101 protein-coding genes and 3 pseudogenes (2 of these 104 running past the window's edge) are annotated in these 113,120 nt (G+C 69.6%); 56 read left to right on the top strand and 48 right to left on the bottom strand.

Annotated elements, in window-relative coordinates; translation table 11 throughout:
* A protein-coding gene (locus tag WT60_RS33755; RefSeq protein WP_145986810.1) for a hypothetical protein crosses the window boundary here: on the bottom strand, positions 1-49 show its beginning. 170 nt of this gene lie to the left of the window's left edge; only the first 49 of its 219 coding nucleotides appear in the window; the start codon lies at positions 47-49; its stop codon lies off the left edge, out of view.
* A gap of 117 nt (positions 50-166) precedes the next feature.
* On the opposite strand from WT60_RS33755, the gene WT60_RS16365 reads away from it, so the two are divergent.
* Together WT60_RS16365 and WT60_RS16360 are read left to right on the top strand one after the other, a co-directional pair.
* A complete protein-coding gene (locus WT60_RS16365; protein WP_059647226.1) occupies positions 167-637 on the top strand; it encodes a DUF2501 domain-containing protein in 471 nt (156 codons plus the stop codon).
* Positions 638-911: 274 nt separating this feature from the next.
* Entirely contained in the window at positions 912-1,277 is a 366-nt protein-coding gene (locus WT60_RS16360; protein WP_060356841.1) for a TonB family protein, read from the top strand.
* Positions 1,278-1,434: 157 nt separating this feature from the next.
* On the opposite strand, the gene moaC is transcribed toward WT60_RS16360, so the two are convergent.
* A complete protein-coding gene (gene moaC / locus WT60_RS16355) occupies positions 1,435-1,923 on the bottom strand; it encodes a cyclic pyranopterin monophosphate synthase MoaC (protein WP_038751717.1) in 489 nt (162 codons plus the stop codon).
* Positions 1,924-2,153: 230 nt separating this feature from the next.
* Here moaC and WT60_RS16350 point away from each other — a divergent pair, with 230 nt between their 5' ends.
* Entirely contained in the window at positions 2,154-3,872 is a 1,719-nt protein-coding gene (locus tag WT60_RS16350; RefSeq protein ID WP_060356842.1) for a M48 family metalloprotease, read from the top strand.
* Between the two features lie 327 nt (positions 3,873-4,199).
* Here WT60_RS16350 and WT60_RS16340 read toward each other — a convergent pair whose 3' ends face one another.
* The 6 genes from WT60_RS16340 to WT60_RS16315 all read right to left on the bottom strand — a co-directional run bounded on the left by WT60_RS16340 (position 4,200) and on the right by WT60_RS16315 (position 8,771).
* Positions 4,200-4,796: a DUF2946 family protein gene (locus WT60_RS16340; RefSeq protein WP_060356843.1), complete on the bottom strand. Its 597-nt coding sequence runs from the start codon at positions 4,794-4,796 to the stop codon at positions 4,200-4,202.
* Positions 4,789-5,823 (bottom strand): hydrolase, encoded by a 1,035-nt coding sequence (locus WT60_RS16335; protein ID WP_038751684.1) that lies wholly within the window; start codon positions 5,821-5,823, stop codon positions 4,789-4,791. Before WT60_RS16335 ends, WT60_RS16340 begins: the two co-directional genes overlap by 8 nt.
* A gap of 19 nt (positions 5,824-5,842) precedes the next feature.
* Positions 5,843-6,289 (bottom strand): nuclear transport factor 2 family protein, encoded by a 447-nt coding sequence (locus WT60_RS16330; protein ID WP_038751681.1) that lies wholly within the window; start codon positions 6,287-6,289, stop codon positions 5,843-5,845.
* Positions 6,290-6,420: 131 nt separating this feature from the next.
* Positions 6,421-7,461, bottom strand: coding sequence for a lipopolysaccharide heptosyltransferase II (gene waaF / locus WT60_RS16325; RefSeq protein ID WP_060356844.1), 1,041 nt, complete (start codon positions 7,459-7,461; stop codon positions 6,421-6,423).
* A 127-nt stretch (positions 7,462-7,588) separates the two neighbouring features.
* The gene (locus WT60_RS16320; RefSeq protein WP_004197553.1) at positions 7,589-7,786 is read right to left on the bottom strand and encodes a zinc-finger domain-containing protein; all 198 of its coding nucleotides are present in this window, start codon (positions 7,784-7,786) and stop codon (positions 7,589-7,591) included.
* 61 nt (positions 7,787-7,847) lie between these two features.
* Positions 7,848-8,771, bottom strand: coding sequence for a branched-chain amino acid transaminase (locus WT60_RS16315; RefSeq protein WP_060821228.1), 924 nt, complete (start codon positions 8,769-8,771; stop codon positions 7,848-7,850).
* Between the two features lie 224 nt (positions 8,772-8,995).
* Between WT60_RS16315 and WT60_RS16310 the strand changes: the two genes are divergently transcribed.
* The 9 genes from WT60_RS16310 to WT60_RS16265 all read left to right on the top strand — a co-directional run bounded on the left by WT60_RS16310 (position 8,996) and on the right by WT60_RS16265 (position 18,846).
* Positions 8,996-9,757, top strand: coding sequence for an AzlC family ABC transporter permease (locus tag WT60_RS16310; RefSeq protein WP_038751675.1), 762 nt, complete (start codon positions 8,996-8,998; stop codon positions 9,755-9,757).
* Entirely contained in the window at positions 9,754-10,077 is a 324-nt protein-coding gene (locus WT60_RS16305; RefSeq protein WP_038751672.1) for an AzlD domain-containing protein, read from the top strand. The genes WT60_RS16310 and WT60_RS16305 overlap by 4 nt, the downstream gene beginning before the upstream one ends.
* A 251-nt stretch (positions 10,078-10,328) precedes the next feature.
* Positions 10,329-11,522 (top strand): phosphoglycerate kinase, encoded by a 1,194-nt coding sequence (locus tag WT60_RS16300; RefSeq protein WP_060356845.1) that lies wholly within the window; start codon positions 10,329-10,331, stop codon positions 11,520-11,522.
* A 317-nt stretch (positions 11,523-11,839) separates the two neighbouring features.
* The gene (pyk, locus tag WT60_RS16290) at positions 11,840-13,276 is read left to right on the top strand and encodes a pyruvate kinase (protein WP_038751667.1); all 1,437 of its coding nucleotides are present in this window, start codon (positions 11,840-11,842) and stop codon (positions 13,274-13,276) included.
* Between the two features lie 279 nt (positions 13,277-13,555).
* Positions 13,556-14,620 (top strand): class II fructose-bisphosphate aldolase, encoded by a 1,065-nt coding sequence (gene fba, locus WT60_RS16285; RefSeq protein ID WP_038751664.1) that lies wholly within the window; start codon positions 13,556-13,558, stop codon positions 14,618-14,620.
* 189 nt (positions 14,621-14,809) lie between these two features.
* The gene (locus WT60_RS16280; protein WP_060356846.1) at positions 14,810-15,700 is read left to right on the top strand and encodes a phosphoribosylaminoimidazolesuccinocarboxamide synthase; all 891 of its coding nucleotides are present in this window, start codon (positions 14,810-14,812) and stop codon (positions 15,698-15,700) included.
* Between the two features lie 35 nt (positions 15,701-15,735).
* Entirely contained in the window at positions 15,736-16,254 is a 519-nt protein-coding gene (purE, locus tag WT60_RS16275) for a 5-(carboxyamino)imidazole ribonucleotide mutase (protein ID WP_038751659.1), read from the top strand.
* Between the two features lie 358 nt (positions 16,255-16,612).
* Positions 16,613-17,809: a 5-(carboxyamino)imidazole ribonucleotide synthase gene (locus WT60_RS16270; protein WP_059669981.1), complete on the top strand. Its 1,197-nt coding sequence runs from the start codon at positions 16,613-16,615 to the stop codon at positions 17,807-17,809.
* Positions 17,810-17,820: 11 nt separating this feature from the next.
* Complete coding sequence (locus WT60_RS16265; protein WP_059575171.1) at positions 17,821-18,846, top strand: L-threonylcarbamoyladenylate synthase; 1,026 nt, start codon at positions 17,821-17,823, stop codon at positions 18,844-18,846.
* Between the two features lie 229 nt (positions 18,847-19,075).
* Here the strand turns inward: WT60_RS16265 and WT60_RS16260 are convergent, their stop codons facing one another.
* The 3 genes from WT60_RS16260 to dacB all read right to left on the bottom strand — a co-directional run bounded on the left by WT60_RS16260 (position 19,076) and on the right by dacB (position 23,169).
* A complete protein-coding gene (locus WT60_RS16260) occupies positions 19,076-20,215 on the bottom strand; it encodes an SGNH/GDSL hydrolase family protein (protein WP_038751650.1) in 1,140 nt (379 codons plus the stop codon).
* Positions 20,216-20,318: 103 nt separating this feature from the next.
* Positions 20,319-21,236, bottom strand: a complete 918-nt coding sequence (locus tag WT60_RS16255) for a sterol desaturase family protein (RefSeq protein ID WP_060356847.1) — start codon at positions 21,234-21,236, stop codon at positions 20,319-20,321.
* A gap of 400 nt (positions 21,237-21,636) precedes the next feature.
* On the bottom strand, positions 21,637-23,169 hold the full coding sequence (gene dacB / locus WT60_RS16250) for a D-alanyl-D-alanine carboxypeptidase/D-alanyl-D-alanine-endopeptidase (protein WP_059669991.1): 1,533 nt from the start codon (positions 23,167-23,169) through the stop codon (positions 21,637-21,639).
* Positions 23,170-23,359: 190 nt separating this feature from the next.
* Here dacB and WT60_RS16245 point away from each other — a divergent pair, with 190 nt between their 5' ends.
* The 6 genes from WT60_RS16245 to WT60_RS16215 all read left to right on the top strand — a co-directional run bounded on the left by WT60_RS16245 (position 23,360) and on the right by WT60_RS16215 (position 28,955).
* On the top strand, positions 23,360-24,022 hold the full coding sequence (locus WT60_RS16245) for a response regulator (RefSeq protein WP_038751711.1): 663 nt from the start codon (positions 23,360-23,362) through the stop codon (positions 24,020-24,022).
* Positions 24,023-24,025: 3 nt separating this feature from the next.
* Entirely contained in the window at positions 24,026-25,342 is a 1,317-nt protein-coding gene (locus WT60_RS16240) for an ATP-binding protein (protein WP_038751646.1), read from the top strand.
* Between the two features lie 316 nt (positions 25,343-25,658).
* Positions 25,659-27,146 carry a DegQ family serine endoprotease gene (locus WT60_RS16230; protein ID WP_059647211.1) on the top strand — a complete coding sequence of 496 codons (1,488 nt, stop codon included), beginning with the start codon at positions 25,659-25,661 and terminating at the stop codon, positions 27,144-27,146.
* A gap of 142 nt (positions 27,147-27,288) precedes the next feature.
* A complete protein-coding gene (locus WT60_RS16225; RefSeq protein ID WP_038751641.1) occupies positions 27,289-27,711 on the top strand; it encodes a carboxypeptidase-like regulatory domain-containing protein in 423 nt (140 codons plus the stop codon).
* Positions 27,712-27,839: 128 nt separating this feature from the next.
* On the top strand, positions 27,840-28,199 hold the full coding sequence (locus WT60_RS16220; RefSeq protein ID WP_038751638.1) for a DUF427 domain-containing protein: 360 nt from the start codon (positions 27,840-27,842) through the stop codon (positions 28,197-28,199).
* 27 nt (positions 28,200-28,226) lie between these two features.
* Positions 28,227-28,955 (top strand): SRPBCC domain-containing protein, encoded by a 729-nt coding sequence (locus WT60_RS16215; protein ID WP_060356848.1) that lies wholly within the window; start codon positions 28,227-28,229, stop codon positions 28,953-28,955.
* 243 nt (positions 28,956-29,198) lie between these two features.
* Here WT60_RS16215 and bpeR read toward each other — a convergent pair whose 3' ends face one another.
* On the bottom strand, positions 29,199-29,834 hold the full coding sequence (bpeR, locus tag WT60_RS16210; RefSeq protein WP_038751633.1) for a TetR family transcriptional regulator BpeR: 636 nt from the start codon (positions 29,832-29,834) through the stop codon (positions 29,199-29,201).
* A gap of 417 nt (positions 29,835-30,251) precedes the next feature.
* Here bpeR and bpeA point away from each other — a divergent pair, with 417 nt between their 5' ends.
* From bpeA to WT60_RS33745, 4 genes and pseudogenes are all read left to right on the top strand, one after another.
* Positions 30,252-31,502, top strand: coding sequence for an efflux RND transporter periplasmic adaptor BpeA (gene bpeA, locus WT60_RS16200; RefSeq protein ID WP_059575164.1), 1,251 nt, complete (start codon positions 30,252-30,254; stop codon positions 31,500-31,502).
* Positions 31,503-31,517: 15 nt separating this feature from the next.
* Entirely contained in the window at positions 31,518-34,718 is a 3,201-nt protein-coding gene (gene bpeB / locus WT60_RS16195; RefSeq protein WP_038751627.1) for an efflux RND transporter permease BpeB, read from the top strand.
* A gap of 3 nt (positions 34,719-34,721) precedes the next feature.
* A pseudogene (locus WT60_RS16190) lies at positions 34,722-36,266 on the top strand (efflux transporter outer membrane subunit); the annotation flags it as partial.
* 90 nt (positions 36,267-36,356) lie between these two features.
* A complete protein-coding gene (locus WT60_RS33745) occupies positions 36,357-36,662 on the top strand; it encodes a hypothetical protein (RefSeq protein WP_145986808.1) in 306 nt (101 codons plus the stop codon).
* A 97-nt stretch (positions 36,663-36,759) separates the two neighbouring features.
* Here WT60_RS33745 and WT60_RS16180 read toward each other — a convergent pair whose 3' ends face one another.
* Complete coding sequence (locus WT60_RS16180) at positions 36,760-38,133, bottom strand: nucleobase:cation symporter-2 family protein (RefSeq protein WP_059643480.1); 1,374 nt, start codon at positions 38,131-38,133, stop codon at positions 36,760-36,762.
* A gap of 409 nt (positions 38,134-38,542) precedes the next feature.
* Here WT60_RS16180 and WT60_RS16175 point away from each other — a divergent pair, with 409 nt between their 5' ends.
* Positions 38,543-39,967 carry an FGGY family carbohydrate kinase gene (locus tag WT60_RS16175; protein WP_060356358.1) on the top strand — a complete coding sequence of 475 codons (1,425 nt, stop codon included), beginning with the start codon at positions 38,543-38,545 and terminating at the stop codon, positions 39,965-39,967.
* A gap of 430 nt (positions 39,968-40,397) precedes the next feature.
* On the opposite strand, the gene WT60_RS16170 is transcribed toward WT60_RS16175, so the two are convergent.
* Positions 40,398-41,441, bottom strand: coding sequence for a GlxA family transcriptional regulator (locus WT60_RS16170; RefSeq protein WP_060356359.1), 1,044 nt, complete (start codon positions 41,439-41,441; stop codon positions 40,398-40,400).
* 643 nt (positions 41,442-42,084) lie between these two features.
* Between WT60_RS16170 and WT60_RS16165 the strand changes: the two genes are divergently transcribed.
* Positions 42,085-43,191: an S-(hydroxymethyl)glutathione dehydrogenase/class III alcohol dehydrogenase gene (locus WT60_RS16165; protein ID WP_038750861.1), complete on the top strand. Its 1,107-nt coding sequence runs from the start codon at positions 42,085-42,087 to the stop codon at positions 43,189-43,191.
* A gap of 284 nt (positions 43,192-43,475) precedes the next feature.
* Positions 43,476-44,324: an S-formylglutathione hydrolase gene (fghA, locus tag WT60_RS16160; RefSeq protein WP_059581337.1), complete on the top strand. Its 849-nt coding sequence runs from the start codon at positions 43,476-43,478 to the stop codon at positions 44,322-44,324.
* A gap of 196 nt (positions 44,325-44,520) precedes the next feature.
* Here fghA and WT60_RS16155 read toward each other — a convergent pair whose 3' ends face one another.
* From WT60_RS16155 to WT60_RS16140, 4 genes are all read right to left on the bottom strand, one after another.
* Positions 44,521-45,312 carry a metal ABC transporter permease gene (locus tag WT60_RS16155; protein WP_038750884.1) on the bottom strand — a complete coding sequence of 264 codons (792 nt, stop codon included), beginning with the start codon at positions 45,310-45,312 and terminating at the stop codon, positions 44,521-44,523.
* Positions 45,305-46,201, bottom strand: coding sequence for an ABC transporter ATP-binding protein (locus WT60_RS16150; RefSeq protein ID WP_038750858.1), 897 nt, complete (start codon positions 46,199-46,201; stop codon positions 45,305-45,307). The genes WT60_RS16155 and WT60_RS16150 overlap by 8 nt, the downstream gene beginning before the upstream one ends.
* Positions 46,202-46,225: 24 nt before the next feature.
* Positions 46,226-47,197 (bottom strand): zinc ABC transporter substrate-binding protein, encoded by a 972-nt coding sequence (locus WT60_RS16145; RefSeq protein ID WP_059581341.1) that lies wholly within the window; start codon positions 47,195-47,197, stop codon positions 46,226-46,228.
* Between the two features lie 82 nt (positions 47,198-47,279).
* The gene (locus tag WT60_RS16140; RefSeq protein WP_038750855.1) at positions 47,280-47,744 is read right to left on the bottom strand and encodes a Fur family transcriptional regulator; all 465 of its coding nucleotides are present in this window, start codon (positions 47,742-47,744) and stop codon (positions 47,280-47,282) included.
* A 286-nt stretch (positions 47,745-48,030) separates the two neighbouring features.
* Here WT60_RS16140 and WT60_RS16135 point away from each other — a divergent pair, with 286 nt between their 5' ends.
* The 8 genes from WT60_RS16135 (at position 48,031) to ugpC (ending at position 56,359) form a co-directional block, all read left to right on the top strand.
* Positions 48,031-48,807, top strand: coding sequence for an L-iditol 2-dehydrogenase (locus WT60_RS16135; RefSeq protein WP_060356360.1), 777 nt, complete (start codon positions 48,031-48,033; stop codon positions 48,805-48,807).
* 4 nt (positions 48,808-48,811) lie between these two features.
* Positions 48,812-49,768 carry a sugar kinase gene (locus WT60_RS16130; protein WP_060356361.1) on the top strand — a complete coding sequence of 319 codons (957 nt, stop codon included), beginning with the start codon at positions 48,812-48,814 and terminating at the stop codon, positions 49,766-49,768.
* A complete protein-coding gene (locus WT60_RS16125; protein ID WP_060356362.1) occupies positions 49,756-51,180 on the top strand; it encodes a D-tagatose-bisphosphate aldolase, class II, non-catalytic subunit in 1,425 nt (474 codons plus the stop codon). Before WT60_RS16130 ends, WT60_RS16125 begins: the two co-directional genes overlap by 13 nt.
* A gap of 50 nt (positions 51,181-51,230) precedes the next feature.
* The gene (locus tag WT60_RS16120) at positions 51,231-52,559 is read left to right on the top strand and encodes a sugar ABC transporter substrate-binding protein (protein WP_059581344.1); all 1,329 of its coding nucleotides are present in this window, start codon (positions 51,231-51,233) and stop codon (positions 52,557-52,559) included.
* Positions 52,560-52,671: 112 nt separating this feature from the next.
* On the top strand, positions 52,672-53,616 hold the full coding sequence (locus WT60_RS16115; RefSeq protein ID WP_060356370.1) for a sugar ABC transporter permease: 945 nt from the start codon (positions 52,672-52,674) through the stop codon (positions 53,614-53,616).
* Complete coding sequence (locus WT60_RS16110) at positions 53,613-54,491, top strand: carbohydrate ABC transporter permease (RefSeq protein ID WP_059581348.1); 879 nt, start codon at positions 53,613-53,615, stop codon at positions 54,489-54,491. The genes WT60_RS16115 and WT60_RS16110 overlap by 4 nt, the downstream gene beginning before the upstream one ends.
* Entirely contained in the window at positions 54,488-55,186 is a 699-nt protein-coding gene (locus tag WT60_RS16105; protein WP_038750842.1) for an HAD family phosphatase, read from the top strand. The genes WT60_RS16110 and WT60_RS16105 overlap by 4 nt, the downstream gene beginning before the upstream one ends.
* 60 nt (positions 55,187-55,246) lie before the next feature.
* Positions 55,247-56,359, top strand: a complete 1,113-nt coding sequence (gene ugpC / locus WT60_RS16100) for a sn-glycerol-3-phosphate ABC transporter ATP-binding protein UgpC (RefSeq protein ID WP_038750840.1) — start codon at positions 55,247-55,249, stop codon at positions 56,357-56,359.
* A 173-nt stretch (positions 56,360-56,532) separates the two neighbouring features.
* On the opposite strand, the gene WT60_RS16095 is transcribed toward ugpC, so the two are convergent.
* Both WT60_RS16095 and WT60_RS16085 read right to left on the bottom strand, forming a co-directional pair.
* Positions 56,533-57,825 (bottom strand): haloacid dehalogenase-like hydrolase, encoded by a 1,293-nt coding sequence (locus tag WT60_RS16095; RefSeq protein WP_059581356.1) that lies wholly within the window; start codon positions 57,823-57,825, stop codon positions 56,533-56,535.
* 460 nt (positions 57,826-58,285) lie between these two features.
* Positions 58,286-59,170 (bottom strand): LysR family transcriptional regulator, encoded by an 885-nt coding sequence (locus tag WT60_RS16085; protein ID WP_059643493.1) that lies wholly within the window; start codon positions 59,168-59,170, stop codon positions 58,286-58,288.
* Positions 59,171-59,286: 116 nt separating this feature from the next.
* Here WT60_RS16085 and WT60_RS16080 point away from each other — a divergent pair, with 116 nt between their 5' ends.
* Positions 59,287-60,498, top strand: a complete 1,212-nt coding sequence (locus WT60_RS16080) for a serine hydrolase domain-containing protein (RefSeq protein ID WP_060356363.1) — start codon at positions 59,287-59,289, stop codon at positions 60,496-60,498.
* Complete coding sequence (locus WT60_RS16075; protein WP_059643810.1) at positions 60,495-61,706, top strand: MFS transporter; 1,212 nt, start codon at positions 60,495-60,497, stop codon at positions 61,704-61,706. The genes WT60_RS16080 and WT60_RS16075 overlap by 4 nt, the downstream gene beginning before the upstream one ends.
* 40 nt (positions 61,707-61,746) lie before the next feature.
* Here the strand turns inward: WT60_RS16075 and WT60_RS16070 are convergent, their stop codons facing one another.
* From WT60_RS16070 to WT60_RS16055, 4 genes are all read right to left on the bottom strand, one after another.
* Positions 61,747-62,694, bottom strand: a complete 948-nt coding sequence (locus tag WT60_RS16070; protein WP_038750826.1) for a sugar-binding transcriptional regulator — start codon at positions 62,692-62,694, stop codon at positions 61,747-61,749.
* Between the two features lie 87 nt (positions 62,695-62,781).
* Positions 62,782-64,263, bottom strand: coding sequence for a xylulokinase (xylB, locus tag WT60_RS16065; RefSeq protein WP_060356364.1), 1,482 nt, complete (start codon positions 64,261-64,263; stop codon positions 62,782-62,784).
* Positions 64,264-64,358: 95 nt separating this feature from the next.
* The gene (dalD, locus tag WT60_RS16060) at positions 64,359-65,801 is read right to left on the bottom strand and encodes a D-arabinitol 4-dehydrogenase (protein WP_081989818.1); all 1,443 of its coding nucleotides are present in this window, start codon (positions 65,799-65,801) and stop codon (positions 64,359-64,361) included.
* Between the two features lie 138 nt (positions 65,802-65,939).
* Positions 65,940-66,851: a LysR family transcriptional regulator gene (locus WT60_RS16055; RefSeq protein ID WP_060356365.1), complete on the bottom strand. Its 912-nt coding sequence runs from the start codon at positions 66,849-66,851 to the stop codon at positions 65,940-65,942.
* Between the two features lie 103 nt (positions 66,852-66,954).
* Between WT60_RS16055 and mdlC the strand changes: the two genes are divergently transcribed.
* The 3 genes from mdlC to WT60_RS16040 all read left to right on the top strand — a co-directional run bounded on the left by mdlC (position 66,955) and on the right by WT60_RS16040 (position 71,047).
* Entirely contained in the window at positions 66,955-68,574 is a 1,620-nt protein-coding gene (gene mdlC, locus WT60_RS16050; RefSeq protein WP_038750881.1) for a benzoylformate decarboxylase, read from the top strand.
* A 76-nt stretch (positions 68,575-68,650) separates the two neighbouring features.
* On the top strand, positions 68,651-70,102 hold the full coding sequence (locus WT60_RS16045) for an aldehyde dehydrogenase (RefSeq protein WP_060356366.1): 1,452 nt from the start codon (positions 68,651-68,653) through the stop codon (positions 70,100-70,102).
* Between the two features lie 12 nt (positions 70,103-70,114).
* Entirely contained in the window at positions 70,115-71,047 is a 933-nt protein-coding gene (locus WT60_RS16040; protein WP_060356371.1) for a 2-dehydropantoate 2-reductase, read from the top strand.
* A 400-nt stretch (positions 71,048-71,447) separates the two neighbouring features.
* Here the strand turns inward: WT60_RS16040 and WT60_RS35700 are convergent.
* Positions 71,448-71,629: pseudogene (locus tag WT60_RS35700) on the bottom strand (hypothetical protein).
* Between the two features lie 9 nt (positions 71,630-71,638).
* On the opposite strand from WT60_RS35700, the gene WT60_RS16025 reads away from it, so the two are divergent.
* Entirely contained in the window at positions 71,639-73,093 is a 1,455-nt protein-coding gene (locus tag WT60_RS16025; RefSeq protein WP_059643503.1) for an MFS transporter, read from the top strand.
* Between the two features lie 29 nt (positions 73,094-73,122).
* On the opposite strand, the gene kynA is transcribed toward WT60_RS16025, so the two are convergent.
* The 3 genes from kynA to kynB all read right to left on the bottom strand — a co-directional run bounded on the left by kynA (position 73,123) and on the right by kynB (position 76,079).
* Entirely contained in the window at positions 73,123-74,043 is a 921-nt protein-coding gene (gene kynA, locus WT60_RS16020) for a tryptophan 2,3-dioxygenase (protein WP_059643506.1), read from the bottom strand.
* A 103-nt stretch (positions 74,044-74,146) separates the two neighbouring features.
* Positions 74,147-75,397 (bottom strand): kynureninase, encoded by a 1,251-nt coding sequence (gene kynU / locus WT60_RS16015; RefSeq protein ID WP_060356368.1) that lies wholly within the window; start codon positions 75,395-75,397, stop codon positions 74,147-74,149.
* A 40-nt stretch (positions 75,398-75,437) separates the two neighbouring features.
* Positions 75,438-76,079 carry an arylformamidase gene (gene kynB, locus WT60_RS16010; protein WP_059581385.1) on the bottom strand — a complete coding sequence of 214 codons (642 nt, stop codon included), beginning with the start codon at positions 76,077-76,079 and terminating at the stop codon, positions 75,438-75,440.
* Positions 76,080-76,207: 128 nt separating this feature from the next.
* Between kynB and WT60_RS16005 the strand changes: the two genes are divergently transcribed.
* Positions 76,208-76,708, top strand: a complete 501-nt coding sequence (locus tag WT60_RS16005) for an Lrp/AsnC family transcriptional regulator (RefSeq protein ID WP_038750805.1) — start codon at positions 76,208-76,210, stop codon at positions 76,706-76,708.
* On the opposite strand, the gene WT60_RS16000 is transcribed toward WT60_RS16005, so the two are convergent.
* The gene (locus WT60_RS16000) at positions 76,695-77,210 is read right to left on the bottom strand and encodes a flavin reductase family protein (RefSeq protein WP_038750802.1); all 516 of its coding nucleotides are present in this window, start codon (positions 77,208-77,210) and stop codon (positions 76,695-76,697) included. The two genes, WT60_RS16005 and WT60_RS16000, sit on opposite strands and share 14 nt — an antisense overlap.
* A gap of 363 nt (positions 77,211-77,573) precedes the next feature.
* Between WT60_RS16000 and msrA the strand changes: the two genes are divergently transcribed.
* Positions 77,574-78,131: a peptide-methionine (S)-S-oxide reductase MsrA gene (msrA, locus tag WT60_RS15990; protein ID WP_059581389.1), complete on the top strand. Its 558-nt coding sequence runs from the start codon at positions 77,574-77,576 to the stop codon at positions 78,129-78,131.
* Between the two features lie 24 nt (positions 78,132-78,155).
* On the opposite strand, the gene WT60_RS15985 is transcribed toward msrA, so the two are convergent.
* The 3 genes from WT60_RS15985 to pdxH form a co-directional block, all read right to left on the bottom strand.
* Entirely contained in the window at positions 78,156-79,583 is a 1,428-nt protein-coding gene (locus WT60_RS15985) for a DUF72 domain-containing protein (protein ID WP_060356369.1), read from the bottom strand.
* Positions 79,584-79,610: 27 nt separating this feature from the next.
* A complete protein-coding gene (locus WT60_RS15980; protein WP_038750794.1) occupies positions 79,611-80,831 on the bottom strand; it encodes a cyclopropane-fatty-acyl-phospholipid synthase family protein in 1,221 nt (406 codons plus the stop codon).
* Between the two features lie 133 nt (positions 80,832-80,964).
* On the bottom strand, positions 80,965-81,609 hold the full coding sequence (gene pdxH / locus WT60_RS15975) for a pyridoxamine 5'-phosphate oxidase (protein ID WP_038750791.1): 645 nt from the start codon (positions 81,607-81,609) through the stop codon (positions 80,965-80,967).
* A gap of 133 nt (positions 81,610-81,742) precedes the next feature.
* On the opposite strand from pdxH, the gene tcdA reads away from it, so the two are divergent.
* On the top strand, positions 81,743-82,636 hold the full coding sequence (gene tcdA, locus WT60_RS15970) for a tRNA cyclic N6-threonylcarbamoyladenosine(37) synthase TcdA (RefSeq protein WP_059581397.1): 894 nt from the start codon (positions 81,743-81,745) through the stop codon (positions 82,634-82,636).
* 304 nt (positions 82,637-82,940) lie between these two features.
* Here tcdA and trxA read toward each other — a convergent pair whose 3' ends face one another.
* The gene (gene trxA / locus WT60_RS15965) at positions 82,941-83,789 is read right to left on the bottom strand and encodes a thioredoxin (protein ID WP_059581400.1); all 849 of its coding nucleotides are present in this window, start codon (positions 83,787-83,789) and stop codon (positions 82,941-82,943) included.
* A gap of 52 nt (positions 83,790-83,841) precedes the next feature.
* Entirely contained in the window at positions 83,842-84,723 is an 882-nt protein-coding gene (locus tag WT60_RS15960; RefSeq protein WP_038750783.1) for a pirin family protein, read from the bottom strand.
* Between the two features lie 194 nt (positions 84,724-84,917).
* Here WT60_RS15960 and WT60_RS15955 point away from each other — a divergent pair, with 194 nt between their 5' ends.
* On the top strand, positions 84,918-85,802 hold the full coding sequence (locus tag WT60_RS15955) for an EamA family transporter (RefSeq protein WP_038750875.1): 885 nt from the start codon (positions 84,918-84,920) through the stop codon (positions 85,800-85,802).
* Positions 85,803-86,431: 629 nt separating this feature from the next.
* Here the strand turns inward: WT60_RS15955 and WT60_RS15945 are convergent.
* On the bottom strand, positions 86,432-87,988 hold the full coding sequence (locus tag WT60_RS15945; protein ID WP_059581412.1) for an N-acetylmuramoyl-L-alanine amidase: 1,557 nt from the start codon (positions 87,986-87,988) through the stop codon (positions 86,432-86,434).
* Entirely contained in the window at positions 87,982-88,536 is a 555-nt protein-coding gene (tsaE, locus tag WT60_RS15940; RefSeq protein ID WP_038752136.1) for a tRNA (adenosine(37)-N6)-threonylcarbamoyltransferase complex ATPase subunit type 1 TsaE, read from the bottom strand. The genes WT60_RS15945 and tsaE overlap by 7 nt, the downstream gene beginning before the upstream one ends.
* 17 nt (positions 88,537-88,553) lie before the next feature.
* Here tsaE and queG point away from each other — a divergent pair, with 17 nt between their 5' ends.
* The 3 genes from queG (at position 88,554) to xerD (ending at position 91,323) form a co-directional block, all read left to right on the top strand.
* Positions 88,554-89,783: a tRNA epoxyqueuosine(34) reductase QueG gene (queG, locus tag WT60_RS15935; protein WP_038752134.1), complete on the top strand. Its 1,230-nt coding sequence runs from the start codon at positions 88,554-88,556 to the stop codon at positions 89,781-89,783.
* A 71-nt stretch (positions 89,784-89,854) separates the two neighbouring features.
* On the top strand, positions 89,855-90,322 hold the full coding sequence (locus WT60_RS15930; protein WP_059581421.1) for a methylated-DNA--[protein]-cysteine S-methyltransferase: 468 nt from the start codon (positions 89,855-89,857) through the stop codon (positions 90,320-90,322).
* A complete protein-coding gene (gene xerD / locus WT60_RS15925; protein WP_059581425.1) occupies positions 90,322-91,323 on the top strand; it encodes a site-specific tyrosine recombinase XerD in 1,002 nt (333 codons plus the stop codon). The genes WT60_RS15930 and xerD overlap by 1 nt, the downstream gene beginning before the upstream one ends.
* A 192-nt stretch (positions 91,324-91,515) precedes the next feature.
* On the opposite strand, the gene WT60_RS15920 is transcribed toward xerD, so the two are convergent.
* Positions 91,516-93,078 (bottom strand): AMP-binding protein, encoded by a 1,563-nt coding sequence (locus WT60_RS15920; protein WP_060356353.1) that lies wholly within the window; start codon positions 93,076-93,078, stop codon positions 91,516-91,518.
* A gap of 140 nt (positions 93,079-93,218) precedes the next feature.
* Here WT60_RS15920 and ybaK point away from each other — a divergent pair, with 140 nt between their 5' ends.
* A complete protein-coding gene (ybaK, locus tag WT60_RS15915) occupies positions 93,219-93,710 on the top strand; it encodes a Cys-tRNA(Pro) deacylase (RefSeq protein WP_038752123.1) in 492 nt (163 codons plus the stop codon).
* 109 nt (positions 93,711-93,819) lie between these two features.
* Positions 93,820-94,428 carry a glycerol-3-phosphate 1-O-acyltransferase PlsY gene (plsY, locus tag WT60_RS15910; RefSeq protein ID WP_038752120.1) on the top strand — a complete coding sequence of 203 codons (609 nt, stop codon included), beginning with the start codon at positions 93,820-93,822 and terminating at the stop codon, positions 94,426-94,428.
* Positions 94,429-95,093: 665 nt separating this feature from the next.
* Here plsY and WT60_RS15900 read toward each other — a convergent pair.
* Positions 95,094-95,579 carry a YajQ family cyclic di-GMP-binding protein gene (locus tag WT60_RS15900; protein WP_038752114.1) on the bottom strand — a complete coding sequence of 162 codons (486 nt, stop codon included), beginning with the start codon at positions 95,577-95,579 and terminating at the stop codon, positions 95,094-95,096.
* Positions 95,580-95,715: 136 nt separating this feature from the next.
* Between WT60_RS15900 and murB the strand changes: the two genes are divergently transcribed.
* Positions 95,716-96,765: a UDP-N-acetylmuramate dehydrogenase gene (gene murB, locus WT60_RS15895; RefSeq protein WP_059643533.1), complete on the top strand. Its 1,050-nt coding sequence runs from the start codon at positions 95,716-95,718 to the stop codon at positions 96,763-96,765.
* Between the two features lie 159 nt (positions 96,766-96,924).
* Here murB and argF read toward each other — a convergent pair whose 3' ends face one another.
* Positions 96,925-97,854 carry an ornithine carbamoyltransferase gene (gene argF, locus WT60_RS15890; protein ID WP_038752108.1) on the bottom strand — a complete coding sequence of 310 codons (930 nt, stop codon included), beginning with the start codon at positions 97,852-97,854 and terminating at the stop codon, positions 96,925-96,927.
* A gap of 414 nt (positions 97,855-98,268) precedes the next feature.
* Here argF and WT60_RS15885 point away from each other — a divergent pair, with 414 nt between their 5' ends.
* Positions 98,269-98,592: a DUF3579 domain-containing protein gene (locus WT60_RS15885; protein WP_038752104.1), complete on the top strand. Its 324-nt coding sequence runs from the start codon at positions 98,269-98,271 to the stop codon at positions 98,590-98,592.
* 204 nt (positions 98,593-98,796) lie between these two features.
* On the opposite strand, the gene rpsT is transcribed toward WT60_RS15885, so the two are convergent.
* Positions 98,797-99,075, bottom strand: coding sequence for a 30S ribosomal protein S20 (gene rpsT, locus WT60_RS15880; protein ID WP_059581448.1), 279 nt, complete (start codon positions 99,073-99,075; stop codon positions 98,797-98,799).
* Positions 99,076-99,243: 168 nt separating this feature from the next.
* Between rpsT and murJ the strand changes: the two genes are divergently transcribed.
* Positions 99,244-100,950 (top strand): murein biosynthesis integral membrane protein MurJ, encoded by a 1,707-nt coding sequence (gene murJ, locus WT60_RS15875; RefSeq protein WP_317135473.1) that lies wholly within the window; start codon positions 99,244-99,246, stop codon positions 100,948-100,950.
* Between the two features lie 9 nt (positions 100,951-100,959).
* Complete coding sequence (locus WT60_RS15870; RefSeq protein ID WP_038752096.1) at positions 100,960-101,802, top strand: SirB1 family protein; 843 nt, start codon at positions 100,960-100,962, stop codon at positions 101,800-101,802.
* 271 nt (positions 101,803-102,073) lie between these two features.
* Here WT60_RS15870 and WT60_RS15865 read toward each other — a convergent pair whose 3' ends face one another.
* The 5 genes from WT60_RS15865 to lpxK form a co-directional block, all read right to left on the bottom strand.
* The gene (locus WT60_RS15865) at positions 102,074-102,832 is read right to left on the bottom strand and encodes an SDR family NAD(P)-dependent oxidoreductase (RefSeq protein WP_038752093.1); all 759 of its coding nucleotides are present in this window, start codon (positions 102,830-102,832) and stop codon (positions 102,074-102,076) included.
* 183 nt (positions 102,833-103,015) lie between these two features.
* Complete coding sequence (gene adk / locus WT60_RS15860) at positions 103,016-103,678, bottom strand: adenylate kinase (RefSeq protein WP_038752090.1); 663 nt, start codon at positions 103,676-103,678, stop codon at positions 103,016-103,018.
* Positions 103,679-103,886: 208 nt separating this feature from the next.
* Entirely contained in the window at positions 103,887-104,678 is a 792-nt protein-coding gene (gene kdsB / locus WT60_RS15850) for a 3-deoxy-manno-octulosonate cytidylyltransferase (RefSeq protein ID WP_059581452.1), read from the bottom strand.
* A gap of 149 nt (positions 104,679-104,827) precedes the next feature.
* On the bottom strand, positions 104,828-105,034 hold the full coding sequence (locus WT60_RS15845; protein WP_059581455.1) for a Trm112 family protein: 207 nt from the start codon (positions 105,032-105,034) through the stop codon (positions 104,828-104,830).
* Positions 105,015-106,043, bottom strand: coding sequence for a tetraacyldisaccharide 4'-kinase (lpxK, locus tag WT60_RS15840; protein WP_038752083.1), 1,029 nt, complete (start codon positions 106,041-106,043; stop codon positions 105,015-105,017). The genes WT60_RS15845 and lpxK overlap by 20 nt, the downstream gene beginning before the upstream one ends.
* Positions 106,044-106,494: 451 nt before the next feature.
* Between lpxK and xseA the strand changes: the two genes are divergently transcribed.
* Both xseA and sodB read left to right on the top strand, forming a co-directional pair.
* A complete protein-coding gene (gene xseA, locus WT60_RS15830; protein ID WP_038752081.1) occupies positions 106,495-107,877 on the top strand; it encodes an exodeoxyribonuclease VII large subunit in 1,383 nt (460 codons plus the stop codon).
* Positions 107,878-108,082: 205 nt separating this feature from the next.
* The gene (sodB, locus tag WT60_RS15825; protein WP_038752078.1) at positions 108,083-108,661 is read left to right on the top strand and encodes a superoxide dismutase [Fe]; all 579 of its coding nucleotides are present in this window, start codon (positions 108,083-108,085) and stop codon (positions 108,659-108,661) included.
* A 130-nt stretch (positions 108,662-108,791) separates the two neighbouring features.
* Here the strand turns inward: sodB and WT60_RS35205 are convergent, their stop codons facing one another.
* Complete coding sequence (locus WT60_RS35205; protein WP_226377154.1) at positions 108,792-109,361, bottom strand: hypothetical protein; 570 nt, start codon at positions 109,359-109,361, stop codon at positions 108,792-108,794.
* Here WT60_RS35205 and WT60_RS15815 point away from each other — a divergent pair.
* Both WT60_RS15815 and WT60_RS15810 read left to right on the top strand, forming a co-directional pair.
* Positions 109,348-110,385: a hypothetical protein gene (locus WT60_RS15815; protein ID WP_226377153.1), complete on the top strand. Its 1,038-nt coding sequence runs from the start codon at positions 109,348-109,350 to the stop codon at positions 110,383-110,385. The genes WT60_RS35205 and WT60_RS15815 overlap by 14 nt on opposite strands.
* A gap of 7 nt (positions 110,386-110,392) precedes the next feature.
* Positions 110,393-110,824 carry a hypothetical protein gene (locus tag WT60_RS15810; protein WP_145986806.1) on the top strand — a complete coding sequence of 144 codons (432 nt, stop codon included), beginning with the start codon at positions 110,393-110,395 and terminating at the stop codon, positions 110,822-110,824.
* Between the two features lie 97 nt (positions 110,825-110,921).
* On the opposite strand, the gene chrA is transcribed toward WT60_RS15810, so the two are convergent.
* Positions 110,922-112,127, bottom strand: a complete 1,206-nt coding sequence (gene chrA, locus WT60_RS15805) for a chromate efflux transporter (protein ID WP_060356351.1) — start codon at positions 112,125-112,127, stop codon at positions 110,922-110,924.
* Positions 112,128-112,456: 329 nt separating this feature from the next.
* Positions 112,457-113,120 (bottom strand): annotated as a pseudogene (locus WT60_RS15800) (Crp/Fnr family transcriptional regulator); its annotated part runs 38 nt beyond the window's last position; the annotation flags it as partial.

Genomic DNA, 113,120 nt, shown 5'->3' with positions numbered 1-113,120 from the left:
ACACGCCAGTCATCCGCCGCGTGCGGGCGATGACGTCAAGCAGTGTCAAATCGCGCCGCATTCGTTCGCGACGAACCGGGATGAACGGATGCGCGCCGCGTCGTTCGGGTATCCTTTGGCGCGGTGTTCACCGACTGGAACGATTTCTTGCCCTGAGAGGAAGCCCATGAAAACGCGTACTCATCGTATTGCCGCTGCCGGCATCCTGGTTGCCAGCATCGTGTCATTGCCGACCGCGCACGCGCAGCTCGGCGATCTACTCAAGCAAGGCGGCGACGCCGGTAACGGCGCGGGCGGCATCGCCGGCGCGCTCGGCAATCTCGGCGGCGCGGGCGGAGCGGCATCGGCAGGCTCGCTGCTCACGCCCGGCAGTACCGGCAACGTCGCGGGCCTGTTGCAGTTCTGCATCAAGAACAACTATCTCGGCGACGGCGGCGCTTCGTCGGTGAAGGACGCGCTGATGAGCAAACTCGGCGGCGGCGTCACGTCGGACAGCAGCTACGCGAGCGGCGCGAACGGCATTCTCGACGCCGGCAACGGCCGCACGCTCGACCTGAGCGGCGGACAGAACTTCAAGCAGCAGTTGACGAAGCAGGTTTGCGACAAGGTGCTGTCGCAGGCGAAGTCGCTGTTGTAAGCGGGACGCCGGCGCCGCGCCGCCGGTGCGGACGACGGGCGATCGGCGTGCGGCTGATGCGCGGACCAAGCGCAATCGAAGCGCAATCGAAGCGCGCTGCGCATGCGATGCGCGTCGCGCCGGCGTGCGGCATGGCGCGCGTCGCCCGAAGTCGGGCGCCGGTGCGCAAGAAGAACGGAAAGCCAGAACAAGAATCGGGGTGCGCAATCGCACGGCGGTCGCCATGCGGGCGCCGTCGGTTCGCGCGACGGACGCTGCAGATTGACCAACGAACATGAAGACCAAGACGACGTACCTGACGCTTCCTCTTGCCGCATCGCTGCTCGCCGGCTGCGCGGCGCTCGCGCCGCGCGATGCGGCGAAGCTCGAATGCACGATGCCCGTCGCGGTGTATCCGGACAGCGCGAAGCCGCTCGAGCGCCGGGCGACCGTGCTCGTGCGCGCGATGATCACGGCATCGGGCAATGCGGAGAACGTCGCGGTGACGACGAGCAGCCGGAACGCGGCGGCGGATCGCGCGGCCGTCGACGCGATGTCGAAGGTCGAATGCACGCAGACGCCCGCGCGCGGCGGCGAACGGTATCCGTTTACGCTGACGCGGCCGTTCGTCTTCGAGCCGTCGGCGAAGACGGCTCGGTGATGCGGATCGCAAACGTCTGTGGGAAAGGCGGCGAGCGCGCGATATCGTTCCAACTCGAAGCCGCTGTCGGCCGCGACGCGCTCAACGAAGTTGCATGACCCACGCCGGGATTCGACGGTGCGTTGCTCATGTGCTTGCGCGGACGAGATCGATGGCGTCACGCACCCGCTTCGCCGGCCTTCCAATCCCCCGACTTCCCGCCGCGCTTTTCCGTCACGCTCACGTCGGTGATCGTCATTCCCCGGTCGACGGCCTTGCACATGTCGTAGACCGTCAGGAGCCCGACCTGCACCGCGGTCAGCGCTTCCATCTCGACGCCGGTGCGTCCGAGCGTCTCGACTTGCGCGGTGCAGCGCACGCCGGGCAGCGCGTCGTCGAATTCGAAGTCGACCGCGACGCGCGTCAGCGCGAGCGGGTGGCAGAGCGGAATCAGATCGGCCGTGCGCTTCGCGCCCTGGATCGCCGCGATCCGCGCGACGCCGAGCACGTCGCCTTTCTTCGCGCGTCCTTCGCGGATCAGCGCGAGCGTGTCGGGCAGCATCCGGATCGCGCCGCGCGCCACCGCGATGCGCTTGGTCTCCTGCTTGTCGCCGACATCGACCATGTGCGCGTGGCCGGCGGCGTCGAAGTGTGTGAATCCAGACATGTCTTGCTCCGTTAGAGGGCGCCTATCATAGCAGCGCGGCCTGTCGGCTGGCCCGGCCAATCCGACCGCCCCGACTGCCCCGATCGAACCGATCGAACCGATCGATCCAACCGCTTCCACCGATTCAACCGCTTCGACAGGCGCCGGCGTCGCGAGCATGGCGCCCGCGCGCCGTTACAATGACGCAGCTCCATCGAACAATTACGCCACGGCCGCTCAGATCCTTGCCCATGCGCGTCAAATCGTCGTTTGCCGTCTTGCTGTCCGTGGCGCTCGCCCTGCCGCCCGGCGGCCACGCGCAGCCGCGGGCCGATGCGCCGCCGCTCGAATCCGCGCCTGCCGCCGGCATCGTCGACGCCGCGCCGCTCGCGCGTGACGCGATCTCGACCGTGCCGTCGGGCATCGCGCCCGGCGTGTTCGGCACTTATGGCGGCGCGCAAAGCCGGCTCGCCGATCCGGCGTCGGGCACGCCCAGTTTGCGCGCGCCGCTTCGCTCGTTGCAACTGCCGGATCTCGGCGACGGCTCGGGCGGCTCGCTGACGCCGCAGGCGGAGCGCCGTCTCGGCGAGCGCGTGATGCGCGAAGTGCGGCGCGATCCCGACTATCTCGACGACTGGCTCGTGCGCGACTACCTGAATTCGGTCGCGGCGAAGCTGTCGGCGGCCGCCGCCGCGCAGTTCATCGGCGGCTACATGCCCGATTTCGATTTGTTCGCGATGCGCGATCCGCAGATCAACGCGTTCTCGCTGCCGGGCGGCTTCATCGGCATCAACAGCGGGCTCGTCGCGACGACGCAGACCGAATCCGAGCTCGCGTCGGTGATCGGCCACGAGATGGGGCACGTGCTGCAGCGGCACATCGCGCGGATGATCGGCGCAAGCGAGAAGAGCGGCTACGCGGCGCTCGCGACGATGCTGTTCGGCGTGCTCGCGGGCATTCTCGCGCGCAGCGGCGATCTCGGCAGTGCGATCGCGTTGGGCGGCCAGGCGTTCGCCGTCGACAGCCAACTGCGCTTTTCGCGCTCGGCCGAGCGCGAGGCGGACCGCGTCGGCTTTCAATTGCTCGCGGGCGCCGGCTACGATCCGTACGGGATGCCCGGCTTCTTCGAGCGGCTCGAGCGCGCGTCGTTGGGCGACGCGGGCGTGCCGGCGTACGCGCGCACGCACCCGCTGACGGGCGAGCGGATCGCCGACATGGACGATCGCGCGCGACGCGCGCCATACAAGCAGCCGCGTCAATCGCCGGAATACGGCTTCGTGCGCGCGCGCCTGCGGATGCTGCAGAACCGCTCGCCGACCGATTACGCGAACGAGGCGCGGCGGATGCGCGTGGAGCTCGACGACAGGATCGCGCCGAACGTCGCGGCGAACTGGTACGGGATCGCGCTCGGCGAGATGCTCGGCGGCCGCTACGACGACGCGGACCGCGCGCTCGCCGCGGCGCGCGACGTGTTCGCGCGCACGGCGGCCAGCGAGGGCGATTCGGCGCGCAATTCGCCGAGCCTCGACGTGCTCGCGGCCGAGATCGCGCGCCGAGCGGGCCGCACCGACGACGCGGTGCGGCTCGCCGCCGCCGCGCGCGAGCGCTGGCCGGGCTCGCACGCGGCGATCGCCGCGCACCTGCGGGCGCTGCTCGCCGCGCGCCGCTACGCGCAGGCGCAAACGCTCGCGCAGTCCGAGGCGAGCACCGATCCCGGCCAGCCGGACTGGTGGAGCTTTCTCGCGCAGGCGAGCCTGGGCAACGGCGACGCGGTCGCGCAGCGACGCGCGCTCGCGGAGAAGTTCGCGCTCGAAGGCGCATGGCCGTCGGCGATCCGGCAGCTGCGCGAGGCGCGCGACCTCAGGTCGGCGAGCTTCTACGAGCAGTCGATCATCAGCGCGCGGCTGCACGAGCTCGAGGCGCGCTACAAGGAAGAGCGGGAAGACGACAAGGACAACCGGCGCGGGTGACGCGCGGCGCGACGCCGCGATCGTCGCGGGCGACGTGCCGGCCCGCGCGGCTCGTCACGCTGCCGGCCGACGAATGTCCTGATGGAATCCGGACGAATCGAACGGCATGAACGGCATATGCGGCGCGAACGGCATGCGCGGCGTGAACGTCGCGAACGAAGCGGCCAAGCGCCGCGCGCGGTTCGCCTGCCGCTGACGCACATGCAGCGTGCGGCTGTCCGCGGCCCGCGTCAGCCGTCCGCCGTCCGCCGTCCGCGTCAGCCCACCCACGTCGCAGCCGCCCACGTCAGCCGCCCGCATCAGCCCACTCACGTCAGCCTGCCCGCGTCAGCCCTCCGGCCGTTCGGCCGCGCGCGTGGCCGGACTCGCGACGAACCGGAACCGCTGGGCGACGTCGTCGCGCCGGATCGGCTCGAGCGGCAGGTCGACGCCGCCGCCGAGATGCAACACGCCGTGCGCGCCGTCGTCGTCGAGGTCGGCGTGATCGGCGAAGAGCCCCAGATCGTGATCGTGCAGCGCGGCGACGCGCGGCGGCATCGACGCGTCGGCGAACAGCACGCCGCCCGCGTCGTCGAGCCACGCGCGCGCCGGCTCGAACGCGCGGCCCGTGTGGTCGGTGAGCGCGACGCGCGCCGGAGTGTCGCGATCCGCCGCGAGCCTGACGATCCACGGCGTGTACGCGAGCTCGACGTACACGCGCTGCGGCCCGTTCTGGAAGAACCATTGCCCTTCGTCGTCGCGCTCGTAGTTGCGGGCGATGAACTCGACGAGCGCCGGGTGCCGGACGGGCGAGCCGAGCGCGCCCGCCGCCTGCGCGGCGTCGTCGCGCATCCGCCAGCCGCCGCGACGGTCGAGCAGCAGCCATCCGGTGCAGTGCGGGACGTTCGGCCACTTGGCGAGCGCCTGTTTGACGATGTCATCCATGATCGGTGAACCGTGAGCAGAATTCGAAGACGCGCGCCGGGAGCCAGTCGATGCGCCCGGGGAACGGGCCCGTCATGAAGCCCGCGTGGCCGCCGTGCTCGGGCTGGTCGAGCACGACCGCGCGCGACACGTCGCGCGGGCCGGGCAGCGCCGACGCCGGCAGGAACGGATCGTTGCGCGCGTTGAGGATCAGCGTCGGCACGTCGATCGCCGCGAGGAGCGGGCGCGTCGTCGCCTGCGTCCAGTAGTCGTTCGCGTCGACGAAGCCGTGCAGCGGCGCGGTGACGATGTCGTCGAAGTCGTGCATCGTGCGCGCGGCGAGCATCGCGTCCTTGTCGAAGAGCCCGGGGTATTGCTCGAGCTTCAGGAGCGCCTTGAGCTTCAGCGTCTTCAGGAAGCTGCGCGTGTAGACCATCGAGAAGCCTTGCGACAGCGCGCGCCCGCCCGCGTGGACGTCGAGCGGCGCCGAGATCGCCGCGGCCGCCGCGACGAACGAGGCGCCGCCGCGCCGCTCGCCGAGCCAGCGCAGCAGCACGTTGCCGCCAAGCGACACGCCGACCGCGACGAGCGGCCCGCGGTGGCTTGTCGCGAGCCGTGCCAGTATCCAGTCGACTTCGGCGCTGTCGGCGAGGTGATAGAAGCGCGGCATCCGGTTCATCTCGCCGCTGCAGCTGCGGAAATGCGGGACGACGCCGTGCCAGCCGCGCGCGCGGGCGGCCGCCATCACCACGCGCGCGTAATGCGAATCGGAGCTGCCTTCGAGGCCGTGGAACAGCACGACGAGCGGCGCGTTCGGCTCGGGCGCGGCGCCCGCCGGATGCGCGAGCCAGTCGACATCGATGAAGTCGCCGTCCGGCGTGTCCCAGCGCTCGCGCCGGTACGGAATATCGGGACGGCGCGCGAGGAGCGCGGGGACGATCGTCTGCGCGTGGCTCGTCGGCAGCCAAAGCGGCGCGCGATAGAAGGACGAGGCTGCCGGGCGGGCGGTCTCGTCGGCAGCGGGAAGGGGGGGTAGCGCGGTGCTCATCGCTGCGAACGCCTCTCGCTCAGTGGAGCGGCCCCTGCGCGTGGCGGATCTTCGCGGCGAACTGGGCCGCCGTCTGCTCGGGGATCGGGCTCGCGTGGATGTGGGCGATCCGCCATTCGCCGCGCTCGTGGATCATCACGTAGGTCGTGAACACCATCTGCGGCTCGGCCGTGAGATCGGCCTGCTGGTGCGCTTCCGCGACCGTGTAGACGACGGTGCCGAGGCTGTCGTAGACGCGGATGTCGAGCGGCTCGATCGTCACGGGCTGCGTCGACATGCGCTCGCCGAACCCGCTTCGGATCTGCTCGAGGCCGTGCAGGTGCGTGCCGTCCGACCAGATGCAGCTGGCGAAGTCCTCGTCGATCCAGAGGACCATCAGCGCGTCGAGGTTGGCGTCGGCGACTGCCTGGTAGTACGCGTTCAGCGTGTCGGCGGCGGCTTCGAAGAGGCGGGCAAAACGTGGCATCGGGTCTATCTCTCGCGCGCGGCGCGCGCCGTTTCATCAAGGCGGCCCGTGCATCGGCAGGGCCGCCCGCTTAGCGGTGAGTCGGGTGCGGGGTGCGCGCCGCGCGACGGGCGGCCTTGCGGCCGCGGGCGTCAGCGCTGTCCGACGAGCATCCCGCGCAAATCGCCGAACACCTGCTCCGGGCTCAGCTCGCGCAGGCACTTCAGGTGGCCGAGCGGGCATTCGCGTTCGAAGCAGGGACTGCAATCGAGATGCAGCCATTGTACCTTTGCCAGCTCCGACAGCGGCGGGGTATGACGCGGATCGGTCGACCCGTAGAGCGCGACGAGCGGCCGGCGCAGCGCCGCCGCGACGTGCATCAGCCCGGAATCGTTCGTGACGACCGCGTTCGCCCGCGCGATCAGCGCGCACGCCTCGGTGAGCGACGTCTGGCCGCAGAGATTGCGCACGTTCGGCGCGCGCTCGGCGATCGCCTGCGCGGCGGCGGCGTCCTTCGGCGAGCCGAGCGCGACGATCTGCGTGTAGGGAAACGACTGGCTCACGCTTTGCGCGAGCGCGGCGAAATGCTCGGGCGGCCAGCGCTTCGCGGGGCCGTATTCGGCGCCCGGGCAGAACACGACGAGCGGCTTGCGCGTGTCGAGATTGAAGCGCGCGGATACGCGCGCCGTCTCGTTCAAGTCCGCTTCGAGCCTAGGCGGCGGCAGCGCGTTGAACGACTCGGGCAGCTTCGCGCCGGGCGCATATGCAAGCGTTGCGTAATGTTGGGCCATCGGCGGGCGCTCGTCGCGCGCCTTGCTCGGGTTTGCGTGGCGCACGTTGAGGAGCGCGTAGCGATGCTCGCCCGTGTAGCCGACCCGCAGCGGGATGCCCGCGAGCCACGGGATGAGCGCGGACTTCAGCGAGTTCGGCAGCACGTACGCGGCGTCGTAGCCGAGCTCGCGCAGATCGCTCGCGAGCTGCCAGCGGCGCAGCATCTGCAGCTTGCCGTGCGCGAGGTCGGTTGCATGGACATCGTGAATCTCGGGCATCCGCTCGAGCACGGGCGCGACCCACGCCGGGGCCACGGCGTCGATGACGATGCGGGGATGCAGCTTCCTCAGCAGCGCGAAAAGCGGCTGCGCCATCAATGCGTCACCGATCCAGTTCGGTGCGATAACCAACGCTCGACGCATCAGGGGGATTTCCGATGTCGTAATAAAGCGCGACGCTCATGCGCCGCGCTCGGGTTGCTGGGGAGGGGCGGCGGCGCGTGCCGGTCGGCCGGTGCGCGCCGCGTCGGGCGGTGAAACCGCCGCGCGCTCAATGGTGGCCGCGGAGGACTTCGCCGTCGCGCAGCTTGTAGCGTGTGCCGCAGTACGGGCAGCGCGCCTCGCCGTGCGAGACGTCGATGAACACGCGCGGATGCGCGCTCCAGCGCGGCATCGCCGGGTTCGGGCAGTAGGCGGGCAGATCCTTGGCCGTCAGTTCGATGAGCGGCATTTCCTTGATTTCACTCATGGGGCTTTCTCGTTATGGCGATGGCGAGGCGCGCGCGCCCGGCGACGGGCGCGCCGCGCGTTCAGATTTTGGTGAGCCAGTCCGCGTGCTTCGCGCTCTTGCCGTTCACGACGTCGAAGAACGCGCTTTGCAGCTTCTCGGTGATCGGGCCGCGCGCGCCGTTGCCGATCGTGCGGTTGTCGAGCTCGCGGATCGGCGTGACTTCGGCCGCGGTGCCGGTGAAGAACGCCTCGTCGGCCGTGTAGACTTCGTCGCGCGTGATGCGCTTCTCGATCACTTCGACGCCGGCTTCCTTCGCGAGCGTGATGACCGTGTCGCGCGTGATGCCGTCGAGGCACGACGCGAGATCGGGCGTGTACAGCTTGCCGCGGTTCACGAGGAAGAAGTTTTCGCCGGAGCCTTCGGACACGTAGCCGTCGACGTCGAGGAGGAGCGCCTCGTCGTAGCCGTCGGCCGTCGCTTCCTGGTTCGCGAGGATCGAGTTCACGTACCAGCCCGACGCCTTCGCGCGCACCATCGCCACGTTCACGTGATGGCGGGTGAACGACGACGTCTTCACGCGGATGCCCTTCGCGAGGCCTTCCTCGCCGAGGTACGCGCCCCACGGCCAGGCCGCGATCGCGACGTGGATCGTGTTGCCCTTCGCCGACACGCCGAGCTTCTCCGAGCCGATCCAGATGATCGGGCGCAGGTAGCACGACTCGAGCTTGTTCTCGCGGACGACGTCGCGCTGCGCGGCCTCGAGCGTTTCCTGGTCGAACGGCACGTCCATCTGGAAGATCTTCGCCGAGTTCAGCAGGCGCTTCGTGTGCTCCTTCAGGCGGAAGATCGCCGTGCCGCCGTCGGCCGTCTTGTATGCGCGCACGCCCTCGAAGACGCCCATGCCGTAGTGCAGCGTGTGGGTCAGCACGTGGATCTTGGCGTCGCGCCATTCGATCAGCTTGCCGTCCATCCAAATCTTGCCGTCGCGATCGGCCATTGACATAGGTCTTCTCCTAGTGGATGCGGGGATGCGCAGAAAGCGCGCGCGGCGGCTCGAAACGGCGGCGCGTCGCAAAGACGCTCATTTTAGCGTTTTTGTGCGGGCAACGGTCGGTACGGCGGGGTCCGGCGCTATAATCGACGCGCAACCTGCGTGAAAAAATAACGGGCGGCGGCGGCGCGACGCGCGCGAGCTGCCCGGCTTTTCGCCTTCGCGGCGCCTCCCCGATGCTCGCTCGCCTTTCCGCCACCGACCGCTTCGCCCTCGCCCAGGGTTTCCGCGATTTTTCCCCGACGCTGATGGCGATCCTGTCGTGGGGGCTCGTCACCGGCATCGCGATGAGCAAATCGGTGCTGTCGACGGGGCAGGCGGTCGGCATGTCGATTTTCGTCTACGCGGGCTCGTCGCAGCTCGCGGTGCTGCCGCTCTTCGCCGCGAAGCTGCCGGTCTGGACGATCCTCCTCACGGCCGCGATGGTCAACATGCGGTTCGTGATCTTCAGCGCGGGGCTCGCGCCCCATTTCTCGTACCTGCCGCTGTGGCGGCGCCTCGCGATCGGCTATTTCAACGGCGACGTGATTTATCTGCTGTTCCAGAAGCAGGGCTTCGCGACGGGCCAGGTGCCCGGCAAGGAAGCGTACTTCTGGGGCATGGCGCTCACGAGCTGGCTTGCGTGGCAGGCGTCGTCGCTCGTCGGCATCGCGCTCGCGAGCGCGTTTCCCGACAGCTGGGGGCTCGCGCTCGCCGGCACGCTCGCGCTGATCCCGATCATGGTGTCGGCGATCTCGAACCGATCGACGCTCGCGGCCGTCGCGGTCGCCGGCGTCGTGTCGCTCGTCGCGTTCGAGCTGCCGTACCGGCTCGCGCTGCCGCTCGCGGTGGTCGCGGCGCTCGCGGCGGGCAGCGTCGCCGACTGGTTCGTCGAGCGCGCCGACTGGCGGCGCATCCGCGCGGCCGGCCGCGCGACGCACACGGAGGACGCCGAATGAGCGACTGGCAGATCTGGCTCGCGATCGCGGGGATGACGCTCGTCACCGCGATCACGCGCGCGCTCTTTCTCGTCGGCGGCGAGCGCACCGTGCTGCCCGAGCGCGCGCAGCGCTCGCTGCGCTACGCGCCCGCCGCCGCGCTCGTCGCGGTTGTCCTGCCCGACGTGCTGGAGACGCCCGCGGGCCTCTCGTTCGCGCTGTCGAACCACGATTTCTATGCGGCGGCGGCCGGCCTCGCGTGGTTCCTGTGGCGGCGCAGCATGCTCGGCACGATCGTCGTCGGGATGCTCGTGTTCACCGCGCTGCGCATCCTGTTCTGACGTGCGCCGCCGCGCGCGCCGCGCCCGGCTCGAAGGCGCGACCCAACGGCGCACGTCGCCTCCGGATCGCAGCAATTCGCCGCCTCGCGGGGCAGCGCGCGGGGCGGATCGGCTAGAATGACCCCTTCCGGAATTTTTTCGCGCGCGCGCCGCGCGGGCCTTGCCGTGCGAAGCCGGCGGGCCGCGCCTGGCGCCGGCGAGGCAGCCCGCGCGCGTCGAATCGCTTTCCTTCATCAACCTTCATCAGTCCCATGAGCCAAGTAAAGCGTCTTACCGACCTGATCGCCGAAGGCAAGCTCTCCGGCAAACGCGTGTTCATCCGCGCCGATCTGAACGTGCCGCAGGACGATCACGGCAACATCACCGAAGACACGCGCATCCGCGCGTCGGTGCCCGCGATCCAGGCGGCGCTCGACGCGGGCGCGGCCGTGATGGTCACGTCGCACCTCGGCCGCCCGACGGAAGGCGAGTTCAAGCCCGAGGATTCGCTCGCGCCCGTCGCGAAGCGCCTGGCCGAGCTGCTCGGCCGCGACGTGCCGCTCGTCGCGAACTGGGTCGAGAACGGCGTCGAAGTCGCGCCGGGCCAGGTCGTGCTGCTCGAGAACTGCCGCGTGAACAAGGGCGAGAAGAAGAATTCGGACGAGCTCGCGCAGAAGATGGCGAAGCTCTGCGACGTCTACGTGAACGACGCGTTCGGCACCGCGCACCGCGCGGAAGCGACCACGCACGGCATCGCGAAGTACGCGGGCGTCGCGTGCGCGGGCCCGCTGCTCGCGGCCGAGCTCGACGCGCTCGGCAAGGCGCTCGGCAACCCGAAGCGCCCGCTGGTGGCGATCGTCGCCGGCTCGAAGGTGTCGACGAAGCTGACGATCCTGAAATCGCTCGCGGAGAAGGTCGATCAGCTGATCGTCGGCGGCGGCATCGCGAACACGTTCATGCTCGCGGCGGGCCTGCCGATCGGCAAGTCGCTCGCGGAGGCCGATCTCGTCGGCGAGGCGAAGGCGATCATCGACGAAGCGAGGAAGCGCGGCGCATCGGTGCCGATTCCGACCGACGTCGTCGTCGCGAAGGAGTTCTCGCCGACGGCCGCGGCCACGGTGAAGAAGGTGGCCGACATCGAGACGGACGACATGATCCTCGACATCGGGCCGGATACCGCGAAGGCGCTCGCCGGTCAGCTCGAGAAGGCGGGCACGATCGTCTGGAACGGCCCCGTCGGCGTGTTCGAGTTCGACCAGTTCGGCAACGGCACGAAGACGCTCGCCGACGCGATCGCGAACTCGGCCGCGTTCTCGATCGCGGGCGGCGGCGACACGCTCGCCGCGATCGCGAAGTACGGCATTCACGACAAGGTCAGCTACATCTCCACGGGCGGCGGCGCGTTCCTCGAATTCCTCGAGGGCAAGAAACTGCCCGCCGTCGAAGTGCTGGAAACGCGCGCGTAAGCGCGCAAGCCGGCGCGCCGCGCGCGCGTGTCTTTGTCGCGCGCGGCGCGCAGTGCTGACGGGCGGCGGGCCGCGCCCACCGGCGGGCACGCGCGTTGCGCGCCGTCGGCGCGGCGGCCCGGGTCGGGCCGCCCGACGCGGGCCCGCCGAACCCGAAACAACGATGCGGCGCCGGCCGTCAACGCCGGCGATCGCGGACAAAGCGACGCCGGGCGCATGCACCGGCGCGCGTTCCGGAGCGGCGGCGGCTGGGCCGCGCGGCTCCGGCTCTCGCGGCGGTACTTCCAGCGCTTTCACTCAGTCAGACGAGGAGATTCATGCATCGCGCCACCAAGATAGTCGCCACGATCGGTCCGGCATCCAGCTCGCCGGAGGTCCTGTTGCAGATGATGCACGCGGGTCTCGACGTCGTGCGGCTCAATTTCTCGCACGGCTCCGCCGACGATCACCGCGAGCGCGCCGAGATGGTTCGCGAGGCCGCGCGCCGGGTCGGCCGGGAAATCGCGATCATGGCGGACTTGCAGGGGCCGAAGATTCGCGTCGGCAAGTTCGAGGGGGGCAAGACGACGCTCGCGCCCGGCCAGCCGTTCATCCTCGACGCGACGTGCGAGCTCGGCAACGACGAGCGGGTCGGCCTCGACTACAAGGATCTGCCGCGCGACCTGAAGCCGGGCGACGTGCTGCTGCTGAACGACGGCCTCATCGTGCTGAAGGTCGACCGCGTGCTCGGCGACGAGATCCACACGACCGTCAAGGTGGGCGGCGACCTGTCGAACAACAAGGGCATCAACCGGCAGGGCGGCGGGCTGTCGGCGCCCGCGCTGACCGCGAAGGACATGGAGGACATCCGCACGGCGATGTCGCTCGGCGCGGATCTCGTCGCCGTGTCGTTCCCGAAGAACGCGACCGACATGGAGATGGCGCGCCAGCTCGCGAACATCGCGGGCGCGCCTTACGGCATCAAGCCGAAAATGATCGCGAAGATCGAGCGCGCGGAGGCGATTCCGGCGCTGCAGGAGATTCTCGACGCGTCGGACGGCATCATGGTCGCGCGCGGCGATCTGGCGGTCGAGGTCGGCAACGCGGCCGTGCCCGCGCTGCAGAAGCGGATGATCCGGATGGCGCGCGAATCGAACAAGCTCGTGATCACCGCGACGCAGATGATGGAATCGATGATCCACGCGCCCGTGCCGACGCGCGCGGAGGTGTCGGACGTCGCGAACGCGGTGCTCGACGGCACCGACGCGGTGATGCTGTCCGCCGAAACGGCGACGGGCAAGTATCCGGCCGTCACGATCGAGGCGATGGCGGCCGTCTGCGTCGAGGCGGAGAAGTCCGAGCACGTCGAGCTCGACAAGGACTTTCTCGACCGCACGTTTACGCGGATCGACCAGTCGATCGCGATGGGCGCACTCTTCACCGCATACCACCTCGGCGCGAAGGCGATCGTCGCGCTGACCGAATCGGGTGCGACGGCGCTCTGGATGTCGCGCCACTACACGCACGTGCCGATCTTCGCGCTGACGCCGCGAGTCGGCAGCGAGCGCGCGATGGCGCTGTTCCGCAACGTGACGCCGCTGCACGTCGACTTCAACAGCGACCGCGATTCCGCGCTGCAGCAGGCGCTCGAGCTGATCGTGCGGCGCGGCTACGTCGCGCACGGCGACATGGTCGTGCTGACGGTCGGCGAGCCGATGGGGCAGGCGGGCGGCACGAACACGCTGAAGATCGTGCGCGTCGGCGAACACTACTGAGGGCGCAATCCTGCGCGAGCGGGATGTCCGCCGGGCATGCCGCTTGCGTTGTCGGAAAGCCGCGTGGGGTCGGACGGCCCCCGCGGCTTTTTTGCTTGAAGGTGGTCTGAAAGACGTAACAAATTGCCCCCGAATCCGCCATTTGGTCGGATTCGGGGGCGCTTCGCGATAAAATGCGGCTATTCGACGCTCGGCCGCGCCGGTCCGCCCGCCTTTCAGCCGGGACGGGGCCGTAAGACGCCGCGTAGGGCGCAAGGTTTTCATTCAAGGAGTACCACAATGCCTCTCGTATCAATGCGTCAACTGCTGGATCACGCAGCGGAGCACGGCTACGGCCTGCCCGCGTTCAACGTGAACAACCTCGAGCAGGTGCAGGCGATCATGGCGGCGGCCGACGAAGTCGGCGCGCCCGTGATCATGCAGGCGTCGGCCGGCGCCCGGAAGTACGCGGGCGAGGCGTTCCTGCGCCACCTGATCGAAGCGGCGGTCGAGTCGTACCCGCACATCCCCGTCGTGATGCACCAGGATCACGGCCAATCGCCCGCCGTCTGCATGGCGGCGATCAGGAGCGGCTTCACGAGCGTGATGATGGACGGCTCGCTCGAAGCCGACGGCAAGACGGTCGCATCGTACGAATACAACGTCGACGTGTCGAAGAAGGTGGTCGAGATGGCGCACTCGATCGGCGTGACGGTCGAGGCCGAGCTCGGCGTGCTCGGCTCGCTCGAGACGATGAAGGGCGACAAGGAAGACGGCCACGGCGCGGAAGGCACGATGACCCGCGAGCAGCTGCTGACGGACCCGGAGCAGGCCGCGGACTTCGTCAAGCTCACGCAGTGCGACGCGCTCGCGATCGCGATCGGCACCTCGCACGGCGCGTACAAGTTCACGAAGAAGCCGACGGGCGACATCCTGTCGATCCAGCGGATCAAGGAAATCCACGCGCGCATCCCGAACACGCACCTCGTGATGCACGGCTCGTCGTCGGTGCCGCAGGATCTGCTCGCGGAAATCCGCGAATTCGGCGGCGACATGAAGGAAACCTACGGCGTGCCCGTCGAGGAAATCCAGGAAGGCATCAAGCACGGCGTGCGCAAGATCAACATCGACACCGACCTGCGTCTCGCGATCACGGGCGCGATCCGCCGCTACATGTTCGAGAATCCGGGCAAGTTCGATCCGCGCGATTACCTGAAGCCCGCGCGCGAAGCGGCGAAGAAGATCTGCGTCGCGCGCTATCTGGCGTTCGGCTGCGAAGGCCAGGCGTCGAAGATCAAGCCGGTGCCGCTCGAGAAGATCGCCGAGAAGTACAAGGCCGGCGACCTCGCGCAAGTGGTGCGTTGAGTCTGTAGTACGATCTGGCCGGCCCGCGAGCGGGGCGGCCGGATGAGCCCGGTCCGGCTCCGAAGCCGGCCGGCCCCGCCGGGCCAAGCCGTCCGGCCGGTTCGCCGAAGTATCGCAAGGCCGCCGTTCCCGCCAGCCGCGGGGAACGGCGTTTCCCTTTTTGTTTGGCTCCTTATCTGCGAAAAGACGATGTCTACCCTTTACGAATCCACGCTGCGCTCGCTGCCGCTCCTCGGTCGCGGCAAGGTCCGCGACAACTACGCGGTCGGCAACGACAAGCTCCTGATCGTCACGACCGATCGCCTGTCGGCGTTCGACGTCATCATGGGCGAGCCGATTCCGAACAAGGGCCGCGTGCTGAACCAGATGGCGAACTTCTGGTTCGACAAGCTCGCGCACATCGTCCCGAACCACCTGACGGGCGTCGCGCCCGAGACGGTCGTCGCCGACGACGAAGCCGAGCAGGTGAAGGGGCGCGCGGTCGTCGTCAAGCGCCTCGAGCCGATCCTCGTCGAGGCGGTCGTGCGCGGCTATCTCGCGGGCAGCGGCTGGAAGGACTACCAGGCGACGGGCAAGGTGTGCGGCGTCGAGCTGCCGGCCGGCCTGCAAAACGCGCAGAAGCTGCCCGAGCCGATCTTCACGCCCGCGGCCAAGGCCGAGATGGGCCATCACGACGAGAACATCTCGTTCGAGGAAACCGAGCGCCGCATCGGCACCGAGCTCGCCGCGACGATTCGCGACATCTCGATCAAGCTGTACAAGGAAGCGGCCGATTACGCGGCGACGCGCGGCATCATCATCGCCGACACGAAGTTCGAATTCGGCCTCGACGAGCACGGCAAGCTGTTCCTGATGGACGAGGCGCTGACGGCCGATTCGTCGCGCTTCTGGCCGGCCGACGAGTACCGGGTCGGCACGAATCCGCCGTCGTTCGACAAGCAGTTCGTCCGCGACTGGCTCGAGGCGCAGGACTGGAGCAAGGAGCCGCCCGCGCCGAAGCTGCCCGACGACGTCGTTGCGAGGACGAGCGCGAAGTACCAGGAAGCGCTCGAGCGCATCACGGGCAAGACGCTCGACTGACCATCGTCCGATTCACCGAAACGAGGAAGCGCACGATGAGCGAAATCCCGACCGCCCACACGCACAGCGCGCCGCTCGTCGGCGTGCTGATGGGTTCCAGCTCCGACTGGGACGTGATGAAGCATGCCGTCGCGATCCTGCAGGAGTTCGACGTGCCGTACGAGGCGAAGGTCGTGTCCGCGCACCGGATGCCCGACGAGATGTTCGACTACGCGCAGAAGGCGCGCGAGCGCGGCCTGCGCGCGATCATCGCGGGCGCGGGCGGCGCGGCGCACCTGCCCGGCATGCTCGCCGCGAAGACGACGGTGCCCGTGCTCGGCGTGCCGGTGGCGAGCAAGTACCTGAAGGGTGTCGATTCGCTGCACTCGATCGTGCAGATGCCGAAGGGCGTGCCCGTCGCGACCTTCGCGATCGGCGAGGCCGGCGCGGCGAACGCGGCGCTCTTCGCCGTGTCGATGCTGTCCGGCACGTCGACCGACTACGCGAACCGGCTCGCCGCGTTCCGCGTGCGGCAGAACGAGGCCGCGCACGCGATGGTGCTGCCGCCGCTGTGAGGCCGCGCGGCCGCCGGCGACATCCGATCGTCCCGCCCGCGGCGGGCGCAGCCGCCCGCCGCCACCGACCCTAGGGGCCATTTACATATGGAACGCACATGCGAATGCCCGAAATCGCTCGTAGGGCAGGAAGCGAGGAGCGCCGTTTGGCCGAGCCAAGCAAGCAACGAGCGACGCCGCCATGCGGGCGATTTCGGGCATTCCCCTAGAATGTATTTTTGTATCGGGGTTGCCGCGAGAACCGCCGCTCGCCGCGTTGCGCGCCTTGCGAATACGTCCATTCGCAGCGTCGCGCGCCTTGTGAGCGGCGGTTCTCGTGGCAACGCTTGTGCGTTCCGTATGTAAATTGACCCTAGACATGACTGCACTCCCCACCCCGAATTCCCCGATCCTGCCGGGCGCCTGGCTCGGCATGGTCGGCGGCGGCCAGCTCGGCCGCATGTTCTGCTTCGCCGCGCAGGCGATGGGCTACCGCGTCGCCGTGCTCGATCCCGATCCGACGAGCCCCGCGGGCGCCGTCGCCGACAAGCATCTGCGCGCCGCGTACGACGACGAGGCCGCGCTCGCCGAGCTCGCGCAATTGTGCGACGCCGTCTCCACGGAATTCGAGAACGTGCCCGCCGCGAGCCTCGACTTTCTCGCGCAATCGACGTTCGTCGCGCCGGCGGGCCGTTGCGTCGCGATCGCGCAGGACCGGATCGCCGAGAAGCGCTTCATCGCGGCGTCCGGCGCGCCCGTCGCGCCGCACGTCGTGATCGAGTCGGTCGCGCAGCTCGAGGCGCTTGCCGACGCGGAGCTTGCCGCGGTGCTGCCCGGCATCCTGAAGACCGCGCGCCTCGGCTACGACGGCAAGGGGCAGGTGCGCGTCGCGACCGTGCGGCAGGCGCGCGACGCGTATGCGTCGCTCGGCGGCGTGCCGTGCGTGCTCGAGAAGCGCCTGCCGCTCAAATACGAAGTGTCGGCGCTGATCGCGCGCGCCGCGAACGGCGAATCCGCCGTGTTCCCGCTCGCGCAGAACACGCATCACGGCGGCATCCTGACGCTGAGCGTCGTGCCCGCGCCCGCCGCGAGCGAGGCGCTCGTGCGCGAGGCGCAGCAGGCGGCCGTGCGGATCGCCGATTCGCTCGGCTATGTTGGCGTGCTGTGCGTCGAGTTCTTCGTGCTCGAAGACGGCTCGCTCGTCGCGAACGAAATGGCGCCGCGGCCGCACAATTCCGGCCACTACACGGTCGATGCATGCGAGACGAGCCAGTTCGAGCAGCAGGTCCGCGCGATGACGCGGCTGCCGCTCGGCAGCACGCGCCAGCATTCGCCCGCCGCGATGCTCAACGTGCTCGGCGACGTGTGGTTCGCGAACGGCGCGTCGGGCGAGTCCGTCGCGCCGCCGTGGGACCAGGTCGCCGCGATGCCGACCGCGCGGCTGCATCTGTACGGCAAGGAGGAGGCGCGCGCCGGCCGCAAGATGGGCCACGTGAATTTCACCGCGGCGACGCTCGACGAGGCGGTCGCGGGCGCGACCGCCTGCGCGCGCCTGCTGCGCATTGCGCTCGACTGACGGGGCGTACGATGTCGAACGATCGACCGATTCCGACCGCCGAAGAGATCGACGAAGCCGCCGCGCTGCTCGACGCGGGCGAGCTCGTCGCATTTCCGACCGAGACTGTCTATGGCTTGGGCGGCGACGCGCAGAACCCGGTCGCCGTCGCGCGCATCTACGAGGCGAAAGGGCGGCCGGCGAACCATCCGGTGATCGTCCACCTCGCGCCCGGCAGCGATCCGGGCTATTGGGTCGACTCGCTGCCCGCCGACGCGAAGAAGCTGATCGACGCGTTCTGGCCCGGCCCGCTCACGCTGATTCTCAAGCGCGCCGCGCACATTCCGGACGCGGTGAGCGGCGGGCAGGACTCGGTCGGGCTGCGCTGTCCGTCGCATCCGGTCGCGCAGGCGTTGCTGCGCGCGTTCGACGCGCGCCGCGGCGGGCACGGCGGCGTCGCCGCGCCGTCCGCGAACCGCTTCGGCCACGTGAGCCCGACGACCGCGCAGCACGTGCGCGACGAGTTCGGCGATGCCGTCCATGTGCTCGACGGCGGCCCGTCCGATGTCGGGATCGAGTCGACGATCGTGGATCTGTCGCGCGGTTTTCCGGCGCTGCTGCGCCCGGGCCACGTGAGCCCGCAGCAGATCGCCGACGTGCTCGGCGTCGCGCCGCGCCTGCCCGACGGCAGCGATGCGACCGCGCCGCGCGCATCCGGCACGCTGAAGGCGCATTACGCGCCGCGCACGCCGCTCGCGCTCGCGCCGTTCGAGCGGCTCGAGGGGCGGCTCGCGGCCGCGCGCGACGCGGGCGAGCGGGTCGCGCTCGTCGCACGCGCATCGCGCGCCGGCGCGTGGGCGCACGCGGGCGGCGTGCACTTCGTCGCGGCGCCCGAGGACCCGCAGGTCTACGCGCGCGAGCTCTACGGGCTGCTGCGCGCGCTCGATCGCGCGCAGGTCGCGCGCATCCTCATCGAGAAGCTGCCGGATACGGTCGAATGGATCGCGGTGAACGACCGGCTCGGCCGCGCGGCGGCCGCGTTCGAAGCGCAGGCGTGAGCGTTGCGCGGTCGGGCGGCTGAGGCGGGCGGAGCCGCGCCGGCTTCGTCATGCTGCTGTCGCCGAAACGCCGAAACGCAAAAAGCACCTGAAAACGCCCGACACAACGAGAAACGCCCGGTTCGCATCACGCGAACCGGGCGTTTTCACTTGAAGCGGCGGAACGTCGCCGCGTGGCGATCGGGGGCGGGGCGCGCGAGACGCCCCCCGCGTCGCGGCGCGGGCTTGCTTACTTGCCGACGCCCGTCTTCGCGATCTGCTGCTCGACGTACTGCGCGAAGAGCGCGTGCAGGCGCGTCGTCGGATGGACCGTGTCGGCGAACATGTACGTCTGGTCGGCGTTCGCGACCGTGTACATCTGCGGCGAGCAGAACAGCGACGAGCCGAACGCGGTCGGGTTCGACACGCCCGACTTCGTCGCCGCGGCGATCATCGATTGCAGGTTGCACGCGGTGCCCGTGTTCGACACGGAGAAGCCGTTCGCCTGGTAGTTCGCGGTGATGCCGTCCTGCCACGTGAACGCGTCGATCAGCACGGCCTTCGTCGGATCGACGTTGAGCGCTTTCAGCGCCGCGGCGAGCGTGCTGTTGAAGATCGTCGACAGTTGCGTGAGCGCGGCCTGCTGGTCCGTCGACACCGCGAGCGGCGTGCCGCCGATGTCCGGCACGTTCGACACGAACACGTGCGTCGCGCCCGCCGCGACGATCTGCTGGACGATCCCCGCGAGCTGCTGAGCGGCGAGGCCGATCTGCTGCGCCGCGGCGAGCTGCGCGGCCGGCGTGTTGCCCTGCGCCTGCGCGACCTGCACCTGATAGAAGATGTCGTTCGCGCCGCCGTTGATCAGCACGATCTGGTTCGGGTTGAAGCTGCCGTGCTGCTGCAGGTATTGCTGCACCTGCGTCGCGACCGGCACGGTGGTCGCCTGCGCGTAGTCGGCGTTCGCCACGCTCGCGTCCGCGTGGCCGATGCCCGGCTGCTGCGTGACGCGCGAGCCGCCCTGCGCGTAGCCGAGGCCGCCCGCCGCCTGCAGCGGCACGCCGAAGCCGCCTTCGAACGCGGGCGTGAGCGTGCCGCCGTAGTAGGCGGCGACGTCCTGCGTCCACACCTGGCCCGGATTCGTCGTGAAGCGGCCGCCGCCGAAACCGATCAGGATCTGCGGCGAATAGGTGCCGGTGTCCGACAGACTGTCGCCGAAGGACACGACCTGCATGTTCACGCCGGCGCTCGGCTGCGACGAGCCGTTGTCGTCGCCCCCGCCGCAGGCGGCGAGGATGGCGAACGCGGCGCTCGCGAGCGCGACTTGCGCGCCGCGCCAGAGGCGGCGGCGTGCGGTGCGGGCGGGTTGCTGTTGTCGTTGCGGCTGATTCATGCGGGTCTCTCCTCGTAGATATGCTTGTGTTGCATGGCCTGCGCCGTGCCGCGACGCACGGCGGCGACGCGGCTCGGCGCAATGGTTTGGAATCCGTGTTTCGTTATCGTTCGCGGGGCGCGGCGGCGAGCGCGGACGGCTCGGGCGACGGCGCGTGCGCGCTCGCAACCCGTGCATGATAAGCGCTCGCCCATTCGGGCGGACCGAAAACCGCGCGGAGCTTGTTGCGCCAGCCTTCGACGCCGAGCGCGTCGAGCGCCATCGACCGCCATTCGTGGAACGTCGCCACGAGCGGATTGTTCGAGCGAAGCGGCTCGACGATCCCGTATTCGGGCGGGTCCTGCGGGTCTTCTTCGACGTAGCTGCCGAACAGGCGATCCCAGATCACGAGCACGCCGGCGTAGTTGCGGTCGATGTAGCGCGGGTTGCGCGCATGGTGCGCGCGGTGGATCGACGGCGTGTTCAGCACGTACTCGAGCCAGCCGAGTTTCGGGATCGTCTGCGTATGGACGAAGAACTGGAACGCGAGGTTGATGAGCACGATGCCGACGATCTGCTGCGGCGGGAAGCCGAGGAACGCGAGCGGCAGCCAGAACGCCCACATGCCGGCGATCGGGTACATCAGGCTTTGCCGCATCGCGGTCGAGAAGTTCAGGCGCTCGGACGAATGATGGACGACGTGCGCGGCCCACAGCCAGCGCACGCGATGGCTGCAGCGGTGGAACACGTAGTAGAGCAGGTCCTGCGCGACGAACAGCACGGCGAACGACAGCCACGTGGCGTCCCACGTGAAGAGCCGGTAGTGCGTGTAGCAGTACGCATAGAGCGGGATCACGAAGAGCCAGGCGATCTTGTCCGCGCCCTGGTGCATCAGCGCGAGCGCCGCGTTGCAGAGCGTGTCGCGCAGGTTGTAGACGTGCTCGCCGGGGCGTGTGCGCGCGAGGTGCCACGCTTCCCAGCCGATGCAGAGCAGGAAGACAGGCGCGAGCGCGAGCAGAAGCAATTCGACGTTGAATTGCATGAGTGTCTCCCTCTTGTTGTGGTTCGAGCGACCCGGTGCGTGCGGCGTGCGAAACGCGTGCGCGGCTCGTCGACGTCAATTGCAGCCAAAAGGGTACGCAATCGGCGTACCGGGCGCGAGGGTGTTTCGTAGAGGGAGTCTTCGACGGGCGCGCGGCATGGGGCGGCGCACCGAGCCGCGGCGGCGGCCGTGGGCAAGACGCGCGAAGGCCGGTGATCCGCGCGGAGTCCGGCGAGAAACGGCAAGGGCGAGGGAAACGGCGAGGGAAACGGCGAGGGAAACGGCGAGGGAAACGGCGAGGGAAACGGCGAGGGAAACGGCGAGGGAAACGGCGAGGGCGGAATCGGTTCCGGCCGGCTCTCGGCGGCGCGCCGGGGCGCCGCCGAGAGCCGCGCGCCGCTCAGCGCGGCCCTTCGTACACCCATTCGAGCAGCGCGTCGTGCGCCGCGCGCGCGGCCGACGCGCGCTCGTCGTTGATGAAGCTGACGACGACGTAGCTCGACCCGTCCGCCGACGCGACATAGCCCGCGATCGCGCGCACGTCGCGCAGCGTGCCTGTCTTGATGTGCGCGTTGCCGCCGACGGGCGCGTTCGTCAGCCGGTTTTTCATCGTGCCGTCGACGCCCGCGATCGGCAGCGAATCGACGAACGCCTGCGCGATGGGGCTCGCGTTCGCCGCCTGCAGCATGTCGGCGAGCGACAGCGCGCTCACGCGCTCGTCGCGCGAGAGCCCCGAGCCGTTCTCGAGCGCGAGCCCGTCGGTCGGCAGCCCGCTGTGCGCGAGGAACGCGCGGATCGTGTCCGCCGACTGCGCGGGCGTCGCGGGCGGCCGGTGCTCGACCGCGCCGATCGTGAGGAACAGGTTGCGCGCCATCACGTTGTTGCTGAACTTGTTGATGTCGTGCACGACGCTCGACAACACCGGGCCGTGGTGCGACGCAACGGGCCGCGCGCGGCCCGGCACCTTGCCCTCGGCGATCGTGCCCGAGAACGCGCCGCCCGTCTGCCGCCACAGCGCGAGAAAGCCGCGCGCGAAGAACGCGGAATGGTTCAGCGCGGCGAGATTGGTCGTGGTCGGGCCGCAGCGCGGCGGATAGTCGCCCGCGAACGACGCGGTGAGCTCGCCGTTCGCGTCGGTCATGAGCGTCGGGCGCGCGGCGCCGCACGAGCCTTCGCCCTCGACGAGCTGGTTGTCGACGTTCAGGTTCGCGAGCGGCGGCACGACGTCGATCGCGATCGCGCCGTTGTCGGTCGGCGTCACCGTGAACGACAGCGCCTTGAACGCGTAGAGGAGCGGATCGGGGCCGACGTTGTACGGCGCGCTCGCGTCGTCGTCGAGCGGCGGCAGGTCGCGCGTCTCGGGCGCGAAGAAGGTCTTGTCGAGCACGAGCGAGCCGTCGACGTTGACGATGCCCGCGCGGCGGATCTTGTCGACGAGGTCGATCAGCTCTTCCGGCACGAGCTTCGGATCGCCCGTGCCCTTCACGTACAGCGTGCCGTGCAGCGTGCCGTTCTCGTCGACCGCGCCGTCCGCGTACGCGCTCGTGCGCCAGCGATAGTCGGCGCCGAGCAGCGACAGCCCGGCGTAGGTGGTGACGAGCTTCATCGTCGACGCGGGCTGCATCGGCCGGTTCGCGTTCCATGCGACGACGGGCGTTCGCTCGCCGATCCGCTCGATGACGACGCTCAGGCTCGACGCCGGCACGCGCGCGCGCTGCAGCGCGACGAGCACCGACGCCGGCAGCACGTTGCGCGCGGTCGAGACCGCGGCCGGATAGCGCGGGGGCTTCTTGCGGGCGTCGGCGGGCGCGGCGAACGCGAGCGCGGCGCACGCGGCGACGAGTGCCGCGCCGCGCAGAATGGCGCGCGGCGCGCGGGCGGCGGGGCGGCTCGGGCGGGGCGAAGCGGCGATGCGGGCGGCGTTGGGATTCATCGACGAATACGGAACGGAAGCGCGGAACGGAATATGACGTGTGCAAAAGGCGTGCGCGCTGCGGCGCAAGCCGCCCATTGTAGAGAAAACGGCGCGCAAGCAGCGTCGAAATCGGCAGATGGTCCGTTTGCGCACGAGGCGGCGCTACAATGTCCGCCATCTCGAACGCATGCGACGGACGTTTTTCAGGATGCGGATATTGCTGGTTGAAGACGATCGGATGATCGCCGAAGGGGTGCGCAAGGCGCTGAAGGCCGACGGCTGCGCGGTCGACTGGGTGCAGGACGGCGACGCGGCGCTCACCGCGCTCGGCGGCGAGGCGTACGATCTGCTGCTGCTCGATCTCGGGCTGCCGAAGCGCGACGGCATCGACGTGCTGCGCACGCTGCGCGCGCGCGGGCTCGCGCTGCCCGTGCTGATCCTGACCGCGCGCGACGCGGTCGCCGACCGCGTGAAGGGCCTCGACGCCGGCGCCGACGACTATCTCGTCAAGCCGTTCGACCTCGACGAGCTCGCGGCGCGCATGCGTGCGCTGATCCGACGCCAGTCGGGGCGCAGCGAATCGGTGATCCGCCACGGCGCGCTGACGCTCGATCCGGCGTCGCACCGGGTGACGCTCGACGGCGCGCCCGTCGCGCTGTCGGCGCGCGAATTCGCGCTGCTCGAGGCGCTGCTCGCGCGTCCGGGCGCGGTGCTGTCGAAGAGCCAGCTCGAAGAGAAGATGTACGGCTGGGGCGAGGAGATCGGCAGCAACACCGTCGAAGTCTATATCCACGCGCTGCGCAAGAAGCTCGGCTCGGACCTGATCCGCAACGTCCGCGGCCTCGGCTACATGGTCGTGAAGGAAGCGTAGCGCGTGAGGTCGATTCGCCATCAATTGCTGATCTGGCTGCTCGCGATCGTCGTGGCCGGAGTGGGGCTCGCCGGCTGGATGATCTACCGGCAGGCGCTCGCCGCCGCGAACGAGCTGTTCGACTACCAGTTGCAGCAGATCGCGGCCGCGCTGCCGTCCGAGCCTTTCTCGCAGGTGCTCGGCTCGCAGACGAACGGCGACGAAGGGATCGTGATCCAGATCTGGAACCGCAACGGGGTGCTGATGTACTTCTCGCATCCGCGCGCGCCGATCGCGCCGCGCGCCGAGCTCGGCTTTTCGACCGAGCGCACCGAGCGCGGCGCGTGGCGCGTGTACGGCGCGATCGTCGGCGACAACGTCGTGCAGCTCGCGCAGCCGCTTTCGGTGCGCAACCGGCTTGCCGCGAGCGTCGCGCTGCGCACGCTGTGGCCGCTCATCGTGCTGCTGCCGTTCCTCGGCGCGGCCGTCTGGATGATCGTCGGGCGCGGGCTCGCGCCGTTGCAGCGCGTGACCCGCGCGGTCGAAGCGCGCCGGCCCGAGGCGCTCGATCCGTTGCCCGATTCGCCGCTGCCGCTCGAAGTGCGCCCGCTCGTGCACGCGCTGAACGGGCTGCTCGCGCGGCTCTCCGCCGCGCTCGACACGCAAAAGGCGTTCGTCGCGGATGCCGCGCACGAGCTGCGCACGCCGCTCGCCGCCGTGCAGATTCAGGCGCAGCTCGTCGCGCGCGCGCAGGACGACGCGTCGCGCCGCGAGGCGATCGCCGATCTGCAAAGCGGCGTCACGCGCGCGACGCGCCTCGCCGAGCAACTGCTCGCGCTCGCGCGCGCGGAGCCCGGCGACGCGACGGTGCGCGAGCGCGTCGATCTGCGCTCGATCGTCGAGGAGTGCGTCGCCGCGCACGCGCCGCTCGCGCAGCGGCGCGACATCGATCTCGGCTTCGAGGAAGTCGAGGACGCGGCCGTGAACGCCGATCCCGCCGCGCTGCGCGTGATGTTCAACAATTTGCTCGACAACGCGGTGAAGTACACCCCGGAGGGCGGCCGCATCGACGTGTCGCTCACGCGCGGCGACGGCGCGCGGGCGCGCGTGCAGATCGGCGACAGCGGCCCGGGCATTCCGGCCGCCGAGCGCGAGCGCGTGTTCGATCGCTTTTACCGCGACACGTCGGCGCGGGCGCGCACCGACGTGTCGGGCAGCGGCCTCGGCCTCGCGATCGTCAAGCGGGTGGCCGCGCAGCAGCGCGCGACCGTGACGCTCGGCGAAGCGGCGGCGGGGGGGCTACTCGTGAGCGTCGTGCTGCCGTGCGCGGCCGACGCGTGACGGACCTGCGCGGGACGCGGCGGACGCGGGCCGCGCGCGGCGAAACGCCCGATGCTCGTTGCGAACCGCGAACCGCGAACCGCGAACCGCGAACCGCCAATCGCCAATCGCGAACCATGTTTCGTTGCGCCGCGCCACCGCACATCGGTTTTGCCCCCGACCGCGCCCGTCGTCCGGCCAATACGCCGCGCCCGGCGCGGCCCGGGCCCCAAGCTTGCTCGACAATTTTCGTCCGTTTAAGGGTTCCCGAAACCGATTAAGCCTGCTTTAAGACAGGGTCGCTACGCTTCGAACCATTAGACGAGGAGAACGATCGATGACTACCCGAATCCTTGCGCGTGGCGCAGTTGCCGCGGCCGTCGCCGCGGCGTTGGCGGCGGGGTACGTGGCGGGCACCCGTCACTCGGAGCCGCAGATCATCACGCCGGCCGTCGCCGCGCTGATGCCGGCCGAAGCGGCCGCGAAAACCGGCATTCCCGACTTTTCCGGGCTGGTCGAGACCTACGGGCCTGCCGTCGTGAACATCAGCGCGAAGCACGTCGTGCAGCGCACCGCGCAGCGGCGCGCGGCGCCGCAACTGCCGGTCGACCCGGACGATCCGTTCTACCAATTCTTCCGACATTTCTACGGGCGGATTCCGGGGATGGGCCCCGGCGGTCAGCCGCAGCCGGACGACCAGCCGAGCACGAGCCTCGGCTCGGGGTTCATCATTAGCCCGGATGGGTATATCCTGACCAACGCGCACGTGATCGACGGTGCGAACGTCGTCACCGTGAAGCTCACCGACAAGCGCGAGTACAAGGCGAAGGTCGTCGGCGCCGACAAGCAGTCCGACGTCGCGGTGCTGAAGATCGACGCGTCGAGCTTGCCGACCGTGAAGATCGGCGATCCGGCGCAGAGCAAGGTCGGCCAGTGGGTCGTCGCGATCGGCTCGCCGTACGGGTTCGACAACACGGTCACGTCGGGCATCATCAGCGCGAAGTCGCGCGCGCTGCCCGACGAGAACTACACGCCGTTCATCCAGACCGACGTGCCGGTGAACCCCGGCAACTCGGGCGGCCCGCTCTTCAACCTGAACGGCGAGGTGATCGGCATCAACTCGATGATCTACTCGCAGACGGGCGGCTTCCAGGGCCTGTCGTTCGCGATCCCGATCAACGAGGCGATGAAGGTGAAGGACGAGCTCGTGAAGACGGGCCACGTGAGCCGCGGCCGGCTCGGCGTCGCCGTCCAGGGGCTCAACCAGACGCTCGCGAGCTCGTTCGGCCTCACGAAGCCCGACGGCGCGCTCGTCAGCTCGGTCGATCCGAAGGGGCCGGCCGCGAAGGCGGGGCTGCAGCCGGGCGACGTGATCCTGTCGGTCGACGGCGTGCCGGTGCAGGACTCGACGATGCTGCCCGCGCAGATCGCGAGCATGAAGCCCGGCACGAAGGCCGATCTGCAGATCTGGCGCGACAAGTCGAAGAAGACGGTGTCGGTGACGCTCGCGTCGCTGACCGAAGACCAGGCGAAGGCGGGCGTCGACGAGCCCGTCGAGCAGGGACGCCTGGGCGTCGCGGTGCGGCCGCTTTCGCCGCGCGAGCGCAACGGCTCGTCGCTCACGCACGGCCTCGTCGTCCAGCAGTCGGCGGGCCCTGCCGCGAGCGCGGGCATCCAGCCGGGCGACGTGATTCTCGCGGTGAACGGCCGGCCGGTCACGAGCGCGGAACAATTGCGCGATGCGGTCAAGCGCGCGGGCAACAGTCTTGCGTTGCTGATCCAGCGCGACGACGCCCAGATTTTCGTGCCGGTCGATCTGGGCTGAGCCGGGCCGATGTCCCGGCCGGCATGGCGGGCCGGCGCGACGGCCACGCGGCCGCCGCCCGCCGCCCGTCTTTGTTCGTCGCCGCCGCCGGTGGTCCCTGCGGGGCCTCCGGCGTCCGGCTGACAGATTCAAGGAGCGAATCATGCGACAGCAAACCATTTCCCACTACCTGATCGCGGCGGCGCTGGCTTTCGGCGTCGCGGGCGTCGCGCGCGCGCAGCCCGGCTTGCCGGACGTGCAGCATCAGGGCGATGTCGGCTTCGTGTCGGGCGGGGTGGGGCAAGACGAATCCACCGCGTTCCAGCGCAACGAGAGCAACTGGCCGCTCGCGCTGCGCTTCACGGGCGCGGGCGGCGAGTATCTCGCCGACGTCCACGTGTCCGTGGTCGACGCGAAGGGCGCCGAAGTGCTGAAGACCGACGCGCGCGGTCCCTACATGCTCGTCAGGCTGACGCCGGGGCGCTACACCGTGCACGCGAGCTACAACGGCAACGAGCAGACCCATGCGGTCACGGTGCCGGCGAAGGGCGGCGTGAAGGCGGCATTCTCGTGGAAGGCGCAGTGACCTCGCTGCGACGATGACGTCGCGCAATTTGCGGCGGTTTGGCCGATAATGCGATTACAAGCGGCGTTTCGCCGCGGCCATGCTAATTTTCGGCCGGCGCGTGCGCGCAGCGGCCGTAGGGGAAACCGATGTCCGACGCCGCAGGCCATCGCATCGAAATCGAGCCGAACCGCCATCGCGTTCGCGTGATCCATCGGGGGATCACCTATGCCGATTCGCTTGCCGCCTACACGCTGAGGGAATCGGGCCTGCCCGACGTCCAGTATCTGCCGCGCGGCGACGTCAACATGTCGCGGCTCGCGCCGTCCGATCGCGTGACGCGCTGCGAGCGCAAGGGGCCGGCAACCTATTTCCATCTGCATACCGAAGACGGCGTGATAGAGAACGCCGCATGGAGTTACGAGGAGCCGCCGGAGATCGCGGATGCGATCCGGCACTATGTCGCGTTCGATGCCGCGTGCGTCGACCGCATCGACGTGACGTCCTGACGCGGCGGCTCATCGGGGGAGGCGATCATGGAACTGAACGATGCGTTGTGCATTCCGCTCGCACCGTCCGTCGTCTGGGACGCGCTGCAGGATCTCGCGCTCGTGCGCGCGAGCCTCGATCATTGCGAGTCGTTTTCGCGGCTGGCGCGCGGCGAGTACGCGCTCGCGCTGACCGTGCCGCTCGGCCCGCTGCGCGCGCGCTACGACGTGCGTGCACACGTCGTCAGCGAGCGCCACGACGAGCCGGAGCACACGAGACGCACGCTGAACTTCCGGGCGCGTGCGGACGGCATCGGCGCGCTGCGCGGCCAGATCGACGTCGTGCTCGCGCCCGCCGACGATGCGCCGGACGCGATCCGCGGCGAGCCCGCGACGCGGATCGAATACGCGGTGTGGGCGACGGCGTCGGGCCCGCTCTCCGAGCTGCCGGGCCGCCAGATCCAGAATGCGCTGCACGAGCTTGCCGACGATTTCTTCACCGAGTTCTGCGAGGTCGTGCAGGCGAAGCACGGGCTCGCGCCGAACCGCGCGCGCGACGGCGCGCCGCGGCGGCAGCACGTGTTCCTGCGGCCAGCCGGGTTCACGGGCATCGCGCGCCGCGCGCATGCGCAGCATCTGGGCGGCGCGCTGACGGGGCGCGCGGCGAGCGCGCTCCACCATCGCGAATCGAACCCGGTGCCGCTGTGGGCGTGGGCCGCGATGATCTTCTTCGTCGCGCTGCTGCTGTATGTGGCGCGCTGGTTCAACGGCGGCTGAGCCTCGCCGTTTCTGACGCTTCGGCCCCGCCTCGGCCCCGCTTCGGCCGCTGCGCCGTGCCGGCGCTTCGCCGCGACGCCCAATCGGGCGCACACGGCGTTTCGCGCTGCTCGTCCGGCGCCGCGCATTTCGAGCATCTCGCGCATTTCGCGCATCTCGATTTCTCGCCCGATTCCCTTTCCGGCCCAGCGCGGCGAACGCCCGGCGCACGGCCGCTTCGTCACGCCGCGCCGCGCCGCCCGCTCAGCCGTCCTTGCGCATCGCGGGGCTCGTGCGCAGCATGTCGAAGCAGCCGTCGACGAGCTTTTCCGCGTGCCGCTCCGCATCGATCTCGCCCGGCAGCATCAGCATGTCGCGCACGAAGCCGCTCACGAGCGTGTGCAGCATCAGCGTCGCCCGCCACGTGTCGAGATCGGCCGGCAACTGGCCGTTCGCGACGCCCTGCGCGAGATCCGCTTCGATGTTGCGCAGCGCGTCGCGCATTCCTTCGCGGTTGCGCTGCAGGAGCGGCCCCATGTCCGCGACGTACTCGCACTTCATGAACAGGATGCTGAACACGCGCCGCAGCTGCGGATCGCGCGCGACGCCAAGCAGGCACCAGATCAGGATCTCGCGAATCCGGCCGAGCGGGTCGGCGTGCGGCGCGCCCGTGTCCGCCTTCAGCTCGTCGATCGGCAGCAGCACGCGGTCGAACATCGCGTCGAACAGCTCGCTCTTGCTCGCGAAGTGCCAATAGATCGCGCCGCGCGTGACGCCCGCGTGCTGGGCGATGTCGGCGAGCGACGTGTGCGACACGCCTTTTTCGAAGAAGACGTGTTCGGCGGCGTCGAGGATGCGGTCGCGCGTCGCGAGCGCCTCCTCCTTCGTGCGTCTGGCCATTCAGAAGCTCGTCATGTGCAAAGTCGAGGTCATTGCGTTAATAATAAGGGTTGCATCGCAGGCGCCGCATGCCGGTCGTCCCCGTCCGGCAGTTGTAAACCTTGGTAATTTGTAAGAAATTGTGCGGCGCATGAAGGACTTTTACATACATTCGTGAATGTATATACAATGCCAGCTTACGGCCGAATGGCTTTCGAGGCAATCAGTTAATATCCGTCTCTGCTGATTTCCCTCCTCATTGTTGTTCCGCGCGTACCGCGGTTGCTCCGCGCGGCGGCATCCCGGCACGGCAGTCACGTGCCGCTGTTGTATTCGCAGTCAAGCAATTCAGTTGTCCGATCCGCGCCGCAAGGCGCGTTCGTGTTGCGTCCCCGAGGGCCGGCACTTATTTCATCCAGTTACAAACGAGGTCGCTCCATGCGCGTCGAACGGGTTCCATACCGCTTAATCACTGTCGCGACAGCCGCCGTCTTCCTGGCCGCGTGCGGAAAAAAAGAATCGGCTCCGCCTCCTCAAACGCCGGAGGTCGGCGTCGTCACCGTGCAGCCGCAATCCGTGCCGGTGGTCTCGGAGCTGCCGGGCCGCACGAGCGCGTATCTCGTCGCGCAAGTGCGCGCGCGGGTCGACGGCATCGTGCTGCGGCGTGAGTTCACCGAGGGCGGCGACGTCAAGGCCGGCCAGCGCCTTTACAAGATCGATCCCGCGCCGTACGTCGCGCAGCTGAACAGCGCGAAGGCGACGCTCGCGAAGGCGCAGGCGAACCTCGCGACGCAGAACGCGCTCGTCGCGCGCTACAAGGTGCTCGTCGCCGCGAACGCGGTGAGCAAGCAGCAGTACGACGATGCGGTCGCCGCGCAAGGGCAGGCGGCCGCCGACGTCGGATCGGGCAAGGCGGCGGTCGACACCGCGCAGATCAACCTCGGCTACACGGACGTGGTCTCGCCGATCACGGGCCGCGTCGGGATCTCGCAGGTCACGCCGGGCGCCTACGTGCAGGCGAGCCAGGCGACGCTGATGTCGACCGTCCAGCAGCTCGATCCGGTGTACGTGGATCTCACGCAGTCGAGCCTCGACGGCCTGAAGCTGCGCCAGGACATCCAGAGCGGGCGCATCAAGACGGAAGGCCCGGGCGCGGCGAAGGTCACGCTGATCCTCGAGGACGGCAAGCCGTACTCGGAGCAGGGCAAGCTGCAGTTCAGCGACGTCACGGTCGACCAGACGACGGGCTCGGTCACGATCCGCGCGATCTTCCCGAACAAGCAGCGCGTGCTGCTGCCGGGCATGTTCGTGCGCGCGCGCATCGAAGAGGGGGTCAACGACAACGCGTTCCTCGTTCCGCAGATCGGCGTCACGCACGATCCGAAGGGCCAGGCGATCGCGATGATCGTCGACGAGAAGGGCAAGGTCGCGTCGCGCGTGCTCACGACGAGCGGCACGCAGGGCCAGAACTGGGTGGTCGAGGGCGGCCTGCAGGCGGGCGACCGCGTGATCGTGCAGGGCATCGACAAGGTGCGTCCGGGCATGTCCGTGAAGACCGCCGACGCGCAGTTGCAGGCCGCGTCGGGCGCAGCGCAAGCGGGCGCCTCGCCCGCCCAGGCCGCGGCGGCGAGCGCGGCCGCATCGGGTGCCGCGCCGTCGAGCGCGGCCGCCGCGTCGAGCGCGCAATAACAGGGGGCCTGTTTCATGGCAAAGTTTTTTATCGATCGCCCGATCTTCGCGTGGGTGATCGCCATCATCCTGATGCTGGCCGGGGTCGCGGCGATCTTCACGCTGCCGATCGCCCAGTATCCGACGATCGCGCCTCCGTCGATCCAGATCACCGCGAACTATCCGGGCGCTTCGGCGAAGACTGTCGAAGACACGGTCACGCAGGTGATCGAGCAGCAGATGAGCGGTCTCGACAACTTCCTGTACATGTCGTCGACGAGTGACGACTCGGGCAACGCGACGATCACGATCACGTTCGCGCCGGGTACGAACCCGGACATCGCGCAGGTCCAGGTGCAGAACAAGCTGTCGCTCGCGACGCCGATCCTGCCGCAGGTGGTTCAGCAGCTCGGCCTGTCGGTGACGAAGTCGAGCAGCAGCTTCCTGCTCGTGCTCGCCTTCAACTCCGAAGACGGCAGCATGAACAAGTACGACCTGGCGAACTACGTTGCGTCGCACGTGAAGGACCCGATCAGCCGGATCAACGGCGTCGGCACCGTCACGCTGTTCGGCTCGCAGTACGCGATGCGGATCTGGCTCGATCCGACGAAGCTCACGAACTACGGGCTCACGCCGGTCGACGTGACGAGCGCGATCTCCGCGCAGAACGTGCAGATCGCGGGCGGCCAGCTCGGCGGCACGCCGGCCGTGCCGGGCACCGTGCTGCAGGCGACGATCACCGAGCAGACGCTTTTGCAGACGCCCGAGCAGTTCGGCAACATCCTGCTGAAGGTGAACCAGGACGGCTCGCAGGTGCGCCTGAAGGACGTCGCGCAGATCGGCCTCGGCGGCGAAACGTACAACTTCGACACGAAGTACAACGGCCAGCCGACCGCGGCGCTCGGCATCCAGCTCGCGACGAACGCGAACGCGCTCGCGACGGCGAAGGCGGTGCGCGCGAAGATCGACGAGATGTCGTCGTACTTCCCGCATGGCCTCGTCGTCAAGTATCCGTACGACACCACGCCGTTCGTGCGCCTGTCGATCGAGGAAGTGGTGAAGACGCTGCTCGAGGGTATCGTCCTCGTGTTCCTCGTGATGTATCTGTTCCTGCAGAACCTGCGGGCGACGATCATCCCGACGATCGCCGTGCCCGTCGTGCTGCTCGGCACGTTCGCGATCATGTCGATGGTCGGCTTCTCGATCAACGTGCTGTCGATGTTCGGCCTCGTGCTCGCGATCGGCCTGCTCGTCGACGATGCGATCGTCGTCGTCGAGAACGTCGAGCGGGTGATGGCGGAAGAGGGCTTGTCGCCCAAGGAAGCGACGCGCAAGGCGATGGGCCAGATCACGGGCGCGCTCGTCGGCGTCGCGCTCGTGCTGTCCGCGGTGTTCGTGCCGGTCGCGTTCTCCGGCGGGTCGGTCGGCGCGATCTATCGCCAGTTCTCGCTGACGATCGTGTCGGCGATGGTGCTGTCCGTGCTCGTCGCGTTGATCCTGACGCCGGCGCTGTGCGCGACGATCCTCAAGCCGATCCCGCAGGGGCACCACGAGGAGAAGAAGGGCTTCTTCGGCTGGTTCAACCGAACCTTCAACGCGAGCCGCGACAAGTATCACGTCGGCGTCCACCACGTGATCAAGCGCTCGGGCCGCTGGCTCATCATCTATCTGGCGGTGATCGTCGCGGTCGGCCTGCTGTTCGTGCGTCTGCCGAAATCGTTCCTGCCCGACGAGGATCAGGGGCTCATGTTCGTGATCGTCCAGACGCCGTCGGGCTCGACGCAGGAGACGACCGCGCGCACGCTCGCGAACATTTCCGATTACCTGCTCACGCAGGAAAAGGACATCGTCGAATCCGCGTTCACGGTGAACGGCTTCAGCTTCGCGGGCCGCGGCCAGAACTCGGGCCTCGTGTTCGTCAAGCTGAAGGACTACTCGCAGCGGCAGAGCGCGAACCAGAAGGTGCAGGCGCTGATCGGCCGGATGTTCGGGCGCTATGCGGGCTACAAGGACGCGCTCGTGATTCCGTTCAACCCGCCGTCGATTCCCGAACTCGGCACGGCGGCCGGCTTCGACTTCGAGCTGACCGACAGCGCGGGTCTCGGCCACGACGCGCTGATGGCCGCGCGCAATCAGCTGCTCGGAATGGCCGCGAAGGACCCGACGCTGCAAGGCGTGCGCCCGAACGGCCTGAACGACACGCCGCAGTACAAGGTGAACATCGACCGCGAGAAGGCGAACGCGCTCGGCGTCACGGCGTCGGCGATCGACCAGACGTTCTCGATCGCCTGGGCATCGAGCTACGTGAACAACTTCCTCGATACCGACGGCCGGATCAAGAAGGTGTACGTGCAGGCCGACGCGCCGTTCCGGATGTCGCCGGAAGACCTGAACATCTGGTACGTGCGCAACGGATCGGGCGGGATGGTGCCGTTCAGCGCGTTCGCGACCGGCCACTGGACGTACGGCTCGCCGAAGCTCGAGCGCTACAACGGCATCTCGGCGATGGAAATCCAGGGCCAGGCCGCGCCGGGCAAATCGACCGGCCAGGCGATGGCGGCGATGGAAACGCTCGCGAAGAAGCTGCCGACGGGTATCGGCTATTCGTGGACGGGGCTGTCGTTCCAGGAAATCCAGTCGGGCTCGCAGGCGCCGATCCTGTATGCGATCTCGATCCTCGTCGTGTTCCTGTGTCTCGCCGCGCTGTATGAAAGCTGGTCGATTCCGTTCTCGGTGATCATGGTGGTGCCGCTCGGCGTGATCGGGGCGCTGCTCGCCGCGACGATGCGCGGGCTCGAGAACGACGTGTTCTTCCAGGTGGGGCTCTTGACGACCGTCGGCCTGTCCGCGAAGAACGCGATTCTGATCGTCGAGTTCGCGCGCGAGCTGCAGCAGACGGAGAAGATGGGGCCGATCGAGGCGGCGCTGGAGGCGTCGCGGCTGCGGCTGCGTCCGATTCTGATGACGTCGCTCGCGTTCATTCTCGGCGTGCTGCCGCTCGCGATCAGCAACGGCGCCGGCTCGGCGAGCCAGCACGCGATCGGCACGGGCGTGATCGGCGGGATGATCACGGCGACGTTCCTCGCGATCTTCATGATCCCGATGTTCTTCGTGAAGGTGCGGGCGGTGTTCAGCGGCGAGAAGGAAGACGCCGACGAAGCGCTGCGCCTCGCGCACGAGCACATGCACCGTGACGAAAAGCCGGAGCACGGCGACGACGCTGGCAAGAAGGATTAAGTGATGAAGCGAAAACATGCTTTGACTGCGCTCGCAGTCGCCCTGCTCGCGACGGGCTGCACGCTCGCGCCGCGCTACGAGCGTCCGGCCGCGCCCGTGTCGGGCGCGTTCCCGACCGACGGCGTCTACGCCGCGCAGCCGGGCGCCGCGTCCGGCGCGCGCAGCGCGAACGGCCAGTCGGCCGTCGACATCGGCTGGCGCGAGTTCTTCGTCGATCCGCGCCTGCAGCGGCTCATCGAGATCGCGCTGAGGAACAACCGCGATCTGCGCGTATCGGTGCTGAACGTCGAGGCCTCGCGCGCGCAGTATCAGATCACGCGCGCCGGCCTGTTCCCGACGCTCGACGGCACCGGCACGGGCTCGATCCAGCGCTATCCCGCCGGCGTGTCGACGACGCGCCAGCCGCTCATCTCGCGCGCCTACAACGTCGGCGTGTCCGCGTCGTGGGAGCTCGACCTGTTCGGCCGCGTGCAAAGCCTGAAGGACCAGGCGCTCGCGCAATACTTCGCGACCGCGCAGGCGCGCAAGGCCGCGGAGATCTCGCTCGTCGCGAGCGTCGCCGATCAGTACCTCTCGCTCCTGTCGACCGACGACCTGCTGCAGGTCACGGAGAACACGCTGAAGACGGCGCGCGCGTCGTACGACCTCACGAAGCTGCAGTTCGACAACGGCACCGGCTCGGAGCTCGATCTGCGGCAGGCGCAGACGGTCGTCGAGACGGCGCTCGCGAACCAGCAGGCGCAGGCGCGCGCGCGTGCGCAGGCGGTCAACGCGCTCGTGCTGCTGATCGGCGAGCCGCTGCCCGACGATCTGCCGGCCGGCCTGCCGCTCAACGCGCAGAACCTGCTGACCGACGTGCCGGCCGGGCTGCCGTCCGATCTGCTGACGCGGCGCCCCGACATCATGCAGGCCGAGGAGGCGTTGCGCGCGGCGAACGCGAACATCGGCGCGGCGCGCGCGGCGTTCTTCCCGAAGATCTCGCTGACGGCGGCGTTCGGCACCGCGAGCCCGACGCTCGGCGGCCTGTTCAAGGCCGGCACGGCGGCGTGGTCGTTCGCGCCGAGCATCGCGTTGCCGATCTTCGAGGGCGGGCAGAACATCGCGAACCTCGATCTCGCGCACGTGCAGAAGCGCATCGAGATCGCGAACTACGAGAAGGCGATCCAGAGCGCGTTCCGCGAGGTGTCGGACGGGCTCGCCGCGCGCGGCACGTACGATCAGCAGATCGCGGCGCTCGAGCGCAACGAGCACGCGCAGCAGCGCCGCTACGATCTGTCGGACCTGCGCTACAAGAACGGCGTCGACAGCTATCTGTCGGTGTTGACCGCGCAGACCGATCTGTACACGGCGCAGCAGCAGTTGATCAGCGCGCGGCTCGCGCGCTGGACGAACCTCGTCGATCTGTACCGCGCGCTGGGCGGCGGCTGGATCGAGCGCGCGGGCGACACGCCGCGCCCAGCGGATGCGCCCGTCGACTACGGACGTGCGGCGGCGCCTGCGGCGGCGTCGGCCGTGCCCGCCGCGTCCGCCGGCGCGACGACGGCCGGCTACGCGGTCGCCCGCGCCGCTCGGCGAGCGAACGCGGTTGGTTCGCCCGTCGCGCGGTGCGTGAGCGGCGACGGATGCGTCGCCGCGTGAATGAAAAAACCCCGCGTTCTTCGGAACGCGGGGTTTTTGTTTGGCGGTCGCGATCCGATTCCCGCCGCCGTCGCGCCGCGTCGTCGATGCAACGTCGGCGCGGCCGCTGCGCGCGCAAGCGGCACGCCCGTATGTTCGGTCGGCGCTTCGACTGCCGCACGCGGCGAAAACGAGAAACGCCGCGAAACGAGCCGCGTCATGAAGGCCGGATTGCTCGCGGGCTTTTCGCCGCGCGCTTCACGAAGCGGGGTAGTCGTTCGATTTGCGGCGCGCGGCGCCGTACGCCGTGCAATCGCCACGCGATGATCGGATCGAGGCCCGACTTCTGCGAGGCGATTCAACGCGCGGCGTTCGTGTTCGATTGCCTGCACGGCGGCACGGCGGCGCGCCGCGCGCCGTCGATTCAATGCAGATCGGCGGGCCTTCCGTCGAAGTCGCGGCCTGCGCGGCGGATGTCGCAGCGCGCGTCCTGTTCGCCCTTCATCCCGTTGAACACGAGATTGAGCACGACGGCCGACACCGACGCGAGCAGGATTCCGCTGTGAAGGATCGGCGCGAGCGCGGCGGGCAGCTTCGAGAAGAAGTTCGGCGACACGACGGGCACGAGGCCGAGGCCGATGCTCACCGCGACGATGAACAGATTGTGATGGTTGCGCACGAAATCGACTTTCGACAGCACCTTCACGCCGTTCGCGGCCACCATCCCGAACATCACGATGCCCGCGCCGCCGAGCACGAAGGGCGGCACCGACGCGACGAGCTGCGCCATCTTCGGAAAGAGGCCGAGCAGCACGAGGATCATGCCGCCCGTCGCGCAGACGAAGCGGCTCTTCACGCCGGTCACGCCGATCAGCCCGACGTTCTGCGAGAACGACGTGTGCGGAAACGAATTGAAGATGCCGCCGATCAGCGTGCCGAGCCCGTCGACGCGCAGGCCGCGCACGAGCGTGTCCTGATCGACGGGCCGCTCGACCATGTCGCCGACCGCGAGGAACATCCCGGTCGATTCGATGAACGTGACGAACATCACGATCACCATCGTCGCGATCGCCAACGGATCGAAATGCGGGAGTCCGAAATGGAACGGCGCGACGAAGCCGACCCACGGCGCCGCCGCGACGCCGTCGGTGTTCACGCGGCCCGCGGCGAACGCGATCGCGAAGCCGGCGACCATGCCGAGCAGCACCGAGATGTTCGCGACGAAGCCCCGGCCGAACTTGTTGATGAGGAGAATCAGCGCGAGCACGAGGAGCGACAGGCCGAGGTAGACGGGGTCGCCGTAGTTCGGATTGCCGACGCCGCCCGCCGCCCAGTTGATCCCGACTTCCATCAGCGACAGCCCGATCACCGAAATCACGGTGCCGACGACGACGGGCGGGAAGAATCGCAACAGCTTGCCGATCATCGGCGCGAGCACGATGCCGATCGCGCCCGCGGCGATCGTCGAGCCGAAGATGTCGAGGATGCCGAGGCCGGGGTTCGTGCCGATCGCGATCATCGGGCCGACGGCCGCGAACGTGCAGCCCATGATGACGGGCAGGCGGATGCCGAAGATCCACACGCCGAGCGTCTGGATCAGCGTCGCGATCCCGCACGCGAACAGGTCCGCGCTGATCAGGAATGCGATCTGGTCTTTCGGCAGCTTGAGCGCGCCGCCGACGATGAGCGGCACCGCGACGGCGCCCGCGTACATGACGAGAACGTGCTGTAGCCCGAGCGTCAGCAGCTTGCCGGAAGGCAGCAGCTCATCGCACGGATGGACCGTGTTCGATTGCATCTGTCTCACTCCATGATCTTGTTTTGAAGATGGTTCAACGTTATGCGCATTGACGAATCGCAACAAGAGCGCTGGTTTCTATTCCGTGCTTTGCTGCGTCGATATGCGCGCCGTGCGTCGGACAGCGGTGCGTTCATCACGGGGGCCTGCGGCTGGAGTGGGTGTCCCGGTTTTATCGCCGTTCAATATTGATCGGTCGACGTCGCCAAATATCGTCTGGTTTATGGTCTGTATCGGCTGGCCGGCATAGTGGCCGCGCGCGATGCGCGAAAGCCGCACTGGGTTAACCCGCGACGAGCCGCTTCCAGCCGGGTTGAACGCGCATCCGGGCCGCGGATGCCGATCGTGCGGGCGCGGCCGGGCAGGGCGGTTATCATCGGCGTCGGCTCATTCGAATCCATGTTCCGTTATGCGATTTCTCGGCATCGATCTGGGGACCGGTTCTCTCAAGCTCGCGATCGTCGACGGCGACGGCCGCGTGCGCGCGTCGTCGGGCGCCGCGTATGCGGTCGCGACGCCGCAGCCCGGCTGGGCGGAGATCGACGTCGCCGCGTGGTGGCGCGCGCTCGTCGACGCGGCCAGGCGGCTGCCCGAGCACGAGCGCGCGCAGGTGCGGGCGATCGGCTTGTCGGGGCAGATGCACGGCGTCGTGCTGGCCGACGCGTGCGGCCGCGCGCTGCGGCCCGCGATGCTGTGGCCGGACGCGCGCGCGACCGCGCTCGTCGCGCGCTGGCCCGCGTCGCCGAATCCCGTGTCGCCGGGCATGGCGGGGCCGCTTCTCGCGTGGCTCGCCGCGCACGAGCCGGATGTGCTGCGCGCCGCGCGCTGGGCGCTGCAGCCGAAGGACTGGCTGCGCGTCGCGCTGGGCGGCGACGTCGCGAGCGATCCGTCCGACGCGTGCGCGACCGCGCTCGCCGGCCCGGACGGAGACTGGGACGATGCGCTGATCGCATCGCTCGGCCTGCCGCGCGCGCTGTTCGCCGCGCCGCGTGCATCGGATGCGCGGTGCGGCGCGTTGTCGGCCGACGCGGCGCGCGCGCTCGGGCTGCCGGCAGACGTCGCGCTCGCGACGGGCGCGGGCGATACGCCGTGCGCGGCGCTCGGCAGCGGCCTCGCGCGCGACGGCGACGCGCTGCTGACGACCGGCACGGGCGGCCAGATTGTCGTGCTGACCGCGCAGGGCGCCGCGCCGCGCGCGGGCCTGCACCGTTATCGTGCGGCGGGCGGCGCGCGCTATTACACGATGGCCGCGATGCAGAACGTCGGGATCGCGCTCGAATCGGCGCGCGGCTGGCTCGTCTATCCGGATTGGCGCGCCGCGTACGACGATGCGTTCGGCGCTCACGCGGCCGCGCAGATCAGCTTCCTGCCGTACCTGACGGGCGAACGCTCGCCGTGGATGAATCCCGCCGCGCGCGGCGGCTGGCTCGGCCTGTCGCTCGGCGATTCGCGCGGCGCTTTGATGCGCGCGGCGTTCGAGGGCGTCGCGTTCGCGCTGCGCGCGGGGCTCGATGCGATCCGCGCGGACGGCTCGCCCGTGCGCGCGCTGCGGCTTGCGGGCGGCGGCTCGGTCGATCCGCGCTGGCGGCAACTGCTGGCCGACGCGCTCGACGTCGAACTGCACGCAGTCGACGGCGCGGACGCCGCCGCGCGCGGTGCGGCGCTGCTCGGCGGCGTCGCCGCGGAACACTGGCGCGCGACGGAGCTCGTCGCGCTCGGGCCGGGCGCGACATGCGTCGCCAAGCCCGGGCACGATGCCGCGCTCGCCGCACGCCATGCGCGCTTCGTCGATCTGTATCGGCGGACCGAAGCGTGGTTCGACACGGGCATTTGAATATGGCCGCCGCTGCGGCGGGCGGCGATGCCGATTCGGCCCGTGCGATGCGATCGTTGTCGTGAACGCGATGCGTTCGCCGCGTTCGCCGCGTTCGCCGCGTCGACGCGGTGCTGCGGTGCCGCGGGGAAGGCCGGGGCACCGCGGCGGCGCAGGCGTTTTTGCCGGCAGCATGCTCGGAGATCAGTGGTTCGGCACGGGCGCGCAAGCGTTGCCGGTGCGTTGCGGTTGCGGTTGCGTTGGCGGGGCGGCGACGGCGATGCCGGTCGGCGCGACACGCGCGTCGTCGTCGAATCGACGTATGCGCCGCGCGAATTGCATCGCCGCCGCGCCGCCGGCAAGACCGGACGGCGGCGGCGCGGGGCGCGCAGCCGGGAGCGGTCCGTCCGGGATTCCGGGAACCGTCGCCGCGCTCGCCGCGGCCCGCGCTTCAGTCCGTGAAGTCCGCGCCTTCGCTCGCGGCTGCGTCGCGCACGCCGGTGCCCGAGAAACGTTCGCGGTAAGCGCCGGGCGTCACGCCGAGGCGGCGCACGAACACGCGCCGCAGTTGATCGTCGGAATGGAACCCGCTGCGCACGGCGACCGTCTTGAGCGGCAGTTCCTCCTGCTCGAGCATGCGGCGCGCCTTTTCGAGCCGTGCGATTTCGATGAATTCGGCCGGGCGATAGCCGGTTTCCCGCACGAAGACGCGGATGAAGTTGCGCTCGCTCATCGCGGCGCGCTTCGCGAGCTGCGCGACGCTCAGACGCTCGCCGAGCGAATTCAGAATCCAGTCCTGAACGTCGCGGATCGACGAATGCGCGGTCATCTGGCTCGCCAGATACACGCTGAACTGCGATTGTCCGCCGGGCCGCTTCAGATAGATCACGAGATCGCGCGCGACGGCGAGCGCGATGTCGCGGCCGAGATCCTCCTCGACCATCGCGAGCGCGAGATCGAGGCCGGCCGTCACGCCCGCCGACGTCCACACGTTGCCTTCCCGCACGAAAATGGCGTCGGGTTCCACCTTCACGGCCGGATAGCGCGCCTGCAGCGTGTGGGTGACGCTCCAGTGCGTCGTCGCGCGGCGGCCGTCGAGCATCCCGGACTCGGCGAGAAAGAAGCAGCCCGAGCACAGCCCCACCATCCGGCCGATCCTGCCCGCCACGTCGCGGCACCATCCGACGAGCATCGACGTGTCGCGCAGCGCGCGCTCGATATCCCGCGCGCCGACGACGATCGCCGTGTCCGGCACGGCGAGGGTGTCGATCGCCTTGGTCGCTTCGAGCACGATGAGGGTGTCGGACTTGACCGCGCCCTTCGCGGGCGCGGCGATCTGCAGATCGTAGACGGGCGGGAGCCCGGCGGCCGCGAGCCGCGCGTTCGCGTAATCGAACACGTTGATGACGCCGACGGCCTCGATCGCCTTGAATCCCGGATAGATCACGACATCGACGGTCGTCGTGCGATGTCGGAGGGGAATTTCCGCTGCCATGCTGCTTCACCATCGACTTGCCGAGACCGCGCCGATCTTAACCCACTTCATCGGTCGGGACGATCGCTTGCCGCGCCACGCCACGCCACGCCACGCCGCGTAGCGTAGCGGCGCACGGTTGCCTCGCTCGCGATTGCCGTCGCTCGCGAGCATGTCCGGCCGGCGGGCGCGGCCGGGGCCGGCGTTGGGCGCGATGCGCGCTTCGTCCGGCGAGCATCGCCCCTTGATCGCCGGCGCGCATGCGCGGGCTGCTCGCGCGCCTTCGCCGTCTGCGGCGCTCGTCCGCGTTCATTTCGTTCGCCCGTTTTTGCGCCGTTCAGCCGTGTTGTGCCGATCACGCCGCTGACGGCCGGCCGCGCATTCGCGAGTTGGGGCGCAATCACGGGCCGCGCGTCCGGCCGGCGGGCGCGCTCGCGCTCGCGGATGCGCCGGCGGCTTTGCCGCGCGTCGCGCATTCGGCCGGCACACGCGCGCGCTCGGCCGCACGCAGGGCGGCGCGAGCGGAACGGCCGCCGCGACGGCCGCCGGGCCCTGACAACTTTCCGCCGATTCCTGCCAATTTCCCACCCGCTGCCGCCGGGCCGGCCGCGCATGCGGATACACTTTGGGGCACTCAACCCAGTTATTTCTCCGGAGAACACGCATGAAAACGAAAGCCGCGATCGCCTGGAAGGCGGGCGAACCGCTGACGATCGAAGAAGTCGATCTCGACGGTCCGCGCGCGGGCGAGGTGCTGATCGAAGTGAAGGCGACGGGCATCTGCCACACCGACTACTACACGCTGTCCGGCGCGGACCCGGAAGGCATCTTCCCGGCGATCCTCGGGCACGAGGGCGCGGGCGTCGTCGTCGACGTCGGGCCGGGCGTCGGTACAGTGAAGAAGGGCGATCACGTGATTCCGCTCTACACGCCCGAATGCCGCGAGTGCAAGTTCTGCCTGTCGCGCAAGACGAACCTGTGCCAGAAGATCCGCGCGACGCAAGGGCGCGGCCTGATGCCGGACGCGACGTCGCGCTTCTCGATCGGCGGCAAGCCGATCTTCCACTACATGGGCACGTCGACGTTCTCGAACTACATCGTCGTTCCCGAGATCGCAGTCGCGAAGGTGCGCGAGGACGCGCCGTTCGACAAGATCTGCTACATCGGCTGCGGCGTGACGACGGGCGTGGGCGCGGTGGTGTACTCGGCGAAGGTCGAGGCGGGCGCGAACGTCGTGGTGTTCGGCCTCGGCGGGATCGGCCTCAATGTGATCCAGGGCGCGAGGATGGTGGGCGCGGACAAGATCATCGGCGTCGACATCAACCCGAAGCGCGTCGAGCTCGCGAAGAAGTTCGGGATGACGCACTTCGTCAATCCGAACGAGGTCGAGAACGTGGTCGATCACATCGTGCAGCTCACGGACGGCGGCGCCGACTATTCGTTCGAATGCATCGGCAACGTGAAGGTGATGCGCCAGGCGCTCGAGTGCACGCACAAGGGCTGGGGCCAGTCTTTCATCATCGGCGTCGCGGCGGCGGGCGAGGAGATCAGCACGCGGCCGTTCCAGCTCGTGACGGGCCGCGAATGGAAGGGCTCGGCGTTCGGCGGCGCGCGTGGCCGCACCGACGTGCCGAAGATCGTCGACTGGTACATGGAAGGCAAGCTCAACATCGACGATCTGATCACGCACACGCTGCCGCTCGAGAAGATCAACGACGGCTTCGACCTGATGAAGACGGGCGAATCGATCCGCTCGGTGGTGCTGTATTGATCGCGGGCTTCGGATGGGAGCGGGCGCGGCGCACAAGTCAGCGCAGCGTCCGTTCGGCATCCGAGCGACGGCTTCGGATGGGAGCGGCGCGCGAAGCGCTGGGCTGGGGCCGACGCCGACGCGCTCCCGGCTTTGCAGGGGCCGGACCCGGCGCTCGGTCGCTCGCTTCGGCCGACGTCCGGCCGATATCCGGCCGATATCCGGCTGACATGCGCGCTGCGGCGCCAACCGCTCTGAACGGGATTGGACCCGGCGCTCGAGCGCCGGGTCGACAGGAGAGAACGATGCTTGAACTCGTTTCGTCGCATGCATGTCATGGCGGCGAGCAGCGCTTCTATCGGCACGAATCGAAGACGATCGGACTGCCGATGAAGTTCTCCGCGTACCTGCCGCCGCAGGCGGCGCACGGCCGCGTGCCGGCGCTGTTCTACCTCGCGGGGCTCACGTGCACGGAAGAGACGTTCGCGATCAAGGCGGGCGCGCAGCGTTTCGCCGCGCAGCACGGGATCGCGCTCGTTGCGCCCGATACGAGCCCGCGCGGCGCGGGCGTGCCGGGCGAGGCCGACGCGTGGGACTTCGGCGTCGGCGCGGGCTTCTACGTGAATGCGACCGAGGCGCCGTGGGCCGCGCACTGGCGGATGGATTCGTACGTCGTCGACGAGCTGCGCGAGATCGCGACGGCCGGGCTGCCGATCGACGGCGCGCGGCTCGGCATCTTCGGCCACTCGATGGGCGGCCACGGTGCGCTCGTGCTCGCGCTGCGCAATCCGCACGTGTATCGGTCGGTGTCGGCGTTCGCGCCGATCGCCGCGCCGTCGCGCTGCCCGTGGGGCGAGAAGGCGTTGTCCGGCTATCTGGGCGCCGATCGCGCAGCGTGGAAGCAGTACGACGCGAGCGAACTCGTCGCGCGCGCGGGCGCGAAGCGCTTCGACGAAGGCATCCTGATCGATCAGGGGCTCGCCGACCAGTTCCTGCCGACGCAACTGAACCCGGACGTGTTCGAAGCCGCGTGCCGCGCGGCGGGACAGCCGCTCACGCTGCGCCGCCACGAAGGCTACGACCACGGCTATTACTTCATCTCGACGTTCATCGCCGATCACATCGCGCATCACGCGCGCGTGCTGGGGCGATGAACCGATGAGCGCGCGATAAGCTCAATAAGCCCAGCCCGATCGCGCGCCGCGATGCGGCAACGAAAAGCCCGCACGGCTCGAAGGAGCGGTGCGGGCTTTTTTCATCGGCCGGGCGCGGCGCGTGACGGCACGGCAGGACACCACGCGTGACGGCACGGCGCGCGCTGCCGCGCGCGTCATCGCGCGCCGTCGCGCGTCACGCGTGACGCCGTCTTCCGACGAGGCTCGCGCCGTACACGGCCGCCGACAGCGCGGTGATCCAGAAGCTCGTCGGCCAGTCGGTGTAGTACGCGAGCGTGATGCCGAGCCATGCCTGGCCGAGCGCGAACGCGGCCGCGAGCCAGACGCCCGTCGACAGGCGCGCCGCGAGGTTTTGCGCGGCGGCGGCCGGCCCGACGAGCAGCGTGAACACGAGCAGCACGCCGACGATCTGCGTGCACGCGGCGACGGCGAGCGCGCAGATCGACAGGAACAGGATCGACACGAGCCGCAGCGACACGCCTTTCGCCTCCGCGAGCTCCGGCTGCAGCGACGCGAAGAGGAGCGGGCGCGCGATCGCCGCGAGCGCGGCGAGGCTCACGGCGCCGATCGCGGCGAGCACGACGAGCGTCGCGTGGCTCACGCCGAGCACGTTGCCGAACAGGAGCGCCGTGACCTGCGTCGCATAGCTCGTGTAGAAATGCAGGAACAGCAAGCCGCACCCGAGCGCGACGGACAGGGTCACGCCGATCGCGACGTCGCGGCCCGCGAGCCGCTCGCCGAGCGCGCCCATGCTGATGCCCGCGGCGAGCGTGAAGCCGATCATCCCCCAGATCGGCGACAGGCCGAAGAGCGCCGCGCCCGTCGCGCCGGTGAAGCCGACGTGCGACAGCGCGTGGCCCGCGAACGTCTGCCCGCGCAGCACGAGGAAATAGCCGACGACGCCCGCGAGCACGGCGACGATCCCCGCCGCCGCGAACGCGTTGATCATGAATTCGTATTCAAACATCGTGTGTGCGCCTGCCGCCGTGTGAACGCGCATGCCCGCGGCCGTGCGCGTGATCGTGGCCGTGGCCATGATCGTGGTCGTGCTCGTCCTCGTGCCCGTGATCGTGCTTCTCGACTTCGACGTCGCCCGACATCACGAAGATGCGGCCGTTCACGCGCATCACGTCGATCGGCGAGCCGTACAGGCGCGACAGCACGGGCTTCGTGATCACCTCGTCGACGGTGCCGAGCGCCGCGACGCCGTTGCCGAGATACAGCACGCGGTCGAGCGCGTTCAAGAGCGGATTGAGCTCGTGCGCGGAGAATAGCACGGTGATGCCGAGCTCGCGCTGCACGCGCCGCACGAGCTCGACGACGCCGCGCTGATGGTTCGGATCGAGGCTGATGAGCGGCTCGTCGAGCAGCAGGAGCTTCGGCGCGCCGAGCAGGCATTGCGCGAGCAGCAGGCGCTGGCGCTCGCCGCCCGACAGCTCGGACAGCGGCCGCTTCGCGAGCGCCGTCGCGCCGACGAGCTCGAGCACGCGGTCGACGTCGGCGGCGATCGCGGCGCTCGCGTGGGGCAGCCCCCAGCGATGGCCGTCCGCCGCCGTCGCGACGAAATCGCGGCCGCGCACGCGGCGTCCGGCGAGCGCGCTGCGAACCTGCGGCATGTAGCCGATCGCCGGATTGCCGCGCGCGACGGGCTCGCCCGCGACGCGAATCGAGCCGGATTGCGCGGGCACGAGGCCGAGCAGCGCGCGCATCAGCGTCGTCTTGCCCGCGCCGTTCGGCCCGAGCACGCCGACGAATTCGCCCGGCTCGACGGCGAAGCTCGCGTCGCGCAGGATCGTGCGGCCGCCGAGCGCGAGCGTCACGTGATCGAGTTCGAGCGCATGCCTGGGGTGGGTCATGTCGTGGCCGTTGCTAGACGTTCGTTACGGGCGCTGGCCGAGCGCCGCCGCGAGCGCGTCGAGCTGGGCGAGCATCCATTGCTGGAAGGTCTTGCCGGCGGGCTGCGTCTCGGTGACGCTCACGCTCGGCACGCGCGCGTCCTGCGCGAGCTTCAACATCCGCTTCGTCATCGGCTCGACCGCCTGGCTGTTGTAGATCAGCACGCGCACCTGGCGCTTCTTCAGATCGTTCTCGAACGCGGCGACGTCGGCGGGGCTCGCCTCGGTATTGTTCATCGTCGCGAGCTGGAAGCGCTGATTGCGCATGTCGAGCCCGATCGCGTCGGCCATGTAGCCGAACACGGGCTCCGTCGCGGTCACGGGCGCGCCCTTGTAGCGTGCGCGCAGCTCGGCGACCTTCGCGTCGACCGGCTTCATCGACGCGACGAACCTCGCCAGATTCGCGTCGTACTCGGCCTTGTGCGCGGGGTCCGCCGAGCCGAGCGCCGCGGCGAGCGCGCGCGCGGCGGCGGGCATCGTCGCCGGGTCATACCACAGGTGCGGGTTGTCGCCCGCCTTCCTGCCGACGAGCTCGGCGACGACGACGATCGTGCGCTTCGCGTTCTTCGACGCGGCGAGGAGCTTCGCCATCCACGGATCGTAGTCGGCGCCGTTGTAGATCACGAGGTCCGCGCGCTGCAGCTCGCGCGCGACCTTCGGGCTCGCTTCGAACAGATGCGGGTCCTGATCCGGATTGCTGAGGACGCTCGACACCGCGACGTGCGCGCCGCCGATCTGCTTCGCGACGTCGCCGTAGAAATTCTCGGCGGCGACGATCTTGACGGCCGCGTTCTGCGCGAACGCGGCGCCCGCGAACGCGAGCGCGGCGGCTCCGGCGGCGAGCGCGCGCGCCGCGCGCAGCAGCGGCGACGAGCGAAGCGTGAGCGGCGAGCGCGCCGGGCGCGATGAAGGGGCAAGCGCGCGCAGCGGCGCGCGCGACGTGGCGGCAAGGGTCATGCGGTCGATCCTCGATTCGGTTGACGAGATGAAAAGCCGGAAAAACAGCCGGAAAGCGCGGCGCAAGGACGCGGCGGACGGCTCAGCCGTGGGGCGCGTGCTTCGTCTTGCACTGCCCGCACAGGCCGGTGAGCTCGACGACCTGCCGGTGCACCTCGAAGCCGTGCGCGGGCGGGCTCGCCGACAGCTGCTTGGCGAGATCGCCGCCCGGAATCTCGACGGTCTCGCCGCATTCCTCGCAGATCAGGAACTGCCCTTCGTGCGGCTTGCTGATCTCGCAGCAGGCGATGAACGCGTTCTTCGATTCGATCCGGTGGATGAAGCCGTGCTCGACGAGAAACTCGAGCGCGCGGTAGACGGTCGTCGGCGGCACGCGGCCGCGCTGCGGCTCGAGCTCGGCGAGCAGATCGTATGCGCCGATCGGCCGGCCGGCGGCGAGCACGTGCTCGTAGACCTGCCGGCGCAGCGGCGTCCACGCGAGCCCGTGCTCGGCGGCGAACGCGTCGGCGCGGGAAAGGCGGGCGGCGAGGGAGTGGGTCGAGGCCATCGTGCGAACCGGTCGGGCGGGAGATGCGTGATGATATAACGTATCCGGGCGCGCTGCATCCCCGCGCCGCACATCCCGCCGCAACCCCTGCAAGCCTTGTCCCGTCTGGGCCGCCCGCCTCCGCGATGCGGCGGCGCATCATCGAAAGACCGATTTTCCGCCTTGACAGTGCCGGCTTCGTGGCCGATCATTCGTTCGCAATCAGAGCAAATGATCGGTTAATGAGCGAACGCTCGGTTTCGCGGCCGGCGGCGCGACGTATAACGAATCCGAATCGGAGACACCAGTGAGACTGCAGCGGAAAGTCGCGATCCTGACGGGCGCGGCAAGCGGTATCGGCGAAGCGGTGGCGCGACGCTATCTGGCAGAGGGCGCGCATTGCGTGCTCGTCGATCTGAAACCGGCCGACGGCTCCCTCGCGCGGCTCGTCGACGCGCATCCCGGCCGCGCGGTCGCCGTGCCGGCGGACGTCACGCGCCGCGACGACATCGCGCGCATCATCGCCACGGCCGTCGAGCGCTTCGGCGGCGTCGACATTCTCTTCAACAACGCGGCGCTGTTCGACATGCGCCCGCTCCTCGACGATTCGTGGGACGTGTTCGATCGCCTGTTCGCGGTCAACGTGAAGGGCATGTTCTTCCTGATGCAGGCGGTTGCGCAGCGCATGGTCGAGCAGGGGCGCGGCGGCAAGATCATCAACATGTCGTCGCAGGCGGGACGCCGCGGCGAGGCGCTCGTGTCGCACTACTGCGCGACGAAGGCCGCGGTGCTGAGCTACACGCAGTCGGCCGCGCTCGCGCTCGCCAAGCACCGGATCAACGTGAACGGGATCGCGCCCGGCGTGGTCGACACGCCGATGTGGGAGCAGGTCGACGCGCTCTTCGCGCGCTACGAGAACCGTCCGCTCGGCGAGAAGAAGCGGCTCGTCGGCGAAGCGGTGCCGCTCGGCCGGATGGGCGTGCCCGATGATCTCGCCGGCGCGGCGCTCTTTCTCGCCTCGGCGGACGCCGACTACATCACCGCCCAGACGCTGAACGTCGACGGCGGCAACTGGATGAGCTGACATCATGGCCGCGATCGTCGTCGCGGGCGAACTGCTCGCCGAATTCGTCGCCGCGAAGCGCGGCCAGGGCTTCGACGCGCCGGGCGAGTTCGCCGGCCCGTTCCCGAGCGGCGCGCCCGCGATCTTCGCCGATCAGGCGGCGCGCATGGGCGCGTCGGTCGCGTATGCGGGCTGCGTCGGCCGCGATGCGTTCGGCGACGCGATCGTCGCGCGGCTCGCGGGCCACGGCGTCGACGTCGCGCGCATTCGCCGCGCCGCGCGGCCGACCGGCATCGCGTGCGTCGCGTATCGCGCGGACGGCGGCCGGCAATTCGTATTCAGCATCGAAGGCAGCGCGAGCGCGCTGCTCGAGCCGGCCGACGTCGATGCGTCGATGTTCGCCGGCTGCCGCTATTTCCACGTGATGGGCTCGTCGCTCACGAGCGAGAACGCGATCGCCGCGGTGAAGCGCGGCGTGATCGAGGCGGCGCGCGTCGGCGCGAAGATCTCGTTCGATCCGAACGTGCGCGCCGAGATGCTCGCCTTCGAGCCGATGCGCGCGGCGCTTCACGAGCTGCTCGACGCGTGCCACCTGTTCCTGCCGAGCGAAGTCGATCTGCCGTACTTTTGCGGGCCGCAGCCCGCCGAGCGCGCGATCGCGGGGCTGCTCGCGACGTATCCGCTGCTCGAGCGCGTCGTGCTCAAGCGCGGCGCGGCGGGCAGCGCCGCGTTCGACCGCACGGGCAGCGTCGCCGCGCCCGCGTACGCGACCGCCGAAGTCGATCCGACCGGCGCGGGCGACTGTTTCGGCGGCACGTTCGTCGCCGGCGCGATCGCGGGGCTGCCGGTGGCGACCGCCCTCATGCGCGCGAACGCGGCGGGCGCGCTCGCGGTGTCGCGCATCGGGCCGATGGAGGGCAACAGCATGCCGGACGACATCGACCGTTTTCTCGCCGAGCGGGGTGTGCGATGCGCGGCGTGAACGCGATCGCGCAACGTTCGCGCGCGAGCGGCCACGTGCAGCTCTTGCGCGAGATCTTCGACGCGAACCGCGCAGGCCGCGCGAGCGGCATCTATTCGGTGTGCAGCGCGCATCGCCTCGTGCTCGAAGCGGCGCTCGAGGCGGCGCGCGCCGACGAATCGCCGCTGCTCGTCGAGGCCACCTGCAATCAGGTCAATCACCGCGGCGGCTATACCGGGATGACGCCCGCGGATTTCCGCCGCGACGTCGACTCGCTCGCGCGTGAAGCGGGCTTTCCGGCGCAGGCGCTGATTCTCGGCGGCGATCATCTCGGCCCGAATCCGTGGCGGCACCTGGCCGCGCGCGACGCGATGCGCGAGGCGCGGGCGATGGTCGCCGCGTATGTGGCCGCCGGCTTCACGAAGATTCATCTCGACGCGAGCATGGCGTGCGCGGACGACGCCGCGCCGCTGCCCGACGCGACGATCGCCGAGCGCGCCGCGCAACTGTGCGCGGCCGCCGAAGAAGCGGCGGCCGGCGCCGGCGTGTCGCCCGTCTACGTGGTCGGTACCGAAGTGCCGACGCCGGGGGGCGAGGTGAGCGCGGCGCAGACGGAAACGGCAAACGATCCGGATGACGAAGCAAATCCGCCTGCGCGCCATGCGCGCGGCGGCGCGGCGGCCGACGACGGCGCGTTCGCGCGGATCGACGTCACGCGCGCGGCGAGCGTGAGCGCCACGCTCGCCGCGCACCGCGACGCGTTCGCGCGACATGGCTTGCTGGACGCGTGGTCGCGCGTGATCGCGATCGTCGCGCAGCCGGGCGTCGACTTCGACGATCGCCGCGTGCTCGACTACGATCCGGTGCGCGCGGCCGAGCTCGGCGCGAGCGTGCTGCGCGCGCCGGGCCTCGTGTTCGAGGCGCATTCGACCGACTATCAGACGGAAGGCGCGCTCGCCGCGCTCGTGCGCGATCACTTCGCGATCCTGAAGGTTGGCCCGGCGCTGACCTTCGCGCTGCGCGAGGCGTTGTTCGCGCTCACTTACATCGAGGATGCGCTCTTCGACGACGCGTCAGAGCGCTCGCAGCTGCGCGACGTGATCGACGCGGCGATGCGCGAGCGCCCCGAATACTGGGCGCCTTACTACCGCGGCGACGCGCTCGCGCAGCGGCTCGCGCGCCAGTTCAGCTACAGTGACCGGATTCGCTATTACTGGCTGCAGCCCGCCGTCGCGGCGGCGCTCGATCGCCTGCTCGACAACCTCGCGCGCCGCGCGCCGCCCGAGACGCTCGTCGCGCAATGGCTGCCCGACGCGTACGCGGCATGCCGGCGCGGCGAGCTCGCGCGCGAGCCGGTCGCATGGGTGCGCCATCGCATCCGGGACGTGATCTCGCGCTACGCGCGCGCGTGCGCAATGCAGCAAGGCGCTTGAAGCAGCCTGCCCGATAGGCGGCAACACGAAATCAAAACAGGAGACATGCCATGCAACGAAAGCCGTTCATCGCCGCCGCCGCCCGCGTTGCCGCCGGCGCCGCGCTCGCGTCGTCGGCGCTCGCCGCGCACGCGGCGACGCTGACGATCGCGACGCTCAATAACCCGGACATGATCGAGCTGAAGAAGCTCTCGTCCGCGTTCGAGAAGGCGAACCCGGACATCCGGCTCAACTGGGTGATCCTCGAGGAGAACGTGCTGCGCCAGCGCGCGACGACGGACATCACGACGGGCAGCGGCCAGTTCGACGTGATGGCGATCGGCACGTACGAAGCGCCGCAGTGGGGCAAGCGCGGCTGGCTCGCGCCGATGACGAACCTCTCCGCCGATTACGATCTGAACGACGTGATCAAGACGGCGCGCGACTCGCTGTCGTACAACGGCCAACTGTATGCGTTGCCGTTCTACGTCGAGAGCTCGATGACGTTCTACCGCAAGGACCTGTTCGCGGCGAAGGGCCTGAAGATGCCCGAGCAGCCGACCTACGACCAGATCGCCGAATTCGCCGACAAGCTCACCGACCGCGCGAGCGGCACGTACGGAATCTGCCTGCGCGGCAAGGCGGGCTGGGGCGAGAACATGGCGTACGTGTCGACGGTCGTCAACACGTTCGGCGGCCGCTGGTTCGACGAGAACTGGAACGCGCAGCTCACGTCGCCCGAGTGGAAGAAGGCGATCAACTTCTACGTGAATCTGCTGAAGAAGAACGGGCCGCCCGGCGCGAGCTCGAACGGCTTCAACGAGAACCTGACGCTCACCGCGTCGGGCAAGTGCGCGATGTGGATCGACGCGACGGTCGCGGCGGGCATGCTGTACAACAGGCAGCAATCGCAGGTGGCGGACAAGATCGGCTTCGCGGCGGCGCCCGTGGCCGTCACGCCGAAGGGCTCGCACTGGCTGTGGGCGTGGGCGCTCGCGATCCCGAAGACATCGAAGCAGCAGGACGCGGCGAAGAAGTTCATCGCGTGGGCGACGTCGAAGCAATACGTCGAAATGGCCGGCAAGGACGAGGGCTGGGCGTCGGTGCCGCCCGGCACGCGCCAGTCGACGTATCAGCGCGCCGAGTACAAGGCCGCCGCGCCGTTCTCCGACTTCGTGCTGAAGGCGATCCAGACCGCCGATCCGAACGATCCGTCGCTGAAGAAGGTGCCGTACACGGGAGTGCAGTATGTCGGGATTCCTGAATTCCAGTCGTTCGGCACCGTCGTCGGCCAGGCGATCGCGGGCGCGGTGGCGGGGCAGATGAGCGTCGACCAGGCGCTCGCGGCGGGACAAGCCGCGGCGGATCGCGCGGTGCGCCAGGCCGGCTACCGGAAGTGAAGCGCCGCGCGCGCGGCGTGGCGCTCCTCGCGGGCGCGGCGCGCACGGCATCGCAGCAACGCGGGCGCGCGGCGGTGCGCTCGCCCGCGCATCGAAAGAGGTGGTTCCGATCATGCGTCACTTACGTCTTCCTCTCGCTCACTCGGCGCCGCTCGGCGATGCGGGGCCCGCCGCCGACGAGCGCGCGCGCGGCAAGCCGGCGCGCTGGCTCGTGACGCCGTCCGTCGCCGTGCTGTTCCTGTGGATGGCGATTCCGCTCGCGATGACGATCTGGTTCTCGCTCACGCGCTACAACCTGCTGAATCCCGACGTCAAGGGTTTCGCCGGCCTCGACAACTACCGCTTCCTCGCAACCGATCCGTCGTTCTTGCCGGCAATCTGGCACACGCTCGCGCTGATCGGCTCCGTGCTCGCGATCACGGTCGCGGGCGGCGTGCTGATGGCGGTGCTGTTCGATCGCAAGTTTTACGGGCAGGGCGTCGCGCGCCTGTTCGCGATCGCGCCGTTCTTCGTGATGCCGACGGTGTCGGCGCTCATCTGGAAGAACATGATCCTGCATCCGGTGTACGGGCTCGTCGCGCGCGCGATGCGCGCGCTCGGCATGCAGCCGATCGACTGGTTCGCGCAGTATCCGCTCGCGTCGATCGTGATGATCGTCGCGTGGCAGTGGCTGCCGTTCGCGTTCCTGATTCTGTTCACCGCGATCCAGTCGCTCGACCAGGAGCAGAAGGAGGCCGCGCGGATCGACGGCGCGGGCCCGATCGCGATGTTCTTCTACATCACGCTGCCGCACCTGAAGCGCGCGATCGCGGTCGTCGTGATGATGGAGACGATCTTCCTGCTGTCGATCTTCGCGGAAATCTACACGACGACGGGCGGCGGCCCGGGCGACACGACGACGAACCTGTCGTACCTGATCTACGCGCTCGGCCTGCAGCAGTTCGACGTCGGGCTCGCGTCGGCGGGCGGCATTCTCGCCGTCGTGCTCGCGAACGTCGTGTCGTTCTTCCTCGTGAGAATGCTCGCGCGGAATCTGAAAGGGGAGTACGAAGCATGAGCGATCTGACCGCATCGACCACACACGGCGCGTCGCGCGGCGCGGGCGGCGGGCTGCCCGCCGCGCTCGGCGCCGCGAAGCGCGCGCTGCCGGGCGTGCTCGCATGGCTCGTCGCGCTCGCGCTGTTCTTTCCGATCTTCTGGATGGCGATCACCGCGTTCAAGACCGAGCAGCAGGCGTATTCGTCCGCGCTCTTCTTCGTGCCGACGCTCGACAGCTTCCGCGAGGTATTCGCGCGCAGCAACTATTTCGCGTTCGCGTGGAACTCGGTGCTGATCTCGGCGGGCGTCACGGTGATCTGCCTGCTGCTCGCCGTGCCCGCCGCGTACGCGATGGCGTTCTTTCCGGCCAAGCGCACGCAGAAAGTGCTGCTGTGGATGCTGTCGACGAAGATGATGCCGTCCGTCGGCGTGCTCGTGCCGATCTATCTGATGTGGAAGAACGCGGGCCTGCTCGACACCGTGTCCGGGCTCGTGATCGTCTACACGCTGATCAATCTGCCGATCGCGGTGTGGATGACGTTCACGTATTTCAACGAGATCCCGAAGGACATCCTCGAGGCGGGGCGCATCGACGGCGCGTCGACGTGGCAGGAAATCGTCTATCTGCTGATGCCGATGGCGCTGCCCGGCCTCGCGTCGACCGCGCTGCTGCTCGTGATCCTGTCGTGGAACGAAGCATTCTGGAGCATTAACCTGTCGAGCTCGAACGCCGCGCCGCTCACGGTGTTCATCGCGTCGTACTCGAGCCCCGAAGGGCTCTTCTGGGCGAAGCTGTCGGCGGCGTCGCTGCTCGCCGTCGCGCCGATTCTCGTCGTCGGCTGGCTGTCGCAGAAGCAGCTCGTGCGCGGCCTCACGTTCGGGGCGGTCAAATGACGGCGCATGCGAGCGGCGCGCGCGCGCTCGTCTGCGATTGCGACGGCGTGCTGATCGACAGCGAGGCGATCGCGGCCGACGTGCTCGTGCGCGAGCTCGAGGCGCGCTGGCCGGGCGTCGCGGTGCGGCCGATCGTGATGCCGCTCCTCGGCCTGCGCACGGAGCGCGTGCTCGACAGCGCGAGCGCGCGCGCGGGCCGCGCGCTCGCCGATTCGGATGTCGAAGCGATTCGGCGCAGCGTCGAGGCGGCGGCCGTCGAGGCGCCCGTCGTCGACGGCATCGACGCGGCGCTCGCGCGAATCGATCTGACGATCGCGTGCGCGAGCAACAGCCGCCGGCATTACGTCGACGCCGCGCTGCGACGCACGGGCCTCAAGCGTTTCTTCGGCGAACGAATCTTCTGCGCGGACGGCGTCGCGCGGCCGAAGCCCGCGCCCGACGTTTATCTGGCCGCCGCGCACACGCTCGGCGTCGCGCCGTCGCGATGCCTCGTCGTCGAGGACAGCGCGACGGGCGTGACGGCCGCATCGGCGGCCGGCATGACGGTGCTCGGCTTCGTCGGCGGCGGCCACGCGTCGCCGTCGCATGTGTGCGCGCTGCGCGGCATCGGCGCGCGGCGCGTGTTCGACGACATGCGCGAGCTGCCCGGACTCGTCGCGCAGTGGGTCGAGACGGGCGCGGTCGAGCCGCATTGAACGATCGTGCCGCGCGCGCATGGCGCGCCGCGCGGCCGCACAACTGAACGGAGACAAATCATGGCAAGCGTGCTCCTGCGCAACATCGGCAAGCGCTACGACGACAACGAAGTACTGCGCAACGTGAACCTCGACATCGCGGACGGCGAGTTCGTCGTGTTCGTCGGGCCGAGCGGCTGCGGAAAATCCACGCTGATGCGGATGATCGCCGGGCTCGAGGACATCACGAGCGGCGATCTGCTGATCGACGGCGCGAAGGTCAACGACGCGCCGAGCGCGAAGCGCGGCATCGCGATGGTGTTCCAGTCGTACGCGCTCTATCCGCACATGACGCTCTACGACAACATGGCGTTCGGCCTGAAGCTCGCGGGCGCGAAGAAGCAGGAGATCGACGACGCGGTGAAGCAGGCCGCGAAGATCCTGCACATCGATCATCTGCTCGACAGGAAGCCCAAGCAGCTCTCGGGCGGGCAGCGGCAGCGCGTCGCGATCGGCCGCGCGATCACGAGAAAGCCGAAGGTGTTCCTGTTCGACGAGCCGCTGTCGAACCTCGACGCGGCGCTGCGCGTGAAGATGCGGCTCGAGTTCGCGCGGCTGCACGACGAGCTGAAGACGACGATGATCTACGTGACGCATGATCAGGTCGAGGCGATGACGCTCGCCGACAAGATCGTCGTGCTGTCGGCGGGCAGCGTGCAGCAGGTCGGCACGCCGAACGCGCTGTATCACGCGCCGGCGAACCAGTTCGTCGCCGGCTTCATCGGCTCGCCGAAGATGAACTTTCTCGCGGGCGCGATCGAATCGGCATCGGCCGACGGCGCGCTCGTGCGCTTCGCGACGGGCGAGACGCAGCGCGTCGGCGTCGATGCGGCGAGGCTGCGCGCTGGCGAGCGCGTGACGGTCGGCATTCGGCCCGAGCATCTGCAGGTCGGCGTCGCGGGCGGCGACGGCATCGTCGCTCGGACGATGGCCGTCGAATCGCTCGGCGACGCCGCGTATCTGTACGCGGAGTCGGCGGTTGCGCCGGACGGGTTGATCGCGCGCATTCCGCCGCTCGACACGCATCGCGCGGGCGAGATGCTGCGCGTCGGCGCACAGCCCGAGCATTGCCATCTGTTCGACGCAGACGGGCGCGCGCTCGAGCGCAAGCCGAAGCGCGCGCTGGCGGCTTGACGCGACGGCGAAGGCGCACATGCTGGTTCGTGACGTGACGTGACGTGACGTGACGTGACGTGATGCGATGCGTCGGGCTCGGTGCCGCCTTTCACGCCGGCCGAAGCGCACGCGAGCGAGCCAGGCCGCGTGCGCGATGCGCGCGACGCGACGCCGCCCGCGCGCCGTCGCGATCACGCGAGCAGCTTGGGATCGCGTTTGCCGTACTTGATCGAGCGCTCGTCGGCGACCATCAGCCCGGTGTTCTCGTCGCGCCCTTGCAGCACGAGCCGCGCGTTCTTCGCGCCGATCTGCTCGGCCGCCTTGCGGCTGTCGAGGCCGATCTCGCCTTTCTTCATCCGGTTGACGATCACGCCGACGGCGGTATCGTCGAAGTCGCGCAGCATCCATGCGTCGCCGTCGCTGTCGCCGAACACGAGAAGCGGCCCGTAGCCCTTCTTCGCCTGCAGTTCGCGGCGAATGCCGACCGTCTTGCCCGGCCCGTAGTTGAAATGCCAGTCCGGCAGGTATTCGTTCACGTACTTGCCGTCGGCCGTCACGAGCCGCATGCCGATCACGTTCTCGGCGGGCACGCCGTAGCCGAACGCCGGGTGGCCCGCGAACACGCGCACGACGTCGTCGAGCGACGCGGTGCTGACGTATACGTCGATGCCGTTCGAGCGCAGCGTGTCCATCACCGCGCGAATTTCCTCGTGGATGCGGATGCCGTGGAAGTGCGTCGCGGCGATGACGCCCGCTCGGCCCGGCAGCACGCGCGAGCTCTCGTACGTGACCTTGCGCAGCGCGTCGCCGAGATTCGCGACGTTGCTGTCGAACGCCATCGTCTGCAGTTCGTCGCGCGTCATGCCCGCGTACCAGTACATGATCCACTTGTAGCCGATCTCGACGGGATACGTGTCGCAGATCGCGTCGTACATGAAGTACAGCTTCGCGCGGAAATCCTTGAACTGCTCGCTGCGGCGGATCTCGTCGAGCGGCTTGTCGCCGGCGAGGCCCCGGTAGTTCGCGTGCAGCCAGCGATAGTCGGCGTCGACGTCGGCGGCGATGTCCTCCATGCGCACCGGCTTGCCGTCGACCGTCGTGTAGCCGAGCTTCGCATCGAACGGGCCGTCGGGCACGCCCTGGCGCAGGATCGCGGAGAACTGCTCGGGCGTGAGCCGGTAATGCAGCCCGTCGATCTGGTGCATCAGCAACGCCTCTTCGCAGTCGTTCATGATGCTCGTGTTGTCCCAGTCGAACACCGCGTACGGGCGGCGGTCGGCGCGGTAGCGCGCGCCCGTCGAGCCGTGCTCGGCGAGCACCGCGCGCAGCCGCGCGACGTTGTTCGGCGACCAGCGGCCCGGCGTGAGCGAGAGCGGGGCCGCGGGCGCGTCGGATGCGGCGCGCGCGGGGGACCATGCGGCGGCCGCGAGCGCGGCCGAGGCGCTCGCGACCGAGCGCACGAAGTGTCGACGTCCTGTTTTCATCGAGTTCTCCGAAGGGGATTCGCACGCCGAAGCCGGGCGGATTGCGCGGCCGCCCGCTGAGCCGCCGGAACAGGCGGGTGCCGCTCAGCATCGTTGCCCATAAAACGAATCGCCCGACAAAATCGGACATCCATGTGTCGAAATGCGACCGGGGCGGCGGCGCGCGCGGCTTCGCGCGGCCGGTTCGGGGAAATCCGTGGATATGTGTCGACGTGCGGGCGGTATCGGCACCGGCATCGGCCCGGCATCGGCACCAGCGCTAGCATCGGCATCGGCATCGGCATCGGCATCGGCCGCGCCGAGCACGAGCACGAGCACGAGCACGGGCGCGAGCCATCCGATCGCGCGCGGCCGGCGCGTCTCCATTCGCTCGCGGCCGGCGGCCGGCCGCGCCGCGGGAAATCCGTTGCTCGTCCCGTGCGGGCCGATCGACGACGTGCGGACAACGCGCGCGCCTGGCCTACGCGAACATGCGCCCGGCGATGAAATCGACGAACGCGCGCAGCTTCGGCGAAGCGTGCCGCCCCGACGGCCATAGCACGTAGAACGACTGCGAGCGCTCGACGTATGCGTCGAGCGCCGTGCGCAGCCGGCCGCTCGCGAGCTCGTCGCGCACGGCGAATTCCGGCACGCATGCGATGCCGCGCCCGCGCAACGCGAAGCACGCGCGCGTCTCGACGTTGTTGCAGATCATCGACGTCGGCAGCTCGACGTCGGCGTCGCCGGGCGCGGGCCGCAGCGGCCAGCGCTCCAGCTTGCCGCTGCTCGGAAAGCGATAGTGGAGGCATGCGTGGCGCGCGAGATCGGCGGGCGTGTCCGGCGCGCCGTGACGCGCGAAATAATCGGGCGAGCCGACGATGACCTGCTTGTACGTGCCGAGCAGCCGCGACGACAGCCGCGAATCGCGCGGCTCGCCGCCGCGCACGACCGCGTCGAAGCCTTCGTCGATCACGTCGACGAGCCGATCGGTGAAATCGAGGTCGAGCAGGATGTCCGGGTAGGCCGCCATGAAGTCGGCGAGCACGGGCAGCACGGGCGCGCTGATCGCGGGCAGGCTCACGCGCAGCCGGCCGCTCGGCGCGTGCGCGCTGCGCGACAGCTCCTGCTCGGCTTGCTCGATTTCCGCGAGCACGCGCCGGCACCGCTCGAGAAAGCGCGCGCCCTCGGCCGTCAGCGCGATGCTGCGCGTGCTGCGATGAAAGAGCCGCACGTTCAGCCGCGCTTCGAGCCGCGCGATCCGCTTGCCGACGGCCGATGCGGATACGCCCAGCGCGCGGGCCGCCGCGACGAAGCTGCGAGTCTCCGCGACCTGCACGAACACGACGAACCCGCTCAGACTCTCCATTCGATCGCTCCCGATTGCGGACATCGATGTCCGCAGTGTCAGGAACTCTATCCTAGTTTTTCTTCATTCGCCGGCTGCCTACCATGAGCGCTTCATCCACTGCATGAGGAAGCGCCATGTCCCTTTCATCGTTGTCCGGGCTCGGCGGGCGGCTCGACGCGGCCATCGACGCCGCACTGACCGAGCGGCGCGTCGTCGGCGCCGTCGTGCTCGTCGCGCGGCGCGGCGAGCTCGCGTATCGGCGCGCGGCGGGATTGGCCGATCGCGAGGCCGGCGCGCCGATGCGCGAAGACGCGCTGTTCCGGCTCGCGTCGGTTTCGAAGCCGATCGTGTCGGCGGCGGCGATGCGCGCCGTCGCGGCGGGCAAGCTCGATCTCGACGCGAGCGTCACGCGCTGGCTGCCCGGGTTCACGCCGCCGCTGGCGGACGGGCGCCCGGCGCGCATCACGGCGCGACATCTGCTGTCGCATACGGCGGGCCTCGGCTACCGTTTTCTCGAAGCGCACGCGCACGGCCCGTATGCGCGCGCCGGCGTGTCGGACGGCATGGATCTCGCCGGCATTTCGCTCGCCGAGAATCTGCGCCGCATCGCGAGCGTGCCGCTGCAGTTCGAGCCGGGCGCGTCATGGGCGTATTCGGTCGCGACCGACGTGCTCGGCGCGCTCGTCGAAGCCGCGTGCGACATGCCGCTCGAGGACGCGGTGGCGGCGCTCGTGACGACCCCGCTCGGCATGGTCGACACGCGCTTTTACGCGCACGACGCGGCGCGGCTTGCAACGCCGTATGTCGACGCGTCGGGCGTCGCTGCGTCGGGCGTCGCTAAGCCCGGCGAGCCCCGGCGCATGGCGTCGCTCGAAATCGCGCCGCCGTTTCCCGACACCGTCGGCATCCGCTTCGCGCCCGCCCGCGCGCTCGATCCGCATGCGTTCGCATCGGGCGGCGGCGGGATGGTCGGCACGGCGTCCGATGTCCTCGCGCTGCTCGAGGCGTTGCGCACCGGCGGCGACGGCTGGCTGCCCGCCGCGCGGATCGACGACATGGCGCGCATCCAGCCGGGCGCGGCCGATCTGCCGACGGCGCCCGGCTTCGGCTTCGGGCTCGGATTTTCGGTGCTGCGCGACCCGGTCGCCGCGCAATCGCCGGAATCCGCCGGCACGTGGCGCTGGGGCGGCGCGTATGGTCACGCGTGGTTCGTCGACCGCGCGGCCGGCTTGAGCGTCGTGGCGCTCACCAATACCGCCTACGAGGGCATGTCGGGACGCTTCGTCGCCGATGTGCGCGACGCGGTGTACGGCGCGGTTTGCGCCGCGCGGGAGCGTGCGGCATGAGCGACTGCACGACGCAATCCGTCGCGTTCGCGCGGCCGTCGCGCGCGGCGGCGCGCCTGCCGCTCGCCGGCCTGCTCGCGCTCGCGACGGCGGGCTTCATCACGATCGTGACCGAGGCGCTGCCCGCCGGGCTGCTGCCGCTGATGGGCCGCGACCTGCGCGTGTCGGAGGCGCTCGTCGGCCAGCTCGTCACCGTCTACGCGATCGGCTCGATCGTCGCGGCGATTCCGCTCGTCGCGATCACACGCGGCATGCGCAGGCGGCCGCTCCTGCTCATCGCGCTCGCGGGCTTCGTCGTCGCGAACACGGCGACGGCGGCGTCGCCGCATTACGCGTTCGTGCTCGTCGCGCGCTTCGTCGCCGGCGTCGCGGCGGGGCTCCTGTGGGCGCTGCTCGCGGGCTACGCGAGCCGGATGGTGGACGAGCGGCTGCGCGGCCGCGCGATCGCGATCGCGATGCTCGGCGCGCCCGTTGCGATGTCGATCGGGATTCCGCTCGGCACGACGCTCGGCGCGGCGCTCGGCTGGCGCGCGACGTTCGCCGGCGTGACGGCGCTCACGCTCGCGCTGATCGCGTGGGTGTGCGCGAGCCTGCCCGATGCGCCGGGGCAGCCGTCGGGCGGGCGGCTGCCGGTCGGCCGCGTGCTGGCGGTGCCGGGCGTGCTGCCCGTGTTGTCGGTGATGTTCGCGTATGTGCTCGCGCACAACATTCTCTACACGTACATCGCGCCGTTTCTCGCGAGCGCGCGGATGGGCGCGCGGATCGATGCGGCGTTGTTCGTGTTCGGCGCGGCGTCGTTCGTCGGAATCGGCCTGACCGGCGTGTGGATCGGCAACGGGCTGCGGCGGCTCGCGCTCGCGAGCATCGCGCTGTTCGCGCTCGCGTCGGCGCTGCTCGGCGCGGCGAGCGAATCGCCCGCCGTCGTCTATGCGGGCGTCGCCGCGTGGGGGCTCACGTTCGGCGGCGCGGCGACGATCTTCCAGACCGCGTCGGCGAACGCGGCGGGCGACGCGGCCGACGTCGCCCAATCGATGATCGTCACGGTCTGGAATCTCGCGATCGCGGGCGGAGGCGTCGCGGGCGGCGTGCTGCTCGAGCGGTTCGGCGCGCGCGCGATGCCGTGGGCGCTCGTCGCGCTACTCGTGCTCGCGTGGGTCGGCGCGTGGCGCGCGCGCCGGCACGGTTTTCCGGCGGCCCGCGCGTCGTGACGGGCGGAATGCGCGCGCGGCGCGAGCCCGCCCGGCGCGGTTATTCCGCGAGCGCGGCCCGCGCGCAAGTCTCGTCGGTCACGAGCCCCGACAGCCAGCCGCCGCGCAGCGCGGCGAGCACCGCGGCGCGCTTGCGCGGCCCGCCCGCGAAGCCGATCGTCGGCCGCTTCGGCGGCGCGTCGAGCGCAACGCTCGTCACGCGCGTGCTCGTCGACGCGACGATCGGCCGGCCCTGCGCGTCGATCGGCAGGCCGAGCATCTCGGCCACCGCGCCGAGCTCGACCATCTCGTTGAGCTCTTGCTCGGTGATGAAGCCGTCCTCGTACAGCGGGCAGTGCGCGCCGATGTTGCCGACGCCGACGAACGCGACGTCCGCCTCCGCCGAGAGCTTCTCGACGATCCGGTACAGCCGGTGATTGCACCACTGCGCGCGCTCGGCCTCGCTGTCGGCGAAGAGCGGCGCGGGCAACAGGAAGTGCTTGCCGCCCGTCTTCTCGGAGATGTGCTGAGCGACGTCGTACGGGTTCGACGAGCCGTCCTGCGCGATCGCGCCCACCATCGACACGAGCCGGTGCTGCGGCCGCTCGAGCTGCGCGATCTGCGCGACCGCGGCCTTCAGCGTGCGGCCGCTGCTCACCGCGATCACCATCGGCCTGTCTTCGTTCAGATAGCGCTCCATCACCTGCGCGCCCGCGACGGCGAGCTTGCGGTCGATCGCGTCGGGCGCGTCGCCGTCGATCGGCACGACTTCGCACATCGCGAGGCCGTAGCGCTTCGACAGCTGCGCGGCGAGATCGAGGCAATCGGCGACGCGGTGGTCGACGCGCACGCGAATCAGGTTTTTCTCGACCGCGAACGCGACGAGGCGCTGCGCGACGGGGCGCGACACCTGCAGCTTCTCGGCGATTTCGTTCTGCGTGTCGCCCGCGACGTAGTAGAGCCAGGCGGCGCGCGTCGCGAGATCGAGTTTTTCGGAGGACTTGGACACGGTAGGGCAATCTCAGGTCGGGCGCGCGCGACGGGCGCGAGGCGGGCTGTCGGGCGCCGGGAAAATTCGCACTTTAGCGCACCGCGCTCAAGCGAGCCGCTCGCGCGACGGCTCGAACAGCGGCCGCACGTGGCGATACAGCGCGCGGAACGCGTCGAGCCGCTCGCGCAGCGCCGCGTGGCGGGCCGGGTGCGGCGCGAACTCGTCGCGCAGCGGCGGCTTCGTCAGCACGTCGCGCGCGTCGCCGCCGATCGCGAGCCAGCCGAGCCGCGCCGCGCCGAGCGCCGCGCCCGTCTCGCCGCCGCCGTGCCGGCGCGTGCGCACGCCGAGCGCGTCGGCGATCAGCTGCGCCCAGTACGCGCTTCTCGCGCCGCCGCCGATCAGCGACAGCGCGTCGGTCTGCGTGCCGCCCGCGATCAGCGCGTCGAAGCCGTCGGCGAGCGCGAGCGTCACGCCTTCGAGCACGGCATGGCCGAGCAGCGCGCGATCGGTGCCGTGCGTCATCCCGAAGAACACGCCTTGCGCGTACGGATCGTTGTGCGGCGTGCGCTCGCCGGACAGATAGGGCAGGAAGATCGGCGCGTTCTCGCACGCGGCGGGCGCGAGCGCGGCGATTTCGGCGAGGAGCGCCGGCTCGTCGGTCGACGTGAGCTTGCAGACCCAGCGCAGGCAGCTCGCCGCCGACAGCACGACGCTCATCTGCTGCCAGCGGTCCGGAATCGCGTGGCAGAACGCGTGGACGGCCGAGGCGGGGTTCGGCCGGAAGCGGTCGCCGACGACGCTCAGCACGCCCGACGTGCCGAGCGACACGAAGCCGTCGCCCGGCTGAGTCGCGCCGATGCCGAGCGCGCTCGTCGCGTTGTCGCCGCCGCCGCCCGCGACGACGACCGTTGCGGCGAGCCCGAGCTCGCGCGCGACGTCCGCGCGCAGCGTGCCGGACGGCGCGTTGCCTTCGACGATCCTCGGCATCTGCGCGCGCGTCATGCCGCCCGCGGCGAGGAGCGCGTCGGACCAGTCGCGCTTGGCGGCGTCGAGCCATAGCGTGCCCGCCGCGTCGGACGGGTCGGACACCTTCGCGCCCGTGAGCTTCAGGCGCAGATAATCCTTCGGCATCAGCACGCACGCGATCTCGCGGAATACGTCGGGCTCGTGCCGCGCGACCCACAGCAGCTTCGGCGCGGTGAAGCCCGGCATCGCGAGGTTGCCGGCGATCGCGTGAAGATCGGGCGCGCGCGCGTCGAGCTGCGCGCATTCGTCTGCGCTGCGCATGTCGTTCCACAGGATCGCGGGGCGCAGCACGCGGTCGTCGCGATCGAGCAGCACCGCGCCGTGCATCTGGCCGGACAGGCCGATCCCGCGCACGTCGGCGAACGCGCGCGGATGCTGCGCGCGCAATGCGGCGAGCGCGGCGAGCGTGCCCGTCCACCAGTCGTCCGGATGCTGCTCGGCCCAGCGCGGATGCGCGCGCTCGACGGTAAACGGCGTGCCCGCGGTGCCGATGACGACGCCGTCGGGCGAAAGCAGCAGCACCTTCACTTCGGAAGTGCCGAGATCGATACCGAGATACATGGGCGAAAACGGTGCGTCGACAGGAAGCCGCTACTTTAGCCGCGCGCTCCCCGCCGTGCCAATGGCGATTTGACCCGAGTGACGCGCGCGGCCGATCAGCGGCTCGCGAGCCACGCGTCGACGCGCGCGAGGCCCGCGCGCAGCGCGCGCTCGAGCGCGGGCGCGCCGGCGAGCGTTCCCCACAGCGCGCGTTGCGCGGCGAGCGCGGCGACGGGGTCCTCCGCGCCCGCGATCGCGCGCGCGACCTCGGCGTCCATCACGCCGTCCTGATACGCGAACGGCAGCGCGCCTTGCGCCCAGCGCTGCAGAAAGCGCAGGAAGAGGGCGGGCAGCACCGCGGTCGACACCGGCTCGACGCCGCGCGCGATCGATTCGGCGAGTGTCGGCGCGATGAAGCCGGGGATCTTCGAGAAGCCGTCGGCGGCGACGCGCTGGTTCGTGTCGCGCACGTGCGGATTGCCGAAGCGTTCGAGCACGACGTCGCGGTAGCGCGCGAGATCGAGCGGGCTCGGCGCGAGGCGCGGGATCACGTCGTTGGTCACGTACGCGTGCGCGAAGCGGCGGATGCCGGCGTCGTGCGTGCCTTCGTGGATGTAGGCGTAGCCCGCGAGCGTGCCCGCCCACGCGATGCAGCTGTGCGTCGCGTTCAGGATGCGAATCTTCGCTTCCTCGTACGGATGGACGTCGCCGACGAGCTCCGCGCCCGCTTTCTCCCACGCCGGGCGGCCGGCCGCGAAGCGGTCTTCGATCACCCACTGGATGAACGCCTCGCCCATCACCGGGCACGCGTCGTCGACGCCCGTGGCCGCGAGCACGCGCTCGCGCACGTCGGGCGTCGGGCGCGGCGTGATGCGGTCGACCATCGAGCTCGGGCACGCGGCGTTCGCGTCGAACCACGCGAGCAGATCGGCGAGCCCGCGCCGCGACAGGAATTCGCGCATGCCCGCGGCAAAGCGCGCGCCGTTGCTGCGCAGGTTGTCGCAGCTCAGCAGCGTGACGGGGCCCGCGCCGCGCGCGACGCGCTCGGCGAGGAGCGCCGCGAGCGCGCCGTAGATCGTGAGCCGCGCGCCTTGCAGGTCGGCCGCGAGATCGGGGTTCGACGCGTCGAGCCGGTCGTGCTCGTCGAGGTAGTAGCCGCCTTCCGTCACCGTGAACGACACGATCCTGCAGGCCGGATCGGCGCCCGCGTCGACGAGCGCCGCGAGATCGATCGACCACGGCAGCACGCGCGCGATCGAGCGGATCGTCTCGTACGCGCGCTCGCCCTGCGGCGTGACCGTTTCGAGCGTGTAGACGCCGTGTTGCGCGGCGAGCGCCTCGCGGGTCGCGCGCATGTCGTCGCGGATGTCGCCGACGACGAGCGGCCACCGTTCGTGCGCCGGCGACGCTTCGTTGACGCGATGCAGATACCACGCCTGATGCGCGCGGTGAAACGAGCCGACGCCGATATGCAAGATCGCCGGCGCGGCGTTGGACGGACTGCTCATCCCGTGTCTCCTGACGGCCGGCTGGCGCCCGCCGAATCGCATATAGATCATTTGCTCTTAATGTGAGCGAATGATCGTATCGAGATGGGCGAAAGTCAAGGCGATCGAGCGGGGTTTCGATGCTGCGGCGCGCCAATCCGCGCACGACGCGCTCGACGCGCGCGGCGGCGACGCGCCGGCGCGACAGTGTCAGAACGGCTGGCGGGTCAGCAGCGCGAGCTGCTCGAGCAGCTTCGCGGCCGGGCCGGGCAGGATGCCGTGGCGGCGGCGGAACGCGGTCAGCGTGCGGGTCGCGGCGACGCCTTCGACGGCGAGCGTGTCGATCGTGTGCGCGCGGCGCTCCGCGCGGTACATCGGCTCGGCCATCCAGCTCAGGAAGCCCGCGTGCGCGACGAGGCTCTTGAGCGCGGTCACCGAGCGGGTCTCGACCGCGATGTCGGGCGGCGCGAGCCCCTGCGCGTCGAACGCCGCGCGCATCTGCTCGTACGGCGCGGTGCCGCGCGGCGGGATCGCCCAGCGCACGGCGCGCGTGTCGGCGAGCGTGAGCGGCGCGGGCGCGGCGCGCAGCGGATGGTCGGGCGCGGCGACGACGTGGCTCACGTCGTCCCATCGGCATTCGGGGATACCGACGATGTCGTCGGTATCCGGCACGCGCGTGCTCAACGCGACGTCGATCTCGTGCTTGAGGAGCGCGTCGACGAGCCGGTCCCACACGCCCTCGACGATCTCGACGCGCAGGTTCGGCCAGCGGTCGAGCACGCGCCCGATCGCCACGGGCAGCACGAGGCTCGCGATGCTGCCGACCGCGCCCACCTTGATCGTGCCCTTCGCGAGCCCGCGCAGCGCGTCGATTTCCTCGCGCGCGTGCCGCGCCTCGTGCTGCAGCAGCGTCGCGTGCGGCAGCAGCGCCTCGCCGATCGCGGTGAGCTGCACGCCCTTCGAGTGACGCTCGAAGAGCGGCGCGCCGATCTGGTCCTCGAGCCGCTTCAGGATGCGGCTCAACGCGGGCTGCGTGACGTGCAGCGCGTCGGCCGCGCGGCCGAGGCTGCCGCTCGCGGCGATCGTCGTGAAGGCGCGCAGTTGGCGCAGGTCGAAAGTCATGCTCTTACGTAATGGCTTATTGCAGAAAATACAGTATCGAGGAATGTGCGTGCCGCCGATACTGTGGAAACCGATGATGACGACGATGAGGAGACACGCCCGCATGACGCCCCCCGATCTTCGCGCCGACGCGCCGGCGCACGCGCGGTACACGGTTCGCGACGCCGTAATCGATCTGCTGCGCCGGTTCGGCATCCGCAAGGTGTTCGGCAACCCCGGCTCCACCGAGTTGCCGATGTTCCGCAATTTTCCCGACGATTTCGAATACGTGCTCGGCCTGCACGAGGCGGTCGCGGTCGGGATGGCCGACGGCTACGCGCAGGCGAGCGGCAACGCGGCCGTCGTCAATCTGCATTCGGCGGCGGGCGTGGGCAACGCGATGGGCGTGCTCTTCACCGCGTACAAGAACAAGACGCCGCTCGTCGTCACGGCCGGCCAGCAGGCGCGCTCGATCCTGCCGTTCGATCCGTTTCTCGCATCCGTGCAGGCGGCCGAGCTGCCGAAGCCGTACGTCAAATGGAGCATCGAGCCTGCGCGCGCCGAGGACGTGCCCGCCGCGATCGCGCGCGCGTATCACGTCGCGATGCAGGAGCCGCGCGGGCCCGTGTTCGTGTCGATTCCGGCCGACGATTGGGACCGCGCCGCCGAGCCCGTGCCCGCGCGCGCGGTGAGCAGCGAAGTGCGGCCCGCGCCCGACGCGCTCGCGCGCTTGGCCGACGCGCTCGACGCGAGCGAGCGCCCGGCGTTCGTGATCGGCGCGGCGGTTGCGCGCGCGGGTGCATGGGACGACGCGGTGCGGCTCGCCGAGCGGCATCGCGCGCGCGTGTACGTCGCGCCGATGTCGGGGCGCTGCAGCTTTCCCGAGGATCATTCGCTCTTCGCGGGCTTCCTGCCGCCGATTCGCGAGCGGATCGTCGAGCGGCTCGCGGGCCACGATTTCATTCTCGCGTTCGGCGCGCCCGCGTTCACGTACCACATCGAAGGCTTTGGTCCGCACGTGCCCGAAGGCGCGACGCTTCATCAGCTCGTCGACGATCCGTCGGTGGCCGCGTGGACGCCCGTCGGCGACGCGGTCGTCGGCAATCTGCGGCTCGCCGCGCGCGATCTGCTCGCGCGTACCGCGCCGCGCGCGCGGCCGATGCCCGCGCCGCTGGCGCCGCGCGAGCGCGTCGGCCCGGGCGTGCCGGGCGAGCGGATGTCCGCCGCGTTTGCGCTGCAAACGCTCGCCGACGTGCGCGACGCCTGCGACGTCGTCGTCGAGGAAGCGCCGAGCGCGCGCACGGCGATGCAGCGGCATCTGCCGTTCACGCGCCGCGACACGTTCTACACGATGGACAGCGGCGGCCTCGGCTACGGCATGCCGGCCGCGGTCGGCGTCGCGCTCGGCTCGCCGGGGCGGCGCGTGATCGCGCTGATCGGCGACGGATCGAGCCTCTATTCGATCCAGGCGCTCTGGAGCGCCGCGCATCTGAAGCTGCCGGTCACGTTCGTGATCCTGAACAACGCGCGCTATGCGGCATTGCAGGATTTCGCGCCCGTGTTCGGCTTTCGCGACGGCGAGCCGGTGCAGGGCACGGCGCTGCCCGATCTCGATTTCGTGGCGCTCGCGCAGGGCATGGGCTGCGACGGCGTGCGCGTGCGCGACGCCGCGCGCCTGCGCGACGTGCTCGAACGCGCGCTCGCGTCGCCCGCGCCCGTCGTCGTCGACGTCGAGATCGCGTGACGCGCGCGGTCTGTCGCGCGGCCGCATTCCCGAGCCTCACGAAGCATCCGAACGCATTCAGAAGGAGAACACACGCATGCAGGACATCTCGATGCTGATCGGCGGCGAGCGCCGCTCGGCCACGGGCGGCGCGACGTTCGAGCGCCGCAATCCGCTCGACGGCGAAATCGCGACGCGCGCGAGCGCCGCGACCGTCGACGATGCGCGCGCGGCCGTCGAAGCCGCGTCGGCCGCATTCGCGCCGTGGGCCGCGCTCGGCCCGACCGAGCGCCGCGCGCTGCTCCTGAAGGCGGCCGCCGCGCTCGAAGCGAAGCGCGACGCGTTCGTCGCCGCGATGGCGGCCGAGACGGGCGCGTCGGCGATCTGGGCGCAGTTCAACGTGCAGCTCGCCGCGAACGGCCTGATCGAAGCGGCCGCGCTCACGACGCAGATCGGCGGCGAGCTGATTCCGTCCGACGTGCCGGGCTCGCTCGCGATGGGCATGCGTCAGCCGGCGGGCGTCGTGCTCGGCATCGCGCCGTGGAACGCGCCCGTGATCCTCGGCGTGCGCGCGATCGCGCTGCCGCTCGCGTGCGGCAACACCGTCGTGCTGAAGGGCTCGGAGCTGTGTCCGGCCACGCACGGGCTCATCGTCGATGCGCTGCAGGAAGCGGGGCTGCCGCGCGGCGTCGTGAACTTCGTGACGAACGCGCCCGCCGACGCCGGCGCGATCGTCGACGCGATGATCGCGCACCCGGCCGTGCGGCGCGTGAACTTCACGGGCTCGACGCGCGTGGGCCGAATCATCGCCGAGCGCTGCGCGCAGTATCTGAAACCCGCCGTGCTCGAGCTCGGCGGCAAGGCGCCGTTCGTCGTGCTCGACGACGCCGATCTCGACGCGGCCGTCGCGGCGGCCGCGTTCGGCGCGTTCGCGAATTCCGGGCAGATCTGCATGTCGACCGAGCGGATCATCGTCGACGAGCGGATCGCCGACGCGTTCGTCGCGAAGCTCGCCGACAAGGCCGCGTCGCTGCCGTTGGGCGACCCGCGCAACGGGCCCGTCGTGCTCGGCTCGGTCATCGACATGCGCACCGTCGAGCGCTGCAACGCGCTCATCGACGACGCGCTCGCGAAAGGCGCGGTGCTGCTCTGCGGCGGCAAGGCGGCGAGCACGCTGATGCCCGCGACGCTCGTCGACCGCGTGAGCCCGGCGATGCGGATCTATGAAGACGAATCGTTCGGCCCGGTGAAGGGCATCGTGCGCGTGGCGGGCGAGGAAGCGGCGATCGCGTGCGCGAACGACAACGCGTTCGGCCTGTCGTCGGCGGTGTTCAGCCGCGACGTCGCGCGCGCGATGCGCGTCGCCGCGCGCATCGAATCGGGCATCTGCCACGTGAACGGGCCGACCGTCCACGACGAAGCGCAGATGCCGTTCGGCGGCGTGAAGGAAAGCGGCTTCGGCCATTTCGGCGGCAAGGCGGGCATCGCCGAATTCACCGATCTGCGCTGGATCACCGTGCAGACGGCGCCGCGCCGCTATCCGTTCTGAGCGATGACGACGATGAAGATCGCGATTCTCGGCGCGGGCGCGATGGGCTCGCTGTTCGGCGGCCTGCTCGCGCAAGGCGGGCACGACGTGACGCTCGTCGACGTGAATGCCGCGCACGTCGACGCGATCGCGCGCGACGGGCTGCGGCTCGACACCGATCGCGGCGAGCGGCGCGTCGCGCGGCTCGCCGCGCTGCGGCCGGAGGACGTGCAGGCGGGCGCCGACGCGCCGCCCGAGCTGCTGATCGTGTTCACGAAGACGCTGCACACGCGCGCGGCGCTCGCGGGCGTGCGCGCGCTGCTCGGCCCGCAAACGTTCTTGCTGACGCTGCAGAACGGGCTCGGCAACGTCGAGGCGCTCGCCGAATGCGTGCCGCTCGACCGAATTCTCGTCGGCGTGACGACGTGGCCGGCCGATCTCGTCGGGCCCGCGCACGTGCGCTCGCATGGCGCCGGCTGGACCCGGCTGATGAGCGCGGACGGCGCGATGCGCCCGATCGTGCAGGCGTGCGCCGACGCGCTCGAACGCGCCGGACTGAACTGCGCGGTCGATGCCGGCGTGTGGACGACGATCTGGGAGAAGGTCGGCTTCAACGCGGCGCTCAACACGCTGTGCGCGCTCACGCGCTGCACGGTCGACGAGCTCGGCGCACGCGAGGACGGGCCGGCGCTCGCGCTCGCGATCGTCGCGGAGGTGGCGGCGGTCGCTCGCGCGAAGGGCATCGGCGTCGACGAGCGCAGGATGCGCGAGAACGTGCTGCATGCAATCCGCGAACATTCGGGGCACCGGCCGTCGATGCTGCAGGACGTGCTCGCGGGGCGGCGCACCGAGATCGAATCGATCAACGGCGCGGTGGTCGCGGCCGCGCGCGAGCTAGGCGTCGCGACGCCGCATGCGCAGACGCTGCTGCGGCTCGTCAGGCTGATCGACGCGCGGATCGGATGACGCGGCGGGCGACGGAGCGGGCGTGACGGCGCGGACGCGAGGAGACGGAACGGAGATCGCGCGTCGGCGGTGACATGGCGAGGGCGTGACGACGATGCGGCGATGCACGCGCGGAATGCGCGTGCCTGCGGCGTCACGACGGGCCGCGCGGGCCGCGCGGGCGGCGGCATCGATCGATCGCGCGGCCGAGGCGACGCTTCCCGCACGCGTCGTTCGCCCGAGCCTGCATCGCGCGCATTCGTCTGGCGGATCGATGCGCGCCGCTGCGATGCGCTTGCCGTTCGACGTTCGACGTTCGACGGCCGCGCCGCGGCGGCATGCCAGCCGCGCTAGGGGTTTCCAATAATTCAACTAATCGAAATTAGTTTTACCATGCGTAAATTCGTGACCTTGCGCTAGATCAAAGTTTCATCGCGCGGACATCGCCGTCCGGCGTCGAGCGACGATCGCGCAGGGCCGATGAAGCCCTTGCGCCGCAGGGTTTGCCCGCGACATCGCGAACGGTTTCGAAGAAAGCCGGGCGAGGCGGGGCCGCGCGACGCGCCGATCCAGAGGACATTCAGGAGACGACATGAAGCACACCCCGACCCCGTGTATCGCCGCGGCGCGCCGCCGCATCGTCGGCTCGGCCGCCGCGCGCCGGAGGCTCGCATGAGCGCCCGCCAAGGCCGCGCGCCGCTTTCGGTCGACATCGGCGCGACGCTCGACCATGGGCCGTTCACCGCGATGCAGCGCGTCGCGGTGCTGCTCGCCGCGTTCGCGATCGTGCTCGACGGCTTTGACAGCCAGCTGATCGGCTTTGCAATTCCGGTGCTGATCAAGGAGTGGGGGATCACGCGCGCCGCGTTCGCGCCCGCCGTCGCGGCGGGTCTGTTCGGAATGGGCGTCGGCAGCGCGTGCGCCGGACTGTTCGCGGATCGCTTCGGCCGGCGCTGGGCGATCATCGGCAGCGTGTTCGTGTTCGGCGCGGCGACTTGCGCGATCGGCTTCGCGCCGAACGTCGCGGCGGTCGCCGCGCTGCGCTTCGTCGCGGGCCTCGGGATCGGCGGCGCGCTGCCGACCGCGACGACGATGACCGCCGAATACACGCCCGCGCGCCGCCGCACGGTGATGGTGACGGCGACGATCGTCTGCGTGCCGGCGGGCGGGATGCTCGCCGGCCTGTTCGCGCACGAGGTGCTGCCCGCGTACGGCTGGCGCGGCCTTTTCTGGATCGGCGGCGCGCTGCCGCTCGCGCTCGGGCTGCTGCTCGTGCGCGCGCTGCCCGAATCGCCGCGTTATCTCGCGCGCGATCCGGCGCGCTGGCGCGAGCTCGGCGCGCTGCTCGCGCGGATGGGCCGGCCCGTCGCCGACGGCACCGCGTTCACCGATCTCGCCGAAGCACGCACGCACGAAGCGCAGCGGCGCGGCGTGCGCGCGCTGTTCTCGGCGGGCTACGCGCGCGACACGATCGCGCTGTGGTGCGCGTTCGGCATGTGCCTGCTCGCCGTCTACAGCGCGTTCAGCTGGCTGCCGACGATGCTGACGTCGCAGGGGCTGAGCGTGTCGGTCGCGGGCTCGGGGCTGACCGCGTACAACCTCGGCGGCGTGTTGGGCGCGCTCGGCTGCGCGCTCGCGATCGGACGCTTCGGCTCGCGCTGGCCGCTCGCGCTGTGCTGCGTGGGCGGCGCGGCGAGCGCCGCGTGGCTGCTCGGCGTCGATGCGGCGAGCCACACCGGCTGGCTGATCGTCGGCCTCGCCGCGCACGGCTTCTTCGTGAACGCGGTGCAATCGACGATGTACGCGCTCTGCACGTTCATCTATCCGACGCCCGTGCGCGCGACGGGCACCGCGGGCGCCGTCGCGTTCGGCCGCACCGGCGCGATCCTGAGCGCGTTCGCGGGCGCGTACGTGATCTCGGCGGGCGGCGCGAACGCGTATCTGACGATGCTCGCCGCCGCGATGACGGTCGTGCTCGTCGCATTGCTCGCGCTGCGCCGGCACATTCCACGGCTGCGTCGCGGCGGGCTGCCGGCCGGCGACGAACTCGCGCGCACCACGCCCTGAAGCGCGGCCGCGCGTGCGGGCGGCGCGCGTTACAGCGTCGTGCGCACGTGCCAGAGCTCGGGGAACAGCACGACGTCGAGCATCTTGCGCAGATACGGCGCGCCGCTCGTGCCGCCCGTGCCCTGCTTGAAGCCGATGATCCGCTCGACCGTCGTCACGTGGCGGAAGCGCCACTGGCGGAACGCGTCTTCGAGATCGACGAGCTCCTCGGCCATCTCGTACAGCTCCCAATGCGCGTTCGGCTCGCGGTACACGGCGAGCCACGCGGCTTCGACCGTCGGATCGTGGCGCGTCGGCTGCGTCCAGTCCGCGTCGAGGCGTTCGGGCGCGATCGGAAAGCCGCGGCGCGCGAGCAGGCGAATCACCTCGTCGTACAGCGACGGCGCCTTCATCGACGCCTCGAGATGCGCGTGGATCGCCGGCCGATGCGCGTGCGGACGCAGCATCTGCTCGTTCTTGTTGCCGAGCATGAACTCGAGCTCGCGATACTGATACGACTGGAAGCCCGACGACGCGCCGAGATACGGGCGCATCGCCGAATACTCGGACGGCGTCATCGTCGCGAGCACGTTCCACGCCTGCACGAGCTGCTCGAGCACGCGCGACACGCGCGCGAGCATCTTGAACGCGGGCGGCAGCGCGTCGCTGCGGATCGACGCGAGCGCGGCGCGCAGCTCGTAGAGCGCGAGCTTCATCCACAGCTCGCTCGTCTGATGCTGGATGATGAACAGCATCTCGTTGTGATCGGGCGAGCGCGGATGCTGCGCGTTGAGGATCGGGTCGAGCGACAGGTAGTCGCCGTAGCTCATCGACTGCGAGAAGTCGAGCTGGGCACGGTGCCAGCCGCCGGGCGCGTCGTCGCCCTCGGCGACGGGCACGTGCGGCGCTTCGTGCGCATGGACGCCGGCGAAAGGGCAGCGCGGCGCGTTGTCGTCGCCGGGCGGCTGCATGTGGCCTGAATTCACAATTGTCTCCGTTGAAAGTGCGTGGCGGTGCGAGCGGTGCGAGCGGTCGGGCGTCGCGCGGATCGCGGATCGCGCGATGCGCGCCGGATCAGGTCACCGCGGCGCGCGTCGCGAATTCCGGCGCGCGCCAGGCTTCGGTTTCGAGAATGTCGCGCAGCGTCTCGACCGCGTCCCACACGTCGACGAAGCGCGTGTAGAGCGGCGTGAAGCCGAAGCGCAGGATGTGCGGCTCGCGATAGTCGCCGATCACGCCGCGCGCGATCAGCGCCTGCATCACTTCGTAGCCGTGCGGATGCTCGAAGCTCGCCTGCGAGCCGCGCTGATGATGCGCGCGCGGCGTGACGAGCTTGAGCGGCTGGCCCGCGCAGCGCGATTCGACGAGCGCGATGAACGCATCGGTCAGCGCGAGCGACTTGCGGCGAATCGCGTGCATGTCGGTTTGCGCGAATACGTCGAGCCCGCATTCGACCATCGCCATCGACACGATCGGCTGCGTGCCGCACAGAAAGCGCGCGATGCCCGGATCGGGCTCGAACGCGGGCTGCATCGCGAACGGCGCGCGATGGCCCCACCAGCCGGACAGCGGCTGCTCGAACGCTTGCTGATGGCGCTTCGGCACCCAGACGAACGCGGGCGAGCCGGGGCCGCCGTTCAGATACTTGTACGTGCAGCCGACAGCGCCGTCCGCGAGCGCGCAGTTCAGATCGACGGGCACGGCGCCCGCCGAGTGCGCGAGATCCCACAGCATCAGCGCGCCGGCCTGGCGGACCGTCTGCGTGACGGACGGCATGTCGTGCATGTAGCCCGTCCGGTAGTTCACGTGCGTGATCATCGCGACCGCGGTTTCGTCGTCGAGCGCGTCGGGCAGGTCGGCGGGATCGTCGATCAGGCGCAGCTCGTAATCGCGATCGAGCTGCGCGATCAGGCCCTGCGCGATGTACAGATCGGTCGGGAAGTTCGAGCGCTCCGACACGATCACGCGCCGCTTCGGCGCATGCCGCGCCTGGTGGCGCAGCATCGCGGACAGCAGCTTGAACAGGTTGATCGAGATCGTGTCGGTAATCGCGATTTCGCCTTGCGCCGCGCCGATGAGCGGCGCGAGCCTGTCGCCCAAGCGGCGCGGCAGCGCGAACCAGCCGGCCGTGTTCCAACTGCGGATGAGGCCTTCGCCCCATTCGGCGCCGATCACCTGCTGCGCGCGGGCGGCCGCCGCGCGCGGCTGCGCGCCGAGCGAATTGCCGTCGAGGTAGAGCACGCCGCCGGGCAGCGCGAATTGGTCGCGCAGCGACGCGAGCGGGTCGTCGCGGTCGAGCGCGAGCGCTTCTTCACGTGTTTTCATGATGTCGAACCTGGTTGGGGAAAGGGGCCATGCGAGCGCGTCAGCGCGGCGCGCCGGGCAGCGCGCGCAGCACCGCGCGCACGGGGCTCGCGTCGAGCGTCGCGAACTTCAGCGGCAGCGCGATCAGCTCGTAGTCGCCGGGGGCGACGTCGTCGAGCACGAGGCCTTCGAGAATCGCCATCCGATGCGCGCGAATGCGGTGGTGCGCGTCCATCGTCTTCGATTCCTGCGGGTCGAGCGACGGCGTGTCGATGCCGACAAGGCGCACGCCGTGCGCGGCGAGCAGATCGATCGTTTCCGGCGCGACCGCGCAGAACGCGCTGTCCCACGCGCGCTGCGGCGCGTTCCGGTACGTGCGCAGCAGCACGCGCGGCGGCGCGCCGGCGAGCGCCGCGCGTACGTCGTCGGGCGCGACGACTGGGCTCGCGCCGATGCAATGGATCACGCGGCAGCGCCCGAGATACGCGTCGAGCGGCACCGCGCCGATCGGCGCGCCGTTCGCGTCGTAGTGCAGCGGCGCGTCCGCGTGCGCGCCCGTGTGCGGCGACAGCGTGACGCGCGCGACGTTGACGGGCGAGCCCGCCTCCATGCGCCACACGCGCTCGACGCCGACGGGCGTGTCGCCCGGCCAGACGGGCGTCGCGGGGGCGATTGACGGGGAGATGTCCCAGATCGTGTCCATGCGTTGTCGAAGAGCCTCGAATGCTTCGCATGATAGGCAAACACGCGAAGCAAGTGCTTGCGAAATAAGCATGGACAATCCACCAATATGGCAGATAATTCGAATTAGATCTAAAACGGAGACCAAAAATGCATGCGATCACGCTGGACGCAACCGATTGCCGTATTCTCGCGGTCCTTCAGCAGGAAGGACGGATCAGCAACCTCGATCTGGCCGAGCGCATTGCGCTGTCGCCGTCCGCCTGCCTGCGGCGGATGCGGCTGCTCGAAGAGCAGGGGGTGATCGAACGCTATCGCGCGTGCCTGAGCCGCGAGAAGCTTGGGTTCGAGCTGGAGGCGTTCGTGCAGGTGTCGATGCGCAACGACCAGACGCAATGGCACGAGCGCTTCGCGGAGGCGGTGCGCGAGTGGCCGGAGGTGGTCGGCGCGTTCGTCGTGACGGGTGAGACGCACTACCTGCTGCGCGTGCTCGCGCACAACCTGAAGCACTACTCCGATTTCGTGCTGAACCAGTTGTACAAGGCGCCCGGCGTGCTCGATATCCGCTCGAACATCGTGCTGCAGACGCTGAAGGACGAGGCGGGGCCGCCCGTCGCGCTCGCGCGCACGGGCGCCGTCAAAGCTTTGTGAGGCGGTGGAAGACGCCGTTCTGGAACACGAGCGGCGCGAGCGCCGCGGCGTCGGGGTGCACGCCGCAGCGCTCGACCTCGCCGACGAAGATCACGTGGTCGCCTTCGTCGTAGCGGCTGCGGTTGTGGCATTCGAACCACGCGAGCGCGCCGTCGAGCACGGGCATGCCGGTGTCGCCCGCCGCGTGCGACACGCCTTCGAAGCGGTTGCCCTTGAGCGTCGCGAAGCGCATGCACAGATCGTGCTGCGACGCGGAGAGCACGTTGACGACATAATGGCTGTTCGTGCGGAACACCGGCATCGACGCCGACTTGTGCGCGAGGCTCCACAGCACGAGCGGCGGATCGAGCGACACCGAGTTGAACGAACTCGCGGTGATGCCGATCAACTGGCCGGACGGCGCGCGCGTCGTGACGACGGTCACGCCGGTCGCGAACTGGCTGAGGGCTTGGCGGAACGCGGCGGCGTCGAAGTTCGGCGGGCTGGCCTGTGCGTGTTTCATCGTGTGACGGCCTCGAGCGACGAAGGCGTGGTGCGGTGAGCGGAACGGGCGGCGGCGCCGAATGCGCAATGGCGGGAAGTGAGCAGGACGGTCATCGGAATATTCGTCTGGTTGGGACCGATTTTAGCGGAATCGCGCGGCGCTGCGACGGGCCGTCGCGCCCGGCGAGTGGTCGATGCCACATTTTTCGCGGAATGCGGCGCGCGTCGATGTGCGAACGGCGCGTGCCGGCGCGGCGCGAACGCGCGTGCGGCCGCCGCAACGATGCGGCGCGCGGCGATGCTTGGCGCATGCGCTTCGAGCGCGTCCGCGCGCGGCGTGCGAAACGCACGTAACGAACATAACGAACGAAAGGAAACCGATATGAGCGAAGCAACGAACGAAGTCGCGACGCTGGGCGGCGGCTGTTTCTGGTGCCAGGAAGCGGTGTTTCTCGACATCGACGGCGTGACGGCCGTGGAATCGGGCTATGCGGGCGGCCACACGCGCAACCCCGGCTATCACGACGTGTGCGACGGCGACACGGGCCACGCGGAAGTCGTCAACGTGACGTTCGATCCGAGCCGGATCGGCTATCGCGACATCCTCGAAATCTTCTTTGCGACCCACGATCCGACGCAGTTGAACCGCCAGGGCAACGACGTCGGCACGCAGTACCGCTCGGCGATCTTCACGCACTCGGACGCGCAGCGTGACACCGCGCTCGACGTGATCCGCACGCTCGAGCGCGACAAGCTGTACGACGATCCGATCGTCACGCAAGTCGGGCCGCTGAACGGCAATTACTGGCCCGCGGAGGCGTATCACCAGAACTACTACGCGCAACATCCGGGGCAGGGCTACTGCGCGGTCGTGATCGGGCCGAAGCTCGCGAAGTTTCGGCAGAAGTTCGCGCATCGGCTGAAGTCGCGCGGCGCGTGACGGCGCGGGCGCCGCCGCCGCGCGCTACGCCGCCTCGCTGCGCCAGCGCGCGCACGCGGCCGCGATTTCCTTCGCGAGCGCGATGCACGACAGCGGCGCCGACCCTTCCGCCTTGTTGTTCACGGTGATGAGCACCGGCTGCCCCGCGAGCACGTAGCGCGCCGCGAGTTCGGCGAGCGCCGAGCGCGTGTGCGGGTCCTCGTCGACGAGCCGGTCGAACGGCTCGTACTTCGCCTTCGCCTGTTCGTACTTGAAGCCGCCGTGCAGGCTCCAGCGCACGATGAGCGGGCCCGACGGATCGCCGTCGAGGAGCGCGAGCGCCGCCGCCTGGCGCAGCGGGTCCGGCATCTTCGCGTGCAGCCCGACGCAGTAGCGCACGCCCGCCGCCGCGAGCGCGCGGATGAAGCGCGGCGTCAAAAGGCTCGCGTCGCGGATCTCGACCGCGTAGCGCGGGCCGTCCGGATCGTCCGGCAGCGGCGGCAGCGCGCCGAGGAACGCGCTCAGGCGATCGACGAGCGCGGCCGGATCGGCGAGCAGCGTGTCGGGCAGCGGCGGGAACTGGAACACGAGCGCGCCCGCTTTGTTGCCGAGGCCTTCGAGGCACGGGCGCACGAATTCGTCGGCGGCGAGCCGCGCGTTCAGGAACGCCGGATTCGGGCCGGTCGGCTCGCCGCGCGCGCCGCGCAGCACGGCGTCGGTGACGAGCGCCGGCGCCTTGACGACGAAGCGGAAATCGTCCGGCACCTGCTGCGCATAGCGCAGATAGTCGGCCACCGTGAGCGGCGCGTAGAACGAGCGGTCGAGACTCACGCTCTTCAAAAGCGGATGCGCGGCGTACGCTTCGAGGCCTTCACGCGACAGCTTCGACTGCGCGTAGTCGTCGCCGTAGACGATGTCCTTCCAGCCGGGGAAATACCACGACGACGTGCCGAGCCGCACGCGCGGCGGCAGCTCGCGCGCGGCGGCGGCGACGTCGTCCGAGATCGCGGCGGGCGCGACGCCGCGCCGGCGTGCGCGCTTTTTCGGCGGGGCGGGACGCGGCGTGTCGAAGCCGGGGAGCGTGGGCGTCGCGTCGGCGTCGGCCGGTGCGTCGGCGCGGTCGGCTTCCGTTCCGGGTTGGGGATCAGCGTCGGCGTCGGCATCGGCATCGCGGCCGCCGTTCGCACCGTCGCCCGCGTCTGTACCGGCGTCGGCCGCGGGCCCGGCAGTCCGCGCGGCGGCCGGCGGCGTATCGCTTGACGCCGCGTCGCGCTTCGCGTCGCGCGGCTTGCCGCCCGGTGCGCGCTTGCGCTTCGCGCCTGACGCGGAATCTGACGAGGACGAGGACGGCGAAGCAGGGCCCGGCGAAGCAGGCGGCAGCGGCTGCGCCCCGAACAGGTCGAACTGATCGCCTTGCGCGTCTTCTTGTCGTGTCGGCGGCGCAGGTTTGCGCCGCGTGCTGCCGTCACCCATCCGTCATCGCTGAAAGGCGCCGCCCTTCTAGCGCGGCAGCGCGTGTTGGTACATGTAGCGCCGCGACCACGGCAGCGTCTTCGCGCTCTGCCCGGCCTTGCGGCACACGATCTGGAAGATCGACACGTCGTCGTGCTCGAACGCATACGCGCAGCCGGCCAGGTACACGCGCCAGATGCGGAATTTTTCGTCGTCGACGAGCTTTCTGGCTTCCTCGGCCTTCGCCTCGAAGTTCTCGGTCCAGATGTCGAGCGTGCGCGCATAGTGCCGCCGCAGGCTCTCGACGTCAATCGCCTCGAGCCCGCCGCGCTGCGCCGCTTCGAGCGCGAGGCTGATGTGCGGCAGCTCGCCGTCCGGGAACACGTAGCGGTCGATGAACTCGCCGCCGCCGAGCGCCGTCTCGCCGCTTTCCGCGTCCGTCGACGTGATGCCGTGGTTCATCGCGACGCCGTCGTCGGCGAGCAGCTCGCGGATGCGCGAGAAGTAGAGCGGCAGGTTCTTGCGGCCGACGTGCTCGAACATCCCGACGCTCGTGATCCGGTCGAACTGGCCTTCGACGTCGCGATAGTCCTGCAGCCGGATCTCGATCTTGTCTTCGAGGCCCGCCCGCTTCACGCGCTCGGTCGCGAGATCGAACTGGTTCTGCGAAAGCGTGACGCCGACGCAGCGCGCGCCGAACTTGCCCGCCGCACGCAGCACGAGCGCGCCCCAGCCGCAGCCGATGTCGAGCAGGCGCTGGCCCGGCTGCACGTGGATCTTCGTGAGGATGTGGTCGATCTTCTTGATCTGCGCGGTGCCGAGGTCTTCGTCGCCGTTCTCGAAATACGCGCACGAGTAGACCATGTTCTCGTCGAGCCACAGCTTGTAGAACGCGTTCGACACGTCGTAGTGATACTGGATCGCCTTCTTGTCGGAATTCTTCGAGTGGTTGAAGTAGCGCCGCACGCGCGCGAGCTTGCTCGCGTTCGTCACCGTGCTGCGCGCGAGCGAATAGCCGATGTTGATGATGTCGGCGAGCTTGCCTTCGATGTCGATCTTGCCCTTCACGTACGCCTCGCCGAGATTGTCGAGGCTCGGCTCGAGCAGCAGCGGCAGCGCCGACGCGTTGTTGACCTTCAGCGTCACCTGCGGCGCGGCGAACGTGCCGAAATCGAGTTGCTGTCCGTTCCAGAGGACGAGGCGCGCCGGAATGTTCGACGTCTCCCGTACTTCGTCCGCCCACTGTGCCAGTTTCTTTTCCCAGAACATTTGGAATCCCCTTTTGTTCGTTGAAACGAAATACAGCCAAGTTGTCGGGCGGGCGGCCGGCGTGCTAAAACGCCGGCCGCCCGCGAGCAAAACGAAATGCACGGCAGGGCGGACGCGGGCGCGCCGCGGCGAGTTACGGCGCGAGGCGCGAGATTTTCCAGCCGCTCGCCGACGCGCCATCGCGCGCGTACAGCAGGCGGTCGTGGAGCCGCGACGGGCGGCCCTGCCAGAATTCGATCGAGCTCGGCACGAGACGGTAGCCGCCCCAGTGCGGCGGGCGCGGCGGATTTTCGCCGAAGCGCGTGCTGATTTCCTTCTCGCGCGCTTCGAGCGACGCCCGGTTCTCGATCACCGCGCTCTGGTCGGACGCCCACGCGCCGATGCGCGAGCCGAGCGGCCGCGATGCGAAATAACGGTCGCTTTCTTCTTCGCTCGTCTTCTCGATGCGTCCTTCGACGCGCACCTGCCGCTCGAGCTCGATCCAGTAGAAGAGGAGCGCCGCGTGCGGGTTGCGCGCGAGTTCGCGCCCCTTGCGGCTCTCGTAGTTCGTGAAGAACACGAAGCCGCGCTCGTCGACGCCCTTGATGAGGACGATCCGCGCGGACGGCCGGCCGGATTCGTCGACGGTCGCGAGCGTCATCGTGTTGGGCTCGGGCAGTTGCGCGCTGAGCGCTTCCTTGAACCAGACGTCGAACTGGACGAACGGATTCGGGTTCACGTCCGCGACGTCGAGCGACGCGCGGGAGTAGTTGGTGCGGAGATCGGCAAGTGTCGTCATTGGTGTGCGAACGCTCAATCGGGGCCAGTATAGCGAAGGTGGAAAAATCCTGCGTTGCAGTGGTTCGGCGTGTGTTCGCCGCCGGCCGATCAGGCAAAATAGCGGGCTGTCCCTCGCCTTTCGTTCAGCTTGTATGTCACGTACCGACGCCATTGCGACGCCTCACGATCTTACTCCGCAGCCATCCGGGCAGCTTGACGCCGATCGGGCGCGGCGCTTCGGCGGCGTCGCGCGGCTCTACGGCGCCGGCGCGCTCGCCGCGTTCGAGCGCGCGCGCGTCGCCGTGATCGGCATCGGCGGCGTCGGCTCGTGGGCGGCCGAGGCGCTCGCGCGCAGCGCTATCGGGGAACTGACCCTGATCGACCTCGACAACGTCGCTGAAAGCAACACGAACCGGCAGGTCCACGCGCTCGACGGCAACTACGGCAAGCCGAAGGTCGACGCGATGGCCGAGCGGATCGCGCTCATCGATCCGGCTTGCCGGGTCGTGAGGATCGAGGATTTCGTCGAGCCGGACAATCTCGACGCGCTGCTCGGCGGCGGCTTCGATTACATCGTCGACGCGATCGACAGCGTGCGCACGAAGGTGGCGCTGATCGCGTGGTGCGTCGCGCGTGGGCAGCCGCTCGTCACGGTCGGCGGCGCGGGCGGGCAGCTCGATCCGACCCGCATCCGGATCGACGATCTCGCGCAGACGATCCAGGACCCGCTGCTGTCGAAGGTGCGCGCGCAGTTGCGCAAGCAGCACGGCTTTCCGCGCGGGCCGAAAGCGAAATTCAAGGTGAGCGCCGTCTATTCGGACGAGCCGCTCATCTATCCGGAGGCGGCCGTGTGCGACGTCGACGACGTCGCGCAGCACACGGCGACGCACGCGCACGCGCCCGGGCCGACGGGGCTCAATTGCGCGGGCTTCGGTTCGAGCGTGTGCGTGACCGCGAGCTTCGGGTTCGCGGCGGCGGCGCACGCGCTGCGGGCGCTCGCGGCGCAGGCGGCGCGGGCGGGGCAGGCGGGGCAGGCGGGGCGGTAACGCCCGCGGTGGCCGGCTGGCGCCGCCGGATTTGCCTTCGGTGTTCGTTGAAATGGCGTTGGCGGCGCGCACGCACGACGCGCGGCGCGCACCGTCGGCCTCACGCCGGCGTGCGCGCCTTCGCCGCACATGCAGCGCCGGGCGGCGCAACCTTCGCGCAATTCTGCTGCGCAACGACCGAGCGACGGCCGAGCAACGACCGAGCGACCGCCGCGCAATCCCGCCGAAAGAAAAAAGCGGCGGACGCGCAACGCGCGCGCCGCCGCATGGCCGCTCCGGCCTTAGCTTGTCGTTACCCGTTTGGTCAGTTCAGCGCCGCGCTCAGCCTGCGCCGCCACGCCGATACGAGCGCGGGCTCGTCCGCCGCGAGCTCGAACACCGAAATCATCGTCTTGCGGCCGACGTCGTCGCCGAACGTCCGGTCGCGCCGGACGATTTCCAGCAACTGCTCGAGCGCGCCTTCGTACGCGCGCCGCGCGATCAGGCTCTGCGCGAGGTCGAAGCGCGCTTCGAGATCGCCGGGGTTGCTCGCGATCCGCGCTTCGAGCGCGTCGGTCGGGGGCAGATCGGCCGTCGCGTCGAGCGCGTCGAAGCGCGTCTTGATCGCCTGGTAGCGCGCGTCGGCGCCGCCCGTCGCTTGCGGCGACAGGCGCGCGGTTTCCGCGCGCGCGTCGTCGATCCGGTTCAGCGCGAGCAGCAGCTCGACGAAATCGAGGCGCGCTTCGTCATAGCCGGGATTCAGCGCGAGCGCGTTCTCGAGGTGCGAAATCGCGTCGTCGATCCGCTCCTCGGCGAGCGCGACCTGCGCCGCGCGGCGCTCGGCCTCGTCGGGCGCGGGCACGAGGCGGTCGAGGAACGCGCGCAGCTGCCCTTCGGGCAGCACGCCGACGAACTGGTCGACGGGACGCCCGTCCGCGAACGCGATCACGTGCGGAATGCTGCGCGTCTGGAAGTGCGCGGCGAGCTCCTGGTTCTCGTCGACGTTCACCTTGACGAGCTTCCAGCGGCCTTCGTACTCGCGCTCGAGCTTTTCGAGCAGCGGGCCGAGCGTCTTGCACGGGCCGCACCAGGGAGCCCAGAAATCGACCAGCACGGGGGCGGCAAGCGATGCTTCGATGACGTCTCGTTCGAAAGTGGCGAGCGTGGTGTCCATGGCGTCCTCGTTAGGGTAGGTGGATGCACAGTGAGGGTGCGCGGCCGTTTTTTCAATGCGCGCGACGCTCGGGCAGCGCGATCCAGTCGGCTTCGCCGGGTACGGTCCCCATCTCCTGCGCCGTCCACGCGCGCTTTGCGCGCTCGATCAGCTCGCGCGAGCTCGCGACGAAATTCCATTCGATGAAGCGCTCGCCGTCGAGCTTGTCGCCGCCGAGCAGCATCGCGCGCGCGCCGCCCGCGCTCGCGAGCGCAATCCGTGCGCCCGGCGCGAGCACGGCCATCTGCGCGGCCTCGAGCGGCGCGCCGTCGACCGTCAGGTCGCCGTCGACGAGATACACCGCGCGCTCTTCGTGATCGGCGTCGAGCGCGAGCGAGGCGCCCGGCGCGAACGCGGCCGCGACGTACAGCGTGCGCGAGAACGTCGTGACGGGCGAGCGTGCGCCGAACGCGTCGCCCGCGATCACCGTCAGCGCGACGCCGTCGCGCTCGAGCTTCGGCAGCGTCGCGGCCGCGTGATGCTCGAACGACGGCTCGCGGGCTTCGTGCTCGAGCGGCAGCGCGACCCAGGTCTGGATGCCGTGCACCGTTTGCCCGCGCGCGCGCTCGTCGTCGGGCGTGCGTTCCGAGTGGACGATGCCGCGCCCGGCCGTCATCCAGTTGACGTCGCCCGGCACGATCTTCTGCACGGAGCCTAGGCTGTCGCGGTGCATGATCGCGCCGTCGAACAGGTAGGTGACGGTCGCGAGGCCGATGTGCGGATGCGGGCGCACGTCGAGGCCCGCGCCCGGCGGCTGCGCGGCGGGGCCCATGTGGTCGAAGAAGATGAACGGGCCGACGGTGCGCGCGGCGAGCGCGGGCAGCGTGCGGCGCACGGTCAGGTTGCCGATGTCGCGGACGTGCGGCTTCAGGAGGGCTTTGATCGAGTCGGTCATGGCGGGAGGCGTTCGAAGCGTTCGGGGCGTTTTGAGTGTTCGTGCGGCGGATGGGGGATGCGGTCCATTGTAACGGCGTCGCGGCGGATGCGGCGGCGCGCACGCGCGCGCCGCCGCCGCCGCCGCCGTCTGCAAGCTTGGCGAAACGCCGGTAGACTCGACGATTCGCGCAAAAAAAACGCATGGAGACGACGATGGCCCCGAAAGACCTGTTGCTGGCGCTGGTGGTGATCCTGGCGTGGGGCGTGAACTTCGTCGTGATCAAGGTGGGGCTGCACGGCGTGCCGCCGATGCTGCTCGGCGGGCTGCGCTTCCTGCTCGCGTCGGTGCCCGCGGTGTTTTTCGTGCGCCGGCCGCAGATTCCGTGGCGGCTCCTCGCGCTGTACGGATCGACGATCCTGCTCGGCCAGTTCGTGTTCCTGTTTTCCGCGATGTACGTCGGGATGCCGGCCGGGCTCGCGTCGCTCGTGCTGCAGGCGCAGGCGTTCTTCACGCTGTTCTTCGCGATGCTCGTGCTCGGCGAGCGGCTGCGCGCGCAGAATCTCGCGGGCCTCGCGATCGCCGCGATCGGCCTCGTCGCGATCGCCGTGCAGGGCGGCCGCGGCATGACGCTCGCGGGTTTCCTGCTGACGATCGGCGCGGCGGCGCTGTGGGCGCTCGGCAATGTCGTGACGAAGAGGATCGGCAAGGTGGATCTCGTGTCGCTCGTCGTCTGGGCGAGCCTCGTGCCGCCCGTGCCGTTCTTCGTCTTGTCGTACTGGTTCGAGGGGCCGCAGCGGATCGAGGCCGCGCTGACGTCGCTGTCGGGCGCGTCGATTTTCGCGGTCGTCTATCTCGCATTCGTCGCGACGCTGCTCGGCTACGGGCTGTGGAGCCGCCTGCTGTCGCGTTATCCGGCCGGGCAGGTCGCGCCGTTCTCGCTGCTCGTGCCGGTCGTCGGCCTCGCGTCGTCGGCGCTGCTGCTCGGCGAGCAGCTCACGCACGCGCAGCTCGCGGGCGCCGCGCTCGTGATGGCCGGGCTCGCGGTCAACGTGTTCGGCGATCGCGTCGTGCGGCGGTTCTTCGCGGCGGCGTCTTGAGCGCGGCGCGGGTTTCGGCTGCGATGGGCGAGTAAGCAGGCAGGGCAAAGGTGGGGTGCGGCTCGGCGACGTGCGGCGGGCGCGCCGGTTCGGCAATCGCGGCGGGATCGGCCGATCAGCGCATCGGCCGATCTCGGCTCGGCATCGGCTCGGCATCGGCTCGGCATCGGCATCGGCATCGGCATCGGCATCGGCATCGGCATCGGCATCGGCATCGGCATCGGCATCGGCATCGGCATCGGCATCGGCATCGGCATCGGCATCGGCATCGGCATCGGCATCGGCGACAGCGAATGGCGGAGATCGTTCGAAATTGACGGTTGCGCGTGGCGATTCGTTAGCGTCGACGGCCGGCGTCGACGGCATCGACGGCAGGTCGACTTGACGGCCGTTGAGCGTCGAGTCAGCGCGACGCGAGCCGGCCGTGTGAATCGGCGCGCGTGAAGCGACGTGTGCGAAGCGACGCGCGTGATGTGCGAAGCAGCGCGAATCGATACGCGTGAAGCGATGCGCGTCGGGCCGCTCGGAAGAAGAAACGGAGCCGGCGCGCGGGCGTCCCGCTTGCATGGAGACGACGGGCGGCGCGGCCACGGCGTCGCCCGCCGCCCGCCGCCCGCCGCGCCCGCGGCTTACGTCATCCGGCTCTTCGCGAGCGGCGGATTCGCCGCGAAATAGCGCTTGATCCCGCGAAAGATCGCGTCGGCCATCTGGTCGCGGTACGCGTCGTCGTTCAGCCGGCGCTCTTCGTCCGGATTGCTGATGAACGCGGTTTCGACGAGGATCGACGGAATGTCGGGCGCTTTCAGCACCGCGAACCCCGCCTGCTCGACCGAGCCCTTGTGCAGCTTGTTGATGCCGCCGACTTCGCGCAGCACGTAGTTGCCGTAGCGCAGCGAATCGCGGATCTGCGCGGTCGTCGACATGTCGAAGAGCGCGCGGTTCACCGCGACGTCCTGCGTCTTGATGTTGATCCCGCCGATCAGATCCGACGAGTTCTCCTTGTTCGCGAGCCAGCGCGCGGCCGCGCTCGACGCGCCGTGATCCGACAGCGCGAACACCGACGAGCCGCGCGCGGACGGCGTCGTGAACGCGTCCGCGTGGATCGACACGAACAGATCCGCGCCGACGCGCCGCGCCTTTTGCACGCGCACGTTCAGCGGCACGAAGAAGTCGGCGTCGCGGGTCATCATCGCGCGCATGTTCGGCGCGGCGTCGATTTTCGCGCGCAGCTTCTTCGCGATGTCGAGCGCGACGTGCTTCTCGTACGTGCCGCCGCCGCCGATCGCGCCCGGGTCCTCGCCGCCGTGGCCCGGATCGATCGCGACCGTCAGCAGGCGCACGGTGCCGCGGCCGGACTTCGGCGCGGTGAACGCGTAGGTGTCGGCGTCGCCCGAATCGTCGTCGTCGTTCTTGCGCGCGATGACGGGCGGCGGCTTGACCGCGGGCCGCGACGGCGCGACGGGCGGCGGCGTTTGCGCGAGCGGCGGATTGGCGGCGGCGCCGGGCGCCGGGCGCGCCGCGTGCGCGGGCGGCGGGCCGTTCTGCGCGAAGCGCTGGAAGAATGCGTCGCTGTTGTCGGTCGCGGCGGGCGGCGCGGCGGTCGGGCCGTTGAGCGCGGCCGTCGGCGGCTGCGCCTGCTGCGCGCGCAGCGTGTCGTTCAACTGCTGCTCCTTGCGTTCCGTCTGCGCGATCAGGTCGGACAGCGGATCGGGCGCGACGGCCGGATACAGGTCGAACACGAGCCGGTACTTGTAGGTGCCGACGGGCGGCAGCGTGAACACCTGCGGCTTCACCGAGCCCTTCAGGTCGAACACCATCCGCACGACGTGCGGCTGATACTGGCCGACCCGCACCGACTGGATCTGCGGATCGTTCGGCGCGATCTTCGATACGAGGTCGCGCAGCGCCTGGTCGAGCTCGAGGCCGTTCAGGTCGACGACGAGCCGGTCCGGCCCTTGCAGCAACTGCTGCGTGTTCTGCAGCGGCTGGTCCGATTCGATCGTCACGCGCGTGTAGTCGCGCGCGGGCCACACGCGCACGCCGAGCACGGAGCTCGCGTGCGCGAGGCGCGGCAGCGCGAGCCCGAGCACGAGCGTCGACGCGCCGGCGCGCAGGATCTGCCGGCGTCGCCAGTTATGGGTCGCGGTGGCCGCCGATTCGATCGAGCGGAACGGTTTGATCAACATCTTTCGAGACATGCCTTTCCTGATGCGCTGTACGCCCGGGCGGTGAGGAGCCGGCCTTCGCCGTCCACCTCGAGCGAGAACACGAGATCCGGCACGCCGAGGAGCGCGCCCGCCCGCTGCGGCCATTCGACGATGCAGATCGCGCCGGAATTGAAATACTCGCGAAAGCCGGCGTCGGCCCATTCGGCCGGATCGCTAAAACGGTACAGATCGAAGTGATAGACCTCGAGTTCCCCATCGGAACGCGCGAGTGCGTACGGCTCGACGAGCGTGTAGGTGGGGCTCTTCACGCGGCCGGCGTGGCCGAGGCCGCGCAGCATCGCGCGCACGAGCGTCGTCTTGCCCGCGCCGAGATCGCCGTGCAGCTGGATCTGGAGGCCGTCGAACGCGTGCGCGGCGGCGCGCGCTTCGCGCATCGCGTCGAGCGCGTGCGCGAGGCGTTCGCCGAACGCGATCGTCGCCGCTTCGTCGGCGAGCGCGAGCGTGCGCTCGGCGAGCGGAGCGGGCAGGGTGGGCGCGGCATGCGCGTGGCTAGGCTGCTCGGGCATTCTCGTAAAATAGAGCGATGAACCGAATTCCGGAACTCGCAGTCGCAGATGCGCGCCCCTCGCACGACGGGCGCGCCGCGCCGTCTCGCCTCGACGATGCGAAGCTCGCCGAGCTCGCGTCGCGCATCAAGGCGTGGGGGCGCGAATTGGGTTTCGGGGCGATCGGCATCAGCGATACCGATCTCTCGGATGCCGAAGCAGGGCTCGCCGCCTGGCTGGAAGCCGGATGCCACGGCGAGATGGATTATATGGCCAAACATGGGATGAAACGCGCGCGGCCGGCCGAACTTGTGGCCGGCACGCGACGCGTGATCTCCGCGCGGCTCGCCTATCTGCCCGCCGCGACGCTCGGCGACGCGTCCGGCTCCGCAGGCGCTCGGCGCGACTGGCGCGCGCGCGAGGCGGCGCGCATCGCCGATCCGCAGGCGGCCGTCGTGTCCGTTTACGCGCGCGGCCGCGACTATCACAAGGTGCTGCGCAACCGGCTGCAGACGCTCGCCGAGCGGATCGAGGCCGAGATCGGCGCGTTCGGCCATCGCGTGTTCACCGATTCGGCGCCCGTGCTCGAAGTCGAGCTCGCGCAGAAGGCGGGCGTCGGCTGGCGCGGCAAGCACACGCTGCTGTTGCAGCGCGACGCGGGCTCGTTCTTCTTCCTCGGCGAGATCTACGTGGACGTGCCGCTGCCGACCGATGCGCAGACTGCGCCCGACCTCGCGCCCGAGACGCCGGGCGCGCACTGCGGCAGTTGCACGCGCTGCATCGGCGCGTGCCCGACCGGCGCGATCGTCGCGCCGTACCGCGTCGACGCGCGGCGCTGCATCTCCTATCTGACGATCGAATTGCACGGCAGCATCCCCGAGCCGCTGCGCCCGCTCATCGGCAATCGCGTGTACGGGTGCGACGACTGTCAGCTCGTGTGCCCGTGGAACAAGTTCGCGCAGGCTGCGCCCGTTGCCGATTTCGACGTGCGGCACGGGCTCGATCGCGCATCGCTCGTCGAGCTGTTCGGTTGGACTGCCGAGCAATTCGACGAACGCATGCAGGGCAGCGCGATTCGCCGGATCGGCTATGAGCGCTGGCAGCGCAATCTCGCGGTGGGCCTCGGCAATGCGTTGCGCGCGGCGCCCGGCAGCGTCGAGCCTGCCGCGCGCGCGGCGATCGTCGCGGCGCTGCGCGCGCGCTCGGGCGACCCGTCGGTGTCCGCGCTCGTGCGCGAGCACGTCGACTGGGCGCTGCGCGCCGCGTGAAGGCGGCGTAAAGTGACGGTTTGGCGGGCGGCCGGCGCGTCGTGCGTGCGCGCCCCTTTCTGGAGACAACGATGTTCAACGCGGTAATCGATGCGCCGTTCGGCAAGATGGGCATTCGCACCGATGCGTCGGTCGTGCGCGAGATCGTCTATTTGCCCGAATCGATGAAGAGCGTTGCGCCGGACACGACGCTCGCGAAACGGGCCGTGCGCCAGATCGAGCGTTATTTCGAGCGCGCGTCGGCCGGTTTCGACCTGCCGCTCGCGGAAGTCGGCACGCCGTTCCAGCATCGCGTGTGGAGCGCGATCGGCGCGATTGCGCCCGGCGTCGTACTGACCTACGGGCAGCTCGCGAAGCAGATCGGCAGCGCGCCGCGCGCGGTCGGCCAGGCATGCGGGGCGAATTATTTTCCGCTCGTGATCCCGTGTCACCGCGTTGTCGCGTCGGGCGGGATCGGCGGCTTCGCGAACCACGACGACGAAGGCTACTACCTCAAGGTCAAGCGCTGGCTGCTCGCGCATGAGGGCGTGCGGTACTGATGGCGCGCGCAGCACGGGTTCCCGAGGCCGACATGGCGGCCGCCGATGCCGAGCGCGCGCTTGCGCCGTCGGCGGACCGTCCGTCCGGCGAACTGGCCGCGTCGCCCGCGTGGGTCGACAGCCGAGCGTCGATCGATCTGTTCTGCGATGCGATGTGGCTCGAGCACGGGCTGTCGCGCAACACGCTCGATGCGTACCGGCGCGATCTGCAGCTCTTCGCGCAGTGGCTGGCCGCGCGGCACGCGGTGAGCGTCGATCATGCGAGCGAGCCGATGCTGACGGGCTACATCGCGGCGCGCAGCGACGGCAAGGCGACGTCGTCGAATCGCCGGTTGTCGGTGTTTCGGCGCTACTACGGCTGGGCGGTGCGCGAGCATCGCGCGACTGTCGATCCGACGCTCAGGATCGCGTCGGCGAAGCAGGCGCCGCGTTTTCCGTCGACGCTGTCCGAGGCGCAAGTCGAGGCGCTGCTCGCCGCGCCGGACGTCGACACGCCGCTCGGCTTGCGCGACCGCACGATGCTCGAGCTGATGTACGCGAGCGGGCTGCGCGTGAGCGAGCTCGTCACGCTGAAGACGGTCGAGGTCGGCTTGAACGAGGGCGTCGTGCGCGTGACGGGCAAGGGCTCGAAAGAGCGGCTCGTGCCGTTCGGCGAAGTCGCGCACGGCTGGATCGAGCGCTATCTGCGCGACGCGCGGCCCGCGCTGCTCGGCGCGCGCGCGGCCGATGCGCTGTTCGTGACCGCGCGCGGCGACGGCATGACGCGCCAGCAGTTCTGGAACATCATCAAGCGCCACGCGCAGCAGGCGGAAGTTCGCGCGCATCTGTCGCCGCACACGCTGCGGCACGCGTTCGCGACGCATCTGCTGAACCACGGCGCGGACCTGCGGGTCGTGCAACTGCTGCTCGGCCATAGCGACATCTCGACGACGCAGATCTACACGCACGTCGCGCGCGAGCGGTTGAAGACGCTGCATGCGGCGCATCATCCGCGCGGATGAGGCTTGCACGGTGCGGTTGCGAGGGCGGTGGGCGTTCGCATCGGATACATCGGATACGTCCGATGAGTTCGATGTATCAGACGCATCGAGGCGCGCATCGCGTGCGAATTCGGCGTTTCGCAGCCGCGGGATATCCGATGGCTCGCGGGCCGCACGCGCCGGCCGCCGGTGCGGCGCGCGGGCCGCGTTTCGTCATAGCATCTCGCGCAGCCGGTGCTTGAGCACCTTGCCCGTCGACGCGGCCGGCAGCGCGGCGAGCGTGCGAATTCGCGCGGGGCGCTTGTACGGCGCGAGGCGCGTCGCGCACCAGACTTTCAGATCGTCCTCGGTCGCGGCCGCGTTCGGCGCGAGCTCGACGAACGCGATCACGTCCTCGTTGCCTTCGATCGCGCGCCCGATCACGGCCGACTGGACGACGTCCGGATGCGCGTTCAGCGCCTGCTCCACTTCGGCGGGATAGACGTTGAAGCCCGAACGAATGATGAGCTCCTTGCTGCGGCCGGCGATCGTCACGGCGCCGTCGTCGCCCGCGTGTGCGAGGTCGCCCGTCTTCAGCCAGCCGTCCGCCGTGACGGCCGCGCGCGTGCCTTCCGGATCGCGGTAGTAGCCGAGCATCACGTTCGGCCCGCGCACCCACAGCTCGCCGACTTCGCCCGGCGCGACGTCGGCGCCGCACGTCGTGCAGAGGCGCACGGCGACGCCCGGGATCGGCACGCCGACCGAGCAATCGGCGCGCGGCGCGTCGATCGGCGTTTGCGTGATCGTCGGGCTGCTTTCGGTCATTCCGTAGCCGTTGTGAAGCGGCAGGCCGTAGACACGTTCGACGCGCGCCTTCAGATCGGCGTCGAGCGGCGAGCCGCCCGAGTAGATGAAGCGCAGATGCGGCGCGCGCCACGCGTGCCCGTGCGTGCGCAGATGCTCGAGCAGCTTTGCGTGCATCGCGGGCACACCCTGAAAAATCGTGACGCACTCGTCGACGAGCGCGCGGCGCAATGCCTGCGGCGAGAAGCGGGGCGCGAGCCTGAGCGTCGCGCCCGCATAGAGGCTGCCGAGGCATACCGACGCGAGCCCGTAGACGTGCGACACGGGCAGCACCGCGTAGACGACGTCGGTCGGCGCGACGCGCCGCTGTGTGCTCGACACGGCCGCGACGAACAGCAGGTTGCGGTGCGACAGCATCACGCCCTTCGGCGCGCCGGTCGTGCCGGTCGTGTAGATGAGCGCCGCGCACTGGTGCGCGGCGTCGGTTTCGACCGGCTCTGCGCGCGCGTTCGCATCGATCGTGTACGACCACGCGCCGATGTCGGGCGTGAGCGGCGCGGCCGGCTGCGCGCCGCTGCGTTCGGCGTGCGCGCTTGCATCGGGCGACGTGCCGGTGACGAACGCGATCAGGCGCGGTCGCGCGTGTGCGGCGATCGCTTCCAGCTCGGCTGCCGCGAGGCGCGCGTTCGATGTGATCGCCCATGCGTCGAGCCTTGTCGCGGCGAGCAGCAGCACGATCTGCGCGACGCTGTTCTCCGCGACGATCATCACGCGGTCGCCGGCTTGCACGCCGAGCGCGCGCAGCCGGTCGGCCGCGGCGTCGATCGCGCGCGCAAGCTGCGCGTACGTGAGCGCGCGCGCGTCCTCGATCAGCGCGACGTGATCGGGCGCGTGTTCGGCGATGCGCGCGGGCAGCGCCGCAATTCGCGGCGGCAGGGCGGCGAGCAGCGCGTCGACGTCGATCGTCGGGCCGGCGGTGAATTGGGTCGTCATGGTATCTCCGGTTGATCGGCGCGAGCGCGGTGCCGCGCAGTTGCCGACCGTGTGGCGACGATCGTGCCATGCGTCCGTCGCGCGGACAATCTGCCATTCGGACAATAGTCCCGCGCGCCGCCTGCAATTAAAATGCGCACATGAGCAAATCCAAACACGTTTCCGAAACGCCCGCGACGCAGTTCCTGCGCCGACACGGCGTCGCGTTCGACGAGCACGTCTACGAGTACGTCGAACACGGCGGCACGTCCGAGTCGGCGCGCCAACTGGGCGTCGACGAGCACGCTGTCGTCAAGACGCTCGTGATGGAGGACGAGCACGCGAAGCCGCTCGTCATCCTGATGCACGGCGATCGCACGGTGTCGACGAAGAATCTCGCGCGGCAGATCGGCGCGAAGCGCGTCGAACCGTGCAAGCCGGAAGTCGCGAACCGGCATTCGGGCTACCTCGTCGGCGGCACGTCGCCGTTCGGTACGAAGAAGGCGATGCCCGTCTACGTCGAATCGTCGATTCTCGAGTTGCCGTCGATCTACCTGAACGGCGGCCGCCGCGGCTATCTCGTGAGCGTTGCGCCCGTGGTGCTGACGACGCTGCTGAACGCGCGGCCCGTGCAATGCGCGAGCGTCGACTGAGGGTTTCACCCGCGTGGCGCGCCGCGCCGCTTCGGTAGAATGAGCGCCGCCGCGGCTTCGCGATCGAGGCCGTTCAATCCATCCATACGTTGAAACAAGAGTCCTTCGCATGCAGATCCTGCTCGCTACCGTCGCCGCCTATCTGATCGGATCGGTGTCGTTCGCCGTCGTCGTCAGCGCCGCGATGGGGCTCGCCGACCCACGCTCGTACGGCTCGAAAAACCCCGGCGCGACCAACGTGCTGCGCAGCGGCAACAAGGGGGCCGCGATCCTCACGCTCGTCGGCGATGCGTTCAAGGGCTGGCTCGCAGTCTGGCTCGTCAGGCGCTTGGGCATCGGCGGCGAGATCGGCGTCGCGCTTTCGGCGATCGCCGTGTTTCTCGGCCACCTGTACCCGGTGTTCTTCCGCTTCCAGGGCGGCAAGGGCGTCGCGACCGCGGCAGGCGTGCTGCTCGCCGTGCATCCGGTGCTCGGCCTCGCGACCGCGCTGACCTGGCTCATCGTCGCGTTCTTCTTCCGCTATTCGTCGCTCGCGGCGCTTGTCGCCGCGGTGTTCGCGCCGGTTTTCGACGTGTTCCTGTTCGGCACGCGCAACAATCCGGTGGCTTGGGCGGTGCTCGCGATGAGCGTGCTGTTGATCTGGCGGCATCGCTCGAACATCTCGAAGCTCCTCGCCGGCGAGGAAAGCCGGATCGGGCAGAAGAAGACGGGCGCGTGAGTCGCGCCAATCCGGCCCGTGCGCTGGGATGAGGCACGCGGCGCGTGCCGGCGCCCGACCCATCGGGCCGAACGCGATCGGCGCCGTCACGGCGGCGCTGCGATGGCGGCCTGTGCGTTTCGGATTCGGACGTCGACTGCGTTCGCGAACGATCGATGCCACAGCTCGCGCAAGCGGCGTGCGAATGCGTATGAATGCGTGCGAATGCGCGCGGGACCGAACGGCACGCGTGGCGCGCTCGCGCATTCGTCGCTGCTGCGATGCGGATCGCTCGACGGCATCGAATGTCGAACGCGAATGCCGAAACGCATATGACGGAAGGGCTTGCGCGGCGCCGGCGACTGATTGCCCGGCGAACGTGGCATGCGGTCGATTCGGCCCGGTCATCCTGCCGTTCGTCACGCCGCGAGCGACGCGGCGGTCGTTGTGGCGTCATGCGGCGTCGTGCGGCGAGACGAGCGGCACGCCGATCTCTTGGATGCCCGATCCCGTCACGGTCAGCGCCCGCCGAATCGAAGCCGTCCTCCGCGATATGGCCGGCGAGTTACACGATCGGCGAGTTAGACGACCGGCGAGCCGCACGACGAGCGAGTTCCGCAACCGCCGAGCCCCACGACCGCCGAGCCCCACGACCGCCGACTTCCGCGGCCAACATCCTTCCGCCTTCAGTCGCGGAAATTGTTGAAATCGAGCGGCGTATCGGCCACTTCCTTGCGCAGCAGCGCGATCACGCTTTGCAGATCGTCGCGCTTCGCGCCCGACACGCGCACCGCGTCGCCCTGGATGCTCGCCTGCACCTTGATCTTGCTGTCCTTCACGATGCGCACGACCTTCTTCGCGAGGTCGCCCGACACGCCTTTCTTGATCGTCGCGACCTGCTTCACCTTGTCGCCGCCGATTTTCTCGATCTTGCCGTATTCGAGGAAGCGCACGTCGACGTTGCGCTTCGCCATCTTGCCGATGAGCACGTCCTTGACCTGGCCGAGCTTGAAGTCGTCGTCGGCGTAGAGCGTGAGCTCGCGCTCCTTCTGCTCGACGCGCGCGTCGGAGCCCTTGAAATCGAAGCGGGTCGAAATTTCCTTGTTCGACTGCTCGACTGCGTTTTTCACTTCGATCATGTTCGCTTCGGAAACGACGTCGAACGATGGCATGGCATTCTCCTGTAGGGCGTGCCGCGCGCGGCCTGCGCGCGGGCACTCGCTATAATTGCGGACTGACCGCCATTTTACCGGCGCCCCTAGATTTGCCCAAGGCCGCGGATTTGACCGTGTGCCGGCGCAACCGCGAATGCCGATGTCCCGTCCCGATTCCTCCGTTCAGTTGATTCCCGATTTTCCGCTGCGCGCGCACAACACGTTCGGCTTCGACGTGCGCGCGCGCCTTGCCGCGCGGATCGGCTCGCCCGCGCAGTTCGCTTCGCTCGCGCGCGATCCGCGCGTCGCGGGGCTCGACGTGCTCGTGCTCGGCGGCGGCAGTAATGTCGTGTTCACGGGCGACTTCGACGGCCTCGTGCTGCTCGACGAGATTCGCGGCCGCGCGCTCGTGCGCGAAGACGAAGGCGCGTGGTTCGTCGAGGCGGGCGGCGGCGAGAACTGGCATGCGTTCGTCGAATGGACGCTCGCCGAAGGGATGCCCGGGCTCGAGAATCTCGCGCTGATTCCGGGCACGGTGGGCGCCGCGCCGATTCAGAACATCGGTGCGTACGGGATCGAGATGAAGGAACATTTCGCGTCGCTGCGCGCGGTCGAGCTCGCAACGGGCGAGATCGTCGAATTCGACGCGCAGCGCTGCGCGTTCGGCTATCGCGACAGTTTTTTCAAGCGGGAAGGGCACGGCCGTTTCGCGATCGTGTCGGTGACGTTCCGGCTGCCGAAGGCGTGGACGCCGCGGCTCGGCTACGCGGACGTCGCGCGCGAGCTCGCCGCGCGCGGGATCGACGCGAGCCGCGCGAGCGCGCGCGACGTGTTCGACGCGGTTGTCGCGATCCGCCGCGCGAAGCTGCCCGATCCGCTCGAGCTCGGCAACGCGGGCAGCTTCTTCAAGAATCCGGTGATCGACGCGCAGGCGTTCGCCGCGCTGCGCGCGAGCGAGCCGGGCGTCGTGTCGTATCCGCAGCCCGACGGTCGAGTGAAGCTCGCGGCCGGCTGGCTCATCGACCGCTGCGGATGGAAGGGGCGCGCGCTCGGCGCGGCGGCCGTTCACGAGCGGCAGGCGCTCGTGCTCGTCAATCGCGGCGGCGCGTCGGGCGCCGACGTGCTCGCGCTCGCGCACGCGATTCGGCGCGACGTGCTCGAGCGCTTCGGCGTCGAGCTGGAGGCGGAACCCGTGTGTCTGTAGTAGGTAGTAGGCGGCTTGGCCGCGCGCCATCGACCATAAAAAAACCTCGCTGATTCACAGCGAGGTTTCTGGTCGCGCCGAAGGAGCGCGCCGGCGCCGCGATCCGCGGGCGCCGCGCTCGCGCGCTGGGCGGCAACGCGCGGCCGCCGCAGGCGCGCGTCAGTGGTTCAAGCGCCCGAGCAGCAGGAACTCCATCAGCGCCTTCTGCACGTGCAGGCGGTTTTCCGCCTCGTCCCACACGACGCTCTGCGGGCCGTCGATCACGCCCGCCGTCACTTCCTCGCCGCGGTGCGCGGGCAGGCAGTGCATGAAGAGCGCGTCGGGACTCGCGTGCGACATCATTTCCTCGTCGACGCACCAATCCGCGAACGCCTGCTTGCGCGCCTCGTTTTCCGCTTCGAAGCCCATGCTCGTCCAGACGTCGGTCGTGACGAGATCCGCGCCCCTGCACGCTTCGTTCGGATCGTCGAACACCTGGTAGAACGGCGCGCTTTCCGGGTCGACGAGCTTCGCGTCGAGCGCATAGCCGGGCGGCGTCGACAGCCGCAGCTTGAAGTCGAGGATGCGCGCGGCCTGAATCCACGTGTACAGCATGTTGTTCGCGTCGCCGACCCATGCGACCGTCTTGCCGCGGATCGGCCCTCGGTGCTCGTAATACGTGAAGATGTCGGCGAGCACCTGGCACGGGTGGTACTCGTTCGTCAGGCCATTGATCACCGGCACGCGCGAATTCTCGGCGAAGCGCTGGATGATGCCCTGCTCGAACGTGCGGATCATGATGATGTCGACCATCCGCGAGATCACCTGCGCCGAATCCTCGACGGGCTCGCCGCGGCCGAGCTGCGTATCGCGCGTGCTCATGAACACGGCGTGGCCGCCGAGCTGGAAGATCCCGGCTTCGAACGACAGGCGCGTGCGCGTCGAGCTCTTCTCGAAGATCATCGCGAGCGTGCGGTCGTGCAGCGGGTGATAGGTCTCGTAGTTCTTGAATTTGCGCTTCAGGATACCCGTGCGTTCGAGCACGTACTCGTAGTCTTCCAGCGAGAAATCCTTGAACTGCAGGTAGTGACGAATGGTTTTGGCGGTCATGAAACGAAACGCGGCGGACTCACCCGGCGGCCGATGCGCCGGACGGCGCCGCCGTCGGATGTGATAACTCGAAGCAGCATAAAGGATTTTTCACGCTTTGACGAGCCGCGCGCCCGCGCCGCCCGGCATGCGGGACGGCTTGCTGCCGGCTTGCGGCGCGCGCCCGACGCGACGCGCGATGGCGCGCTGCGGTATAATTTCGAAGTTTTCTCAAGCCCGGCGGGCAAGATTCATGCTTGGTCTGCCGGACACAATCGACCAAGGCGGCGGCTTGCCTGCGCGCGATGCGCCGCAAGCCGGAACGCACGTTCAGGCGGGCTCGTCGCGAGCCGCCGCGAAACCGCTTCCATTGTGTTCGAAGTGTCCAGGCGAAGCTTCGCCGGTGCACTGCTGGGCCGTCACTTGGGTACCCTCATGGCTGAAACTCTCCCGACCGAATATTTCATTCAGGGCATCACGAAAGATGGGAAGAAGTTTCGGCCGAGCGACTGGTCCGAACGTCTCGCCGGCGTGATGTCGTGCTACGGTCCGGGGGCGAGCGGGCCCAATGCCCGCCTTCAATATTCGCGCTATGTGCGCCCGACGCTGCTCGGTGACCTCAAGTGCGTGATCGTCGATTCCCGGCTGCGCGACATCGAGCCGATGGCGTTTGATTTCGTGATGAATTTCGCGAAGGACAACAACCTCGTCGTTACCGAGGCGTGCGAACTGCCCGATTACAGCAAGGCGCAGAAGTAAGCAATGCGCCGGCGCTCCGGCGGCGGGGCTCGGCGATCGCGTGGCGGTGGCGCCGCGGCAATCGCGCGCGACGGCCGCGGTTGGCGGAACATCGAGCGAAGTCGAAAGGCGCAGCGCGAAATCCAGCAAAAAAAGCCCGCGCGAAGCGGGCTTTTTCGTCGATCGCAGAGGAAACAGGGCGCCCGCCTCGCGGGCGCGCCGGATTTACTGCGCGGCTTGCGCCTGCAGGCCCTTGACGGCTGCGGCGAGGCGGCTCTTGCTGCGAGCGGCCTTGTTCTTGTGAACGATCTTCTTGTCGGCGATCGTGTCGATCGTCTTCGTGGCGGCCTTGAACAGATCGGCGGCCTTTGCCTGATCGCCGGCGTCGATCGCCTTGCGGACTGCCTTGATCGCGGTACGGAATTTCGAGCGCAGCGCCGAGTTGTGCGAGTTTGCCTTCGCAGCCTGGCGGGCGCGCTTGCGTGCTTGTGCGGAGTTAGCCATGACGGTTCCTTATCCTGTCCTGTTTCCAGAGCTTGGAGCCTGACGGCCAAGCGCTGCTTTTCGATCCGACTCCCGGAAGCGATTGTCTGGGAGCGCAAAAAAACGTCGGTTTTAACCGAGGCCGGCCGACACGCTTGACCGCGAAACGCCGCTCGCGCGACGCACGCAATGCGTATGACAGGCCCAGAAACCGGCAATTATAACAACAAAATCAAGCGAGTGGCAAGCGCAAGCCGCACCTGCCGGATCGCCCGCGCCGGGTCGTCCGCCTTTTCCTCGGACGTACCGGCCGCCGCCGCCCGAGGTCCGTATAATAAGCGCCCCATGAATCTATTCCGAGCCCTGCTGACGGTCAGCGGCTTCACGCTGCTGTCGCGCGTGACCGGACTGGCCCGCGAGACGCTGATCGCCCGTGCGTTCGGCGCCAGTCAATTCACCGACGCATTCTACGTTGCGTTCCGCATTCCGAACCTGTTGCGCCGGCTGTCCGCCGAGGGCGCGTTCTCGCAAGCGTTCGTGCCGATTCTCGCCGAGTTCAAGAATCAAAAAGGGCACGATGCGACGAAGGCGCTCGTCGACGCGATGTCGACCGTGCTCGCGTGGGCGCTCGCGTTCCTGTCGCTCGCCGGCGTCGCCGGTGCGTCGTGGGTCGTGTTCGCGGTCGCGTCGGGCCTGCGCGCGGACGGGCAGGCGTTCCCGCTCGCCGTCACGATGACGCAGATCATGTTCCCGTACATCGTGTTCATCTCGCTCACGACGCTCGCGTCGGGCGTGCTCAACACGTACAAGAGCTTTTCGCTGCCCGCGTTCGCGCCCGTGCTGCTGAACGTCGCGTTCATCGTCGCGGCGGTGTTCGTCGCGCCGCATCTGAAGGTGCCCGTCTACGCGCTCGCGTGGGCGGTGATCGCCGGCGGCGTGCTGCAGTTCGCGGTGCAGCTGCCGGGGCTGAAGAAGATCGACATGGTGCCCGCGATCGGCGTCAATCCGAGGCGCGCGCTCGCGCATCCGGGCGTGAAGCGCGTGCTCGCGAAGATGGTGCCCGCGACGTTCGCGGTGTCGGTCGCGCAGTTGTCGCTCATCATCAATACGAACATCGCGTCGCGGCTCGGGCAGGGCGCCGTGTCGTGGATCAACTACGCGGACCGGCTGATGGAGTTCCCGACCGCGCTGTTGGGCGTCGCGCTCGGCACGATCCTGCTGCCAAGCCTGTCGAAGGCGCACGTCGACGCCGATTCGGCCGAGTACTCCGCGCTCCTCGACTGGGGGCTGCGGGTCACGTTCCTGCTGGCGGCGCCGAGCGCGCTCGCGCTGTTCTTCTTCGCCGAGCCGCTGACGGCGACGCTCTTCAACTACGGCAAGTTCGACGCGCACACGGTCACGATGGTCGCGCGCGCGCTCGCAACGTACGGGATCGGCCTCGTCGGCATCATCCTCATCAAGATTCTCGCGCCCGGCTTCTACGCGAAGCAGGACATCAAGACGCCCGTGAAGATCGCGGTCGGCGTGCTCATCGTCACGCAGTTGTCGAACTACGTGTTCGTGCCGATCATCGGCCACGCGGGGCTCACGCTCAGCATCGGCGTGGGCGCGTGCCTGAATTCGCTCCTTCTGTTCATCGGGCTGCGCCGCCGCGGCATCTATCAGCCGTCGCCCGGCTGGCTGCGCTTCTTCGCGCAGCTCGCGGGGGCGTCGCTCGTGCTCGCGGGCGTGATGCACTGGCTCGCGATCAATTTCGACTGGACGGCGATGCGCGCGATGCCGCTCGAGCGGATCGCGCTGATGGCCGCCTGCCTCGTTCTGTTCGCTGCACTATATTTCGGTATGTTGTGGCTGATGGGTTTCAAATACGCGTACTTCAGACGGCGCGCCAAGTAACGGACCCCAATGACTCGCGTTCTCGACTATTTCAGTGCGCTCGTCGCGGAAGACGACGGCCTGCCGCTCACCGAGGCGGCGCTGTCGCTCGCGCTGGACGCCTATCCCGACGCGGATCTGCAGGGCGTCCTCGCGGAGCTCGACGCGCTCGCGGTGCGGCTCGTCAGGCGGCTGCCGGACGGCGCCGGCGCGAGCGACAAGCTCGCGCTCCTGAACGACTTCTTCTTCCGCGAGCTCGGCTTCGCGTGCAACCACAACGACTACTACGATCCGGACAACAGCTACCTGAACATGGTGCTCAAGCGCCGTCGCGGGATTCCGATCTCGCTCGCGGTGCTGTATCTGGAGCTCGCCGAGCAGGTTGGGGTGCCCGCGCGCGGCGTGTCGTTTCCCGGGCATTTCCTGCTGCGCATCGCGCTGCCGGACGGCGATGCGATCCTCGATCCGACGACGGGACGCTCGTTGTCGGAGACGGAGCTCGTCGAGATGCTCGAACCGTACGTCGCGCGCGCCGACGGCGGCGCGACGAGCATGCTGCGCGCGCTGCTGCAGCCGGCCACGGATCGCGAGATCGTCGCGCGGATGCTGAACAACCTGAAGGCCGTCTATCTGCAGACGGAACGCTGGCAGCGGCTGCTCGGCGTGCAGGAGCGGCTCGTGATCCTGCTGCCCGGGCAGCTCGACGAAGTGCGCGACCGCGGCTTCGCGTACGCGCGGCTCGACTATCTGCGCCCGGCGCTCGAGGATCTGGAGACGTATCTCGGCGAGCGGCCCGATGCGGCCGACGCGACGGTCGTCGAAGCGCAATTGAGCGAATTGCGGCAGCGGATGCAGCGCGACGACGACGATTGAGCGGCGAGCCGGCTGGGCAGCGGCCCGATGCCGGTGCGCGACGCCGGTGATCGGAGCGGCGCGACCGACGATGCGATGGAAGGATCGTCGCTCGCACCGCGCCTGCTTCGATGTCGCGTTCGAATCCGACGATTGACGTGATGACGACGTGACGACATGACGACATGACGACGCCCGCGGATGCCGACGCATCCAGCGGGCGTTTTTTTCGTGCCCGACGACGCGCCGCTCATGCGGCGCAGCCGGTGCCGCGCGCATGCGCGCGGCCGCATTACTTCGGTTGCATCCGGATCGCGCCGTCGAGGCGGATCACCTCTCCGTTGAGCATCGGGTTCTCGACGATCTGCTTGACGAGCATCGCGTACTCGGCCGGCTTGCCGAGGCGCGGCGGGAACGGCACCATCGCGCCGAGCGCGTCCTGCACTTCCTTCGGCATGCCGAGCAGCATCGGCGTTTCGAAGATGCCGGGTGCGATCGTCATCACGCGGATCGCGTTGCGCGACAGGTCGCGCGCGACGGGAAGCGTCATGCCCGCGACGCCCGCCTTCGACGCCGCGTACGCGGCCTGGCCGATCTGGCCGTCGAACGCCGCGACCGACGCGGTGCTGACGATCACGCCGCGCTCGCCCGTTTGCGTCGGCGCGTTCGCGGCCATTGCGGCGGCCGCGACGCGAATCATGTTGAACGTGCCGATCAGGTTCACGGTGATCGTTTTCGCGAACAGGTCGAGCGGGTGCGGGCCGTCCTTGCCGACCGTCTTCGCCGCGGGCGCGATGCCCGCGCAATTGACGAGCCCGCGCAGCGTGCCGAGCTTCGTCGCGGCGGCGACGGCCGCCTGCGCGTCTTCCTCGCGCGCGACGTCGCACTTGACGAACACGCCGCCCAGCTCGCGGGCGAGCGCTTCGCCCGCTTCCTGATTGAGGTCGGCGAGCACCACCTTGCCGCCCGCCTCGGTCAACAGGCGCGCGGTGCCCGCGCCGAGCCCCGATGCGCCGCCCGTGATCAGGAAGACGCTGTCGCGAATCTCCATGTTTGCTCCTTCTCCTTGGATTGGTACGAATGCCGATCGAATGTCGTGACGCGCCGTGCGCCGTGCGACGATTGTACGGGCGAGCGCCGAAGCCCGGCGCGAAGCGAACGACCGGACGAAAAAAAACCGCCCGGGGAGGGCGGTTTTCCGTTCGGCGTCGCGCGCCGCGTGCGCGGGGCGCGATTACTTCAGTGCGTCGAACACGCGCGTGCGGATTTCGTCGACGCCGCCGAGGCCGGAGATCTTCCGGTACGCCGGCGCTTTCAGGCCGTTCTCCTCGCCGCGCTTCGCCCAGTCGCCGTAGTACGTGATGAGCGGCTTCGTCTGCGCTTCGTACACGTCGAGACGCTTCTTCACCGTCTCTTCCTTGTCGTCGTCGCGCTGGATCAGGGGCTCGCCCGTCACGTCGTCCTTGCCTTCGACCTTCGGCGGGTTGAACGTCACGTGGTACGTGCGGCCCGACGCCGGGTGCGTGCGGCGGCCGCTCATCCGTTCGATGATTTCGGAGAACGGCACGTCGATCTCGAGCACGTAGTCGATCGCGACGCCCGCTTCCTTCATCGCGTCGGCCTGCGCGATCGTGCGCGGGAAACCGTCGAACAGATAGCCGTTCGCGCAGTCCGCTTGCGTGAGGCGCTCCTTGACGAGGCCGATGATCAGCGAATCCGGCACGAGCTTGCCTTCGTCCATGTACGTCTTCGCTTCGACGCCGAGCGGCGTGCCGGCCTTCACGGCGGCGCGCAGCATGTCGCCCGTCGAGATTTGCGGGATGCCGAACTTTTCCTTGATGAAGTTTGCCTGGGTGCCCTTTCCCGCGCCGGGCGCGCCCAACAGGATCAAACGCATGGTGATATCTCCGGTATGTGAATGCTTTGGCGCGAGACGCTACGGGACCCGCGGCGCGGCTCGGCGGTTCTGTCGCAAGCGCGGTCGACCGGTCTAACTGCGGCGCGTCGGTGGCGACGCGCGGCGGCCGGCGAATGACGGGCTTGGAGCGAATCTCGGTGAGCGGCGCGGGCGGATCGCTCGCACAATCGTTCGATTATGCCATGGGTTATTTGGCGCGAGACCGAAAAAGGGCCTGCACGCGTTCGAGATCGGCCGGCGTGTCGATGCCGGCCTCGGGCGCGTGCTCGGTGACGAGCACCGCGATGCGCTCGCCGTGCCACATCGCGCGCAACTGCTCGAGCTGCTCGGCCGCCTCGATCGGCGCCTGCGCGAGCGTCGGATACGTGCGCAAAAAGCGCGCGCGATACGCGTAGAGGCCGATGTGCCGATAGACGGGGCACGTCGGCGCGGGCATCGCCGCGACGTTCGGCCAGTGCGGCAGGTACGCGTCGCGCGACCACGGAATCGGCGCGCGCGAGAAGTACAGCGCGACGCCGTTCGCGTCGAGCACGACCTTCACGTAGTTCGGATTGAACACGTCCTGCGCTTCGTGCAGCGGGTGCGCGGCCGTCGCGATCGCGCACGACGGATGCGCGGCGAGGTGCGACGCTACGTCGCGCACGAGCTGCGGATCGATCAATGGTTCGTCGCCTTGGACGTTGACGACGATCGTGTCGTCGCCGAAGCCGAGCTTGGCGGCGACTTCGGCGAGGCGGTCGGTGCCGGACGGATGGTCGGCGCGCGTGAGCACCGCGTCGAAGCCGTGCTCGCGCACCGCGTCGAGGACGTTTTGCGCGTCGGACGCGACGAGCACTTGCTGCGCGCCCGCCTCGCGCGCGCGTTCGGCGACGCGCACGACCATGGGCTTGCCGCCGAGATCGGCGAGCGGCTTGTTCGGCAGGCGGGTCGACGCGAGGCGGGCGGGAACGACGGCGACGAAAGGGAGCGAGGAGGTCATCGGACGTGCGCGAAGCGGCAAAGGGTTCGAAAAGTGCGCCCGCGTGGCTTGGCGGGCGGCGGAGTCGGGGCGGGCGGTGCTTCGGCGCCCGCGCGCGGGTGAGGCGGCAACGGCGCGCGCGACGCGAGGCGCGCGGCGCGGCGTTGCCTTCAGCGGCCCTGCGCCGGGCCAGCCGGCTCGACCGGCGTGCCTTCGACCGTCTGGCGCGCTTCGTCGACGAGCATCACCGGGATGCCGTCGCGGATCGGGTACGCGAGCTTGTCGGCGTTGCAGACGAGCTCCTGCGCGCCGCGGTCGTAGTGGAGCGAGCCCTTGCAAATGGGGCATACAAGGATTTCAAGCAGGCGTGCGTCCACGGAGTTTCTCCACAACGAGAGCGATAAGGCGGGGGTCGAGCGCGGCTTCGACCGGGACGACCCAGATTCGAGCGTCGCGCCACGAAGTCCCCAATTTTACTGCATCCTTCTCGGTGATCAGGATCGCGTCGAAATGATCGTCGACGAACGGGTTGCGGGCGAACGCGTAGTGGTCGGGCAGCGCGCGCGTCGCGGGCGCGACGCCCGCCGCGCGCAGCGTCGCGAAGAAGCGCTCGGGCGCGCCGATGCCGGCCGCCGCGAGCACGCGCTCGCCCGCGAACTGCGCGAGCGGCTTGCGGCGCGACGGCTCGTCGAGATGCCACGCGTCGCCGGGCGCGAGCGAGAGCGCGAACGTGTCGGGCCACGGCGGCAGCGCGCGGCTGTACGGATCATTGACGAGCGTCGCGTCGCGACGGCGCGACAGCGGCTCGCGCAGCGGGCCGGCGGGCAGCAGGAAGCCGTTGCCGCCCAGGCGGTGATCGAACACGACGATCTCGACCGCGCGAGCGAGCCGGTAATGCTGCAGGCCGTCGTCGCTCACGACGACGTCGACGTCCGGATGCGCGGCCGTGAGCGCGCGCACGGCGGCGACGCGGTCCGGGCACACCCACACGGGCGCGAGCGTGCGGCGCGCGATCAGGAGCGGCTCGTCGCCCGCCTGTTGCGGCGGCGACGCGGGCGTGACCGCGGTGGGCGCGGCGATCTTCGCGCCATAGCCGCGCGACACGACGCCCGGCGTGAAGCCCGCGGCGCGCAACGCGTCGACGAGCGCGATCACGGTCGGCGTCTTGCCGGTGCCGCCGACCGTCACGTTGCCGACGACGACGACGGGCACGCCGCAGTCGATCCGCTCCTTCCAGCCGCGCGCGTAGGCGGCGCGGCGCAGCGCGGCGATCGCGCCGAATGCGCATGCGAAGGGCGCGAGCGCCCATGCGAGCGCGCCGCGGCGCTGCCACTCGCGGGTCAGGCGCGCTTCGGCGCGCGCGAGGAGTCGCGGCTGCGCGCTCATGGCGCGAGGCGCGAGGCGCCGCGCGGCGCGGCAGAGGACGGATTCGTCAACACGTTTCTCCGGAAGGCGGCCGGCGGCCGCGCGGTCTGCGAAAGGCGGCACTCTAGCGCGCCCGGCGCGCGGCCGGCAAGTCGCGCGGGTGCGGCGTGCGGCCCGCGCCGCGCCGTCGCGCGCTGGAACGGGCTGTGGATAACTCTGTGAAGAACTTGGCGCCCGGCTGTCCGGCAGGGCCGCGCGGCGGGCTTTCAATCGGCGGGATGCGTGCGAGGGATGCCGAAAAACTCATTGAAATCAAGTGCTTGCTTGAAATCATCAGGGGTTTCGGGGCGATTGTTACGACGCCGTCCCTGTTTCGATGCCCGTGTGGACACATGAGCGGCCCCGCACGCGCGGCTTGCCGTGCGCGCCGAGGCAGTCTATCGTTGGGCCGCCTGAAATCATCCGACCGTCCATGCATTCCGAAACCACTTTCGCCGGCCCCGGGGGCGCGCCCGCGGGCGACGGCGTCATTCCCGTGTCCGCGCTCAACCGCGCGATCGGCACGATGCTCGAACGCACCTTTCCGCTGCTGTGGGTCGCGGGCGAAGTGTCGAACTTCACGCGCGCGGCGAGCGGCCATTGGTACTTCTCGATCAAGGATCAACAGGCGCAGATGCGCTGCGTGATGTTCCGCGGCCGGGCGCAGCACGCGGAATTCACGCCGCGCGAAGGCGACAAGATCGAGGTGCGCGCGCTCGTCACGATGTACGAGCCGCGCGGCGAGGTGCAGCTCAGCGTCGAGGCGATCCGGCGCACGGGCCAAGGGCGGCTCTACGAAGCGTTCCTGCGGCTGAAGGCGCAGCTCGAGGCCGAAGGGCTCTTCGCGCCCGAGCGCAAGCGGGCGCTGCCGACGCATCCGCGCGCGATCGGCATCGTCACGTCGCTGCAGGCGGCCGCGCTGCGCGACGTGCTGACGACGCTCGCGCGCCGCGCGCCGCACGTGCCCGTGATCGTCTACCCGGCGCCCGTGCAGGGCGCGGGCGCGGCCGAGAAGCTCGCGGCGATGGTCGAGGCGGCGAACGCGCGGCGCGAGGTCGACGTGCTGATCGTCTGCCGCGGCGGCGGCTCGATCGAAGACTTGTGGTCGTTCAACGACGAGGGGCTTGCGCGCGCGATCGCGGCGAGCGGGGTGCCCGTCGTCTGCGGCGTCGGGCACGAGACCGATTTCACGATCGCCGATTTCGCGGCCGACGTGCGCGCGCCGACGCCGACGGGCGCGGCCGAGCTCGTGAGCCCGCAGCGCGCGCTGTTGTTGCGGGAGCTGAGCGACAGGCAGGGCGCGCTCGCGCGCGGCCTGCGGCGCGGGCTCGATCTGCGCGCGCAGCAGCTCGACTGGCTCGCGCGCCGATTGGTCAGCCCGGCCGAGCGTCTGGCGCGTCAATACACGCACGTGGGCCAGCTCGCCGCGCGGCTCGCGGCGGCGGGCGCGCGGCCCGTGCGCGACGCGCGCGCGCGCTTCGCGCTCGTGCAACTGCGCTGGCAGCGCGCGCGGCCCGACGTCACGCAGGCGCGGCAGGCGCTCGCGACGCTCGCGCAAAGGCTCGAGGCGACGCTGCAGCGGCGCCTCGAACGCGATGCCGCGCGCGTTGCCGCGTGCGCGGCGCGGCTCGAGGTGTTGAGCCCGCAGCGCACGCTGGAGCGCGGCTATGCGGCGCTCATCGACGCGCAGACGGGCCGCGCGGTGCGCGCGCCGTCGGCGCTCAAGCCGCAACGCCGGCTCACCGTGCATCTCGCGGAAGGCTCGGCCGACGTGTCGCTTGCCGACGTGCAACCGCGTCTTTCGGATACATTCTGATAATGCGACGCGCGTGCGGCATGCGAAACGGCACGTGCTTCGCGCGCGCCGTTTCGCGCGTCGCGGATGCCGCGTCAACGTCGATTTTTCGGATGTGACGGATAAAGGCCCGCGAGTTTGCGGGGTTATTCGGAGTCGCCTACAATCGGGCGTTCCGCGGCATCCAATATTGCCCTCCCTACATACAACTTCGAAGGAACCGATCATGGCTCATACGCTCCCGCCGTTGCCGTACGCTGAAGACGCGCTCGCTCCGCACATCTCGCAGGAGACGATCCAGTTTCACTACGGCAAGCATCACCAGGCTTATGTGACGAACCTGAACAATCTGATTCCCGGCACCGAGTTCGAGAGCCTGTCGCTGGAAGAGATCGTGAAGAAGTCGTCGGGCGGCATCTTCAACAATGCCGCGCAAATCTGGAACCACACGTTCTTCTGGAACAGCCTGTCGCCGAACGGCGGCGGTGCGCCGACGGGTGCGCTCGGCGACGCGATCAACGCGAAGTGGGGCTCGTTCGACGCGTTCAAGGAAGCGTTCACGAAGGCGGCGGTCGGCACGTTCGGCTCGGGCTGGGCGTGGCTCGTGAAGAAGGCGGACGGTTCGCTCGACATCGTGTCGACGAGCAACGCCGCGACGCCGCTCACGACGGCCGACAAGCCGCTCCTCACGATCGACGTGTGGGAGCACGCTTACTACATCGACTACCGCAACGCGCGTCCTAAGTTCGTCGAGGCGTTCTGGAACATCGTGAACTGGGACTTCGCCGCGAAGAACTTCGCGTAAGCGGCCCGTCATCCGACGAATTCAATTCGGAAAAGAATCGAGCGATACGCAGTGACAAGATTTCGAATCCGTCTCGAAGAAAAAGCCCTCCGCCGGAGGGCTTTTTTTTCGCCTTTAACGGGGGCTCACCCTACTTGCATTGCGTTGACGTTACATCAGCGGATTGGCCGATGGCCGTGAGTTTCGGCATCGACGAGCGGGCCGCATGCGCTCGTCGGGGGACGCATCGCGACGGCCGGCCGATCCGTCCGTTCACCGCGCGCTCTGCGTGAGCGATTGCGGTTCCATCGCATTTTTTTCGGGGCGTGGCGTTGGCTCGCCACGTCCCGTTTCGCCGGGCGACGGTGATTTCATCGTCGCCCGGCATCTTGTGTGCCGTCGCGTCCGGGGGGGCGCGGTGCTTTTCTTTCTTCTTAGAAAAGGTAGATGACAACATGGCACTTTCACGAGGCACTCGCACCTTGATCGGTGCAACGCTTTGCGCATCCGTCGCGCTGATGACCGCCGCTTGCGGCGGCTCGGACGGCTCGGGCGACGGGGCGAGCGCGAGCGTGCTCAAATCGCCGCATGGCCAGGGCAAGTCGGGCACCACCAGCAGCACCGGCGGCACCAGCACCACCGGCAGTACGGGCAGCACCAGCGGCAGCGGCGGCACCAGCAGCACGCAGAGCACGATGGCGCTGCAGATGGCGGACTTCATCCTCGCGCAGCAGGACGTCAACGGCGCGATTCCGGACGAGGCCGGCACCGCCACCGCCAATACGGACTCCGACATGGAGTACGCGTTGATCGGCCTGGCGGCCGCCTACGGCGCCACCCACGACGCCAAGTATCTGAACGGTCTCGAGAAGGGCATCGCGTGGCTCGCCGCACGCGAGGAGATGACCGATCCGGCGTGGACGGGCAGTTGGCGTTACGCGTATTCGATGACGCCGCCGTACGACGCGATCCCGACGTCGCCCGGCGCCGGCATCGCCGACGTGCGCGGCGTGGACGCGACGTCCGCGCTCTTCGTCTATCTGCTCTACCTCGACCGTCAACTGACGGGCAGCACGGCGCTCGTGACGCAATACGGCGCCAACGCGCGGGCGGCGCTCGACTTCGTTCTGGCGAAGAACATCAACCCGAGCGGCTACTCGGGCAGCTCGTGGCAACTGCCCGTCGGCAGTACCACGTGGCAGTTCTGGCCGTACGAGTACGCGGCGGATCAGGGCGATGTCTATCTCGGCATGAACGCGGGCGGGCTGTTGTTCCCGGACAATCCGAACTACGCGGCGAAGGCGGCGTTCCTGAAGGCCAACGTGCCGTCGCAGTTCTACATGACGGACGCGCAGCGTTATTCGGTCGGCCGCGACACGGGCGCTCCGCTCGACGCGGATCTCGGGATCGACACGATCTTTCCGCAGGGCTACCTGCCGTGGGTGTTCGGCGCCAATACGCAGAGCATGGGTTCGATTCAGTGGATGATCAACCAGACGGCCGCCGACGGCAGCATCCGCTCGCCGTCCACCGATCCCGCCTATGCGTTGTCCAACGTGATCCTGCTGCTCGGCGCGCCGACGCAAGGCATGCAGGCGCCGTCGACGACGCTGCCGTGGATCGTCAACAACGTGCTCGATCCGCAGACGTACGGCATCCACGACTTCCCCGGCTCGCCGGACCTGGAGACGAACGTCTCCGGCTTTGCGGTCACGGCGCTGCTCGGGACGAAGGCGTTCCCCTGATCGGGGCGTGAATCCGGCGGGCGGCATCGAATGCCCGCCGGGTTCGGCAATGGCGGCCGGATGCGCTCGACGGAGCGCGTCCGGCTCGCTCGCCCGCGCTGCCGGCGACGGCGGCGCGGGGGCGCACGGCGCGATCGCGCCGGCGCGCGCGGCATCGGCGACGCCAAGGCGATGCGCAATCGCGCGCCCGATCCCGCAGCGCAATTCCGCATCCCTTTCCGTGATGTCGTTGCGTCATCCGATCGATGGCGGGCATGCGCGCACGATCAACGAGGTGCGCGCAGGCGCGGCCGCCGCAGCGGCGGCTGTCGTCGTCGTCGTCGAGCCGCGTTCGACGATCCTCAGATCCTTCGTTCCTTCAATATGCCGATCCGCCGATCCGCCGATCCGCCGATCCGCCGATCCGCCGATTCGACGATTCGACGATTCGACGATTTGAAGATTTGAAGATTTGAAGATTTGAAGATTTGAATATCCGACCACCGGCGACGATTTGCGTGCCGCAATCGGCCGATCGGGTGGTCGATGCAATCCGATCACGCGGAAAAGAGGGCCCACCCCGCGACGCAAGCGCCGATCACCACGATCCAAGGCGGCACGCGCCAGAACGTGAGCGCGACGAACGCGACGAGCGCGGCGACGAAGTCGCGCGGCGCGAGGATCGCGCCCGTCCACACCGGCTGATAGAGCGCGGCGAGCAGCAGCCCGACGACGGCCGCGTTGACGCCCGCGAGCGCCGCCTGCATCCGCGCGTTCTTTCGCCAGCGCTCCCAGAACGGAATCGCGCCCGCCACGAGCAGGAACGACGGCGCGAAGATCGCGACGAGTGCGAGCGCGCCGCCGAGCCAGCCCGACGGCGCATCCTTCATCGACGCGCCGAGAAACGCGGCGAACGTGAAGAGCGGGCCGGGCACGGCCTGCGCGGCGCCGTAGCCCGCGAGAAACGTCTGGCCGCCGACCCAGCCGGGCGCGACGACCGACGCCTGCAGCAGCGGCAGCACGACGTGCCCGCCGCCGAACACGAGTGCACCCGCGCGATAGAACGCATCGACGATCGCGAGCGCGTGGCTGCCCGACGCGCGCGCGGCGAGCGGCAGGCCGATCAGGAGCGCGCCGAACAGCGCGAGCAAGCATGCGCCCGTGCGGCGGCGCAGCGCGATCGGCAGCGGATCGTGCGCGCCGTCGCGCGCGGGATCGACGTGCAGCAGCCCCGCGCAGCCCGCGGTCGCGATGACGGCGAGCTGCGTCCACGTCGACGGCGCGACGAGCGCCGCGCCCGTCGCGATCGTCATGATCGTCACGCGCCGCGCGTCGGGGCACAGATTGCGCGCCATGCCCCAGACCGCCTGCGCGACGACGGCCGCCGACACGATCTTCAGCCCGTGCAGCGCGCCCGGCGCGAGCGCATGGCCGGTCGCGCCGGCCATGCCGTAGGCGAACGCGATCATCGCGAGCGCGGACGGCAGCGTGAAGCCGGCCCACGCGGCGAACGCGCCGGCGTAGCCCGCGCGCGACAGGCCGATCGCGATGCCGACCTGGCTGCTCGCGGGGCCGGGCAGGAATTGGCAGAGGCCGACGAGGTCTGCGTAGCTGCGCTCGCCGAGCCAGCGCCGCCGCACGACGAATTCGTCGCGGAAATAGCCGAGGTGGGCGATCGGACCGCCGAACGACGTGAGGCCGAGGCGCAGGAACGCGACGAAGACGGGCCAGGCGCGGCCGGGGGCGGAGCGGGATGCGTGCATACGGTGGCGGTCGGGCGTGCGGACGGAGGGCGATACGCGATGATAGCGGACGCGCAGGGAGCGCCGCACGGGTGCGCGGATTCCGATCCTGCCGCCGCTGTTTGCGGCTACGGCTGGCCGCGCGAGGCGCGCGCGCGGCTCGCGTCGTCGGTGTCGTTCGCGTTTTCCGCGTCGTTCGTGTTGCTTGCGTCTTTCGCGTCTTTCGCGGCGTCCGCGTTATCCGTGACGTCCGCGTCGCCGGACGCCCGTGCATCGCCTGGCCGCCGCGCGCCGCCGCGCGCGCCATCGCCGGCGTTCCCCGCGTCGCCCACGCCGCGCGCGCCGCCTTCCGCGCGATCCGCCGCGCCGCTCGCCGCCCATAGCGCGTCCAGGTCGATGATCTCGATTTCGCCGACGTGCAGCTTCACGACGCCGCGCGCCGCGAGATCCTTGAGCAGCTGGTTCGCGGTTTGCCGCGACAGCGACAGCATCGCGCCGAGCCGCTCCTGCGACAGCCTGATGCGCCGATGCCGCGCGCTGATCCCGCCGTAGCCTTCGGCGATCATCAGCAGCCGCGCCGCGAGCCGCTGCGCGGCGGGCAGCAGCGTGAGCGCCTCGACGTTCAGGAACGACATGCGCAGCTTCTGCGCCATCAGAAGCGCAAAATGTCGCCAGTAGCGCGGCGTGTCGTCGAGCAATTGCTGCAGCGCAGCTTGCGGGATGTGCAGGAGCAGCGCGTCCTCGAGCGCGATCGCGTCGTGCGTGCGCGGCAGTTCGTCGAAGAGCGCGATTTCGCCGAACCACGTCGTCGGCCCGGCGACGGTGAGAAGCGCCTCCTTGCCGCTCGCGTCGACGGCGCCCACCGACAGCGCGCCGCCCAGCACCGCGTAGAGCCCGCACGGCGCGTCGCCGCGGCGGAACAGGACCTGGCCTGCCGCGAGCCGCCGCGGCGTCGCGGCCGCGGCGAGCGCATCGCGCAGCTCGGCGGGCAGCGCGCCGAACCACGGATGCGCG

Origin of the sequence: Burkholderia sp. MSMB617WGS, from assembly GCF_001532025.2 — a bacterium.
In the GTDB taxonomy this organism is placed as follows: Bacteria; Pseudomonadota; Gammaproteobacteria; order Burkholderiales; family Burkholderiaceae; genus Burkholderia; species Burkholderia savannae.
Note: the sequence above shows the minus strand (reverse complement) of the source record. Positions and strands in the feature narration are given on the sequence as shown.

Coding starts and splice junctions, on each gene's coding strand:
- WT60_RS16305 (WP_038751672.1), top strand. CDS start 9,754: ATGAGCGACTGGCAGATCTGGCTCGCGATCGCGGGGATGACGCTCGTC.
- WT60_RS16055 (WP_060356365.1), bottom strand. CDS start 66,851: ATGACTTTCGACCTGCGCCAACTGCGCGCCTTCACGACGATCGCCGCG.
- bpeA (WP_059575164.1), top strand. CDS start 30,252: ATGCGCGTCGAACGGGTTCCATACCGCTTAATCACTGTCGCGACAGCC.
- WT60_RS16260 (WP_038751650.1), bottom strand. CDS start 20,215: ATGAATCAGCCGCAACGACAACAGCAACCCGCCCGCACCGCACGCCGC.
- xylB (WP_060356364.1), bottom strand. CDS start 64,263: ATGTATCTCGGTATCGATCTCGGCACTTCCGAAGTGAAGGTGCTGCTG.
- WT60_RS15945 (WP_059581412.1), bottom strand. CDS start 87,988: ATGTTGATCAAACCGTTCCGCTCGATCGAATCGGCGGCCACCGCGACC.
- WT60_RS16220 (WP_038751638.1), top strand. CDS start 27,840: ATGTCCGACGCCGCAGGCCATCGCATCGAAATCGAGCCGAACCGCCAT.
- WT60_RS16335 (WP_038751684.1), bottom strand. CDS start 5,823: ATGAGCACCGCGCTACCCCCCCTTCCCGCTGCCGACGAGACCGCCCGC.
- WT60_RS16255 (WP_060356847.1), bottom strand. CDS start 21,236: ATGCAATTCAACGTCGAATTGCTTCTGCTCGCGCTCGCGCCTGTCTTC.
- WT60_RS16270 (WP_059669981.1), top strand. CDS start 16,613: ATGACTGCACTCCCCACCCCGAATTCCCCGATCCTGCCGGGCGCCTGG.
- WT60_RS16140 (WP_038750855.1), bottom strand. CDS start 47,744: ATGGCCTCGACCCACTCCCTCGCCGCCCGCCTTTCCCGCGCCGACGCG.
- WT60_RS16330 (WP_038751681.1), bottom strand. CDS start 6,289: ATGCCACGTTTTGCCCGCCTCTTCGAAGCCGCCGCCGACACGCTGAAC.
- WT60_RS15865 (WP_038752093.1), bottom strand. CDS start 102,832: ATGGAGATTCGCGACAGCGTCTTCCTGATCACGGGCGGCGCATCGGGG.
- WT60_RS16320 (WP_004197553.1), bottom strand. CDS start 7,786: ATGAGTGAAATCAAGGAAATGCCGCTCATCGAACTGACGGCCAAGGAT.
- WT60_RS16360 (WP_060356841.1), top strand. CDS start 912: ATGAAGACCAAGACGACGTACCTGACGCTTCCTCTTGCCGCATCGCTG.
- kdsB (WP_059581452.1), bottom strand. CDS start 104,678: ATGACCTCCTCGCTCCCTTTCGTCGCCGTCGTTCCCGCCCGCCTCGCG.
- WT60_RS16000 (WP_038750802.1), bottom strand. CDS start 77,210: ATGAAACACGCACAGGCCAGCCCGCCGAACTTCGACGCCGCCGCGTTC.
- WT60_RS16125 (WP_060356362.1), top strand. CDS start 49,756: ATGCGCGGCGTGAACGCGATCGCGCAACGTTCGCGCGCGAGCGGCCAC.
- WT60_RS16180 (WP_059643480.1), bottom strand. CDS start 38,133: ATGCAATCGAACACGGTCCATCCGTGCGATGAGCTGCTGCCTTCCGGC.
- WT60_RS16175 (WP_060356358.1), top strand. CDS start 38,543: ATGCGATTTCTCGGCATCGATCTGGGGACCGGTTCTCTCAAGCTCGCG.
- ybaK (WP_038752123.1), top strand. CDS start 93,219: ATGAGCAAATCCAAACACGTTTCCGAAACGCCCGCGACGCAGTTCCTG.
- pdxH (WP_038750791.1), bottom strand. CDS start 81,609: ATGACGACACTTGCCGATCTCCGCACCAACTACTCCCGCGCGTCGCTC.
- plsY (WP_038752120.1), top strand. CDS start 93,820: ATGCAGATCCTGCTCGCTACCGTCGCCGCCTATCTGATCGGATCGGTG.
- moaC (WP_038751717.1), bottom strand. CDS start 1,923: ATGTCTGGATTCACACACTTCGACGCCGCCGGCCACGCGCACATGGTC.
- waaF (WP_060356844.1), bottom strand. CDS start 7,461: ATGCGTCGAGCGTTGGTTATCGCACCGAACTGGATCGGTGACGCATTG.
- WT60_RS15885 (WP_038752104.1), top strand. CDS start 98,269: ATGGCTGAAACTCTCCCGACCGAATATTTCATTCAGGGCATCACGAAA.
- murB (WP_059643533.1), top strand. CDS start 95,716: ATGCCGATGTCCCGTCCCGATTCCTCCGTTCAGTTGATTCCCGATTTT.
- murJ (WP_317135473.1), top strand. CDS start 99,244: ATGCGTATGACAGGCCCAGAAACCGGCAATTATAACAACAAAATCAAG.
- dalD (WP_081989818.1), bottom strand. CDS start 65,801: ATGATCTATATGCGATTCGGCGGGCGCCAGCCGGCCGTCAGGAGACAC.
- WT60_RS15985 (WP_060356369.1), bottom strand. CDS start 79,583: ATGGGTGACGGCAGCACGCGGCGCAAACCTGCGCCGCCGACACGACAA.
- rpsT (WP_059581448.1), bottom strand. CDS start 99,075: ATGGCTAACTCCGCACAAGCACGCAAGCGCGCCCGCCAGGCTGCGAAG.
- WT60_RS16280 (WP_060356846.1), top strand. CDS start 14,810: ATGTCTACCCTTTACGAATCCACGCTGCGCTCGCTGCCGCTCCTCGGT.
- WT60_RS16215 (WP_060356848.1), top strand. CDS start 28,227: ATGGAACTGAACGATGCGTTGTGCATTCCGCTCGCACCGTCCGTCGTC.
- argF (WP_038752108.1), bottom strand. CDS start 97,854: ATGACCGCCAAAACCATTCGTCACTACCTGCAGTTCAAGGATTTCTCG.
- WT60_RS16110 (WP_059581348.1), top strand. CDS start 53,613: ATGAGCGATCTGACCGCATCGACCACACACGGCGCGTCGCGCGGCGCG.
- WT60_RS15960 (WP_038750783.1), bottom strand. CDS start 84,723: ATGACCGACTCGATCAAAGCCCTCCTGAAGCCGCACGTCCGCGACATC.
- WT60_RS16365 (WP_059647226.1), top strand. CDS start 167: ATGAAAACGCGTACTCATCGTATTGCCGCTGCCGGCATCCTGGTTGCC.
- queG (WP_038752134.1), top strand. CDS start 88,554: ATGAACCGAATTCCGGAACTCGCAGTCGCAGATGCGCGCCCCTCGCAC.
- WT60_RS16245 (WP_038751711.1), top strand. CDS start 23,360: ATGCGGATATTGCTGGTTGAAGACGATCGGATGATCGCCGAAGGGGTG.
- WT60_RS16045 (WP_060356366.1), top strand. CDS start 68,651: ATGCAGGACATCTCGATGCTGATCGGCGGCGAGCGCCGCTCGGCCACG.
- dacB (WP_059669991.1), bottom strand. CDS start 23,169: ATGAATCCCAACGCCGCCCGCATCGCCGCTTCGCCCCGCCCGAGCCGC.
- lpxK (WP_038752083.1), bottom strand. CDS start 106,043: ATGAGCGCGCAGCCGCGACTCCTCGCGCGCGCCGAAGCGCGCCTGACC.
- WT60_RS16150 (WP_038750858.1), bottom strand. CDS start 46,201: ATGACCCACCCCAGGCATGCGCTCGAACTCGATCACGTGACGCTCGCG.
- chrA (WP_060356351.1), bottom strand. CDS start 112,127: ATGCACGCATCCCGCTCCGCCCCCGGCCGCGCCTGGCCCGTCTTCGTC.
- WT60_RS16105 (WP_038750842.1), top strand. CDS start 54,488: ATGACGGCGCATGCGAGCGGCGCGCGCGCGCTCGTCTGCGATTGCGAC.
- WT60_RS16005 (WP_038750805.1), top strand. CDS start 76,208: ATGCATGCGATCACGCTGGACGCAACCGATTGCCGTATTCTCGCGGTC.
- WT60_RS16130 (WP_060356361.1), top strand. CDS start 48,812: ATGGCCGCGATCGTCGTCGCGGGCGAACTGCTCGCCGAATTCGTCGCC.
- WT60_RS15930 (WP_059581421.1), top strand. CDS start 89,855: ATGTTCAACGCGGTAATCGATGCGCCGTTCGGCAAGATGGGCATTCGC.
- WT60_RS16350 (WP_060356842.1), top strand. CDS start 2,154: ATGCGCGTCAAATCGTCGTTTGCCGTCTTGCTGTCCGTGGCGCTCGCC.
- WT60_RS16165 (WP_038750861.1), top strand. CDS start 42,085: ATGAAAACGAAAGCCGCGATCGCCTGGAAGGCGGGCGAACCGCTGACG.
- WT60_RS15900 (WP_038752114.1), bottom strand. CDS start 95,579: ATGCCATCGTTCGACGTCGTTTCCGAAGCGAACATGATCGAAGTGAAA.
- WT60_RS16040 (WP_060356371.1), top strand. CDS start 70,115: ATGAAGATCGCGATTCTCGGCGCGGGCGCGATGGGCTCGCTGTTCGGC.
- WT60_RS16120 (WP_059581344.1), top strand. CDS start 51,231: ATGCAACGAAAGCCGTTCATCGCCGCCGCCGCCCGCGTTGCCGCCGGC.
- kynU (WP_060356368.1), bottom strand. CDS start 75,397: ATGAAAACACGTGAAGAAGCGCTCGCGCTCGACCGCGACGACCCGCTC.
- bpeR (WP_038751633.1), bottom strand. CDS start 29,834: ATGGCCAGACGCACGAAGGAGGAGGCGCTCGCGACGCGCGACCGCATC.
- purE (WP_038751659.1), top strand. CDS start 15,736: ATGAGCGAAATCCCGACCGCCCACACGCACAGCGCGCCGCTCGTCGGC.
- xerD (WP_059581425.1), top strand. CDS start 90,322: ATGGCGCGCGCAGCACGGGTTCCCGAGGCCGACATGGCGGCCGCCGAT.
- tcdA (WP_059581397.1), top strand. CDS start 81,743: ATGTCACGTACCGACGCCATTGCGACGCCTCACGATCTTACTCCGCAG.
- WT60_RS16155 (WP_038750884.1), bottom strand. CDS start 45,312: ATGTTTGAATACGAATTCATGATCAACGCGTTCGCGGCGGCGGGGATC.
- fghA (WP_059581337.1), top strand. CDS start 43,476: ATGCTTGAACTCGTTTCGTCGCATGCATGTCATGGCGGCGAGCAGCGC.
- WT60_RS16230 (WP_059647211.1), top strand. CDS start 25,659: ATGACTACCCGAATCCTTGCGCGTGGCGCAGTTGCCGCGGCCGTCGCC.
- msrA (WP_059581389.1), top strand. CDS start 77,574: ATGAGCGAAGCAACGAACGAAGTCGCGACGCTGGGCGGCGGCTGTTTC.
- WT60_RS15870 (WP_038752096.1), top strand. CDS start 100,960: ATGACTCGCGTTCTCGACTATTTCAGTGCGCTCGTCGCGGAAGACGAC.
- WT60_RS15980 (WP_038750794.1), bottom strand. CDS start 80,831: ATGTTCTGGGAAAAGAAACTGGCACAGTGGGCGGACGAAGTACGGGAG.
- WT60_RS16225 (WP_038751641.1), top strand. CDS start 27,289: ATGCGACAGCAAACCATTTCCCACTACCTGATCGCGGCGGCGCTGGCT.
- WT60_RS16310 (WP_038751675.1), top strand. CDS start 8,996: ATGCTCGCTCGCCTTTCCGCCACCGACCGCTTCGCCCTCGCCCAGGGT.
- WT60_RS16300 (WP_060356845.1), top strand. CDS start 10,329: ATGAGCCAAGTAAAGCGTCTTACCGACCTGATCGCCGAAGGCAAGCTC.
- WT60_RS16075 (WP_059643810.1), top strand. CDS start 60,495: ATGAGCGACTGCACGACGCAATCCGTCGCGTTCGCGCGGCCGTCGCGC.
- WT60_RS16115 (WP_060356370.1), top strand. CDS start 52,672: ATGCGTCACTTACGTCTTCCTCTCGCTCACTCGGCGCCGCTCGGCGAT.
- WT60_RS35205 (WP_226377154.1), bottom strand. CDS start 109,361: ATGAAGTCCGCCATCTGCAGCGCCATCGTGCTCTGCGTGCTGCTGGTG.
- WT60_RS16170 (WP_060356359.1), bottom strand. CDS start 41,441: ATGGCAGCGGAAATTCCCCTCCGACATCGCACGACGACCGTCGATGTC.
- kynB (WP_059581385.1), bottom strand. CDS start 76,079: ATGGACACGATCTGGGACATCTCCCCGTCAATCGCCCCCGCGACGCCC.
- xseA (WP_038752081.1), top strand. CDS start 106,495: ATGCATTCCGAAACCACTTTCGCCGGCCCCGGGGGCGCGCCCGCGGGC.
- mdlC (WP_038750881.1), top strand. CDS start 66,955: ATGACGCCCCCCGATCTTCGCGCCGACGCGCCGGCGCACGCGCGGTAC.
- WT60_RS16095 (WP_059581356.1), bottom strand. CDS start 57,825: ATGAAAACAGGACGTCGACACTTCGTGCGCTCGGTCGCGAGCGCCTCG.
- WT60_RS16315 (WP_060821228.1), bottom strand. CDS start 8,771: ATGTCAATGGCCGATCGCGACGGCAAGATTTGGATGGACGGCAAGCTG.
- tsaE (WP_038752136.1), bottom strand. CDS start 88,536: ATGCCCGAGCAGCCTAGCCACGCGCATGCCGCGCCCACCCTGCCCGCT.
- sodB (WP_038752078.1), top strand. CDS start 108,083: ATGGCTCATACGCTCCCGCCGTTGCCGTACGCTGAAGACGCGCTCGCT.
- WT60_RS33745 (WP_145986808.1), top strand. CDS start 36,357: ATGAAAAAACCCCGCGTTCTTCGGAACGCGGGGTTTTTGTTTGGCGGT.
- trxA (WP_059581400.1), bottom strand. CDS start 83,789: ATGGACACCACGCTCGCCACTTTCGAACGAGACGTCATCGAAGCATCG.
- WT60_RS16085 (WP_059643493.1), bottom strand. CDS start 59,170: ATGGAGAGTCTGAGCGGGTTCGTCGTGTTCGTGCAGGTCGCGGAGACT.
- WT60_RS15815 (WP_226377153.1), top strand. CDS start 109,348: ATGGCGGACTTCATCCTCGCGCAGCAGGACGTCAACGGCGCGATTCCG.
- WT60_RS16340 (WP_060356843.1), bottom strand. CDS start 4,796: ATGGATGACATCGTCAAACAGGCGCTCGCCAAGTGGCCGAACGTCCCG.
- fba (WP_038751664.1), top strand. CDS start 13,556: ATGCCTCTCGTATCAATGCGTCAACTGCTGGATCACGCAGCGGAGCAC.
- WT60_RS16145 (WP_059581341.1), bottom strand. CDS start 47,197: ATGACCCTTGCCGCCACGTCGCGCGCGCCGCTGCGCGCGCTTGCCCCT.
- WT60_RS15920 (WP_060356353.1), bottom strand. CDS start 93,078: ATGACGACCCAATTCACCGCCGGCCCGACGATCGACGTCGACGCGCTG.
- WT60_RS16080 (WP_060356363.1), top strand. CDS start 59,287: ATGTCCCTTTCATCGTTGTCCGGGCTCGGCGGGCGGCTCGACGCGGCC.
- adk (WP_038752090.1), bottom strand. CDS start 103,678: ATGCGTTTGATCCTGTTGGGCGCGCCCGGCGCGGGAAAGGGCACCCAG.
- kynA (WP_059643506.1), bottom strand. CDS start 74,043: ATGCAGCCGCCCGGCGACGACAACGCGCCGCGCTGCCCTTTCGCCGGC.
- WT60_RS15955 (WP_038750875.1), top strand. CDS start 84,918: ATGGCCCCGAAAGACCTGTTGCTGGCGCTGGTGGTGATCCTGGCGTGG.
- pyk (WP_038751667.1), top strand. CDS start 11,840: ATGCATCGCGCCACCAAGATAGTCGCCACGATCGGTCCGGCATCCAGC.
- WT60_RS16265 (WP_059575171.1), top strand. CDS start 17,821: ATGTCGAACGATCGACCGATTCCGACCGCCGAAGAGATCGACGAAGCC.
- ugpC (WP_038750840.1), top strand. CDS start 55,247: ATGGCAAGCGTGCTCCTGCGCAACATCGGCAAGCGCTACGACGACAAC.
- bpeB (WP_038751627.1), top strand. CDS start 31,518: ATGGCAAAGTTTTTTATCGATCGCCCGATCTTCGCGTGGGTGATCGCC.